Origin of the sequence: Gorillibacterium timonense (assembly GCF_001457415.1) — a bacterium.
In the GTDB taxonomy this organism is placed as follows: domain Bacteria; phylum Bacillota; class Bacilli; order Paenibacillales; family NBRC-103111; genus Gorillibacterium; species Gorillibacterium timonense.
The window spans coordinates 1,554,996-1,670,338 of record NZ_LN881724.1 but is presented as its reverse complement, the minus strand read 5'-3'; the positions used below and the strand labels follow the sequence as shown (position 1 = coordinate 1,670,338).

Annotated in this window: 110 protein-coding genes and 1 tRNA gene (1 of these 111 only partly in view); 16 read left to right on the top strand and 95 right to left on the bottom strand. The window is 53.8% G+C overall.

Going from position 1 to position 115,343, the window contains the following annotated elements; translation table 11 throughout:
- Positions 1 to 185: 185 nt before the first annotated feature.
- From trmD to BN2684_RS20205, 6 genes are all read right to left on the bottom strand, one after another.
- A complete protein-coding gene (trmD, locus tag BN2684_RS20230; RefSeq protein ID WP_058303905.1) occupies positions 186 to 989 on the bottom strand; it encodes a tRNA (guanosine(37)-N1)-methyltransferase TrmD in 804 nt (267 codons plus the stop codon).
- 1 nt (position 990) lies between these two features.
- On the bottom strand, positions 991 to 1,506 hold the full coding sequence (rimM, locus tag BN2684_RS20225; protein ID WP_058303904.1) for a ribosome maturation factor RimM: 516 nt from the start codon (positions 1,504 to 1,506) through the stop codon (positions 991 to 993).
- A 125-nt stretch (positions 1,507 to 1,631) separates the two neighbouring features.
- A complete protein-coding gene (locus BN2684_RS20220) occupies positions 1,632 to 1,862 on the bottom strand; it encodes a KH domain-containing protein (protein WP_058303903.1) in 231 nt (76 codons plus the stop codon).
- 24 nt (positions 1,863 to 1,886) lie between these two features.
- Complete coding sequence (gene rpsP / locus BN2684_RS20215; protein ID WP_058303902.1) at positions 1,887 to 2,159, bottom strand: 30S ribosomal protein S16; 273 nt, start codon at positions 2,157 to 2,159, stop codon at positions 1,887 to 1,889.
- Positions 2,160 to 2,248: 89 nt separating this feature from the next.
- Positions 2,249 to 3,631, bottom strand: a complete 1,383-nt coding sequence (ffh, locus tag BN2684_RS20210) for a signal recognition particle protein (protein ID WP_058303901.1) — start codon at positions 3,629 to 3,631, stop codon at positions 2,249 to 2,251.
- 70 nt (positions 3,632 to 3,701) lie between these two features.
- The gene (locus BN2684_RS20205) at positions 3,702 to 4,067 is read right to left on the bottom strand and encodes a putative DNA-binding protein (RefSeq protein ID WP_058303900.1); all 366 of its coding nucleotides are present in this window, start codon (positions 4,065 to 4,067) and stop codon (positions 3,702 to 3,704) included.
- 253 nt (positions 4,068 to 4,320) lie between these two features.
- Here BN2684_RS20205 and nudC point away from each other — a divergent pair, with 253 nt between their 5' ends.
- The 3 genes from nudC to ilvA all read left to right on the top strand — a co-directional run bounded on the left by nudC (position 4,321) and on the right by ilvA (position 7,578).
- The gene (gene nudC, locus BN2684_RS20200) at positions 4,321 to 5,217 is read left to right on the top strand and encodes an NAD(+) diphosphatase (protein ID WP_316245534.1); all 897 of its coding nucleotides are present in this window, start codon (positions 4,321 to 4,323) and stop codon (positions 5,215 to 5,217) included.
- Between the two features lie 13 nt (positions 5,218 to 5,230).
- On the top strand, positions 5,231 to 5,845 hold the full coding sequence (locus BN2684_RS20195) for a chorismate mutase family protein (protein ID WP_058303898.1): 615 nt from the start codon (positions 5,231 to 5,233) through the stop codon (positions 5,843 to 5,845).
- 467 nt (positions 5,846 to 6,312) lie between these two features.
- A complete protein-coding gene (ilvA, locus tag BN2684_RS20190; protein WP_058303897.1) occupies positions 6,313 to 7,578 on the top strand; it encodes a threonine ammonia-lyase IlvA in 1,266 nt (421 codons plus the stop codon).
- Positions 7,579 to 7,660: 82 nt separating this feature from the next.
- On the opposite strand, the gene BN2684_RS20185 is transcribed toward ilvA, so the two are convergent.
- On the bottom strand, positions 7,661 to 8,446 hold the full coding sequence (locus tag BN2684_RS20185) for an amidohydrolase family protein (protein WP_058304654.1): 786 nt from the start codon (positions 8,444 to 8,446) through the stop codon (positions 7,661 to 7,663).
- A 133-nt stretch (positions 8,447 to 8,579) separates the two neighbouring features.
- Between BN2684_RS20185 and BN2684_RS20180 the strand changes: the two genes are divergently transcribed.
- Both BN2684_RS20180 and BN2684_RS20175 read left to right on the top strand, forming a co-directional pair.
- Positions 8,580 to 8,921, top strand: coding sequence for a winged helix-turn-helix transcriptional regulator (locus tag BN2684_RS20180; protein WP_058303896.1), 342 nt, complete (start codon positions 8,580 to 8,582; stop codon positions 8,919 to 8,921).
- Positions 8,922 to 9,088: 167 nt separating this feature from the next.
- On the top strand, positions 9,089 to 10,267 hold the full coding sequence (locus BN2684_RS20175; protein WP_058303895.1) for an S-layer homology domain-containing protein: 1,179 nt from the start codon (positions 9,089 to 9,091) through the stop codon (positions 10,265 to 10,267).
- 157 nt (positions 10,268 to 10,424) lie between these two features.
- On the opposite strand, the gene ftsY is transcribed toward BN2684_RS20175, so the two are convergent.
- The 20 genes from ftsY to BN2684_RS20075 all read right to left on the bottom strand — a co-directional run bounded on the left by ftsY (position 10,425) and on the right by BN2684_RS20075 (position 35,602).
- Positions 10,425 to 11,435, bottom strand: coding sequence for a signal recognition particle-docking protein FtsY (gene ftsY / locus BN2684_RS20170; protein ID WP_058303894.1), 1,011 nt, complete (start codon positions 11,433 to 11,435; stop codon positions 10,425 to 10,427).
- Positions 11,436 to 11,505: 70 nt separating this feature from the next.
- Complete coding sequence (smc, locus tag BN2684_RS20165) at positions 11,506 to 15,081, bottom strand: chromosome segregation protein SMC (protein ID WP_058303893.1); 3,576 nt, start codon at positions 15,079 to 15,081, stop codon at positions 11,506 to 11,508.
- Between the two features lie 321 nt (positions 15,082 to 15,402).
- A complete protein-coding gene (locus tag BN2684_RS20160) occupies positions 15,403 to 16,983 on the bottom strand; it encodes a response regulator (protein ID WP_058303892.1) in 1,581 nt (526 codons plus the stop codon).
- Positions 16,984 to 17,206: 223 nt separating this feature from the next.
- Positions 17,207 to 18,493, bottom strand: coding sequence for an extracellular solute-binding protein (locus tag BN2684_RS20155; protein ID WP_058303891.1), 1,287 nt, complete (start codon positions 18,491 to 18,493; stop codon positions 17,207 to 17,209).
- Positions 18,494 to 18,505: 12 nt separating this feature from the next.
- Complete coding sequence (locus BN2684_RS20150) at positions 18,506 to 20,287, bottom strand: sensor histidine kinase (RefSeq protein ID WP_058303890.1); 1,782 nt, start codon at positions 20,285 to 20,287, stop codon at positions 18,506 to 18,508.
- Positions 20,288 to 20,640: 353 nt separating this feature from the next.
- Positions 20,641 to 22,350 carry a glycoside hydrolase family 66 protein gene (locus BN2684_RS20145; RefSeq protein WP_058303889.1) on the bottom strand — a complete coding sequence of 570 codons (1,710 nt, stop codon included), beginning with the start codon at positions 22,348 to 22,350 and terminating at the stop codon, positions 20,641 to 20,643.
- A complete protein-coding gene (locus tag BN2684_RS20140; protein ID WP_058303888.1) occupies positions 22,347 to 24,143 on the bottom strand; it encodes a glycoside hydrolase family 66 protein in 1,797 nt (598 codons plus the stop codon). The genes BN2684_RS20145 and BN2684_RS20140 overlap by 4 nt, the downstream gene beginning before the upstream one ends.
- 41 nt (positions 24,144 to 24,184) lie before the next feature.
- A complete protein-coding gene (locus BN2684_RS20135) occupies positions 24,185 to 25,018 on the bottom strand; it encodes a carbohydrate ABC transporter permease (RefSeq protein WP_058303887.1) in 834 nt (277 codons plus the stop codon).
- A gap of 15 nt (positions 25,019 to 25,033) precedes the next feature.
- Positions 25,034 to 25,990 carry a carbohydrate ABC transporter permease gene (locus BN2684_RS20130; RefSeq protein ID WP_058303886.1) on the bottom strand — a complete coding sequence of 319 codons (957 nt, stop codon included), beginning with the start codon at positions 25,988 to 25,990 and terminating at the stop codon, positions 25,034 to 25,036.
- A 122-nt stretch (positions 25,991 to 26,112) separates the two neighbouring features.
- On the bottom strand, positions 26,113 to 27,453 hold the full coding sequence (locus BN2684_RS20125; protein ID WP_058303885.1) for an extracellular solute-binding protein: 1,341 nt from the start codon (positions 27,451 to 27,453) through the stop codon (positions 26,113 to 26,115).
- 415 nt (positions 27,454 to 27,868) lie between these two features.
- On the bottom strand, positions 27,869 to 28,567 hold the full coding sequence (gene rnc, locus BN2684_RS20120; protein WP_058303884.1) for a ribonuclease III: 699 nt from the start codon (positions 28,565 to 28,567) through the stop codon (positions 27,869 to 27,871).
- 3 nt (positions 28,568 to 28,570) lie between these two features.
- On the bottom strand, positions 28,571 to 29,809 hold the full coding sequence (fabF, locus tag BN2684_RS20115) for a beta-ketoacyl-ACP synthase II (protein ID WP_058303883.1): 1,239 nt from the start codon (positions 29,807 to 29,809) through the stop codon (positions 28,571 to 28,573).
- 103 nt (positions 29,810 to 29,912) lie between these two features.
- Positions 29,913 to 30,146, bottom strand: coding sequence for an acyl carrier protein (gene acpP, locus BN2684_RS20110; protein ID WP_058303882.1), 234 nt, complete (start codon positions 30,144 to 30,146; stop codon positions 29,913 to 29,915).
- Between the two features lie 219 nt (positions 30,147 to 30,365).
- Positions 30,366 to 31,106 (bottom strand): 3-oxoacyl-[acyl-carrier-protein] reductase, encoded by a 741-nt coding sequence (gene fabG, locus BN2684_RS20105; protein ID WP_058303881.1) that lies wholly within the window; start codon positions 31,104 to 31,106, stop codon positions 30,366 to 30,368.
- Between the two features lie 11 nt (positions 31,107 to 31,117).
- Positions 31,118 to 32,050 (bottom strand): ACP S-malonyltransferase, encoded by a 933-nt coding sequence (fabD, locus tag BN2684_RS20100; protein WP_058303880.1) that lies wholly within the window; start codon positions 32,048 to 32,050, stop codon positions 31,118 to 31,120.
- Positions 32,051 to 32,078: 28 nt separating this feature from the next.
- Positions 32,079 to 33,065: a beta-ketoacyl-ACP synthase III gene (locus tag BN2684_RS20095; protein ID WP_058303879.1), complete on the bottom strand. Its 987-nt coding sequence runs from the start codon at positions 33,063 to 33,065 to the stop codon at positions 32,079 to 32,081.
- A 12-nt stretch (positions 33,066 to 33,077) separates the two neighbouring features.
- The gene (gene plsX / locus BN2684_RS20090; RefSeq protein ID WP_058303878.1) at positions 33,078 to 34,064 is read right to left on the bottom strand and encodes a phosphate acyltransferase PlsX; all 987 of its coding nucleotides are present in this window, start codon (positions 34,062 to 34,064) and stop codon (positions 33,078 to 33,080) included.
- Between the two features lie 5 nt (positions 34,065 to 34,069).
- A complete protein-coding gene (gene fapR / locus BN2684_RS20085; RefSeq protein ID WP_058303877.1) occupies positions 34,070 to 34,642 on the bottom strand; it encodes a transcription factor FapR in 573 nt (190 codons plus the stop codon).
- 228 nt (positions 34,643 to 34,870) lie between these two features.
- Positions 34,871 to 35,044 (bottom strand): 50S ribosomal protein L32, encoded by a 174-nt coding sequence (gene rpmF / locus BN2684_RS20080; RefSeq protein WP_058303876.1) that lies wholly within the window; start codon positions 35,042 to 35,044, stop codon positions 34,871 to 34,873.
- A 33-nt stretch (positions 35,045 to 35,077) separates the two neighbouring features.
- A complete protein-coding gene (locus tag BN2684_RS20075) occupies positions 35,078 to 35,602 on the bottom strand; it encodes a YceD family protein (RefSeq protein WP_058303875.1) in 525 nt (174 codons plus the stop codon).
- Positions 35,603 to 35,772: 170 nt separating this feature from the next.
- Here BN2684_RS20075 and BN2684_RS20070 point away from each other — a divergent pair, with 170 nt between their 5' ends.
- Entirely contained in the window at positions 35,773 to 37,029 is a 1,257-nt protein-coding gene (locus BN2684_RS20070) for a nucleotidyltransferase (RefSeq protein WP_058303874.1), read from the top strand.
- Positions 37,030 to 37,312: 283 nt separating this feature from the next.
- Here BN2684_RS20070 and BN2684_RS20065 read toward each other — a convergent pair whose 3' ends face one another.
- Positions 37,313 to 38,434, bottom strand: a complete 1,122-nt coding sequence (locus BN2684_RS20065) for a SepM family pheromone-processing serine protease (RefSeq protein ID WP_234340286.1) — start codon at positions 38,432 to 38,434, stop codon at positions 37,313 to 37,315.
- A 133-nt stretch (positions 38,435 to 38,567) separates the two neighbouring features.
- Between BN2684_RS20065 and BN2684_RS20060 the strand changes: the two genes are divergently transcribed.
- On the top strand, positions 38,568 to 39,788 hold the full coding sequence (locus tag BN2684_RS20060; RefSeq protein ID WP_058303873.1) for a hypothetical protein: 1,221 nt from the start codon (positions 38,568 to 38,570) through the stop codon (positions 39,786 to 39,788).
- Positions 39,789 to 39,848: 60 nt separating this feature from the next.
- Here the strand turns inward: BN2684_RS20060 and coaD are convergent, their stop codons facing one another.
- The 4 genes from coaD to BN2684_RS20040 all read right to left on the bottom strand — a co-directional run bounded on the left by coaD (position 39,849) and on the right by BN2684_RS20040 (position 44,245).
- Positions 39,849 to 40,352, bottom strand: a complete 504-nt coding sequence (gene coaD / locus BN2684_RS20055; protein ID WP_058303872.1) for a pantetheine-phosphate adenylyltransferase — start codon at positions 40,350 to 40,352, stop codon at positions 39,849 to 39,851.
- Entirely contained in the window at positions 40,333 to 40,950 is a 618-nt protein-coding gene (gene rsmD, locus BN2684_RS20050) for a 16S rRNA (guanine(966)-N(2))-methyltransferase RsmD (protein ID WP_058303871.1), read from the bottom strand. The genes coaD and rsmD overlap by 20 nt, the downstream gene beginning before the upstream one ends.
- Before the next feature lie 343 nt (positions 40,951 to 41,293).
- On the bottom strand, positions 41,294 to 42,157 hold the full coding sequence (locus BN2684_RS20045) for a type II CAAX endopeptidase family protein (protein WP_058303870.1): 864 nt from the start codon (positions 42,155 to 42,157) through the stop codon (positions 41,294 to 41,296).
- Positions 42,158 to 42,352: 195 nt separating this feature from the next.
- The gene (locus tag BN2684_RS20040; RefSeq protein ID WP_058303869.1) at positions 42,353 to 44,245 is read right to left on the bottom strand and encodes a glycosyltransferase; all 1,893 of its coding nucleotides are present in this window, start codon (positions 44,243 to 44,245) and stop codon (positions 42,353 to 42,355) included.
- A gap of 168 nt (positions 44,246 to 44,413) precedes the next feature.
- Between BN2684_RS20040 and BN2684_RS24365 the strand changes: the two genes are divergently transcribed.
- Positions 44,414 to 45,868 (top strand): alpha-helical endospore appendage domain-containing protein, encoded by a 1,455-nt coding sequence (locus BN2684_RS24365; protein WP_058303868.1) that lies wholly within the window; start codon positions 44,414 to 44,416, stop codon positions 45,866 to 45,868.
- Positions 45,869 to 45,883: 15 nt separating this feature from the next.
- Here BN2684_RS24365 and BN2684_RS20030 read toward each other — a convergent pair whose 3' ends face one another.
- Both BN2684_RS20030 and BN2684_RS20025 read right to left on the bottom strand, forming a co-directional pair.
- Positions 45,884 to 46,636, bottom strand: a complete 753-nt coding sequence (locus BN2684_RS20030) for an alpha-helical endospore appendage domain-containing protein (RefSeq protein WP_058303867.1) — start codon at positions 46,634 to 46,636, stop codon at positions 45,884 to 45,886.
- 28 nt (positions 46,637 to 46,664) lie between these two features.
- On the bottom strand, positions 46,665 to 46,973 hold the full coding sequence (locus BN2684_RS20025; RefSeq protein ID WP_058303866.1) for an alpha-helical endospore appendage domain-containing protein: 309 nt from the start codon (positions 46,971 to 46,973) through the stop codon (positions 46,665 to 46,667).
- A 135-nt stretch (positions 46,974 to 47,108) separates the two neighbouring features.
- Here BN2684_RS20025 and BN2684_RS20020 point away from each other — a divergent pair, with 135 nt between their 5' ends.
- Complete coding sequence (locus tag BN2684_RS20020; protein WP_148450035.1) at positions 47,109 to 48,149, top strand: glycosyltransferase; 1,041 nt, start codon at positions 47,109 to 47,111, stop codon at positions 48,147 to 48,149.
- 211 nt (positions 48,150 to 48,360) lie between these two features.
- On the opposite strand, the gene pyk is transcribed toward BN2684_RS20020, so the two are convergent.
- The gene (gene pyk / locus BN2684_RS20015) at positions 48,361 to 49,791 is read right to left on the bottom strand and encodes a pyruvate kinase (protein WP_058303864.1); all 1,431 of its coding nucleotides are present in this window, start codon (positions 49,789 to 49,791) and stop codon (positions 48,361 to 48,363) included.
- Positions 49,792 to 49,932: 141 nt separating this feature from the next.
- On the opposite strand from pyk, the gene BN2684_RS20010 reads away from it, so the two are divergent.
- Together BN2684_RS20010 and BN2684_RS20005 are read left to right on the top strand one after the other, a co-directional pair.
- Positions 49,933 to 50,829, top strand: coding sequence for a LysR family transcriptional regulator (locus BN2684_RS20010; protein WP_058303863.1), 897 nt, complete (start codon positions 49,933 to 49,935; stop codon positions 50,827 to 50,829).
- Positions 50,830 to 51,242: 413 nt separating this feature from the next.
- Entirely contained in the window at positions 51,243 to 52,403 is a 1,161-nt protein-coding gene (locus BN2684_RS20005) for an MGDG synthase family glycosyltransferase (protein ID WP_058303862.1), read from the top strand.
- Between the two features lie 91 nt (positions 52,404 to 52,494).
- On the opposite strand, the gene BN2684_RS20000 is transcribed toward BN2684_RS20005, so the two are convergent.
- Genes BN2684_RS20000 through BN2684_RS19965 form a run of 8 tightly spaced genes read right to left on the bottom strand, consistent with a single transcriptional unit; the run spans position 52,495 to position 58,854 of the window.
- Entirely contained in the window at positions 52,495 to 53,349 is an 855-nt protein-coding gene (locus BN2684_RS20000; protein WP_058303861.1) for a biotin--[acetyl-CoA-carboxylase] ligase, read from the bottom strand.
- 15 nt (positions 53,350 to 53,364) lie between these two features.
- Positions 53,365 to 54,690 (bottom strand): CCA tRNA nucleotidyltransferase, encoded by a 1,326-nt coding sequence (locus BN2684_RS19995; protein WP_159065825.1) that lies wholly within the window; start codon positions 54,688 to 54,690, stop codon positions 53,365 to 53,367.
- 14 nt (positions 54,691 to 54,704) lie between these two features.
- A complete protein-coding gene (gene bshA, locus BN2684_RS19990) occupies positions 54,705 to 55,883 on the bottom strand; it encodes an N-acetyl-alpha-D-glucosaminyl L-malate synthase BshA (protein WP_058303859.1) in 1,179 nt (392 codons plus the stop codon).
- 21 nt (positions 55,884 to 55,904) lie between these two features.
- On the bottom strand, positions 55,905 to 56,606 hold the full coding sequence (gene bshB1 / locus BN2684_RS19985; protein WP_058303858.1) for a bacillithiol biosynthesis deacetylase BshB1: 702 nt from the start codon (positions 56,604 to 56,606) through the stop codon (positions 55,905 to 55,907).
- Positions 56,603 to 57,037 carry a methylglyoxal synthase gene (gene mgsA / locus BN2684_RS19980; protein ID WP_058303857.1) on the bottom strand — a complete coding sequence of 145 codons (435 nt, stop codon included), beginning with the start codon at positions 57,035 to 57,037 and terminating at the stop codon, positions 56,603 to 56,605. Before mgsA ends, bshB1 begins: the two co-directional genes overlap by 4 nt.
- Positions 57,038 to 57,077: 40 nt before the next feature.
- Positions 57,078 to 57,896: a 4-hydroxy-tetrahydrodipicolinate reductase gene (dapB, locus tag BN2684_RS19975; RefSeq protein WP_058303856.1), complete on the bottom strand. Its 819-nt coding sequence runs from the start codon at positions 57,894 to 57,896 to the stop codon at positions 57,078 to 57,080.
- A 34-nt stretch (positions 57,897 to 57,930) separates the two neighbouring features.
- Complete coding sequence (locus tag BN2684_RS19970) at positions 57,931 to 58,455, bottom strand: tetratricopeptide repeat protein (RefSeq protein WP_058303855.1); 525 nt, start codon at positions 58,453 to 58,455, stop codon at positions 57,931 to 57,933.
- Positions 58,456 to 58,515: 60 nt separating this feature from the next.
- On the bottom strand, positions 58,516 to 58,854 hold the full coding sequence (locus tag BN2684_RS19965) for a nucleotide pyrophosphohydrolase (RefSeq protein WP_058303854.1): 339 nt from the start codon (positions 58,852 to 58,854) through the stop codon (positions 58,516 to 58,518).
- A gap of 166 nt (positions 58,855 to 59,020) precedes the next feature.
- Between BN2684_RS19965 and BN2684_RS19960 the strand changes: the two genes are divergently transcribed.
- Positions 59,021 to 59,896 carry a YitT family protein gene (locus BN2684_RS19960; RefSeq protein ID WP_058303853.1) on the top strand — a complete coding sequence of 292 codons (876 nt, stop codon included), beginning with the start codon at positions 59,021 to 59,023 and terminating at the stop codon, positions 59,894 to 59,896.
- 63 nt (positions 59,897 to 59,959) lie between these two features.
- Here the strand turns inward: BN2684_RS19960 and BN2684_RS19955 are convergent, their stop codons facing one another.
- From BN2684_RS19955 to BN2684_RS24615, 11 genes are all read right to left on the bottom strand, one after another.
- A complete protein-coding gene (locus tag BN2684_RS19955; RefSeq protein WP_058303852.1) occupies positions 59,960 to 60,847 on the bottom strand; it encodes a sporulation protein YpjB in 888 nt (295 codons plus the stop codon).
- 42 nt (positions 60,848 to 60,889) lie between these two features.
- On the bottom strand, positions 60,890 to 61,570 hold the full coding sequence (locus tag BN2684_RS19950) for a DUF1405 domain-containing protein (RefSeq protein ID WP_058303851.1): 681 nt from the start codon (positions 61,568 to 61,570) through the stop codon (positions 60,890 to 60,892).
- A gap of 149 nt (positions 61,571 to 61,719) precedes the next feature.
- Positions 61,720 to 62,838 (bottom strand): hypothetical protein, encoded by a 1,119-nt coding sequence (locus BN2684_RS19945; RefSeq protein WP_058303850.1) that lies wholly within the window; start codon positions 62,836 to 62,838, stop codon positions 61,720 to 61,722.
- A gap of 100 nt (positions 62,839 to 62,938) precedes the next feature.
- Positions 62,939 to 63,559 (bottom strand): anti-sigma factor family protein, encoded by a 621-nt coding sequence (locus tag BN2684_RS19940; protein ID WP_058303849.1) that lies wholly within the window; start codon positions 63,557 to 63,559, stop codon positions 62,939 to 62,941.
- 88 nt (positions 63,560 to 63,647) lie between these two features.
- Positions 63,648 to 64,217, bottom strand: a complete 570-nt coding sequence (locus tag BN2684_RS19935; RefSeq protein WP_058303848.1) for an RNA polymerase sigma factor — start codon at positions 64,215 to 64,217, stop codon at positions 63,648 to 63,650.
- Between the two features lie 866 nt (positions 64,218 to 65,083).
- Entirely contained in the window at positions 65,084 to 67,735 is a 2,652-nt protein-coding gene (locus BN2684_RS19930; protein WP_058303847.1) for a MerR family transcriptional regulator, read from the bottom strand.
- 223 nt (positions 67,736 to 67,958) lie between these two features.
- Entirely contained in the window at positions 67,959 to 68,924 is a 966-nt protein-coding gene (locus BN2684_RS19925; protein ID WP_058303846.1) for a helix-turn-helix transcriptional regulator, read from the bottom strand.
- A 137-nt stretch (positions 68,925 to 69,061) separates the two neighbouring features.
- The gene (locus tag BN2684_RS19920) at positions 69,062 to 69,676 is read right to left on the bottom strand and encodes an ABC transporter ATP-binding protein (protein ID WP_082652091.1); all 615 of its coding nucleotides are present in this window, start codon (positions 69,674 to 69,676) and stop codon (positions 69,062 to 69,064) included.
- Positions 69,677 to 69,689: 13 nt separating this feature from the next.
- Positions 69,690 to 71,138, bottom strand: coding sequence for an ABC transporter permease (locus tag BN2684_RS19915; protein ID WP_058303845.1), 1,449 nt, complete (start codon positions 71,136 to 71,138; stop codon positions 69,690 to 69,692).
- A 2-nt stretch (positions 71,139 to 71,140) separates the two neighbouring features.
- Positions 71,141 to 72,358 carry an ABC transporter permease gene (locus BN2684_RS19910; RefSeq protein WP_058303844.1) on the bottom strand — a complete coding sequence of 406 codons (1,218 nt, stop codon included), beginning with the start codon at positions 72,356 to 72,358 and terminating at the stop codon, positions 71,141 to 71,143.
- Positions 72,359 to 72,362: 4 nt separating this feature from the next.
- Positions 72,363 to 72,902, bottom strand: a complete 540-nt coding sequence (locus tag BN2684_RS24615) for a hypothetical protein (protein ID WP_058303843.1) — start codon at positions 72,900 to 72,902, stop codon at positions 72,363 to 72,365.
- Between the two features lie 159 nt (positions 72,903 to 73,061).
- Between BN2684_RS24615 and BN2684_RS19900 the strand changes: the two genes are divergently transcribed.
- Positions 73,062 to 73,751: a response regulator transcription factor gene (locus BN2684_RS19900; RefSeq protein ID WP_058303842.1), complete on the top strand. Its 690-nt coding sequence runs from the start codon at positions 73,062 to 73,064 to the stop codon at positions 73,749 to 73,751.
- Positions 73,741 to 75,042, top strand: coding sequence for a sensor histidine kinase (locus tag BN2684_RS19895; protein WP_058303841.1), 1,302 nt, complete (start codon positions 73,741 to 73,743; stop codon positions 75,040 to 75,042). Before BN2684_RS19900 ends, BN2684_RS19895 begins: the two co-directional genes overlap by 11 nt.
- 281 nt (positions 75,043 to 75,323) lie before the next feature.
- Here BN2684_RS19895 and BN2684_RS19890 read toward each other — a convergent pair whose 3' ends face one another.
- From BN2684_RS19890 to trpE, 8 genes are all read right to left on the bottom strand, one after another.
- Positions 75,324 to 76,418, bottom strand: coding sequence for a prephenate dehydrogenase (locus BN2684_RS19890; protein ID WP_187385784.1), 1,095 nt, complete (start codon positions 76,416 to 76,418; stop codon positions 75,324 to 75,326).
- Between the two features lie 100 nt (positions 76,419 to 76,518).
- The gene (gene hisC, locus BN2684_RS19885) at positions 76,519 to 77,619 is read right to left on the bottom strand and encodes a histidinol-phosphate transaminase (protein WP_058303840.1); all 1,101 of its coding nucleotides are present in this window, start codon (positions 77,617 to 77,619) and stop codon (positions 76,519 to 76,521) included.
- A 52-nt stretch (positions 77,620 to 77,671) separates the two neighbouring features.
- Positions 77,672 to 78,478, bottom strand: a complete 807-nt coding sequence (trpA, locus tag BN2684_RS19880; protein ID WP_058304650.1) for a tryptophan synthase subunit alpha — start codon at positions 78,476 to 78,478, stop codon at positions 77,672 to 77,674.
- A 17-nt stretch (positions 78,479 to 78,495) separates the two neighbouring features.
- Positions 78,496 to 79,728 (bottom strand): tryptophan synthase subunit beta, encoded by a 1,233-nt coding sequence (gene trpB / locus BN2684_RS19875; protein WP_234340285.1) that lies wholly within the window; start codon positions 79,726 to 79,728, stop codon positions 78,496 to 78,498.
- Positions 79,721 to 80,539, bottom strand: a complete 819-nt coding sequence (locus BN2684_RS19870) for a phosphoribosylanthranilate isomerase (RefSeq protein WP_058303839.1) — start codon at positions 80,537 to 80,539, stop codon at positions 79,721 to 79,723. Before BN2684_RS19870 ends, trpB begins: the two co-directional genes overlap by 8 nt.
- 4 nt (positions 80,540 to 80,543) lie before the next feature.
- A complete protein-coding gene (gene trpC, locus BN2684_RS19865) occupies positions 80,544 to 81,353 on the bottom strand; it encodes an indole-3-glycerol phosphate synthase TrpC (protein WP_058303838.1) in 810 nt (269 codons plus the stop codon).
- Positions 81,343 to 82,395: an anthranilate phosphoribosyltransferase gene (trpD, locus tag BN2684_RS19860; protein WP_392389023.1), complete on the bottom strand. Its 1,053-nt coding sequence runs from the start codon at positions 82,393 to 82,395 to the stop codon at positions 81,343 to 81,345. The genes trpC and trpD overlap by 11 nt, the downstream gene beginning before the upstream one ends.
- Positions 82,396 to 82,466: 71 nt before the next feature.
- Positions 82,467 to 84,017, bottom strand: a complete 1,551-nt coding sequence (gene trpE, locus BN2684_RS19855) for an anthranilate synthase component I (RefSeq protein ID WP_058303837.1) — start codon at positions 84,015 to 84,017, stop codon at positions 82,467 to 82,469.
- Positions 84,018 to 84,691: 674 nt separating this feature from the next.
- Between trpE and BN2684_RS19850 the strand changes: the two genes are divergently transcribed.
- Positions 84,692 to 85,009, top strand: coding sequence for a hypothetical protein (locus tag BN2684_RS19850; protein ID WP_058303836.1), 318 nt, complete (start codon positions 84,692 to 84,694; stop codon positions 85,007 to 85,009).
- Between the two features lie 122 nt (positions 85,010 to 85,131).
- Here the strand turns inward: BN2684_RS19850 and BN2684_RS19845 are convergent, their stop codons facing one another.
- From BN2684_RS19845 to BN2684_RS19685, 33 genes are all read right to left on the bottom strand, one after another.
- Complete coding sequence (locus tag BN2684_RS19845; protein WP_058303835.1) at positions 85,132 to 87,138, bottom strand: methyl-accepting chemotaxis protein; 2,007 nt, start codon at positions 87,136 to 87,138, stop codon at positions 85,132 to 85,134.
- A gap of 406 nt (positions 87,139 to 87,544) precedes the next feature.
- Positions 87,545 to 87,922 carry a chorismate mutase gene (aroH, locus tag BN2684_RS19840; RefSeq protein WP_058303834.1) on the bottom strand — a complete coding sequence of 126 codons (378 nt, stop codon included), beginning with the start codon at positions 87,920 to 87,922 and terminating at the stop codon, positions 87,545 to 87,547.
- A 2-nt stretch (positions 87,923 to 87,924) separates the two neighbouring features.
- Positions 87,925 to 89,019: a 3-dehydroquinate synthase gene (gene aroB, locus BN2684_RS19835; protein WP_058303833.1), complete on the bottom strand. Its 1,095-nt coding sequence runs from the start codon at positions 89,017 to 89,019 to the stop codon at positions 87,925 to 87,927.
- Position 89,020: 1 nt separating this feature from the next.
- The gene (gene aroC / locus BN2684_RS19830; RefSeq protein ID WP_058304647.1) at positions 89,021 to 90,184 is read right to left on the bottom strand and encodes a chorismate synthase; all 1,164 of its coding nucleotides are present in this window, start codon (positions 90,182 to 90,184) and stop codon (positions 89,021 to 89,023) included.
- Between the two features lie 402 nt (positions 90,185 to 90,586).
- Positions 90,587 to 90,796 carry a hypothetical protein gene (locus tag BN2684_RS19825; RefSeq protein ID WP_058303832.1) on the bottom strand — a complete coding sequence of 70 codons (210 nt, stop codon included), beginning with the start codon at positions 90,794 to 90,796 and terminating at the stop codon, positions 90,587 to 90,589.
- Between the two features lie 82 nt (positions 90,797 to 90,878).
- Positions 90,879 to 91,664 (bottom strand): CheR family methyltransferase, encoded by a 786-nt coding sequence (locus BN2684_RS19820; RefSeq protein ID WP_058303831.1) that lies wholly within the window; start codon positions 91,662 to 91,664, stop codon positions 90,879 to 90,881.
- A 29-nt stretch (positions 91,665 to 91,693) separates the two neighbouring features.
- Entirely contained in the window at positions 91,694 to 92,137 is a 444-nt protein-coding gene (gene ndk, locus BN2684_RS19815; RefSeq protein ID WP_058303830.1) for a nucleoside-diphosphate kinase, read from the bottom strand.
- A 62-nt stretch (positions 92,138 to 92,199) separates the two neighbouring features.
- A complete protein-coding gene (locus BN2684_RS19810) occupies positions 92,200 to 93,174 on the bottom strand; it encodes a polyprenyl synthetase family protein (protein WP_058303829.1) in 975 nt (324 codons plus the stop codon).
- Between the two features lie 4 nt (positions 93,175 to 93,178).
- Entirely contained in the window at positions 93,179 to 94,027 is an 849-nt protein-coding gene (locus BN2684_RS19805) for a menaquinone biosynthetic enzyme MqnA/MqnD family protein (protein WP_058303828.1), read from the bottom strand.
- A 2-nt stretch (positions 94,028 to 94,029) separates the two neighbouring features.
- Positions 94,030 to 94,623, bottom strand: coding sequence for a UbiX family flavin prenyltransferase (locus BN2684_RS19800; RefSeq protein ID WP_058303827.1), 594 nt, complete (start codon positions 94,621 to 94,623; stop codon positions 94,030 to 94,032).
- Complete coding sequence (locus BN2684_RS19795) at positions 94,620 to 95,492, bottom strand: UbiA-like polyprenyltransferase (protein ID WP_058303826.1); 873 nt, start codon at positions 95,490 to 95,492, stop codon at positions 94,620 to 94,622. Before BN2684_RS19795 ends, BN2684_RS19800 begins: the two co-directional genes overlap by 4 nt.
- Before the next feature lie 24 nt (positions 95,493 to 95,516).
- Positions 95,517 to 96,236 carry a demethylmenaquinone methyltransferase gene (locus BN2684_RS19790; protein WP_082652196.1) on the bottom strand — a complete coding sequence of 240 codons (720 nt, stop codon included), beginning with the start codon at positions 96,234 to 96,236 and terminating at the stop codon, positions 95,517 to 95,519.
- A gap of 10 nt (positions 96,237 to 96,246) precedes the next feature.
- Entirely contained in the window at positions 96,247 to 97,110 is an 864-nt protein-coding gene (locus BN2684_RS19785) for a heptaprenyl diphosphate synthase component 1 (protein WP_058303824.1), read from the bottom strand.
- A gap of 115 nt (positions 97,111 to 97,225) precedes the next feature.
- Positions 97,226 to 97,753, bottom strand: coding sequence for a hypothetical protein (locus BN2684_RS19780; RefSeq protein WP_058303823.1), 528 nt, complete (start codon positions 97,751 to 97,753; stop codon positions 97,226 to 97,228).
- Between the two features lie 71 nt (positions 97,754 to 97,824).
- Positions 97,825 to 98,085 (bottom strand): trp RNA-binding attenuation protein MtrB, encoded by a 261-nt coding sequence (gene mtrB, locus BN2684_RS19775; RefSeq protein ID WP_187385803.1) that lies wholly within the window; start codon positions 98,083 to 98,085, stop codon positions 97,825 to 97,827.
- Positions 98,086 to 98,169: 84 nt separating this feature from the next.
- Positions 98,170 to 98,246: transfer RNA gene (locus BN2684_RS19770), tRNA-Pro, on the bottom strand.
- A 215-nt stretch (positions 98,247 to 98,461) separates the two neighbouring features.
- Positions 98,462 to 98,734, bottom strand: coding sequence for an HU family DNA-binding protein (locus BN2684_RS19765; RefSeq protein WP_058303822.1), 273 nt, complete (start codon positions 98,732 to 98,734; stop codon positions 98,462 to 98,464).
- A gap of 426 nt (positions 98,735 to 99,160) precedes the next feature.
- Positions 99,161 to 100,639 carry a stage IV sporulation protein A gene (spoIVA, locus tag BN2684_RS19760; protein ID WP_058303821.1) on the bottom strand — a complete coding sequence of 493 codons (1,479 nt, stop codon included), beginning with the start codon at positions 100,637 to 100,639 and terminating at the stop codon, positions 99,161 to 99,163.
- 421 nt (positions 100,640 to 101,060) lie between these two features.
- Positions 101,061 to 101,408 carry a 2Fe-2S iron-sulfur cluster-binding protein gene (locus BN2684_RS19755; protein ID WP_058303820.1) on the bottom strand — a complete coding sequence of 116 codons (348 nt, stop codon included), beginning with the start codon at positions 101,406 to 101,408 and terminating at the stop codon, positions 101,061 to 101,063.
- Between the two features lie 134 nt (positions 101,409 to 101,542).
- Complete coding sequence (locus BN2684_RS19750; protein WP_058303819.1) at positions 101,543 to 101,824, bottom strand: stage VI sporulation protein F; 282 nt, start codon at positions 101,822 to 101,824, stop codon at positions 101,543 to 101,545.
- Between the two features lie 82 nt (positions 101,825 to 101,906).
- Positions 101,907 to 102,962, bottom strand: coding sequence for an NAD(P)H-dependent glycerol-3-phosphate dehydrogenase (locus BN2684_RS19745; protein WP_058303818.1), 1,056 nt, complete (start codon positions 102,960 to 102,962; stop codon positions 101,907 to 101,909).
- Positions 102,963 to 102,997: 35 nt separating this feature from the next.
- On the bottom strand, positions 102,998 to 103,585 hold the full coding sequence (gene plsY, locus BN2684_RS19740) for a glycerol-3-phosphate 1-O-acyltransferase PlsY (protein WP_058303817.1): 588 nt from the start codon (positions 103,583 to 103,585) through the stop codon (positions 102,998 to 103,000).
- Between the two features lie 12 nt (positions 103,586 to 103,597).
- Entirely contained in the window at positions 103,598 to 104,920 is a 1,323-nt protein-coding gene (der, locus tag BN2684_RS19735) for a ribosome biogenesis GTPase Der (protein ID WP_058303816.1), read from the bottom strand.
- Positions 104,921 to 105,062: 142 nt separating this feature from the next.
- Positions 105,063 to 105,689: a hypothetical protein gene (locus tag BN2684_RS19730; protein WP_058303815.1), complete on the bottom strand. Its 627-nt coding sequence runs from the start codon at positions 105,687 to 105,689 to the stop codon at positions 105,063 to 105,065.
- A 66-nt stretch (positions 105,690 to 105,755) separates the two neighbouring features.
- Positions 105,756 to 106,805, bottom strand: a complete 1,050-nt coding sequence (gene fni, locus BN2684_RS19725; RefSeq protein ID WP_058303814.1) for a type 2 isopentenyl-diphosphate Delta-isomerase — start codon at positions 106,803 to 106,805, stop codon at positions 105,756 to 105,758.
- 32 nt (positions 106,806 to 106,837) lie between these two features.
- A complete protein-coding gene (gene rpsA, locus BN2684_RS19720; protein ID WP_082652089.1) occupies positions 106,838 to 108,163 on the bottom strand; it encodes a 30S ribosomal protein S1 in 1,326 nt (441 codons plus the stop codon).
- A gap of 106 nt (positions 108,164 to 108,269) precedes the next feature.
- A complete protein-coding gene (locus BN2684_RS19715; protein WP_058303813.1) occupies positions 108,270 to 108,860 on the bottom strand; it encodes a lysophospholipid acyltransferase family protein in 591 nt (196 codons plus the stop codon).
- A 14-nt stretch (positions 108,861 to 108,874) separates the two neighbouring features.
- Positions 108,875 to 109,537: a (d)CMP kinase gene (gene cmk / locus BN2684_RS19710; protein ID WP_058304644.1), complete on the bottom strand. Its 663-nt coding sequence runs from the start codon at positions 109,535 to 109,537 to the stop codon at positions 108,875 to 108,877.
- A 216-nt stretch (positions 109,538 to 109,753) separates the two neighbouring features.
- Entirely contained in the window at positions 109,754 to 110,401 is a 648-nt protein-coding gene (locus BN2684_RS19705; protein WP_234340283.1) for a flagellar brake protein, read from the bottom strand.
- A gap of 117 nt (positions 110,402 to 110,518) precedes the next feature.
- Entirely contained in the window at positions 110,519 to 111,865 is a 1,347-nt protein-coding gene (gene ypeB, locus BN2684_RS19700) for a germination protein YpeB (protein WP_058303811.1), read from the bottom strand.
- Between the two features lie 329 nt (positions 111,866 to 112,194).
- Positions 112,195 to 112,887 carry a glutamic-type intramembrane protease PrsW gene (gene prsW, locus BN2684_RS19695; protein ID WP_058303810.1) on the bottom strand — a complete coding sequence of 231 codons (693 nt, stop codon included), beginning with the start codon at positions 112,885 to 112,887 and terminating at the stop codon, positions 112,195 to 112,197.
- 302 nt (positions 112,888 to 113,189) lie between these two features.
- Positions 113,190 to 113,789: a genetic competence negative regulator gene (locus BN2684_RS19690; protein ID WP_058303809.1), complete on the bottom strand. Its 600-nt coding sequence runs from the start codon at positions 113,787 to 113,789 to the stop codon at positions 113,190 to 113,192.
- A gap of 263 nt (positions 113,790 to 114,052) precedes the next feature.
- Positions 114,053 to 114,337: a hypothetical protein gene (locus BN2684_RS19685; protein ID WP_058303808.1), complete on the bottom strand. Its 285-nt coding sequence runs from the start codon at positions 114,335 to 114,337 to the stop codon at positions 114,053 to 114,055.
- A gap of 245 nt (positions 114,338 to 114,582) precedes the next feature.
- Between BN2684_RS19685 and BN2684_RS19680 the strand changes: the two genes are divergently transcribed.
- Positions 114,583 to 115,343 carry the 5' portion of a polysaccharide deacetylase family protein gene (locus tag BN2684_RS19680; protein ID WP_058304643.1) on the top strand. 109 nt of this gene lie beyond the right edge of the window, so the window shows 761 of its 870 coding nt (coding positions 1–761); the start codon lies at positions 114,583 to 114,585; the stop codon falls past the right edge of the window.

The window sequence follows — 115,343 nt, the reverse complement described above, 5'->3', positions numbered from 1 at the left end:
TATCCGCCCGAAAAAGACAATATTTCCTTCGAAGAAAGCCATAGAAAGTCAAAAGGGGCCGGAACCGATAAGCGGTGAGAAATCCTCGTCAAGTCATGTACAGGATAAAGGTGGAGCCGTCGCAAACAAGCGGCTGGAGGGAATCGAATGACCGCATCCGGCCGCTTGTTGACGTTTGGGTCCCCTTACACGTGCTCGCGGTCCGTATCGGAAGTGTCAACTGGCGTTGAAGTGAGCTTCCGCTCCTGCTCCCACTTCCGCACCAGCTGCTGCTCCTTGGCCGTAAGACCGGCGGAGGGAAGCAAATCGGGACGCCGCTCCCAAGTGCGACGGAGCGATTGCTCTCGCCGCCAGGCATCGATATTCCGGTGATGCCCGGAGATCAGGACCTCCGGTACGTTCCACTCCCGGTAGCTGGCTGGACGCGTATAATGGGGATATTCCAATAGCCCCGTACTGAAGGAATCCGTGACCGCCGAGGTCTCGTTGCCAAGCGCTCCCGGTTGAAGCCGCACCACGCTGTCGATCACGACCATCGCCGGCAGCTCTCCCCCGGTGAGCACATAATCTCCAATGGACAACTCGTCGGTCACCAGATGCTCGCGAATGCGCTCGTCATAGCCCTCATAATGGCCGCAAATAAAGATCAGGTGATCCTCGGCGGCGAATTCTTCCGCTTTGCTCTGGGTGTAGGGCTCTCCCTGCGGACACATCAAAATGATGCGGGGGGGCTTCTCCCCTTCGCGATCATCCGCATTCTGAGCGAGCAAGTCCTCCACTGCCGCAAAGATCGGCTCCGGCTTCAAGACCATCCCGCCACCGCCGCCAAAGGGATAATCGTCTACGGTATTATGTTTATTGGTCGAATAGCGGCGGAAGTTGACCGTGTTCACCTGTACGAGCCCCTTCTCCCGAGCTTTGCCGAGTATGCTCGCTCCGAAGACGCCCTCGAACATCTCCGGGAACAGCGTCAGTACGTCGATTCTCATCTTACAGGAGTCCCTCCATGAGACGAACGGTCACCCGCTTGTCCACCACATTCACGCTCAGGACCACTTCATCAATGTAAGGAAGCAGAAGCTCTTTGCCATTCGGCATCTTTACAATCCACACATCATTGGCTCCCGGCGTGAGGATTTCCTTGATCGTGCCGAGATCCTCTTCTTCTTCCGTGAACACGCGGCAGCCAATGATCTCATGATAGTAGTATTCCCCGTCCTCGAGATCGACGAGATTTTCTCCGCGGACTTTCACATCCCAGTTCTTGACCTTCTCCGCTGCGTTGATGTCGGCAAATTCCTTAAATTTGACCATCCAGACATTTTTTTGCGGACGTCCCGACTCCACGGTCACGGGAAGTTGTTCTCCAGAAGGCCCGAGCAGAATGAGCTCGCTCCCATTTTGAAATCGGATATCGGGGAAATCGGTCTGCGAGACCAGCTTCAGCTCTCCGCGAATGCCGTGGGTATTGACGATTTTGCCAACATTGTACAGTTTCTCTTCCATGTAACCTCCCTGAATGATTGGACGGAGCTTGACCCGTCCGGATTGTCGTGCCAGAAAGTGACAAAGAGCCTGCCCGGTTTGCCGGAAACAGACTCCCCTGCTGCTGCGGTCCGGGTCTCTATCCGTTAGGATATGATCTCCACAGACACGCGTTTGTTCTCCTTCACAGCCGCAGAAGTGACGACCGTGCGGAGAGCTTTGGCGATGCGCCCTTGCTTGCCGATGACCTTGCCGATATCGGAAGGATTCACCGTCAGCTCGTAGACGATGCCATATTTGTCTTCCACTTCGTTCACACGCACATCTTCCGGATGGTCAACCAACGCTTTCGCGATCACGGTCACTAGATCCTTCATGGGCATTCCTCCAACCGGGTACGGTTACTTCTGGAGTTTGGATTCGTGGAATTTCGTCATGATGCCAGCCTTGCTGAACAGGCTGCGGACGGTATCGGAAGCTTGAGCTCCGGTTTGGAGCCACTTCAGCGCTTTCTCTTCGTCAAGGGTAACCGTAGCCGGTTTCGTCAGCGGGTTGTACGTGCCGATTTCTTCGATGAAGCGACCGTCGCGGGGCGAACGGGATTCAGCGACAACAACGCGGTAGAAAGGAGCTTTGTGAGCACCCATACGTTTCAAGCGAATGCGAACTGCCATGATTAAAATTCACCTCCTTACTAGAATAACCTGACGCAGCATAAGCTGCGGAATTGTAACCAACGCGATCTCGTTCAGCTAGATGGTGATCAGCCGAAGGGGAATCGGAAGTTTTTGCCCATCTTGCCGAGCGGGCCTTTGCCCTTGTTCTTGAAGCCTTTGCCGCCCGGACCCATCATGCCGGAAAACTGTTTCATCATCTTGCGCATATCGTCAAATTGCTTGATCAGCTTGTTGACTTCCTGAATCGTCGTTCCGCTGCCGCTCGCGATCCGCTTGCGGCGGCTGGCGTTCAGAAGCTCCGGATGCGACTTCTCCTGCTTGGTCATCGAATGGACGATGGCGGTGACCCGCCCGATCTGCTTGTCGTCCACCTTCATGTCCTGCATGCCCTTCATCTTGCTCATGCCGGGAATCATGTTCATGAGCTCATCGAGCGGCCCCATCTTCTTGACCTGCTCCATCTGGTCGATCAGATCGTCGAAGGTGAACTCGGCGGTGCGCATCTTGCGCTCCATCTCCTTCGCCTTCTCGGCGTCAATGCCGGCCTGGGCTTTCTCGATCAGGGTGAGCACGTCGCCCATGCCAAGAATCCGCGAAGCCATCCGATCCGGATAGAACGGCTCCAGCGCATCCGATTTCTCGCCGGTTGCGACGAACTTGATCGGGCAGCCGGTGACGGCTTTGACGGACAGCGCCGCACCGCCGCGGGTATCTCCGTCGAGCTTTGTCAGGATGACGCCGCTCAGCTCCATCTGCTTGTTGAAGCTCTCCGCCACATTGACGGCATCCTGCCCCGTCATGGCGTCGACGACAAGCAGGATTTCATCGGGAGAAATCGTCTCCCGGATATCCTTCAATTCTTCCATCAAGGCTTCATCGATGTGAAGACGGCCTGCCGTATCCACGATCAAGTAATCGTTGCCGTTGTCCTTCGCATGCTGCAAGGCGTTCTTCGCGATCTCCACCGGGCTTGTCTTGTCGCCCATCGTGAACACCGGAACTTTGAGCTGCTCTCCCAGCACCTGCAGCTGCTTGATGGCGGCGGGACGGTAGATGTCACAAGCGGCGAGCAGCGGGCGATGATTCTGCTTTTGCAAAAGCCGTGCCAGCTTGCCGGTTGTCGTCGTCTTCCCCGCGCCCTGCAAACCGACCATCAGGATGACCGTGGGAGGGCGGTTCGAGCGGGCTAGCTTGCTTTGGGTACCGCCCATGAGAGCGGTCAGTTCCTTGTTGACGATATCAATGACGACCATGCCGGGCGTAAAGCTCTTCATGACTTCCTGCCCGATGGCCTGTTCCTTGATTTTGCCGATCAATTCTTTGACAACCTTGAAATTTACGTCCGCTTCCAGGAGGGCCAGACGCACTTCGCGGAGGGCTTCATTCACATCGTCTTCGGTGAGCTTGCCTTTCCCGCGGAGCTTGCCGAACACATTTTGCAGTCGGTTGGACAAACTTTCAAACGCCATCGCCACACCTCCTCTTTCGGGTTCGTCTTCATGCTCGAATCTTCATGCTCTATAATAGAAGTACTACGGTCTAGTCTTCGATTTGTTCCAATTGCTCGATGCAAGCGAGAGCCTGCTGCTTAGCCATATCGCCTTCATGGGGGTCCCAAACGGCAAGAGACTCCTTCAGGCTGTCGAGCAGCTCCGTTCGCCGCTCGTGATTGGCTGCGAGGCCTAGCTTCTCCTCATAGGATTCCAGCGTTGCCTCCGCACGGCGGATGTGCTCATAGACCGCCTGCCGGCTAATCGCAAATTCCGAGGCGATCTCGCCCAAGGAGAGATCATCGAGAAAATAACAGGTAAGGAAGGTTTGCTGCTTCTCGGTGAGCAGGGGTCCGTAAAAGTCAAACAGCAGATTCACTCGGGTCGTCTTCTCCAGCACATTGTCCGAGGACATGCAGACTACCTCCCCGTAAAGAAAAAAACCTTTACACATCTTTAACCTTGAACAGTTTACCCGAATACGGGATGAATGTCAACGACGAAACGTTGTCACCCAGAAATATTTTCGATCAGCTTTGAAGATCACTCATCCATTTGGTATTCTTGATGAATCATTCGCTTGATGAACGGGTTTTGTCAGATTCCCATAATCAGAACTGAAGAATCGCGTATCCATGAAGAGAGCCCATTCATAACCACGCCCATCAATCCCAGTAATTCAAGAGAGGGTCCTTCCCATTCGACAGAAAAGAGAAAGCATTTATAATCATTATGTACCTGCGGTAGAGCCTGATCACGACAGCGCTGCAGAAGCATTATGGTTCCTCTATTATGAGGACAAGCTGCTGGTTCAGGAAAAGGGAGAAAAGGTCGAGCTTCCTCTTGCGACTTGTGCCAAAGCGGTCACCGACTGGGGGATTTCGCAGGAGACCACCCATTATTTAGGCACTTGGCAGGGGGTCCCTTGCTACACGGCGCCATTCACGGGAGAGTTTAGCACACTCCCTGCTTCTTATCAGTTTCAAGCCTTGAGGGGCTTGTATGAACGAATGAGCGAAGGGCTATTTCATTTGGCCGGCAGAGCGGTTCAGATCGTCGCATGGGCACGCACTCATCGCTTCTGTGGAACATGCGGCACTCCAACCGTTCGTTCCAAGAAGGAGCATACCATGCTCTGCCCTTCCTGCGGAATCTCGTACTACCCCCGGCTGGCTCCCGCCGTCATCACCGCCATCCTGAAGGGGAACCAGGTTCTGCTTGCGCGAGCCCGACATTTTCCCGAAACGATGTTCGGTCTTGTCTCCGGTTACGTAGAACCGGGTGAAACCTTGGAGGATGGCGTCAAGCGCGAAATCCGCGAGGAAGTCGGAGTGGAGGTTCGCAATCTTCGCTATTTCGGAAGCCAGCAGTGGCCATTCCCCCATTCCCTGATGATCGGCTTTCTTGCCGATTATGAGAGCGGGGACATCACGGTTGACGGAGAAGAGATCGTCGAGGCGGATTGGTTCGACGCCGACCATCTGCCGCATATTCCGCCTCGGGTCAGCATCGCTCGCAAGATGCTCGACTGGTTCAAGGATGAGTATTCGCATCAATTCAGTTAGAGGAGGTTCGCTCATGAGTTGGTCCACGTTAATCGGTTTTCCATACGAATATTCAGATGAAATCCGGCAGATCGACGAGAAGCTGCTGGAGCTTATCCAAGCGAGGAAAATAGCGGCAGGCAGTGAGCTCATCTTCCCTCCGGAAGACCAGATTCAAGCTTGGGCGAACCGGTTTGAGATGCAGCCGGAGCGAATCCGCTGGCTCTTTCAAACCTTCCAAAGCTCCTCGCGCAGAATGATATTTCCTTCCACGGAGGGCAACCTGACCGGCATTGTTCCCGTACTCAAGAAGACTGCGCAAGAGGATTGCGAATACTTTTTCACTCATGTCATGAACCATGAGAATGTGAGCTACGCCCACATTGAGGTAAGCTATTTACCGGAAACCGACGATCAATCCATAACCGTCTTCCCTCGACTTAGCATGGAAATCCGGGGATCGGAAGACTATGAGACCCGTTCCTATGGGCATCAAGGCGCTGGTGCTTCCGCATCCTTGCGGTTTCTCATCTCCCCTCCTCTGCCGGACAAGCTGGACGGGATTTCGTTCCACCTTGTACCTGATTATTCGTATGAAATGCCGAAGTCGAGAGAGATCGTTTTGGATAAACCCGTATTCTTTTCATAACGGTTTGACAAGGAAGCTGACATCACGGTATAACTGGTAATAATACAAGTGATGTAGTGAATTCCGCGAAGAGAGCAACACCGCCGGAACCCCCCGCCTCCAGAGAGTTGGCGCCTGCTGCGAGCCAATGGCTGGACCCGCCGGATATCCTCTCGGAGAAGCAGAGCTGAACGCACTCGGGTAGAGGCCTTTTAAGCCGAATCATCCCGATTGTTCAAGTAAGCTCTGACGGTTGGTCCTCCGTTACCGGACCCGCGCTCACAACAGCGCTCCAAGCGCCGCACAGGAGCGGGTCTCCGATTCGTCTATCGTAGCCCGGCATCATCTCCACGCGGAACAAGGGTGGTACCGCGAGAAGCCCGTCTCGTCCCTTTAGAGTGTGTTTGCAAACCCGACCGTTTCATGGGCTTGCGAACACGCTTTAGGTGGACGGGACTTTTTTATTTTGCGAGAAGGATGGGATATTCATGGTGGGAGCACAGCCCGACGAACGTGTCGGTATGCAGGAAATCGTCTACGCGCATCATATGTTGAAGGATGTCATCAAGAGGACGCCGCTCATACGGGACTCGTTTCTGTCTGGCAAATACGGCTGCAACGTCTATTTGAAACGGGAAGACCTGCAGGTCGTACGGTCCTTCAAGATTCGCGGGGCTTATCATCGCATCCGTTCACTCACGGCAGAGGAACGGGAAAAGGGAATCGTCTGCGCAAGCGCGGGCAACCATGCTCAAGGGGTGGCTTATTCCTGCCAGGCTCTCGGCATTCAAGGCAAAATCTTCATGCCCAGCACGACTCCCCGGCAAAAGGTGACCCAGGTGAACTTTTTCGGCGGATCGAATGTGGAAGTCATCCTGACCGGCGACACGTTCGACGATGCGTTTGCGGAAGCGATGAGAACCTGCGAGGCAACCGGCATGACCTTCGTTCATCCGTTTGATGACCCGCGGATTGTAGCGGGCAACGGAACCATCGCCATGGAGATCATGGAAGACATGCAGGCTCCCATCGACTACATGTTTGTTACGGTCGGCGGCGGCGGGCTCATCTCGGGGATCGGTGCTTATGTGAAAGCGATCAGCCCGCACACGAAGCTCATTGCGGTTGAACCCGAAGGGGCGGCTTCCCTCAAAGAATCATTTGCGCATGGGGAAGTCGTCACCCTGGATACCATCGAGAAGTTTGTGGACGGCGCGGCGGTAAAACGGGTCGGCAGCCTCAATTTCAAAATCGCCCGGGAAGTCGTCGATGACATCACCCTCGTCCCGGAAGGCAAAGTGTGCACGACCATTCTCGAGCTGTACAACCAGAATGCCATCGTGGCCGAACCGGCCGGAGCCCTGCCCATTGCAGCACTCGACTTCTACCGGGATGAAATCAAGGGAAAGAATGTCGTCTGCATTGTGAGCGGCGGCAATAATGACATCGACCGCATGCAGGAGATTAAGGAGCGCTCGATGATCTACGAAGGGCTGAAGCATTACTTTACCGTCCAATTTCCTCAACGGGCAGGAGCTCTCCGCGAATTCCTGGTGGATGTGCTCGGTCCGAATGACGATATCGTGCTGTTCGAATATACGAAGAAGAACAACAAAGACAACGGACCGGCCCTCGTCGGCATCGAGCTCAAATACCGTGACGATTATGAGCCGCTCCTCGAACGGATGAACCGCAAAGGGTATCCCTTCCGGGAGCTCAACGAAGATCCGATTCTATTTCAGCAGCTCATTTGATCGGCTATCTGAACAACGAAAGAGCCTCCCGCGAAGCTGACTGCTTTGGTCCAACCTCCGGTAAGGCTCTTTCTTTCCTCCATTATCGGTTCAGGATGCCGAGCATGTTCTCGCCCATCACCGCTCTCGCGATCGCCTCGTCCCCGCACAGCTTCCGGAAGGCTTCCAGCGCGAGCTCGAGATCTCCATACGGCCGATCCACTCCGAACAAGCATTTTTCGGGAAGCTCATGGATGGCGATCTTGAGAACGAGGGTCGAGTAATAAGCGGATGTATCGAGGTAAAGGTTTGGAATCGTCTTGACGAGATCCAGCGTCTCCATCCAAAAAAAACCTCCCAGATGCCCGATTATGACAGGAACAGAGGGGTGCCGAGCGGCAAGCTCTGCGATATCCTGGATATCCTTCAAATGAAGCGGATGGAAGGCGTGAATCCAGATCGGAAGCGAACCGAAACCGGTAGATGATCGAAAAATCGGTGTTAACTTCGCCACACTTCCGCTTGCGAGCGTAAACTCCCCCATTCCCGCTAGCCCGTTTCCGACAATGTTCTTTTCGATGTAGCGGTCGGTTTCCTCCTGCGTCATCCCGATAGGCACGTTGCCGAATCCGATGTACCGGTCGGGATAGCTTCGAACCGCCTGCAGCAGCTCCTGAAGAGCACGTGTCCTCGCTTCCGTCTGTGACTTTTGACCGGACAATATTTTGCCGAGCTCTGCCATTTCATTTCGGATCTCTTCAACCGTAGTCGCGGTCTCGGGATGAATGGAAGTGGAGAACAGAACCGTTCGGTCTACGCCGCACCGGTCCATCTCCTCGATGTGCTGCTCTAGAGGCAGCGTGACATGGGAATGACCGTCAATAATCATAAGAATCCCCTTTCCGAACAGCCGCTTCATGGATGGATACCGGCTGTTTCGGCTCCTATTGTACGCCTCGTCCCTTCTGAATGACCAGTATGCACTATTTTGTATGATACTATCGGAAAGGAAAGTGTCGATCATGGCTGATACCCTCTGCTACGTCGGAAACAAAGAGCCGTTCGAATACACCTTAGCGGTGATCAGCGGCAAGTGGAAGCTGAAAATCATCTACCTGCTCGCCTGCATGGGTACCGTCCGCTATGGCGTCATCAAGAGAAACATTGACGGGATCACCCATAAAATGCTGAGCTCGCAGCTGAAGGAGCTTGAAAACGAGTCAATCATCGAGCGCCGCGAGTATCCCCAAGTGCCGCCAAAGGTGGAATATTCCCTTACCCCAAAAGGAAAAAGCTTGTTGCCGCTCGTTCAGGAAATGTGCGCGTGGGGAGAGAAACAGAGCCGGGTCGAGTTGATGGAATAAGAGGCGATACCGCCTTATCCGCAGGTAAAATCCGATTGGATTAGAGCCGAATTTTGATCGATTTCGGTTTCCGCTAAACATTATTCCTTCGGCTCTGCAACCTTTTTCACTTTTTTCCGTCTAGGGGATGCAGGAAACATCCACCAACAACAGAAGAGGTGAACGGCATGCCCTATTCCAAAAAAACAATGACTGCGGCCTTGGCGGTCATACTGGCCGGCTCCGTAGCGAGTCAAGCATTTGCAGCAGACGGATTTAAAGATCTGCAAGGTGTCAAGAATGCGGCGCAGATTGAAAGCTTACGTGACCGGGGAGTGATTCAAGGCGTGAAGGACGGAATCTTTGCCCCTGCCGAGGAAATTACCGCGGCAGAAGGGATCACCCTCATCGTCAATGCCCTTAGGGACAAGCTTGGGCTGGAAACCGTGAAGCTGGCTGGACCGAGCTCCTATTTTACGAAGGTATCCGATAAGGCCTGGTACGCGTTCGCATTCTCTGTTGCCCACTACAAGGGGATCGACCTTCCGAAAGACATTGATCCGAACAAAGCGCTCACCAAGGAAGAGTTCGTCTTCTACCTGCAGCAAGCGATTGAAGCGACCGGAGGATACCCGCTGATCAAGATTTACATCCACATCGCCGATGAGGACGCCCTCACCACCCTGTATCAAGGTGCTATTCAACGCTCCCTGATCATGAAGATCAGCGAGTTGGACACCGCTGGCAAGTTTAACCCGAAGACGATTCTGACCCGTGCCGAAGCCGCTACCTACGCTTACCAAGCATTGACCTTCGTTGAGACCCACAAGTCTTTGGAATACTTGGAGCAGGAGCAAGCGAAGGACCCCTATCAAGCGGAAGCTGAATTGACCGGCGGCTCAGCGATTTACCGCATTGTCCGTGATCTTGAGCTGAGCTTCGCGGCGATTGACTTTAGCTCCGTTCCGCTGCCGAACGAAATCTTCCCGAAGGTTTCGAATGATGCGTTTTATGCCGATGCTCTCGTCATTGCACACGGCCACGGGGTCGAGCTCCCCGAAAGCTTCGATCCATCCAAGCCGCTCACCCGCGAGGAGTTCACCTTCTACCTGCAGCAGGCTTTGGAGAAATCCCGCCATTACCCGCTGATCAAGATCGTGCCTGCCTCCATCGCCGATGAAAGCGACATGACCGCCGGCTATCAAGGCGCTATTCAGCGTTCCCTGAAGATGGGCATCACCGAGTTGAACAAAGACGGCAAGTTCCTTCCGAAGGCTCTGATCACGCAACAGGAAGCCGCTGACCTGCTGCAAAAAGCGGTAGACTACGCCACGGCCCACCCGGATACGGGCATTCCATCGGAATAAAGCCTTTGCTGTAGAGATTATGACGAATAGGCAAAAACAGCCCGGCAGGAAAGGACGCGATCCTTTCTTGCCGGGCTTTATTCATTCCACGTAAACTCCATACGGCCACAGCTTGCGCGATTGGGCAGAGCGGGTGCGGTGAGCAATGGGAAAACGGTTAACCTTCTGTGCCCTCTCCATCCGTCGCTTCCGCCACTTCCGCCACCATGCCGGCGAAGAGCGCATGAACGAACTGCTCGGAGTCAAACTCCTGCATGTCGTCCATCTTCTCACCGAGGCCGACAAATTTTACCGGAATGTCGAGCTCCTGCCGGATGGCGATGACGATGCCGCCCTTGGCGGTTCCGTCCAGTTTGGTCAGAATAAGACCGGTGACCCCGGTCTTCTCGCCGAACAGCTTGGCTTGGCTGAGGGCGTTCTGCCCGGTCGTCGCATCCAGTACCAGCAGCACCTCATGCGGTGCGTCAGGTACCTCCCGCTTGATCACGCGGTAGATTTTGTTCAGCTCTTCCATCAAATTGACCTTGTTCTGAAGGCGTCCGGCGGTATCGCACAGCAGGACATCCACACCGCGCGTCTTCGCCGCTTGGATGGCGTCGAACATGACGGCAGCCGGGTCTGACCCCGCTTGCTGTTTGATCACGTCCACGCCGACCCGCTGGCCCCAAACCTCCAGCTGCTCGATGGCTCCCGCACGGAACGTATCCCCCGCCGCGAGCATGACTTTCTTGCCTTCCTGCTTGAAGCGGTGCGCCAGCTTGCCGATGCTCGTCGTCTTGCCGACGCCGTTGACGCCGACGAACAAGATCACGGTCATGCCCTCCGCCGCCATGTGCAGAGAAGTCTCCGCCTCGCTGCGCAGCAGCCCCACGAGCTTCTCCGAGAGGATCGGCTTAAGCTCCGCCGCCTCCTCGATCTTCCGCTTCTTCACTTCCACGCGAAGCTCGTCGATGAGCTTCATCACCGTGTTCACGCCGACATCCGCTCCGATGAGAATTTCCTCCAGCTCCTCGTAGAACTCCTCATCGATCTTCTTGTGGCGGAACATGAGGTCTTCTACCCGCTCCACGAACAAGTCGCGGGTTTTGCTGAGACCTTCCTTGAATTTATTCGTGACGGCCTCCGTTTTACCGGAGATGCTATCCTTCAGTTTCTTGAAGAAGCTCATGCTTCATCCTCCTAGAATTGGATCCTTACAGGTCATACTAGCGTCATGAGATAACGCTACCTTTCAACAACTAAGCCGATACGACGGCTTCTTCTTCATCGAGGCGAACCGATACGAGCTTGGAGACTCCGCCTTCCTCCATGGTGACCCCGTACAGAACATCCGCTTCCTCCATCGTCCCTTTGCGGTGCGTGACGACGATGAATTGGGTCGTGTCCGAGAATTCGCGCAGGTATTCGGCGAACCGTGTGACATTGGCTTCGTCGAGCGCTGCTTCCACTTCATCCAATACGCAGAAGGGTACCGGCTTGATTCGCAGGATGGCGAACAGCAGCGCGATGGCGGTCAGCGCTCGCTCGCCGCCGGAGAGAAGCTGAAGGTTTTGCAGTTTCTTGCCAGGAGGCTGAGCGACGATTTCGATACCCGTATCAAGCGCATGCTCGGGATCGGAGAGGATCAAATCCGCGCGGCCGCCGCCGAACAACTTCGCGAATACGACGACAAACTGCGTTCGAATCGCTTCAAACGTCGTGTGGAACCGTTTGGACATCTCCTCGTCCATCTCGCGGATAACTTGATACAGGGTAGCCTTCGCTTCCATCAGGTCGGCCTTTTGACTGCTGAGAAACTCATAGCGCTCGCTGACGCGGGCGAATTCATCAATTGCGCCTAGGTTCACCTCGCCGAGAGCCGAAATGGCACGGCGTAGATCCCGAACCTTAAGCTGGGTGGTCGCAATGTCCTCCGGAAGCGGATAGCGTTCCTTCGCCAGCTCATAGCTTAGCTCGTAGTCCTCCGACAGCTTCTTCAGCAGGTTGTCGAGCTCGACATCGAGCCGGTTCGCTTGTACCTCTGAGCGGTGGAGGTCCTCTTCCACCTGCTTCAAGCTGTTCCGCTGCTCGCGGGTTTCGTTCTCCTTCTCTTCCAGCTCTGCCGTCCAACGTGCCCGTTCGGACCGCTTGAATTCCGTCTCCTGCGTATATTCCTGCTTCTTGATCCGCATGCTGTTGAGCTGCTCCGTCTGAAGCAGCGATTCCTGCTCGGCGAGAGCAATCTCCTGATCAAGCTGGGTGAGCGAACGGCGGTTATGCTCTCGTTCGGTCTCCTCTGCGCTGTATCCGGCCTGCATCCGTCGGAGCTGGTCGGACAAGGACTGCTTCTCCTGCGCAAGCGAAGCCGCCCGAATCTTGAGGTCGGTCAGCTGAGTCTGCATCTCTTCCTTCGCCGATTCGTTCGCTTTTCGCGACACCTCCGCGGCTTGAATCAGCTTGCGCAGCTCCTGCTCCCGCTCCAGAAGGTCTTCGACGGTGAGGATAGCCGTGCCTCGCCGCTGCGAGAACGAAGCGATCTCGTGTTCCACCTCTTCCTTCTCCTGAAGCTGAACGGTCAAGCTGTCCTCCGCGTTGCGAGCTTCGTTCTCCAGCGGATTCAGCTCGGCAGTCGCTTGCTCCAGCTCGATCCGCCGCTGCTCGCCTTCCCGCCGAAGCTCCTCAAGCCGGGACCCGGCGGTCGCCAGGTCTTCCTTCAGCTTACGGCTCTTGGCTTGCAGATCCGTCAGTTGCCTGCGCGTGGAGCGGATTTCATCCTCCAGCTCGTCGATCTGACGCTGGCGGCCGAGGAGGCTTGCCGCCTTCTTGTGCTGGCTGCCGCCTGTCATGGAGCCGCCCGGGTTGACGACGTCTCCCTCTAAGGTAACGACCCGGTACCGGTATTGGCAGCGAGCGGCAATCTTGTTCGCATCTTCAAGAGTACGTGCGATAATTACGGTGCCGAGCAGGGAATATACGACCTGCTTGTACACCTCTTCATATTCCACGAGGTCGGCTGCGACCCCAATAAAGCCCGGATGATCCTTCACCCCGCGCAGCTCGGCATCCCCGACCCAGCGACCGCGGATGACATCGAGCGGCAGGAAGGTGGCACGGCCGAACTGCCGCTGCTTCAAGAAGGCGATGGCCGCGCGGCCATCCGCCTCGCTGTCGACGACGATGTTCTGTAACGCGGCTCCAAGCGCTGTTTCCACCGCCAGCTCGACATCCTCCGGCACCTTGACCAGCTCGGCCACAGCGCCGTGAATGCCCTTCAGGCCGCCTGGACGGTCTTTGGCTCGGAGCACTTCCTTGACGCCGTGCTGGAAGCCGTCGTAATCGTTCAAGAGCTCCCGCATCGTATCGCGGCGGGAGACGAGCGCATCGAGCCGCTGCTCCCACTTGCGCTCGGCTGCGGCGGCTTCCGCCTCCAGCGACTGCCGGTTGCGCATATTCGTCGTGAGCGTCTCATATTCCTCGCGCATCCGCTCGACGTCGGCAGCCGCCTTATCGCGGCGTTCGGTCAACTGCACCCGGCGCTCGGCCAGCTTCTCGCGCTGTCCCTGCCACTTGGCCGTATCCTCGCCAAGCCGCTCGCCGCGCCGCTTCAAGCTTTCGATCTGCTGCTCCGCATAACGGATCTCGTTGCGGGCCTGCGCCAGGTCGTTCAGCACGGTGAGCAGCTCGCCCTTGAGCTGTTCCTCCTTGTCGCCGCTCAAGCCGCCGGCCACGCCGAGCAGACCGGCCTCCTCAGTCTGGACCGACGCCTGCAGCTCCTTTAAGACGTTCGCCAGCTCGGCAATCTTCTCCTCCTGAGCGGTCATTTCGCCCTTTTGCTCCGCGAGGCTCTTGTCCCGCGTTGCAATCGTCAACGTCAGCTGCTCGCGGTTGGCGGCCAAGTTCTTGCGCCGTTCCTTCAGAACCTCGCCCTGCCCCTCGCATTTCTCCGTCTCTTCGCTCACGGACAGCAAGAGAGCATGCAGCCTCTCCAGCTCTTCATCAAGCCGCCGCGTTTCCCAGCGGTGCTTCTCGAGCTGGGCGTCATGCTTGCCGACTTCGGCCGACAGCTCCAACTGCCGACTCTTGAGAGCGGCAAGCCGTTCTCCCGTCTCCGTCCATTGCCGATGGAGCTGCTCGATCTGATAGATGTACATGGAGATCTCGTTTGTTTTGAGCTCCTGCTTCAATTCCTTGAAGCGAACCGCTTTCTCCGCCTGCTCGCGCAGCGGTTCGATCTGATCCTCCAGCTCGGAGACCAGGTCGTGAATCCGCAACAGATTTTGCTCAGTCTCGCCGAGGCGCTTTTCCGCTTCTTTTTTTCGAGACTTGTATTTGACGATGCCCGAGGCTTCCTCGAAGATCCCCCGCCGGTCCTCCGATTTCGTGCTCAGGATCTCTTCAATCCGGCCTTGGCCGATGATGGAATACGCTTCCTTACCGATACCGGTGTCCATGAACAGCTCGGTGATATCCTTCAACCGGCACGGCTGTTTGTTGATCAAATATTCGCTGTCCCCGCTGCGGTGTACCCGCCGGGTGACCGTCACTTCACTAAAGCCGAGAGGCAGCGCCTCGTCGGAATTGTCCAGCGTCAAAGAAACTTCGCCGAAGTTGACTGGTTTGCGCGCGTCACTTCCCGCGAAGATGATGTCTTCCATTTTACCGCCGCGCAGAGACTTCGCGCTCTGCTCGCCGAGCACCCATCGGATGCTGTCGGAAATATTGCTTTTGCCGCTGCCGTTCGGTCCGACGACCGCCGTAATGCCGGTGACGAACTCCAGCTCCGTCCGGTCGGCAAAGGATTTGAAGCCCGCAAGCTCCAGTCGTTTCAAGAACATGCTCTCACCTCAGGGTGTGGAAATACAACGTATATTGTACCATAATCGGGCAATGCCACGTATAAAAACATTCCAAGCTCTCGCAAAGGAGCCATTCCAAGTAAATCCTTGGTAATTCGAGAAAAAATGCAACCTAAACAAGTTAGGATAGGGTGTGATCACGGACGAGTTGTCGGAGGTCGGACGGGTAACAAGAATCCATTTGGATCAAAAAAACCTGCAAGGTGATCTCCTCGAAGGAAGAGTACCTGCAGGTCTTATCGTTCGGATCATTTGCGATCCATCATTCCTCATTCTTAGGCTTGCTGATCAGCGCGAGACTCAAAGGGAACCGCACGAGCCGCCTTCCTCGCTCCGGTCAAGTCTGATTCGATAATCCACCGGCGAGGAACCGGTCAGCTTCTTGAACAGCTTGCTGAAATATTTTACGTCATTGAAGCCGGCTTGCTCGGCGATCTCATAAATTTTTAGATCCCGATGGCGAAGCAGCTCCTTCGCCCGTTCGATGCGCAGGTGAATCAGCTGGTCGATAAAGGTGTGACTGGTTTGTTTCTTGTACAGGAAGCTGAAGTAATTCTTGCTGACATGAACGTGATCCGCCACCATCTGCAGGGTGATCCCCTCGGTAAAATGCTTCGCGAGAAACTCCTCTGCCTTATCGACGATCAGCTGGTTCGAACTCGGCTTGCCTTCGCCGCTTCGGCCCGATTCGCATTCCCGGATGCTGACGACCAAGGAATCGACCAGCTCGTTCAGCGTCTCGGCGCTCATCAGATCCTGGTAATATTCAAGCGCAAGCTTCGGCTCCAGCTCCTTCAAATAAAGGGCGGAGAAAAAATCGCAAGCCTCCCGCTTCACCCGCTCCGGTTCCTTCTGCTCCCTGCCCCATTCCTGCGCTTTCCTCGCAAGCTGCTGCAGGGGCTCCGCCGCAGAGCCTTCAGCTTCCGTCATTTGGTGATGGGTTGCCAAAGAATTCGCTCGACAAAAAACATCTGGGGCCTGCCAGCCGTCGGAACTCCATCTCTCACCGATCCGATAGATCCCGCCACTTCCCCGATAGAACCGGTACGTGTGCGCTTTCTCTAGCTCAGCGATCTTTTGGGTCAAGCGATCCGATGGCACTTCATTCACATACCCCATCGTCAGCCGCAGACCGGTCTCCGCTTCCAGCATGTTCTTCAACTCGTTTGGAAGGGAAAAATGGATCGGGATCAACAAAAGCAGCTCATTTTCCTTAGTGGCGATGGCCACTCCCGATTCAAACCGCTTATAGAACAGCCTCTTCAGTTCATCCACCATCATACTAAGGAACAGGTACCCATTTGCCTGCTTGAGCTCCTCCGCGCGGTCAACGATGAGGCTGGCCATCGTACAGCCCTGATCGAAGGCTTCGGGTAGGAAGGACTCAACCCTCTCGCAGCTTCCGTTCCGAATCAATTCGCCAAGCCCCCGCTCCGCGTTTTTCCGATCCGCCATCAACAACTGGTTGCGCCAGGTGCCTTTCACTCCCGCACCGATGCGTTCCTTCTCGATCGCTTCCACACATCTATCCAGGACGGAAAGAAGCTCCTCCGGTTCCATGGTCAGCTTCAGGATATAGTCCATCGCGCCGAGGACGATACCTTGCCGCACATATTGAAAGTCATTGTAGCTGCTGATGAGAATCACCTTGATGCCGGGATACCGCTCCATGGCTCTGCGGGTGAGCTCTAACCCGTCCATTAGCGGCATTTTTATATCCGTGATTAGGATATCCGCCTGCTCCTTGCTAAGCGCCTCGAGCGCCGCCTCTCCGTTCGAGTAGTCTCCGATCATTTCCAGCCCTTTGGAGGTCCAATCGACAGAAGCCCGAATGCCCATGCGGATGATCGGTTCGTCATCAACGATCATGACCTTGTACATAGCGCTTCCCCCTTATGTCTGTCTCTAGCTGCCTGTCCGATGAAGCCTAACGGATGACCTTATTCGTTCGGTCGATTATGCCTGGGAAGAGGTGATCACTCATCATTCGTTGGTATCGCTCAAAAAGTAAAGCGCCTTCATTTTCATTGTATCATGTCAATGCCCCCCGCTAGGGGAAGGATATTCCGTTTCTGAGCCATAGCCTCGTAATATAATCCACCTTTTATTGCTGAAGCATCGAATCGAGCTGAGCCGCCAATTGATCGAGCCCCTCTTGCACCGGAACCTCTTCCTGGAAAATCCTCTTCATTCCGAGCCAAAACACACGGTCGACTTCAGACCAGTTGGGAATAGGCGGGCGGATGAAGCTGTTCTGGAGCGCCTCCAAATAAGGCGTCGTATAGGAATTCTTCTCGTAGGAAAGCTTCTTCATTGCTTCCAAATTCGTCGGAATCTGTCCGGTTTTCGCCATGGTAAGCTGGGCATCGGATTCCGTCAGCCATTTCATGAAGACCCAGGCGTCCTCCGCTGCTTGGGTGTTTCGCAGGAGCACGAGGTTTTCCCCGCCGACGATGGAAGCGGTCAGGCCTGAAGACAGGCTCGGCATCGGGGCTCTTTGGGTAACCCGCATGGCGAGGCTCAGCTCGGGGGCATCCAGAACACTGTAAAACCAAGGGCCTTCATCCGTCATAAGGATGTTTCCACCCTTCACCCCCGCCCACAAATCACCGCCCCCTTTTACAATCAGAGGATCGATTACGCCCTTGCGGTAATAGTCCACCAGCTCGCCAACCGCCTTGACGGTAGCCGGACCGTTCAGATAGCCGGATGCCTGCGAATAGGTATCGTCCAGGAAAGAGCCGCCCAAAGCATATAGATACGGCATGAGTCGCCAGGCGTCGAGCCCTCCGATCCCGATGCGGCTGTGGGTCCGTTCCGCCGCCGTCAGCGCGTCCCGAAGGGAGGCCGGAGGGCCGGACAACCCAGCTTTCTCCAGAAGCACGCGATTGTAGATTGCGATCTTCGTATTCACATTCAGCGGGAGAGAATAGCTGTGACCTTCCTGCTCTCCCAGCTCCATGACATCGGAGCGGAGCGCTTCGCGCGTCTCCATAAATCCGGGATTCGCCTCCAGCGGAGTCAGCAGCTTCTTGTGAATAAACTCCGGAATCCAGGCGATGTCCATGCGCACGACATCCGGTCCGCGATGAGACGCCGCCCTTGTGATGAGCGTGTTTTTCAGTTCCGTGTTGTTCGCCTGCCGAACCGCTTTAATATGAATGGCCGGATGCTCCCGTTCGAAGGCAGGGATGATCTCCTGCTCCAAGAGCCGAGTTTCCTCGTCGCTATAGGTGTGCCAGTATTCGATCGTCGTCTCCGTGGATTCCTTTATGGAAGCCACCTTATCTGGATCTGAGATAAAGCCGCTCTCCCCGCAGCCTCCGAGGAGGAGCAAGGACAAAAGCGGAAGAATCGCGGCTTGTATACGTTTGGGCCAACCGAAGCTCATCCGTTTCCCTCCTCATTCATGTTCCGGCTTTAGAAAGATCCGTACGGTGGTCCCCTCTTCGGGGGCGCTTGCGATCGACCATTCCGAACGTCGGGGATAATACAGCCTCAACGTATCGTCGACATGCTTCAAGCCGATGCCGAGGACGCCTGGCGGCGCTTTATCCGGATTTTGTAAAACCTTCAGCCTGTCCGGATCAATCACAAGGCCATCGTTCTTGACGAGAAATAGAATCCCCTCACCCGCTCGCTGAATGGAGATGAACACATCCCCGCCGGAATTCTTCGGCACCAAGCCGTGGAACACGGCGTTCTCGACTAACGGCTGGAGCAGCATGCGCGGAATATGAACATGACCGACCCCCGAATCGAGGACCGCATCCAACCGAAAAGGCAGCTGGTAGCGGAGCTCCATGATGACCAAATATTTGCGGATGATGTCCAGTTCCTCGTCGATGGTGATCATCCCGCCGCTTTTGCCCATATTGGCTTCAAGCAGCCGGGTCAGCGCCGACAGCCCCTGATCGGCGCGCTCGTACATGCCAGCGCGGATCAGCCACCGGAGCGTGCTGAGCGTATTGAAGAGAAAATGCGGCTGTATCCGGTGCATGACCGCTCGCAGCTCCGCTTCCTGCTTGCGGCTCTGCTCTTCCTCCACCTGCTGGATGAGCGAGTTAATCTCCTGCAGCATCTTGTTGAACTGGCGGCTCAGCTGGCCGATTTCGTCCGTTGAGCGAATTTCAGTCCGCACTTGCAAATCGCCTTGCTGTACCCGCCTCATATCGCGGATCAATCGATTGACCGGATTGGTAACGTAGCCGGCGATGCCGATGCCGATGAGGATGCCGACGAGGGAGAAAAGGCCGGCAGAGGATAAGATTTGCGATTGCAGCCGATCGAGCGGTCCGGTGATCTCCTTCACGGGAACGACCCCCGTCAGAAGCCAGCCGTTATTCAACGGCTGCTTGACTCCGTAATAATCGACCCCGTCTTGGCTGTACTGGAACTCCGCTTTATCGCTTCCCGTCAGCATGCTTAGCAACTCCGGATTATTCACGGGTTGGCCGATGCGAGCCAGATCGGAGGCAATCCGAACGATTCCCCCCTCATCCACCACGAAAAAGGTCCCGGTCTCCCCGAGTTTCGGCTGCTTGATCGTATCAAGGATGGCTCTTCCATCCAAATTGATCTGGATCAGGCCGATGTTGCTCATGCTCGTAAACTTCTTCAAAGCCCTCGCTACCGGCAGGACGAGCTCGGTATTCGTACCGGCTCCGCTCAACCGGTCATATTGCATCTCCAGCCAGATCGGCTCTCCATCCTCATGGAAAGCTTCCTTGGTCCACTCTTCCTCAGAGAGACGGGCTTGCTGCAGCTTGCTGATCGAGAAGGTGCCGCTGCCCCAGCCGGTCATGGCATCTGCGCGCAGCACGTAAATCTGCTTGATGAACGAGCTTGAATAGGCGAGGTTGTTTAAGGTCGATACCATGTAATCGTTCATCCCGGTCCCCGATTCGGTCGACCCGATTCTCGTATCGGAGACCGCAGTCTGCACGTTCAGATCGCTGTAGAGAAAGTCGGATGCGTCGAAGCCTGCATTCAGGATGCCGGAGAGCGCATCGGCGGTTTGCTTGGCGAGCTGGACCGAGGTGCCGCGAACGTTCTCCTTCACGATGGATTCCGATGCCCGATAAAAAGACACGCTTGTAAAGATCAGCGGGATGAGAATCGCGAGGAGAAACGCCGCGATCATCTTGCCGGCAAAACGATGTCCGATCCTCCGTTTGAAGCCCATGACATTCCTCCTCTCGTCTCATACGTCCTTTAGTGTACCGGATTCCCTATCATCCGCCAATGGCGATCCGGGAATTGGCGAAAGTCGGTCCGAAAGAAGCAAAAGTGACAAATCATGATTCATGTAGCCGGTTATTCCGGCGAAGGGGTGGCATTCCACCGCTTGTTGAAATCGAGTTGCCATGGAATAGCTCTTGCGGGAGCAACTCGATTTCAAAGGCGGCCGTAGACTTTCCATGCCATCCCCTTTCCTCCATAACCTCCAATGAATCACGACTCAGGTGGCCGGATATTCCGGCAATAAAACCGCCCCGGAACGAATAGCTCGTCCGGGGCGGTCTGCCGATGAAGCCATTAGGCCCATTTCACATATAGCATCGTCCAAATGTCAAGGCATGGAACCGTAAACTGAGCTGCTTCCCCTTGATCGTGAGGAACCTTTTCAAAGGGGAGCTCCTGCGGCGCTCCACCCTCTGTGTCGGGGCTTGCCCAATACAAGCCGGCGATCTCCCGTTCCATCAGAACAGTCCCCGTAAACTCGCGCTGAGCGGTTGGACGGTTTGCTTTTCCATGCTCCCAATGATCATCTTCAAGGCCGACCAGATTGATCAGATGAATCACCAGGTAACCGGGCAGCCGCTTGACAAGCGTCCATACCTTGCCGACATCCCCGTTCGGAGCGAACTCTGCATCGCCTTCGAAGCGAATCTCCGTGTTGACGCCTCCTGTGTACGTATACGACAGATCCTCCAGACCGGCATCGTAGAGCAGCTTTCCGTATCGCACGATGAAATCGTAATACCTTCGTGTCTCTCGAACGAATTCAGGGCGCATCTCAGCGTAATCCGGATAATAGGCCATGGTGAGCAGCTTCTCGTCTTCCCCGAGCAGCAGGTGATAGCCGCCGCTGGCAAAGATTGTCGCCATGGTCAGCACCGCCCCGTTCTCCGACTCAACCGCGTCGTTGTTCGCCTTCGGATAGAAGGCCGGCAAGTAAGCGGACAGGATGACCTGCTTGCCGCGGCCGTAGGCTTTCGCTTCATCGATCAGGCCCTTCAGCTCCCGAAGGTGGATGACCGGAGGCCACACTTCGATATAGACAGCCTCTTGGTCAGAGCCGGCCGTCGCCCGCACCGGATAGTTGCTGACATTATTGAAGATAAGCCCGGCATCCGGATTGACCTCTCGAACCGCCTGCTTCGTTCGGTCGATCAAGGCCGGGTAACAAGCGGCCAGATCAACGATTTCCTCCTCGCCATTCCCCTTGCGAACCGCCTTCTTCGGGAAGCCATATTGGTCCATGTGAATGCCGTCGAAACCAGAGGCGACCACCTTGCGGAACTCCTCTACGATATGGGCGGTCCACGGCGAATCGGGACTGATGTCCATGATGTAGAAGATGTCGATCAGGTGGAACGGCTCCCCGTTTCGTTTGTACAACCCGAGCTCAGGATGCTCCAGGAGGTAATCCTTCAGCGCCGCATATACCGCGCCGTAGGCCATCGCCGCGATTCCGCGCTCATGCAGGGCGTCCACCTTTTCCCGGACGACCTTGTAGGAGAGCGTTCGCCCCATCGGATCGATGAACTCGTCGGCGGGAGGGATGAGGCTGTCGTGCCTGTACATCCAGTCGTAGAACTGTACGACATTCAGATGAAACCGGTTCAGGCTGTCCGCATCGCGAAGATCTCCTTCTTCACCGGATCGGAAATCGCTCAGGAAACCATATCGCGGAGCACGCCGCCAATGATCGGCCACGTCATAGGCCGTGGCGGCCCGGGCGACAAGGCTTCCCTCGCGATATACTTCCACCGTTACGCCATAGCATTCCCACTCCGATCCCCGGGTAATGAGCGGGATTCGCAAGGTCGTCGGCACGTCCGCTTCGCAGCTGATTTCGGAGCGGATGAGCTCCAGCGTTTCATCCAGCTGCTGAATTTCGGTCCGAACGGTCAACGGCGCCGCAGCGGAAGCCGTCAGCTCTACGATCAGATGTCCCGGACCGTTCGGCTTGTATTGGGCTTTGTCCGGATAAATGTCAAGGTTCACCGTGTATTGTGTCATTTCGAGTCTCCTTTGTATTCCAGAACGACCATGTCCCAATATTTCAGCTCGGGCAAGGTAATCGACAGCTGTCCGTTCTCCTGTTTGAAATCGAGGGCGACCGGAGCACCGTGATGGATATCGGGAGATGCCGTCCAGACGGCCTTCACTTTTTCACTGGAGGGAATCGTGAGCTGCACGTTCTCCCGCACTTTGGGCTCCGCCTGGGTCGCATCCGTGTCGTTCCAGTTCATCGTGGTGGCATCCGTGAAATTCACGAGCTGTACAATCGCCCGATTCGCCTGCTGTTTGGCAAGCGACCAGACGCTTCCCTTCTTCGGTGTATCGCTGATCGGCAGCTCGGATCCGGCCGTGACGGCGAGCTTGATCTCCTCAGACGGATCACGCAGCAGGTTCTCATATGCAGTCAGGAAATCGTAATACGCAATCAATTGGTTCTCCAAGGCTTCCGGGATCGTCAGATTGCGGTTCGGAAAATACTCCTTCGCCAGCATGTTCTCACCCTGCTCCAAATGGGAACCCCCCGAGGCAAAGATCGTCGCATTGGTCAGCAGGACGCCTGGGGCGTTGAACTCCCCTTTGGAATCCGCATGCTTGTAGTTCATGTAGGCGGCGAGGACCGTCGCCAGCTTGCTGCTGCCGTACTTGTTGTTCTCGTCGATGGCTTGCTTCAGGCTCTTGTATTCCGGATAGCTCTCCCAGAGCTCTGTGTAGAGGAACTGGACGGGGGCTTTGGCGATCAGCGCCTGTCCGTATTGCCCGACCGCATTTATGACGATTTCCTTGCCCAGCTTCTCCTTCGCGTTTGCCAAGAAGTCCTTATACGTCAGTGCCAGATTAAAGCTCTTCCCTTTGCCGTCCCATAGAGCTCCGCGATCTCCCAGTTGATCCACATGCCAGCCGTCAAAAGGGAGCGTGTCGAAGGTTTTCTTCTCCGCGGCGAAGAGGTAGTTCTGCCAGTCCAGGTTCCCCGGATTATAGAGATAGATGTCGCTCGCCCAGGAATCCGGCAGCGGGTGACGATCCTGATTTTGCAGGAGCGGGTCCTTGAACATCCCCCATTCCTTCTTGACCCCGTCCTTCTCGGCATCTTGATAGGCTCCGAACAGCAGATTGTAATTCATCGCCTTCATGCTTTTGCCGTGGAGAAGATCAATGTACCCTTTGACGGTATCGAAGGAGACTTCCCGATTGGCGATATCCGGCCAGGTGGACGCGGGCTTGTCGCCTTCCCACTTGATAGGGGTTTGATGCTTATACTGCCAATCGTAGAACTGAACCCCGTTGATATGGAACCGATTCAGCCGATCGACGGTCCGCTGCATCTCCCCTTCGTCCAGCTTGTGAAAATCCGCCAGATACCCGTAGCGCGGATATTTCGACCAATCGCCCGAAACATCCACGGCAATGGTCGCGCGATCAGTCCATTTCCCGTCCTGCTTCAGCAGCAGCTCCGTCAAGTACCCTTTGTAGTTGTCGGATGGCGGAGTCCATTCCCATGCCGCTTTCTCTCCCGAGACGGACACGGTCTGCTCCTTCACGACCTCATTCAAGTGCTTATATCGGATCAACAGCTTGCCTCTTGACCCGACGTTGCCATTCAGTACCGCCTCGTACTTAACCGGTTCCCCCGGCTTATACGCGGCCTTGTCCGTCGCCACACTCTTGATGAGCTCTCCGTCCGGTACCGTTTCAATCCGCACCGCCTCTTCTTTACAGCCGGCTGCGACCAGCAAGAGGCAGGCTGCGCCGGTGCAGGCGGCAGTGCGCATTCCCCATTTCCGCATGTTCATGAAGTGAATGGTCCTCCGTTTTCCATTTAGATTGGCCTTTCTTATCCCTTGACCGCTCCTTCGTTGAATCCGCTCTGCACAAACCGCTTCTGGAAGATCAGGTACACGACAATGACCGGCAGAAGGGCGATGATGGAAGCGGCGAATACCTGCGAATAGTTGGTCGCATATTTGTCGTTGAAGGCCTGCAGGGCGATGGGCAGCGTGCGCAGAGCTTCCTTTTTCAAAATGACGAGAGCAGTGAAATACTCTTCCCAGGTTCCCTGGAAGGCGAAGATGGCCATCGTTCCAATGGCGGGGAGCGACTGAGGCAGATAGATGTTGAAGAAAATCCGCCAGCTGCCGCCGCCGTCGATCAGTACAGATTCCTCCAGCTCCTTCGGAATGCCCTCGAAAAAGCCGCGCAGGAAAAAGGTGCTTCCGACGACGCCTCCACCGATGTACAGAAGCCACAGGCCGCCGAACGTGTTGACCAGCCCGAGGTTCTTGATGATCAGGAATTGAGGGATGATGTTGATCGCTCCCGGGATCATGGTCGTCAGAAGGAAGAGCCGGAACAGCAGCTCCTTGCCGGGAAATTTGAAGCGGGCGAACCCGTAGGCGGTCAAGCAGCCGAGGAACAGGCTGCCGAACATGGCGACGCTCGTCACGACGATGCTGTTCATGAAGTAGCGGGCGAAGTTGTTTTTGCCGAGCACGATCTCGAAGTTGTGCAGATTGGGAACGACCGAGAAAATCTCCTTCGGCCTCGGGAGGGTAAAAGCTCCTTTAATAAAGCTGGTCATGACCATATAGAAGAACGGGAACAGGAAGGACAATGCCCCGAGAACGATAAAGGCGTAGATGATGACCTTGTTGAACCATTTCGTATGCACGGATATCCCCTCCTTTTATAAGAACCGTTGATTGCCGAATTTTTTCATCTGGGTGTAGGTGAGCAGGAAGATGGCCATCCCCATCATGACGCTGAGCGCGGCGGCATAACCGAACTTGAAGTTCGTGAACGCTTGGATGAACATCAAGCTGGGCAAGGTCTGGGTTTGGTCCATCGGGCCGCCTTTCGTGATGAAGTAGACCTGCGGGAAAAAGTTGAACGCCCCGTTGATCAGGTTGATCAGGATAAACGCGGTCACGGGAGCGAGCATCGGCACGGTGATTTTCCAAAATTGTTGAATTCCGTTCGCCCCATCCAGCTCGGCTGCCTCGTAGTAGTCCTTGGAGATTCCTTGGAGAGCAGCTAAGTAGATGATGACCCCCCACCCGACCGTCTTCCAGATGTGGAAGAGCCAGATCACGATCATGGCCGACCAATAATTGGCGAGGAAGGAAATGGGCTTGTCGATCAGATGAAGCTTGAGCAGAATGAAGTTCACCAATCCGTTGTCACCGCTGGCAAACAAGAAGCGGAACAAGAACGCCACGACGATCCACGAGGTGATGATCGGCAAATAATAAATCGTCCGCCAGACGAGCTTGTTCTTGACGAATTTCATGTTGATCAGAACGGCGAAGAAGATCGCCAGAAACCAGTTGATCGGCACCGTCACGATGACGTTGAGGATCGTATTCTTCACCGCCATGTAAAATTTGCGGTTCGGATCTTCGAATGCGAATTTGTAATTGTCCAGCCCAATGAAGGGATTCTTCGCGTTCGGCATGATGCTGTAGTCCTGAAAGCTGATGATGATGTTCTTGATCATCGGGTATATGACGAAAACAGCGGTCCCCGCCACCCCGAGAATAATGAACGGCAATACGGCCAGCCATTCCTTGCCGCCTTTCTTGAGCCGTTTCTTCCAGTTAGGCGTTATCTGTCTCAGCGCCGTATCCGGTGCTCTGCCTGCCATGGTTAACACTCCTTCCTGACTTCTAAAGCGACTTGCTCGTTACTCCCGCCGGATAAAGGAGGCACTTCACCAGGACGGGCCGGTGAAGTGCCGGTTTTCACAGGGCTTCTTCCTTCGGATTCTTACTTCGCTAGGAGAGCATCGATCTGCTTCGCCGCGTCGTCGAGAGCTGCCTTCGGCTCCATCTCTCCCCGCATGGCCTTCTCGAAGGCCAGCGCGATGATGCTGTCCATTTCGCCGAATTGCGGAACCGGCGTCCGTGGGACCGCCGTCTTCATCTGCTCGACGTATTCCTTGATGAACGGATTCTCCATGACCTTCGGATCATTGGCCGCATCCATGTTAGCCGGGATCAGACCGAGGGTGGCCATGATCTTCTGCGGCTCCGGCTGGAGCATCCATTTGGCGAACGTCCAAGCTTCCTTCGGATGTTTGGAGGAAGAGAAGATGACCAGGTCCTCGCCGCCGATGACGGAACGGGAGCCTCCGTCGCCGGCCGGAATCAGACCGCGAACGGTTTGCTCGAGCGGCTTGAAGCCGCCTTCCTGCTCGGCCATGAGCAGGCTGTAGAACCATGGGCCGTCGTCGATCATCAGGTAATCGTTATTCTTCAAGCCGTCCCAGGCGGAAGGCTCGCCTCCCAGGATCGGCGGCGAAATCAACCCTTCCTTGTTCCAGCGAATGAAGGTTTCAAGCGCTTTCACGCTTTCGGGACTGTTGAGGTAGCCGTCTGCCTTCGTGTAGTCGTCGTTCGTGAATTTCCCGCCGAGGCTGTAGAAGTAAGGGATGTTTGCCCAAGGATAGTTGCCGCCGATCGTGATGCCGCCGGTTGCCTTGCCCTTCTCCTTAGCCAGCTTGGCGTACTCTTCGAGTTCGGCCATCGTCTTCGGAACTTCGGTCTTACCGATCAGATCCAGAATGGATTTGTTGTAGATGGCGACCTTCGTATTGGTGTTGACCGGAAGCCCGTAATACCCTTCCCCACTGTCGTTCTTGAGGTAGGTCGTGGCGAGCGGAGCTTCGAACAGCTTCGGCTTCAGCTCGGCGAAGCCGTCCATCTTGCTGACATCAAGAAGCGCGCCCATATTGGCGAACTCCGGAACCCAGACGATGTCCATCCGCATCAGATCGGGCGCCGCATCGCCGGCTACCCCGGTGATGACCTGCTGCTTGAGGTTTTCGTAAGGCATACGGGTGAGCTTCAGCTCGATTCCGGGGTTCTGTTTTTCAAACAGCGGCTTGATCTGCTCGATCAGCACCTTCTCTTCGGCATCGCTGTACGTATGCCAGTACTCGATCGTCACTCTCTTGCCGTCCGCCGCCGGTGCGGATGATGCTGCCGGGCTCGCCGAATCGGTGCTTCCGGAATCCGACGCTCCCTCCTTGCCGCTTCCACATGCCGACATGCCTACGGCGAGTACGGCTGCCATGACCCCCAGGGAAACTTTCTTGAATGGTTTCATGATGAAGTTCCTCCTTCTCTTTTGCTTGCGTCCTCATTATGCAGGAGAAGAGAAAGTGGAGTAACCGTTTACATTACGAAAATGGGTGTCTTTTCTTTCGCTGACAGCGCATTCATTTGCCTGATAGTGGGATTTTTCGCCATAGTCACACGCGAATTGTTGAATCGGACACTTTCTTGGGAATGGAATGCCCTTGCATAAATCCAGTGATTTGTGATTTCGAAAGTGGAGGGAGATTATATTACGATGTTGATTTGGATTGTGGAGAAAGAATGCACGGAGGCTTAAATTGACCTTATGAATCGGCTAAGCGAATCTTGAACGGAAGCAGCCCTCTGCAATCCTATTTGAGCCTAAGAAAAAAGCCGCCTTCCCCCTCGCGGAGAAAAGCGGCTTCCAAACGTAATGCGTTATCTTACTCCATGGACACCTTCATCTTGCCAAGCGCCTCGCGGGCAGCTTGCTGCTCCGCTTCCTTCTTGGAGCGGCCGGAGCCCGCTCCGAGCAGGCTTCCGTCCATAAGAACCTCGGACAGAAATTCCTTCTCGTGCGCGGGACCGCGTTCGCCGGCGATGCGGTACTCCAGAATTCCGAGCCCATGCTGCTGAACATACTCCTGCAGCCGGGTCTTGTAATCGATGATTTGCGGCTTGCCGTCTCCCGTGATTTTTGGAAAGAGACAGCTGCTGAGGAAGCTCTTCACGGCGGCTAGTCCCTGATCCAGATAGAGAGCTCCCACGAACGATTCGAACACGTCGGCGAGCAGAGCCGGACGCGAACGGCCGCCGGTCAGCTCTTCTCCTTTGCCGAGAAGCACATACAGCCCGAAAGACAGATTTTCCGCGAAGACGACCAGAGAGGGCTCGCATACGATCGATGCTCGCAGCTTCGTCAGCTCCCCTTCCGAACGGTTCGGATAAGCCTCAAACAGGTATTCGGATACGGTTAATTCGAGAACAGCATCCCCGAGAAATTCCAATCGCTCGTTGTCTCTCGCACCCGCCGAGCGGTTCTCGTTCACGTAGGAGGAATGGGTAAAAGCTTGCCGGAGGATCGCCTGGTTCTCGAAAAAAATGCCAAGCTGCTCCTGAAGCTGCTTCAAATCACGGTTCATGGTTTAGGCCTCGTATTTTTTCATGATAATGGTGGCATTATGTCCACCGAAGCCAAACGAATTGGACAGGGCATATTGGATATCCGCTGTACGGAACTCGTTCGGGATGTAATCCAGATCGCATTCGGGATCGGGATTTTCCAGGTTGATCGTCGGAGGCAGCTTCCCGTCCTGTACGGCCAGCGCACAGATGATAGCTTCCACACCGCCGGCTGCGCCGAGCATATGCCCGGTCATCGATTTGGTGGAGCTTACAGGCGGCACGGCTTCGCCGAATGCGGCCTTGATGCCCTGGCTCTCCGCGATATCGCCGACGCCGGTCGAGGTTCCGTGGGCGTTAATGTAGCCAACTTCCTCCGGAGCGATGCCGGCGTCCTTCAGCGCCCGTTTCATGCAGCGGGCTGCGCCTTCGCCGCCGGGAGAAGGATCGGTCATATGGTGGGCATCGCTCGACATCCCGTAACCGGCTACCTCCGCATAGATGCGAGCTCCTCTTGCGAGAGCGTGCTCCAGCTCTTCGAGGATGAGAATCCCCGCGCCTTCGCCCATGACAAAGCCGTCTCGGTCTTTGTCAAACGGGCGACTGGCCCGTTCGGGTTCATCGTTGCGCGTGGACATGGCCCTCAGCGCGCAGAAGCCGCCGACCCCCATCGGAGTGACCGTCGCTTCCGAGCCGCCGCAGATCATGACATCCGCATCTCCACGCTGGATGAGCCTTAAGGAATCGCCGATGGCGTTGGTGCCGGTCGCACAAGCTGTCACCGCCGTGCTGTTCGGCCCCTTCGCTCCCGTGAGGATCGATACCTGGCCGGAGCCCATGTTCGCGATCATCATCGGGATGAAGAACGGGCTGATGCGCTTCGGTCCTTTTTCCATCAGGATCGTGTGCTGCTCTTCCCAAGTGGAGAGGCCCCCGATTCCTGAACCGATGTAGACGCCCGTCATCTCGGCATCCGCATTCTCGCCGATGCGAAGATCGGCATCCTTCAGAGCCAAGAGGCTCGCGGCCCCGGCAAACTGCACGAACCGGTCCATGCGCTTCAAATCGCGGCGTTCAAAATAATCTTCCGGGTTGAAATCTTTTATGGAAGCGGCAATTTTCGTCGGGTACTCGCTTACGTCGAAGCTTTCGATCAACGAAACACCGGATTTACCTGCTAAGAGATTGGACCAAAAGGTCTCAATGTCATGCCCGAGAGCGGTGACGACCCCCATTCCGGTAACCACAACACGTCTAGACATAGGTTCACCTCAATTCGGCGTATTGGCGTTACTAGTCCGCCCAATGCGGCTCAACATGGAGAAGAAGTCCCGTCAAGCTGCAACGGGACTTTGGAGAGACCGATTACGTATGAGATTGTATGTAATTCACAACTTCTCCCACCGTCGTAATCTTCTCTGCATCCTCATCGGAAATTTCCATGTCGAACTCGTCTTCTAATTCCATGACCAATTCCACTACATCAAGGGAATCAGCACCCAAGTCATCTTTAAAAGACGCTTCCAGGGTTACTTCTGCTTCTTCCACCCCGAGGCGGTCGATCACGATGCGCTTCACGCGTTCAAGAACGTCGGACATCCGGTTCACCTCCTCCATGGTATTATACGAAAATTGCGGACAAATTACCATAGGGTCCCGAAGGGGACCGCCAGCGCTGAATAAGCGCGTATTTCTTGACAAAATGAAAGCTGAAAAGCCTTACGAGGCTGCGACGCATGAACGGATCGATGTTCTCGCTATCCGCCCGCTTTGGGTAGATTTCCCGTGCTCGTTCAGCAGGATCGTTCAGCGCAGCTTCTACATGTACATGCCGCCGTCAATGTGCAGCGTCTGCCCCGTGACGTAGGAAGCGTCCTCAGAGGCAAGGTACCGGACGGCCTTGGCGATATCCTCCGGTTGTCCAAGACGGGACAGCGGAATTTGCGAGAGCAGCTGCTCCTTCGTCTCCGTTCCGAGCTTGTCGGTCATTTCGGTGACGATGAAGCCGGGCGCGACGGCATTGACCGTAATTCCCCGGCTGGCCAGTTCCCGCGCCGCCGACTTGGTCAAGCCGATGATGCCGGCTTTGGCCGCCACGTAGTTGGCCTGCCCGGCATTGCCAAGCGAAGCGACAACGGACGAAATGTTGATGATGCGGCCGCTCTTTTGCTTCATCATCGGCCGGGTCACCGCCTTCATGCAGTTGAACACGCCCTTCAGGTTCGTGGCGATGACGGCATCAAATTCCTCTTCCTTCATCCGCATGAGCAGATTGTCGCGGGTGATGCCCGCATTGTTGACAAGGATGTCCACATGCCCGAATTCTTCGAGGGTCCGTTTCACCATCTCGTCAACTTGCGACGCGTCGGATACATCGGCGCGGATGACGAGCGCCTTCCGCCCGAAGCTCTCGACGAGAGAAGCCGTCTTCTGAGCGGCATCTTCACTCCCGGCATAGTTGACAACCACATCGGCGCCCGCTTCCGCAAGAGCCGCCGCAATCGCGCGGCCGATTCCGCGGGAAGCTCCGGTAACTAGCGCTGTTTTGCCTGTCAGCATAGGTCTCCTCCTCAGTTGGATTCCGAATAGTGATTTACAGCTTCCATACTGTTCACCGTGACGACCCGGACATTCCGGTCGATCTTGCGAATGAGCCCGGTGAGCACAGAACCGGATCCAATCTCGACGAAGGTGTCGACTCCAGCCTCAATCAGGCGGGTTATGCTGTCTTCCCACAGGACAGGCGAGTACACCTGCTCCACGAGAAGAGAACGAATCTTCTCCGGATCTGTAACCGGCTCAGCCGTCACATTGGCGATGACAGGAACCACAGGCGCCTGGAGGTTCAGCTTCGCCAATTCGTCTGCCAGCTTGTCGGCCGCTGGACGCATGAGCGAGGAGTGGAAGGGACCGCTTACCTCAAGCGGCAAAACCCGCTTGGCCCCGATCTCCTTGCCCCGCTCTTGAACCGCCTGAACGCCTTCCTTCGTGCCGGAGATGACGATCTGCCCCGGGCAGTTCACATTTGCGAGCTCGACCGCGGTTCCGGCTTGCGTTACCTCGCGGCACAGGTCGGCAAGGGCTTCGCGCTCCGCTCCGAGGACGGCAGCCATGGCTCCCTGTCCGGAAGGTACGGCCGCTTCCATCAGCTCGCCGCGCCGGCGAACGGTGCGTACCGCATCCGTAAAGGGCAGCACGCCCGCCGCGACCAGCGCGCTGTATTCCCCCAGGCTGTGCCCGGCAACGAAATCAGCGCGGACCCCTTTGGCTTGCAGTGCGGCCAGATAAGCGCTGCTGACGGTGAGCAGAGCGGGCTGCGTGTTGTAGGTCTGTTTCAATTGATCATCCGGGCCGTTGAAGACGAGATCCGTCAGTTTAAAGCCCAAGGCTTCGTCCGCTTGCTCAAACACCTTGCGGGCTTCGGGAGAGGTCTCCCAAGCGTCAAGTCCCATCCCAACGGCTTGGGCTCCTTGACCCGGAAATACGAATGCGATTTTACCCAATGCTATGTCCTCCCGTCAACTGATCCTCTTACCAAACGAGAACGCTGGCTCCCCAAGTGAGACCTGCTCCGAAGCCTACCATGACGATCCGATCGCCTTCAGCGAGCCGCCCCGTTTCAGCAGCCTCCGCTAGAGCCATGGGGATAGAGGCAGCGCCGACATTTCCGTAACGGTCAAGGTTGATCATGCATTTCTCTTCCGGTACGTGCAGCCGATTCAAGGCAGATTGAATGATGCGAATGTTCGCCTGATGGGGAACCAACAGGTCAATGTCTTCTTTGGTCAGGTCGGCCTTGCGAAGCGCTTCCTCCGCTGCGCTGCCCATGACGCGCACGGCGAATTTGAACACTTCCGCTCCGGCCATGTACAGATAGTGCAGCTTCTGCTCGATGCTTGCCGGTGACGAAGGGTTACGGGAGCCGCCCCCCTCCAGCTTGAGAAGCTCGCCGCCTGCTCCGTCCGCTCCAAGCTCGAAGGACTTGAAGCCGCGACCCTCCGGCACAGCGCCGATCACGACTGCACCCGCTCCGTCTCCGAAGAGAACGCAGGTGTTCCGGTCGGTATAATCCGTAATCTTCGACAAGACTTCGGTGCCGACGATGAGTGCGTATTTGTACGTCCCGAGCGCGATGAAGTTGGAGGCGTTCGCCAAGCCGTAGATAAAGCCGGTGCATGCCGCTGACAGGTCATACGCCGCCGACTTCTTCGCGCCCAGCTTCTCTTGCAGGATGCATGCCGTCGACGGAAACGACATGTCAGGGGTTACCGTGGCGACGATAATGAGATCGAGATCGGCCGCCGTGATGCCCGCGTTCCGAAGAGCCTCCTGTGCCGCCGGAAACGAAAGATCGGAAGCCGCTTGATCCGGGCGGGCGATACGCCGCTCGCGCATTCCGGTGCGGGTGCGGATCCATTCGTCATTGGTGTCCACCATCTTCTCCAGATCCTGATTCGTCAAAACACGCTCCGGAACATATCTCCCCGTGCCAAGCACCCCAACCGGTATCAGATTCATGCTCATCTCTCCTTAGCTTTTGCCGATTTCTGCGGATATCGAAGGAACCAGCTTGCCTTCGATGGCGATCCGCGCTTGCCGAACCGCGTTCATGATCGCGACCGCATCCGAGGAGCCGTGGCTTTTCAGAACGAGACCGTTCAAGCCAAGCATCGGGGCCCCCCCGGTTTCGGAATAATCGAGCCGCTTCTTAAAGTTTTTCAGTCCCGGCGCGAGCGCAGCCGCCGCGACCTTGGTTAACAAGCTGCGCTTGAATTCTTCCTTCAGTACCTTAAAGATCGCTCCAGCCGTCCCTTCGACGGACTTCAGCAGGATATTTCCGGCGAACCCGTCGCACACGAGCACGTCGCATTCTCCATAGAGCACGTTCCGCGCTTCGATGTTGCCAACAAAATGAATCGGCGCTTCCTTCAGCAACGGGAAGGCCGCTTTCGTGAGCTCGTTGCCCTTGGTGTCCTCTGTCCCCACATTCAAGAGTCCCACACGCGGTTTCGCAATCCCGTCCACTTTCGAACGGTAAATGCTTCCCATCACCGCGTACTGCAGGAGCTGCTCCGGTGTAGCGTCCATGTTGGCTCCAAGATCAAGAGCAAGCGTACCGGCACCGTCAAGCGAAGGGATCATCGGAGCCAGCGCCGGGCGTTCGATACCCGGAATACGCCCGACCACGAGGAGGCCCGCCGTCATCAGCGCGCCGGTATTGCCTGCGGAGATCATCGCATCCGCTTCCTGGTCGCGAACGAGTCGGGCCGCGACCACCATGGAAGAGTCCTTCTTCCGGCGAACCGCTTTCACGGGCTCGTCATCGGATAGTATGGCCTCGGACGCATGAAGAACCGTCACGTTAGAGGGGCGGTTTGCCGTGATCGGGTCCAGCTTCGTTTTGTCCCCCACCAGAACGAGCTCGGTATCCGGCCATTCCTTGGCAGCGAGGAGAACTCCTTCCGTGATCGCCCACGGGGCATTGTCTCCGCCCATGGCATCGATGGCGATTCTCAAGTCAATCAGCTCCGTTTCTCTTGAGTCTTCGTATGATGGATCAAAAATTGCCCTTCAAACACAAGCTCGGAGCCAACGGTCGTGAGAACCTCCACCTTGGCGTTACCCCGGGAATTCCGCTTCACCAGCGCTTTGGCGACACATTTCTCTCCGAGCCGGACCGGCCGGAGATAACGGATATCCGCAGACGCCGTTAGAGCGATCACATCGTCGATCACCGCGACAGCAAGCGAGTTGGCTTGTGCGAAAATATGATGGCCGCGGGCGATTCCCGTCCGCGAGAATACATGCTCTTCTCTGACTTCAAGCAGGGAGATGCCGCTCTTGTCGAGCTGCAGATCGATCACTTCCCCGATCACTTCATCGAGGGGAAGGGAGCGGACTTCATCAAGCGAACGCTCCGCCATCGTCTTCAACCGTTCCCGAAGCTCGGGAATTCCAAGCTCCATCCGGTCCAGCCGAACCGTTTGGATGCTGACATGAAAGTGGTGTGCAACATCCTCGTCGGTAACGAAGGGATTCTCCTGGATATGGATTGCCAGCTGTTTGAGCCTTTCGCGTTTCGGCAACCGTTCCATGGGGGACCTCCTCTTCCTTCTGCCATTCTTATTACCAGGTACTAAAAGTAGTATATAAAAATCAAGCCGAAAAAGAAAGCAAAAGCTGAGCTTTCGGATGCGGCATGTGCCGCTGCACAAAAAAAGGGCGGTTTCCCCGCCCTCTCTTCGGACGGGATGCTTGTACCTCACTTCACCCCGCCAAAAAAAATAGCACCCCACCGAAGATGAAGTACTACTTCCGCAATATTATTGCTTGATGATCTCTCTGCCTTTGTAGGAACCGCACACTTTGCATACGCGGTGAGCCAGCTTCAGTTCGCCGCATTGCTCGCATTTCACCATACCCGGCACAGCCAGCTTAAAGTGAGTGCGGCGTTTGTCACGGCGCGTTTTGGACGTTCTCCTTTGAGGTACTGCCATTGTTTCCCACCTCCTTGCCTTAATTCAAGACCATCACGGGTCTTTTCTTGTTTCCTTGAACAGATCGGCCAGACCCGCCAATCGGGGGTCGATTTTCTCCGTGGAGCAGCCGCAATCTCGCTCATTGAGGTTCGTGCCGCATTCGGGGCACAGCCCGCGGCAGTCTTCCTTACAGAGCGGAATGTACGGTAGAGCCATCCAGACGGCTTCCTCCACATAGGGAGCAAGCTCGACCAGGTCTTCTTGGACCTGGTGAAGGTCATCCTGTTCTTCGCCAGCTTCTGCAGAGATGGACCCTAGCGTGAACTTCTCACGGAAGGGAATAGAGAGAGTCTCCTGAACCGAGCCGAGGCAGCGCGAGCATACCATCGTCACGGGCAGCTTGAGCATTCCATCCACAACAGCGATGTTTCCATCCGCATAAGCGGCGAGATCCGCTTCCAGCACCCCGAATGCTTCGAGGTCCTGACGACCGCTGAGAAGCCCGGACATGTCCATGCTCTCATGAAGCTGGACATTCTTTCCCTTCAGGGTCAATTCTTTCACGTTTATCTGCATGATCCATCACTCCAAACAAACAAAAATAATTATAGCCATTGCGCCTACCGGTTGTCAACATTTTCTCACTGACAGCCTCAAAATTCCTTGCGACAAGCCCTGCCTTCCGGCCGGGCGTCCTCTCCGGTATAATGGCTGTGAGAAGCCGGATTCATACGGAGGATACCGAAATGAGAACCGCAGGAATCATCGTGGAATACAACCCGCTCCACAACGGGCATGTTCACCATTACCGGGAAGCCAAACTAGCGGCGAGCGCGGATGCGCTCATCGCGGTCATGAGCGGTCCGTTTCTTCAGCGGGGAGAGCCCGCCCTGTGCAGCAAATGGGCAAGAGCCGAAATGGCCCTTCATATGGGAGCGGACCTCGTCATCGAGCTGCCCACCGCGTTCGCGGTCCAGCCCGCGGAATGGTTTGCCTACGGCGCCGTATCGGCGCTTGAGGCAACGGGAGTCGCGGATGCGCTGGTCTTCGGCAGCGAGAGCGGCAGCATCGCGTGGTTTCGCGAGCTCGCCGCTCTCCTTCGCGATGAGCCGCCGGCGCTTAAGGCGCGGCTCAAAGAGCGGCTAGCGGCGGGAGCGAGCTATCCGGCGGCCTACGCATCGGCTGCCGCCTCGCTCGCAGATGGCCCCGACGCGGGAACCCTCGCGCAGCCGAACAATATCCTCGGCCTGCAATACTGTCTCGCGCTCGAGCGGCTGAAGAGCGGGATCGTCCCGCTGACGATCCCCCGCCTCGGCGCTGGCTACCATGACAGGGAAGCGGCGAGCTCTTCCGCAGCCGATGGGATCGCCAGCGCCACCGCCGTGCGAAAGCTGCTGCTGCGGGAGCGGGGAGCGGCGGGGCTTGCCGCTGCCGCTCCCTATCTCCCTGATTATACGGTACGTATCCTGCGGCGGGAATGGGAGGCCGGGCGGGGGCCGATGGAGTGGGAGAGCTTCGCGAGCCCGCTCTTTCACCTCCTGCTTACCCGCCCGGCTTCCGCCTACGCGGAGTTAGCCGAGATCACAGAGGGAATCGAGCACCGCTTTCTCCAAGCGGTTCCAGGCCTCGATTTCCGCCGGGACGACCGGGTAACGCAGCTCCTCGCGGCAGCCAAAACCCGTCGCTACACACACGCCAGGCTGCAGCGGGCCTTGCTCTCCATCCTACTTGACCGCCGCAAGGAGGACGTGACCCGGGAGGTGCTTGAGCGCGGTGTGCCCTATCTCCGCGTGCTCGGGTTTTCGGCTTGCGGCCGCGAGCTGCTGAAGCGGATGAAAGAGTCGGCAACCGTTCCTGTCGTAACCAAAGTCACGAAGGAAGCTTCCCCGCTCTTGGAGCTGGACATCCGCGCCGCTTCGGCATATGCCGCCGCCTACGCCAAGCCGGACTCCCGCGAGCTGCTTCGGGACTATTATCAGGCGCCGCTGCAAACCGAAGCCTGATACCCTCATCTTATTCCTTCGCCCGAACGAAGAGCCTATCCCTTCTTAGCATACTTAGCATAAACGAAGAATGTCCCGAATGCATCCGCAAGATAGTAGCCGTCTAACAAGCGCAAAGACGGATCCTAAGCCGCCTTACCAAGGGGAAGGATCCGTCTTTGTCGTTACACGCCTATCACAAGGGTCACATGCTCTTCATGGCGCAGTCTTCTCGGCGAATTATCCAATCGAAATATGCCATTGGAAAGCCTCTACTCCATTCCACAAGGAACGCGGCATTCGCTTATTCGGCTGCTTGCTGCGGAAGCTCCTTCAGATAGGCGATGGCATCATCCAAGGTGGAGACCGGAATGATCTTCATCTTCGTTCCGATCTTCTCCGCTTCCTTCTTGGCATCGGAATAATTCGTATAGCCGTTCTCATCCTTCGGCGCAAAGAAGATCTCCGCGCCTTCCCGATCCGCCGCCACGACCTTATGCTGAATACCGCCGATCGGACCGACCTTGCCGCTTTCTTCGATCGTTCCCGTCCCGGCAATGCGATGCCCTTTGGCGATATCCTCCGGAAGCAGCCGATTGATGATCTCCAAAGTAAACATCAGCCCGGCGGAAGGTCCGCCGATGTCCCCGGCCTTGATGCTGATCCGGTCTGCGTCTATCTTCGAGAGCACCGTCAGCATCACCGCCTGGGTGATGCCCATTCCGACCCGGCGGTTTTCTTCTCCTCCGGTCGCCGTCGCTTCAGCGGGCAGATAAGCGAGCTTGACCTCGGCCTCCATCGTCTTGCCCCCTCGGTTCAAGGTCAGGCTCACCTTATCGCCTACCTGTTTGCCGCTCAGGTAGTTCACCAACTGATCCGGCGCCTCCAGCGCCTTCCCGTCCACCTTAAGCAGCTGGTCTCCTACGGAGAGCACCTCAGACGCTGGCATACCCGGAATGAGATGCAGCACCATGATGCTGTCGGTATGATAGCTATACTCGATCCCAAGATGCTTGTAGGCCGCGAGAATGGCGTTCGACTGGGAGGATGACATGCTGTATACCTGGGTTTGGTTATATTCCTCCTCCGTTTGCCCTTGAAGCACCTTTTGCTTCGGACGGATCTCCTGATGGGTCGCTTTGGCCCATAGATAGGAGACGACATTGGCGTCCATCACCCCTACCGTCGTCAGCATAAATACCCCCCGATCCGGCGGATGGCCGGGTGCCGTCGTAATCATCGGGCTGATGTCTTCAGCCGAACCCGGTTGATAAATGAAATAAGGCAGCGGATAAAAGACGAGAAAATAAGCGAGAAGAATTCCCACGAGCGTAGCGGCGGTATATTTGCTCCACATTCGCTTTTTGCGGGGAAATCTGTCTCTTCCTCCATCTTTTCCAACTGACTCCAATCGTCCTTCCTCCATGGTGATCCCCCCTGTGTTAACCCGATTCTACGCCCGGGAATGTCTGCCGATCAAGTGAAGGCTTGGTCTATCCGGACAACCCGCTACGTACATTTATAACAAAATCGTTTCCCCGCGCAGTCGAGGTGATCCTATGCAGCAGCCAAACAGCGCCGCCCGCAGCCGGACGGCGACCGCTCTACTCGGAGTGTCCGCCCTTATTCTCATCGTTCTGATTCTCGCTTATCCCGATGAAGCCTTTCAAGCATCCTTCGGCGGCCTCCGGCTTTGGTGGACCGTTCTTGTCCCCGGATTGCTGCCCTATCTGGTCGTAATGGAGCTATTTACCGGTTTTGGTCTTACCCGCGCCTTCGGCGCGCTGGTCGAACCGGCGCTCTATCGCTTGTTCCGAATTCCCCGAGGCGGGGGCGCTCCCGTTATCGCGGGGCTGCTCGGCGGCTTCCCTCAAGGCATTCAGACGGCTCGAAGGGTACTCGATGTGACCCCCTTAGATCGCTATGCTGCGTTTCGTATGCTGGCGGCATCGCACCTGTGCAATCCTGCTCTGCTGGTCACCGTCGTGGGTGCCGGATTCCTCCAGAATGTAAGAGCAGGCGTTCTGCTCGCTCTGATCCATTACTTGTCTGCCGGGGTTGCCGGTTGGCTCGGGCGCTTTTTCCTGCCGGAGTCCTCTGTCCCTTCCCGGAATACCGGGAAAGACGAACCGTCCAAAACCTTCTATGTAGAGCTGCGCGAAGCGAGACAGGAAGACGGGCGGAGCTTCGGTCAATTATTAGGCGATGCCGTGACCTCGACGATCCAAGCCTTGTTCACCTTATGCGGCTTTATCATTTTATTCTCTGTTCTGATTCGGATGATAGCTTTGCAGCTTCCGGATGACGGAATCGGCCGCTGGTTCCTGCTGCTTCCAGCTCTGCTTGAGCCACATCTCGGCGCCTATGCCGCTGCTGTCCGTCTCGAGCCTTCCCTCCTTCAGCTCGCCGTCATCGCTGCGGCTCTCGCTTGGGGAGGAATCTCCCAGCATGTCCAGGTGAAAGCACTCTCCGGTGCAGCTTCTCCGAGATATGGTGCCTATGCCGCTGCCCGGCTGCTCCAATCGCTTCTCGCCTTCGGTCTTACCTTCGCTCTTGCCGTTCCGCTCGCCAGTTGGCTCGGCGGATCGACCGAAACGATGGCGGTTTTGCCGGCATTCAGTCAAACAGAAAGCTTCTCCCCCCGTTTGCCGAGTTTCGCCGGTTGGCCGCATGCGCTGGATTCCTTGAGGCTCTCTCTGGCTGCAGCAGGATTACTGCTCGGAATAACCGCTCTCTGCTTCCGACCTATCCATCGGATGAAGAGAAAGAAGCGGTATTGAGAGGCACTGTTCCGGAATTATCGCGAATGGCTTTAGATGGTTAGATGGACTTGTTCCGTATCACATCTCGCTGTACTTGGCTCGCAAAGCTTGCTCGACAGACTCCGGCACGAGATCGTTTACCGGGCCTCCGAAGCGGGCGATTTGCTTGACTACACTGGAGCTGAGGTACGAATATTGGTTGCTCGACATCATGAAGAAGGTTTCGATCTCTTCATTCAGCTTGCGGTTCACCGAAGCCATCTGCAGCTCATATTCAAAATCGGATACGGCCCGAAGCCCTTTTACAATGACATGCGCATTCTTCTCCGTCATGTAGTTGATGAGAAGATCATCAAAGTGGTCAACCTCTACATTCGGAATGTCCTTCGTGACTTCCTTCAGAAGATCCACTCGCTCCTGAACGGTAAACAGCGGCTGTTTGCTCGTATTGTTCAAAACCGCCACAATCACCTTATCAAATACTTCCGCCGCTCGCGTCACAATATCCAGATGGCCATAGGTCACCGGGTCAAAGCTGCCCGGACAGACTGCAACCGATGGTTCATGCTTGATCTGTTTCATCCGTCTCCTCCGTCCGTCCTTCATTTACAGGCTGCTCCTGCACTCCCGATTCATAGCGGTAGACCGAAACGGCCGTGTCCCCGTAGACCGCCTTGCGAACCTCATGGAAAGGCCCGTAGGCTTCCTCATACCGGTGTCCGGAATCGTACTCCGCCACAACGGTTGCTCCCTCTTCCAGCAGACCGAGGGCATGCATGGAGAGCATCAGCTCACCGATTGTCTTCATGCGGTAGGGAGGATCAAGGAACACAAGCCGAAAATACCTCTCCCTCTTGGCTAGAGCTTTCAATGCCCGTTCCGCGTCATTGCGGTACACCTCAGCCTGAGCTTCCAGCCGCGTAGTCTGCAGATTGTGCCGGACCACCTCAAGACTCGTGCGGTCCGCGTCGATGAAGACACCGTGCTCCATCCCGCGGCTTAAGGCCTCAATCCCGAGGCCGCCGGTCCCTGCGAACAGGTCGAGAACGGCTCCTCCCTCAAAATAAGGGCCGATGATGCTGAAGACCGCTTCCTTCACTTTGTCCGTCGTCGGTCTTGTCCCCATACCGGGCACAGCTTTCAGGCTTCTTCCTTTTGCCGTTCCGGATATCACTCTCACGACTCATTTACCCCCAATACCATCATTCCACGCTATCGTATCACATTCCCGGTACGACTCCAAAACTCTTTTGAAAGGAAGAGTATAAATTTCCCTCCCGTTGTACAAACTGTAAATATCGGCATCCGAGATGCCGAAGACAACCGCGGAGAAGACTTAATTCCCCATAAGGCTTCGTCCGGTTTCTCCTCTCCCATGAAGGTGCTCGCTTACCCGGCGAGCACCCGATACAAGCAACAGCCCGCGATTTCTTTCGAAATCAGCGGGCTTTTTTGACGTACAGGTGGCGGGTTGGTGGCGAATTGGTGCGATTGTTATGACGATCCTTTCCCGCCCTGCTCGCTTACAACTTCCTCACTCTCATCGGCATCCGCGAGATGACCCATGCCGCTGCCAGCAAAGCGAGTGCCACAAAAACCCCCGATTCACCCGTCCAGAGCAGCGCATTCTTCCCTTTGGAGGAGGAATCGAACACCTCCTGGATGATGGCATTCCAGGATGCATGCAGGAAGAAAGCAGGCCATATGCTGCCGGTTGTCAACCGCAACCGCCCAATCATGTAGCCGAAGGAGGTGACCGAAATCATAAAGAGGAGAACGGAGAGAACGGGATAGGGACCGGAATAATACTGACCCCCAAGCATCAAGGGAAGATGCCATATGCCCCAGATGACCCCGCTGGTCAGCATCGGGTAAGGAACGCGGGCGTCGATCAGCCGAGTGAGCATGAACCCCCGCCAGCCAAGCTCCTCTCCGACACTGCCGATGAGGCCAACGAATGTGCCGACAACCATCTGGATGAGCAAGAGGCTCACGAAGGTAACGAAAGGCGAAGCCTTTATGTACGTGTCCGGAGTGACGTATTGTACCAGTCCCGTACTCCAAGCAACCCCATAAGCAACCAGGCCGATGACTGCAGGAAACAGCAGGACGAAAGGCAGTGTCTTCCATGTACGTCGTCCTCCGAACCGCAAGGAGATATCCTTGATCCCTTCATGCAGCAGCAATCGCGTGAAGATGGAAGAAAGTCCTGGCGCCCACATCAGGAACAAGACAAAGATCGGGTATTTCATCGTCAGCACATAACCAAGCACGGAGAGAGGCAGGAGCATGGAGAAGAAAACGAGAAGTCCTCGCCTAGCAAGACGAATGCGCTCCTTCTCCCCTGCTGATCCTGCGGCAGGCTTGCGGCCTACATTTGATTTCATGATGGAGACCCCTTTTCAAAGCACGGATAAAGATAACCATCACTAAGTATAACAGTCGCTCCACCCTGGTTTGAACATACTCGTGTCCAGTTTTTTCCTAGCCCTAAGCCCAGGAAAAAACTGGAGTACCGCAACTAGAGGTATTGAGAGGAACGCGTATGAGTGCAAGATTTCAACCTCCTTCGGAGCCATTCCTCACCCTCGCTCTTCCTTCCCCAGCCTCTCCCGAAAATAGTCCCGATTCATCAGCATGCTCGGATGCCCCGGACATAAAGCGAGTGCGGTTTCATTGCACTCATTCGCTTTCCGATACTCTCCCAGCTTGTCATAGCATACACACAATTGCAGATAAGGAAGCCACGACCAAGAGGCATGATCGACCAAAGCACCGTTCGATGAAGGCTTGCTGAGTTGTGTCGCTTTTTCATACCAATAGACGGCTTGATGAAATCTTTGCTCGGACAGGAACAGCTTGCCAAGCGCACAGCAGCTCTCCGCCCGAGGCAGATCGAGCTCCATCGTACGGAACAAGGATCGGAGCTGCAGATCGCGTTTGCTTACATGCTCGTAGGAGTCGGCCAGCTTCAGACATGCGCCGATCTGATCCTCGATCCATCCGTTCTTACCGGCTAAAAACAACTCATACTGCTCCACTGCTTCTTCATAAAACGCATGATCCCTTAGCTCATTAGCGAAATAATACAAATCTCTCGGTGAAAATACATCTCCCTTCTCTTTGCGTTTGCGATAGATCTGCAGATTCCGGTCGGTATAAGCTTTGTTCTTCCCGTGAGTGACTTGGATTTCACTCTGCTCAATCCGGCCGAACACCTCCAAGTATTCATGAACAGGGCCAATCCATCGAAACTGGCAAGCTCGCCTCACCAGCCGGTTCCGCTTCAAGCTGATCGTAGGCTTGCCGTTGTTGTCGGTTGCCAGCACATAATGCATCATCACACTGTCCACACCCGAATCCAGCTTCCCCTTCAAAGCCAGGAAAGCAAGGCGATCCTCCTCCAAGAGGACATCATCCGCGTCCAACCACAGAATATAGTCTTTCGTCGCTTGATCGAACGCAAAATTTCTCGCTGCCGAGAAATCATCATGCCATTTATAATCAAAGATCCGGCACTTAAACGTCTCCGCCAGCTCTTTGGTCCGATCGGTCGAGCCGGTGTCGATGATGTTGATCTCATCCGCGATGCCCTGAACCGATTCCAGGCATTTGCCCAGCGCTTCCTCTTCATTCTTTACGATCATGCATAAGCTGATCGTGATGCCAGACGGAAGAAAACCCTCGATGGAACGCAAAAAATCGTTCCCGCCCAAGAGATCGGATTCCCGGTAAATGTGATAGGCCGGGTAGCGCGTATCCACAAACAACGAAATGCCAAGCGCTGCAGCGCGGATGCAAAAATGCCGATCTTCGCCCATGAACGAAAGGTTGGGCAATCTATGGAACCGTACTCCCTTGCTCAGCGCGGACTGCCTGATCAGGGTACATGCGCCAAGCCCCCCCACTTCATAAATACCAGGCGTCCGCATTTGCTGCAGGAAGGCAGCAGCCTGCTCCTCTTCGGACCGATCATTCTTCAGGCCGGAGTTCTTAAAGAACAAATATTCATCCATTAGCCAAACTTGAGGAAGCGGGTCTCCTTCAGCCTGCCATTTGGTCCAAAAAATCGAAGAGATGATCTCTTTCTCCACAGCCAGCAGACGAAGAAGCGTATCCGGATATAGCAAGAGATCAGAATCAACAAGGAACAAGGCGTCATAATGATGCTCAAGGGCATGTTCGATAATGGCATCCTTCATGCCTGCCACTTTGTCGATGAGGGCTGTATCCCAATAATGGGAATGCTCATCTCGCTCATAGGATTGAGCCGGTCGTTCCTGGATCGTAACGTCTTGCGTTTTCGCTTGAAATCCCTTTAGCAGCTCTCTAGATGCCTCGAGGTCATTGTTATCTAGAAAAAGATATCCGACCTGACAGGGGGCGGTTTTCAACAAGGACAATGATTTCAGAAACAATTCGAGAACTTGCGGCTTTTGCTGCACTGGACTTGCAATCAGGACGCGAATGGGCATCTGCCTTACCATCTCCTCACATTTGATTGCCACGCCCGAAGGAGGGGCTTCAGTCCTTTCATCCTCCTAATCATTATCCGTACAAGGGCTATATCCCAGTACAAGCGAAGCACGGCAATCATATATTGGACTGATCTTTGTATGTATTCTATTTGGGAGGTGGAATTCTTGTCACAGCCGAATCTTCCAAACATCACGCCCACCGTGAGTTTAACCCGCGACGATGCCGTGAATCTGCTCCTTTCCTCCATCGCTATGGAAGAATTGGGTATGAGCCATATTCTGAACGCAGAAGGAGAGAAGCTGCAATACGTGCTGGGCACAATACCCGGGATATCAGGGCCAAATCCAACGATCGGGGAACTGCTGGAAGTCAATCAAAGCGTTCGCTCCATGTTGGACAGTACGGCGCGCAATCAAATTTTTCTGCAATCCAAAATGGAGACCGCTTTGCAGAGTCCAACCTTGGTCGGACCTACAGGACCAACGGGACCTACAGGTCCTTCAGGAGGACCCGTAGGGCCGACGGGTCCCGCCGGAGTGGTCGGTCCTACAGGGCCGACGGGACCGACCGGGTTATCAGGATTCGTTGGAGCCACAGGACCAACCGGCGCGATAGGCCCGGCAGGCGCAATCGGCCCCGCCGGACCGATTGGCGCAGTAGGACCAACTGGAGTGACCGGTCCGACGGGGGCGGCAGGTGCAGGCCTGGGCGGTCTCGTGGTCTTTGACCCGTTGCTTGCTCCGGGTTACCCACAGGATCAGGTTGTCTTTTATAACGGCGGCACTTATATCGTAACTTCCGCTCCTCCCGTGGGGACACCTGGTTTTTCGCCAAACTATACGCTATTGGCGGCAGCGGGTGCTGCGGGCGCCGCTGGCCCAACAGGTCCGACGGGGGCTACCGGTGTTACCGGCAGCATTGGGGTAACCGGTCCGACGGGGGCTACCGGCATCGGCCTTGGAGGCGCGGTATCGTTCAACGTTGCGCTTGCTCCCGGCTATCCTGTCGGTCAAGTCGTCACCTACAATGGAGCTACTTACATGGTGAATACCGCTCCACCTACCGGTACGCCCGATTCTTCGGCTGCTTATACGCTTTTGGCGGCGCGCGGAGCGACGGGCAGCACGGGAGCAACCGGTCCGACGGGTCCGACAGGAGCCACCGGGGCTACAGGAGGTACCGGCCCTACAGGGCCGACCGGAGTGACAGGAGCAACGGGAACAAGCGTTACCGGAAACTATGCTTTCGCACAGAACACATCCGGAACGATTGCCGTGCTTCTCGGTTCGGGACTTGTCACCTTACCGAACAACCAGAACATTCCCACTGGCATCACCATCAACGGAGCAAACGACACGCTTACCATCGGCAATACCGGTAACTACTTCATTCGTTATTCGATCAGTATGACCGCATCGCTCTTAACGTCTTCCCGAATCTTGCTAAGCAACGTCAGTATTCCGTCAACAGAAACGGCCTCCGTGACCACCACATCACTTCAGGCTCAGGCCATCATCCCGATCACAGCCGGTCAAACGCTTCAATTGCAAGTATCCTCAGCGGTATCCGTGGGCTTGCAGGCTCCGGGAGCAAGCTTGGTCATCATCCGGTTAACCTAACATCCTGAAGGGCTACTAGATCATGGAACGGCTTCTATCCGTAATCGCCTGGATTGCTGCTTTTTGATTCAACCAAGGCGGCGGAAGCCGTTCCTTCCTTTCGTTCAGATCCTCTTGCGCGGCGAAACGCTTTAAAGCTTCAAGACCGCGCAGGATTCTTCTCGCCTCTCGGCATGAACTCGGATAGCGGAACGGGTATCGCAGCAGAGCAATGCTAAGCGGCTCCTTCCATTCGATCTGCTGGTTCCCCTGGATTACCACAGAAGCGATCAGGCTGACGATCACGTGAAGGAGCTCAAGAAATTGTCCTTCCAGAACAATGGACAGTTTATCCTCATGAGGCGTTCTCAAGCTCATTTCCTGAATCAACAGGTTGGCTAGCGAGTGAATCAGCTGCGAAACGGCTTTGCCTGAATCGAGCAAGTGCCTTCCGGAAGAAACTCCTCTCTTTATGGGGAGACTCTCCTCGGACAGGCTCTGTCTATCGAGCTCCGAGACTTCATCTTTCTTATGAAGCAGAATCCAATTCATCATCATCAACGAATCGGCAAAGCGGAGGATGGATCGATGAAAGTGAACGACATCCTTCGTTTCAGGCAAATTTCCTCCACTTAGCTTTCCTTCCCGGAAGGCGTCGATTTGCTCCGCTTTCGCATAGAGAAGCTTACTTAATGCTTCTTCGCTGTATTCTATGCTTTCTTTCCAATGGACAACTGCGCTTTCGAATGGCACAGCGGGCACCCTATTTGCGAACGATCCGATCCGCATGTCCTCCCCCGATCTGCCCAATGACCGGCTACTCTTCATCACAGCATTCATGATGCTTCTTATCCATAGCCAGCACATCAGTCAGCTTAAATTGAAGCAGGATCTGGTTCGCTACGATTCCCCGGAGCATCTGATTCACGCTATCATTCACACGCAAAGCATCATCCAAGGTCAGGCACTCTTCTTTCAGCATGTGCTGGATTTTTTCCGCCTCGGCGTTGATGATGTGGGAAAATCCAATTTCCTCCAGAGCGATTGACGTTAAGAGCAAATGGATAACATCCCGCCGACAGAGAATGATCTCCGGTTTGATATCCGGTATGTTGGGCATTGACATGATTAACCACCACCTTCTTTATTCGAAAGGAGGAGTCCGTTCGCTACATCATAGTATGTAGAAGAGCCCAAATGGTTCAGACCGTTGCCGGTTCGCAAGCAGGCTCTTGTCCTGCTTCCCACGGAGGTGATTCAGATGGCGGCACCGACGATATCCCTTTGCATGATCGTCAAGAATGAAGCGGCTTCCCTCAGAGCCTGCCTTGAGAGCGCGCGTCCTCATGTCCATGAGATGGTCATTGTCGATACGGGGTCCTCTGACGGCACCTTAGAGGTGGTATCCGAATTTACGGACTTGTGCTATGAGTATATCTGGGATGGGAATTTTTCAAATGCGCGGAATTATGGACTTCAGAAGGCAAGAGGCGATTGGATTTTATGGCTGGATGCCGATGAGGTGTTGGAATGCACGGAGGAAATGAAGACCGCCCATTGGCTGCGGGATGACAAGGATCTGCTGCTGGCGGCAACCACTGTTCACTATACGGGAAGAGCGCCAGAGGAGAACAGCAGCTATCGAATGGCTCAGACTCGCTTGTTCCGAAATCGAGCCGGTTTGAAGTTTACCTACAGCATCCATGAGATGGTAAATGCGGATGAAATCCTGGTAAAAGGCGGCTGGAATTCGGACATTCGTTCCGTTCCGGTCACGATTCATCATTACGGTTATTTGAACGAGCCCGAACTCATGCGCAAGAAGCACCACCGCAACCTGGATATGCTCCTTGCCGCGCTATCGTCTGGAGAGGATCATCCTTGGCTGGAATTCCATCTCGCGAACGAATATTATCGGGCAGGCCGTTATCGCGATGCCATAGAAGCCGTAAACTTGTCCATCCTGCGCTTTATTCACAGCAAACGGATTCCGCCTTCCCTTCTATACAAGCTGAAGTATGCCGCACTTCTTGCAGAGGGAAATATCGGGCAAGCAGGGTCCGGGATCGATAAAGCGATCGCCCTGCATCCCGACTATGTTGATCTCCATTTTTACAAAGGCGTAATCTTATACCGCATGGGAAGATTTGATGGAGCTCTGGACGTCTTTGAACGGTGCCTTCAAATGGGGGAAGCGGACACCCGTCATTTGATCGAATGCGGAACAGGCAGCTTTCAGGCACGCCGCTACATCGAATTATGCCGCGCGGAGCTCGGGATGAACTCTGAATCTTCCAGCTAGACCATGACTTCAAACCCAATACATTTATCCAATCCAATCGAAGAAGAACAAGCAGGTAGAGGACTTCGGTCATTCCAGTTCATGGACAATACACATTGAAGCTCGAACGGTAGAGGGCATCGGGCAATAAAAAGCGCCGTTCCCGTGTTCGGAGGAGGATCGCAAGGACCTGTTCCGAATCTGAGACGGCGCTTTCGGCAAACGATGGAAGTTACAGCGAATCTCCTACCCGATGGATGCGGAGCAGGTTCGTGGTGCCAGAGGCTCCAGCAGGCACGCCTGCAGTGATGACAACCAGATCGCCGTCCTGGACGTAGCCGCCGGCTTTGGCCAGCTCCACGGCGGACAGCACCGCTGCATCGCTGTCGGCGACGTCTGAGCTGCGCAACAGCGGAATGACGCCCCAGCTCATCGTCAGAGCATGAAGCACGGACGGCTTGGAGGAAACGGCGATAATCGGAGCCTGCGGCTTATGCTTGGCAATCATTCGGGCGGTAAAGCCGCTTTCGGTCAGGGCCAGAATGGCCTTGGCGTCCAGCTCCAGCGCCGCTTGGGCCACGGCCTGGCCGATGGCTCCGGTCACGTCCGTCGTTTTGCGGGCGGCCTGCAGAGTCAGCCAGCTGTAACTGTCCAGAGCGGATTCGGCCTTCACGGCGATGCGGGCCATCGTTTCCACCGACTCCAGCGGATACTTGCCTGCGGCAGATTCGCCGGACAGCATGACCGCATCGGTACCGTCAAATACGGCGTTGGCTACATCTCCGGCCTCGGCGCGTGTAGGACGGGGATTCTGCTGCATGGACTCCAGCATGTGGGTGGCGGTGATGACCGGTTTGCCTGCCAGGTTGCAACGGCGGATCATGTCCTTCTGCACCAGCGGCACATCCTCCACCGGCAAGTCTACGCCCAAGTCGCCGCGGGCCACCATAATGCCGGAGGATACGGAGATGATGGCGTCCAGATTTTCTACGCCTTCGTCATTTTCGATTTTGGCTACCACCTGTATATGTCCTGCGCCCAGCTCATTGAGAATATGCTTGATCTCCAGAATGTCCTCCGCCTTGCGGACAAAGGATTGGGCGATGATATCGATCTTCTGCTCTACGCCGAAGCGAATGTGGCGGATGTCCTTCTCGGTTACGCCGGGCAGGCTGGTTTTCACGCCGGGAACGTTGACGCCCTTGCGGGGCTTCAGGCGGCCGCCGTTGCGGATTCGGCAAACAATCTCGGTCCCTTCGGCATGCTCCACCTCCAGGCGAACGAGACCGTCGTCGATCAGAATGATGCTGCCGGGCAATACGTCCTGGGGAAGCTGCTTGTAGGTGACGTGAATGCGGTCCTTGGTGCCAAGCACCTCCTCCGTGGTTAGGGTGACGGTTTCACCCTCTACAAGCTCCACGAAGGACTCTTCCATTTTGCCGATGCGGATTTCAGGGCCCTTGGTGTCGATGAGCACGGCTACATACTGATTCTCGGCGGCGGCGGCTTCGCGGATATTGCGGATGCGGGCTGCATGCTCCTCCGGCTCCCCGTGGGCAAAATTGAGCCGGGCTACGTTCATCCCTGCTCGGATCAGCTTGCGGAGCATTTCCGGGCTTTCGCTGGAAGGGCCGATGGTGCATACGATTTTAGTTTTGCGCATGTTCTCCACTCCTTGTCCGTTTTCCCTATTTTTTGCTTGTGAATTTTTTCTCTTGATCCTAGAATATCGGAAAGTGTATCATAAGAAAAATATATATTTTTTCGTTTTTCATAAATTTTGATGAGGAAGTTGGGCTGGATAATGAATCTGCATGCGCTGAGGTTGTTTTATGCGGTTGCTGAAAAAGGCGGGGTGACCCGCGCTGCCGAGGAGCTTCTGATCAGCCAGCCGGCTGTTACGGCTCAAGTCCGCAACCTGGAGAAGGAGCTGGGGTTTCAACTGCTGGCGCCCAAGGGACGGGGCGTTCTCTTGACCGACGGCGGAGTTATCGTGGCGGGATATGCCAAGCGGTTGTTTGCGTTGGAGCGGGAGATCGAGTCGGGCATCCGGGAGTACAAGGCGGGCTTCAGCGGCGTGCTGCGCATTGTGGCCACCTATCTTCCCGCCAACCTGCTGCTTCCCGAGTGGCTGGCCCGTTACAAGCAGGAGCATCCCGAGGTGGAAGTGGTGCTGACCACCGTCAATTCCCGTGAGGCTGTGGAGCAGCTTCTTAACTATGATGCGGAGGTGGCGGTTTACGGCGGAGGTTGGGAAGAGCAGCCGGGCATTGAGTGGGAGCAGCTGCTGGAGGATGAGCTGTGGTTCATTGTGCCCAACCGCCACCCCTATGCAGGCAAAGAAATTACCTTGTCCGAAATGATGAAAGTGCCCTTCATTCTCCGCGAGGAGGGCAGCTCCACCCGGGAGCGGCTGTTCTCTCTGTGCCGCGCCTTGAATGTGAACCCACCGAAGGTAGGCCTTCAGTTCAACGGGGTCAGCGAGGCGGTGCGCGCCGTGATTGCGGGCTACGGGGCGAACTTTATTTCGTCTCTGGCCGTAAAGGATTATGTGGAGCGGGGTGAGGTGTCACGGGTGTTCGTCAGCGGCATGACCCTGATGAATCCGATCGCCGTATGTACGCGCAAACAGGAGCCGCTCTCCCCAGTGGCGGAGGCCTTCGTCGGTATGATCCGAAGCGAAGTCAACAATCAATATTGAAAGGACGTTAAGGTTGTCGGCGATCCATTCTAATTTCCAATATCGGTCCAAAGATCATCGGAGAGAGCCCTATCATTTGGTTAACAGCGATTAAGCTCAAGTTGTTATCTGATCCAGTAGAAAAGGAGCGGCATAACGAAAAGTGGAACCGCATAAAGCATAGAAGACGCTGCCACATTTGCCCTCCTCTTCTCCTCCCGACCACGAGACCCCCTCATGGTAAACGGCTGCTATAAAAAAAGCCCCGAACGGAGTTCGGGGTAAGGATGAAACGTATATCGTGAAAAAGAGAGTATCTAAAGAATACAGGACAAACCTTAAGATAAGCTTAACCTCGGATAAGAATCTTCTGAAATTCGAAAACTAATTCCGGTCAGCCCGTGCAAATACCCAACCGGAGGCAGGTGAAGCTCATGGCCAATCCTAAGGTGCTCATCCTCTATGCAAGCTATGGAGACGGTCATCTGCAAGTCTCCCGCGCACTGAAGGAGGCTTTAAGCGAGCGCGAGATCGAAGCCGTTATGATCGATTTGATGGCCCTGTCCCATCCTTTCCTCGATGCTTTTTGCCGGCGCTTTTACAGGAAGAGCTACTCGGTTTTTCCTCATTTGTACGGATGGCTGTACGGATCGACTAACCGCTTGCATGCGGGAAACCTCGTCCTTCAATGGGTTAACAGTTTCGGGCGAAAGGTTCTTCTCACCCTGATCGATCAAGAAAAACCCGATCTCCTCCTCAATACCTTCCCTATGCCGAGCCTTCCCAATACGCACAATGGTCGATATCCCGTTCCGATCAGCACGGTGCTAACGGATTTCACCGCTCACTCCCGATGGCTTCACAAAAGGAATTCGGCCTATTACGTAGCGACTCATGAACTCGCAAAGGAGCTGAGAGACAGAGGCATTGCTCCCGAGAAGCTGAAGGTGTGCGGGATTCCGACGATGGCGAATTTCCGCAGACCTGTCGGCTGCGATCGCATCTACAACCGCTTCGGTCTCAGCTCCCGCAAGAAGACCTTGCTGATCATGGCTGGCTCTTATGGCGTCCTTAAAGGCCTTGAGCGGCTCGACCCGGTTCTTCTATCCCTTCACGACCTCCAAATCGTGTTCATCTGCGGCAACAACCGGTCTCTCACGGAGAAGCTTAAGCAAGCCTACCATTGGGCACACAACGTTCACGTCTTCGGGTATGTGGAGGATATTCCGATGCTGATGGCCATCTCCTTCGGCTTGGTCACCAAGCCGGGAGGAGTGACGATTTCGGAAGCGCTTACGGCGAATCTCCCCTGCATCTTTTATCGTCCCGTTCCCGGGCAAGAGATGGCAAATGCCGACTATCTCGCTTCCAAAGGAGCCGCCATGATCGCCTATAGCGGCGAAGACCTGTCCTTATTCATCCTCCGGTTATTGCGTGATGGGGAACTGCGGCGGCACATGTGCGATAGCATCTCTAGGCTGCGTCACCCCCGTTCGGCAGAGGCCATCGCTCAGGACATCGCAGAGCATCTCCATTCCGGCCAATGGCCGACTGGCCCGCAAGAAACTTCTGCTTCGGGATTATTCCGTACCTGACACAAGAGGAAGATACTTCGATTCCATTAGCCGCGTGCCTGCTGCAACTCGTATGAGGAAGCAGCTGCGGAATGAATAAAGCCGGGCCTTTTTAGGCCCGGCTTGTTTGCGTTCCCGGTAGTCCATCCGGATTCGTCATGAGATCTCCGCTGTACAGCTTGCGTTCTTCGCCATTATCCAAGCGAACGACAAGAGCGCCGTTATCATCCAAACGGGCGGCCTTTCCCACGACCGGCCCGAGCGGAGTCTCAACCCGCACTTGATTGCCAAGTGTGTCGCTAAGTGCTTCCCATAGGCTTCCGACCGGAGGAAACCCTTCCTTCAGATAAAATCCGGTCATCTCCTCCAGGCTATGAACCACATGAATGGCAAGTCCGGTTCGGTCCACCTTATTTCCCGTCACAAGCCGCAAGGAAGTCGCCTTCTCCTGCAGCTCGTCAGGAAAATCCGCTTGATCCAAATTGACGCTGATACCGATTCCGACGACGAGCGACTGCATTCGGGCTTCCGTTGCCTGCAGTTCAACCAGGATGCCTGCAATCTTTCGTCCCCCGATGAGGATATCATTCGGCCATTTCAAGCGGGCATCCGCTCCTGTGGCCTGTCGGATCGCTCTACATACGGCGACGGCCGTCACCAGAGTGAGATGCGGAGCTTGCTCCAGCGTCAACCCCGTGCGGATCACCAGGCTCATCCACAGTCCCTTGCCGCTCGGGGAATGCCATACCCTCCCCATGCGTCCTCGGCCGCTTCTCTGCTCCTCCGCCATCACCAAAGCTCCGTGGGGAGCGCCGGCAACCGCCCAGGAGCGCGCTTCATTCTGTGTGGAGCCAACCGTCTCGTACACTCGAAGCGATCTGCCGAGAGCCCTTCCGGCAAAAGCGGTCTTTAATCGAGCTTCATCCAGCCGCTCGTCTTCCGGTCTGAGGTCAGGAGCTTCGTTCACGTGGATCCCTCCGTTTCAGGTAAACTCGCCCTGCCGTTCCATAGCCCAGTTTAAGAGCTCTTCTCTACCATTAGGCAGCCGGCTGCAGGCTACCTCTTCAACCAGCTTGCGCATAAGCTTTCCCATCCATGGGCCGGGAGAACGGTTTAGAGCGGCTTGAAGCTCCGATCCGCCCAAGGCGAGCTCGTCCATCCGTTTGACAGGCATTTGGCGAAGGAACTCTTCGCCTTCCCGGATGAGTTTCTCCACTGCGGTCTGAAGAGCTTCCTCCGGCCACCAAGACGATCCAGTCTGCGTTAAAAAGTCGGCGGTCAGAATCCATTCCTTCGCAGCCGATTCACCGAACAGGAGCACCGCTCTCTTGAACGGAACAGGTACAGCTTCTGCAAGGATCGTAAGCCAATCCGGGTCGGCATGATCCCGTCCCTGGCTATCTACCGTTTCTGCGAGCTCACGATGCAGAAATTGGTCAAAACCGAGAAATGCCGCAACCCGTTTGCCTTCTTTGGCAGGAAACGTGAGGACCCGCCACAGCGGCTCGGCATCCAGCTGCCCCAGGTTCATCGCTTTAGCCAGCACCAGCCAACGGATCTCGGGGGTGGTGCGGCTCAAGCGAAGGACGGCTTCAGGAAGCTGATTGGACGTCCAATCCGCGAGTTCAAAAGCAAGCCGCTCCTTCGTATGGCGCAGCAATCGGCTGTCTGCGAGCAGCTTCAGTCCGTCTTCAGGAAACGGGCCTTCCATCATGCGTTCCAGCTCCGACCGCACCCGCTCCATGGCGATATGCTTAAGAAGCCGCGCGTTTGCGAGCAAGGCAAGCCAGGTTTCCTTCTCCACTTGCAGCCTGTAGTTAGCTGCAAACCGGATGCAGCGCATCATGCGGAGCGCATCCTCGCGAAAGCGCTGGTCGGGTTCGCCGACCGCCCGAAGAATGCCTCTCTGCAGATCGCCTGCTCCGTCAAACGGATCGAACAGCTTGCCGTGACGGTCCATCGCCATCGCGTTGATCGTGAAGTCTCGCCGCCGCAAGTCCTCTTCGATTTCGGAGACGAACTCGACGCCGGAGGGGCGACGGAAATCTTCGTATTCGCTCTCCTTCCGAAACGTCGTCAGCTCGAAAAGGAATCCTCCCTGCTTGACTGTAATCGTTCCGTGCTTCAGCCCGGTGGGAATGGCATTGGGAAACAGCTCCAGCGCCTTCTCAGGAGAAGCCGATGAAGCGAGATCAATGTCGTGAATCTCTCTGCCACTGACGTTATCTCGCACAAATCCGCCGACAAAAAAAGCGGTGTAGCCCGCTTCTTCCAAGCGGGCTAATACGCGGCCCGCTTCTTCCATCATTCTCTTCTCCGTCGTCATTCAGTACAGCCCGCGCCTGTTGGCAATCCTTTTGGGTAGGGTGACGTGTCGCTCAGGACTTGGTAATAGATATCTTCATATTCCATCGATATCCGATCGTTGCAGAACGTGTGACGCGCCCGGTGCAGACAAGCCTGAGAGACGCGCTCGTAAAGCTCTGCATCCTGCAAAAGCCGAATGGCGTTGGCCGCCATAGAGGCGGTATCGCCGATCGGCGATAGAAATCCGGATACCCCGTTCTCGACCAGCTCCGGGATTCCGCCCGCCATGCTGCCCACGGTAGGCACGCCGCAAGCCATCGCCTCAAGAGCGACCAGCCCGAAGCTTTCCTTCTCCGAAGGCAGCAGCATAAGATCCGATAGCGAGATGATGTCCGCAACGGCATCCTGCTTGCCGCAAAAGATTACACGGTCCTTCAGTCCCAGCTTTTCGACCCGGTTCATGACCCCTGCAATATCCGGTCCGTCTCCGACCATCAGCAGGCGGGATGGAACTTGGGCGTTCACCTTTGCAAAGATATCCACCACATCCATCACCCGCTTAACCGGCCGGAAGTTGGACATATGCAGCAAGATTTTCTCGTTCGGGTCTGCGAATTCCTCCCGCAGCTTTTTCATATCCCGCGGATAAAAGACTCGCTTGTCAACAAAATTATAGACCAACTCCAGCGGCCTTGTGATATCCAGCAGCTTGCGGGTCTCCTGGATTAAGTCGTCCGAAACAGCCGTAACCGCATCGCTCTGGTTGATCGCATATTGAATCAATCCGCGTATGGACGGATCTTCTCCCAAAACGGTGATATCCGTTCCATGCAGCGTGGTGACGACCTTTAAGCTGTCGCCGACCATCTGCTTGGCGAGCAGAGCGCAAACGGCATGAGGAATGGCGTAGTGAACATGCAGAAGGTCCAGCTTCTCCATCTGGGCAACCTGCGCCAGCTTATTGGCCAGCGCCAGGTCATAAGGCGGGTATTTAAAGACATAGTAGTCGCTGACTTCCACCTCATGGAAGTAGATATTCCGGTGAAAGCGTCCGAGGCGAAATGGAATGCTGTGGGTAATAAAATGAATTTCATGTCCCCGTTCCGCCAGCATCTTGCCAAGCTCTGTCGCAACGACTCCGGAGCCTCCAAGGGTCGGATAGCAGGTGATGCCGATTTTCAGGCGCTTTTCCAAACGCAATTCCTCCTTTCCATGCTAGAGAAGCAGAGAGGTCAAATAAGGGACCTTGGTTGCGAAGCCTTCGGCATAAGCGACTTGTCGCTTCATGCCGAGCACCCGGTCGCGAGCTTCTACCCGCTCGAGATAGCCTTGATTCAACGGGGTCCAAACCACATCCTCCCGGCCAACCGGGCTCTCAAACTGACTCTCATAGGCGAGCAGGGAACGCTGCTTCGTTTCGTAGCAGTCGCTGATGTCGATCATCAGATCGGGCTCGGCCACATCGTTAATGTAATAGTAATAAACCGCTTCTACGGCGACCGAATCGATATCCGGGCGGAGACGCCTCAGCTTGGCGTTGAACACCGCTTCCGTTACGATCTGACCGCACAGCACATGATCGGGATGGCGGTCCAACGAATAAGGCGCGAAGACAATTCGCGGCCTGAGTCTGCGAATCTCCATCGCCACAGCCTCAATATGCTCTTGGCAAACGAATATCCCTCGATCCGGTAAGCCCAGGTTACTGCGCTCCGCGAGACCCAAGATGCGGGAGGCTTCTTCTGCCTCCTTCTTCCTGCGCTCGACCGTTCCGTTCGAGGATAGCTCGGAGCAGGTCAGATCGCAGACTGCGACCTTGAAGCCCGCTTGCACATGCTTGGCGATCGTTCCGCCCATTCCGATCTCGGCATCGTCCGCGTGGGCGCCGAAGACAAGAATGTCCATGCGGTCGGTCATTTGTCAGCTCCAGAATCGGGCTTGTACTTGTGAACTATTTCCCGCCAGCCGAATTCTCCTCGTTCCAGAGCGCGAACGAGCAGTTCCGCCGTAGCAACGTTCGTAGCGAGCGGAATTCCTTGCACATCACACAAGCGGAGCAATGCGGTAATGTCCGGCTCGTGGGGCTGAGCGGTCAGCGGATCGCGGAGAAAGATGACCAGATCCATCACGTTTTCCGCCACGAGAGCCCCGATCTGTTGGTCTCCTCCCAGCGGCCCCGACATGAATCTCGTGATGGTAAGACTCGTCTTGTCCATGATGCGCTGCCCGGTTGTCCCGGTGGCATAAAGACGATGCTGCTTGGCGAACACATGCTCATAAGCCGTCACAAAGTTTACCATTTCATCCTTCATTCGGTCATGTGCAATAAATGCGATATCCAAACTCATGATCTTCCACTTCCTTTTACCTTAAACCCTCTAGGGGAATTTATGTAGTCAAGTAATGCTCGATCCCGTAAACCAGTCCGGTTTCATCCATTACCCGTTTGACGGCAACGGCAACCCCCGGCATGTAGCCGGCCCGGTCATAGGAATCATGGCGAATCTTCAAGGTCTGTCCATCTCCGCCGAAGAGAACCTCCTGCTGGGCAAATATCCCCGGAAGACGCACGCTGTGGATTCGAAAGCCGTCATACAGTCCCCCTCGCGAGCCTTCAATCACTTCCTTCTCGGAGGGATGTCCTTGACGGAATTCCTCGCGATTTTGCGCGATCAGCTCCGCCGTCTTGATCGACGTTCCCGATGGAGCGTCTAGCTTCTGCCCGCCGTGGTATTCGACAATCTCCACATACGGCATATATTTGGCGGCTTCGGCGGCAAACTTCATCATCAGGATCGCTCCGATCGAGAAGTTGGGGCCAACGATTGTCCCGATTCCCTTATCGCGCGATAGCTTGTCCAACTCAGCCAGATCGTCCTGGGACAGTCCTGTCGTTCCGATAACCGGACGAACACCGTGCCGGATGGCGGCGCGGGCATTTCCCATCACGACTTCGGGAATGGTGAAATCGACAAGAACATCGGGACGTGATTCCACGAGGGCCAGCTCCAAATCCGTGGTGACGGAGACTCCGCATTCCTCGGTTCCCGCCAGTATACCGGCATCAATGCCCTGCCGGGATCGATCAATGGCAGCCGCAAGGGCAAATCCGGGATCGGTGAGCGCCAATTTGACAACTTCCCGCCCCATTTTTCCGCCAGCTCCGGCAACCGCAATCCGAATCTTATCATCGGTGTTCAAAGTCATCGTGGTCATCTCCAATCGATTCGTCTTCTTGTTGTTAATGGAACAGCGGTCTGCCCGCAGTCAAACGGGCGGATAGCACCACTGCCTCCTTCAAATTCGGGTCAAGATGCAGCGCCTCCTGGACGGCTTGCAGAGCTTCCGGCTTATTACCGGATTCCTCCAGAACGGCGGCCATCACCATGTAAGCTTGAGCGGATAAAGGATCTAAGCGAACCGCTTCTCGGAGCAATTGCAGAGCTTCGAAGCGGTTCTCGTCCCGCTTCCCGGCTTCTAGATCCTCCAGCCGTTTCTTGGCTTGTTCCCTATAGCAGAGTGCGAGAACATGATTCAAATGCTGCCGATAACTGTCTTCCTCGGGGGAGAGCTCAGATGCACGGCGTACGGCAGTGAGCGCCCGTTCCAGGTATCCGCTCCGGGCACAGGTAACCGACAGCTTGTAATAATAGGAGGCGCAGTTCGGTTGCTCTGCGATTGCCAGTTCAAAACAGGCTGCAGCACGCTCGAAATCGCCCATCCATATCGCTTCATAGGCTTCCTTGATCCAAGCGTCCCCGCTCACCGGTCCATCCTCCTTCGGTTCTATACACGAGAACCTGATAGATGGTACAGCATATGAGGATTACAGAGAATCGGTGTTCACACGTGTCCACCGGTCGGCATCACGAGTGTTGAATTTGTGCATGATCTTATCGTGGGCTTCCGTCAGATCGATGCCAAGCGAATTGGCAAAACAAATCGTGATGAACAGAATGTCTCCCAGCTCCAGCTCGATCGAATTATCCGGTTCGCCTGGCTTCTTCGGCTTCTCTCCGTAGGTATGATTCACCTCACGCGCCAGCTCGCCGACTTCCTCTGCCATACGAGCGACAAGAGCGAGCGGGCTGAAGTAGCCCTCCTTGAACTGGGATATGTAGTCGTCTACCTCGCTTTGCAGTTTGGCGAGCGTCTTCTCCTGCATCAGATGCTTCCTCCTATAAGGACCATTCCAGAGCCTTGGATTCTTCATCCATGTTAACTCAAAGCCCTTCCGAATTCAATCATCAGGACCCACTGGTTCACCTCAGGCAAAAAAAGGTATAATAAGCCCGACGCGCATTTTACCTTTTTTCGACAGGAGCGAAAGCATGAAACGAATCACCTGGACCTTGTTGCTTCAACGGATCGGCGGCATTATGCTCGGAACCGCCATCTACGCATTCGGCATCAACTATTTCGTCATTCCAAACGAGCTGATGGAAGGGGGCATCACGGGGATCTCACTTATTCTCCATTATGTGGCGCAGATCTCTCCCTCTATCACTACGCTCGTGCTGAATATTCCTTTATTTCTACTCGGCCTCCGCGTGTTTGGCGGCAAATCGATGGCTTACACGCTGTTCGGAATTTTATCCTTATCGTTCTTCCTGCGGGTTTTCGAAGTGATGACCCGGGAAGGCTGGATCATCCCGTTCGCTTCGCGTGAGGATTATTTCCTCGTTACGCTTTATGCCGGTCTCTCCATCGGAAGCGGCCTCGGTATCGTCTTCCGCATGGGAGGTACGACAGGCGGAGTCGACATCATCGCCCGGCTCTTCAACAAGTGGCGGGGATGGAGCATGGGGCAGATCATGCTGATCCTCGACGTACTCATCATCGGCAGCGCCTTGTTCTTCCTTCCGAAGGAGAAGATCCTCTACACCCTCGTTGCCGCGTTCGTCGGCTCGAAGACCATCGACTTTATCACCGAAGGCGCCTATACGGCTCGCGCTCTCACGATTATCTCCGATCATGGTGAGGAGCTGGCCGAGCGCATCACGGTCGAAATGGAGCGGGGAGTCACGATTTTCCCAGCCCGCGGCGCTTATTCCAAGCAAGATAAGAACGTTATCTACTGCGTGGTCGCCCGTCATGAGGTGAGCCGATTAAAGGCGCTCGTGCACGCGAAGGACCCGGCGGCCTTCATCATCATCGGGAATGTCCACGACGTTTTCGGCGAAGGCTTTCGGGAAGAAAAGGGATAATAGCAAGCAAAGCCGCCCCCGTCGGGAGCGGCTTTCTCTTTCTCTCGTGGTTATCGCATCGGTTCAGCTTCGCTTACGAAGCTGGTCGCGATTCACCCGTACGAGCCTCTTGTCCGAATGATACATCCTCCACCCGACAAAGCTCAGTACGGCGGTCAGGAGCGTCCCGATGCCGAAGGTCCAGAGAAGCGGTCGTTCCGCTCGGGATAGCGGCAAATAAGCCGTTCGGTCTTCCTTACGATCAAATAGCTCGTCTATACTCCCGTCCAGCTGCTTTAGAGCAGCCAGCCCCCCCTCGCCTGACAGTTGACCTGCCGTCAGCTGCCGGTCGAAGTAGGCGATGACGGAGTCCAGCTTCTCCATTCGTTCCGGAGGAGTTTTCACCGTAACCGCGGGACGGATTTGCTGATAATGCTGCTTCAAGTCTTGGTAAGCCCCTTTTAAACCGGCCGAATCGCCTTCCGCCACTGCCGCTTCCATTCGGGACACGCCGTCTTTCATCAGCTTATAGGAGCGATGCCATAAGGGATTATCGGAATGAAGCATGGCATCCGTAATCAGGCGAATTTGTGCGAGCGCTTCAAGTGCGCGCGTCTCGGAAAACCGAGCTTGATTATACGATCGTTGAGCGGAAAGGATCGCATCCGACAAAGACCGTACCCCTTCAAGTCCCGTTATTCCATGAAAGCGGGTTGCGATCATTTTTTCACCGAGTGTATTCAAGCGGATGCGGGCTTCGGCAATCTTGCCCTCCTTCGTCAGCTTCTCCGCCTCTTCTGCCAAGCGATCTAATGCAGCGACCTCGGTCTGCTCCTCCGTCGTTACCGCAGTAGCCCCTCTCGGCGCCTTGGCATCCTTCGCGCAGGCGGATACTGAGAGCAACAACCCCACCGCTAAAATCATAACGCAAGCCCTGCACAGCATTCTGGGCAATCCGAATCTCGAGCTCATCCTTCACCCCTCCCCTATCATGCTATGGAGGGATGTCCCGCTTTATGACAGCAAGTCCGGCTTCTTCTTGCCAAGCCTCCAGAAGAGGTAGATTGTGAGAGAGCTCAGCAGAGTCGTCCAAGCGGCTACAGCGGGAACACTGTCCAGCAGCACGTCCGACAAGTTCGGATACACGCCGAAGGTATAATCGACAAGATCGCTGGCGTAAAGCCAGATTGCGCCGATAGCGAGCGAACGCTCGTCCAGACGGAAATATCTCGCAAACAGAACGGCCTCAAACGCCATTCCAAGATGGGAAACCGACAGCATGACATCCACCCAGGAGTTCGGACTCCCCGCCAGATCGGAAACGACGATAATGGCTACCGCCCAGATGCCGTATTTGAACGAAGCCGCACAAGCCAGCGCTTCGATCGCACTCCGCACGGTCAACCGCTTCATGCCGTTCGATGTCGGTGCTAAGCGATTTCCGACCGTTCCGTCTCCGCGCCGATAAGAATCGATCAACAAACCGATGAGGGCAAGGGTAAAGAAGAAACTCCCGGTAGGACTATCCGGGACAAGGATCAGCATCCATAACGGCTTCGTCTCCGAAACATCGACCAGCTGTGCTCCATACCAATAATACCCGTAAATCGTGCCCAGCAGATTGATCACAAATAAGGTCCACAGCATGGTCCTCGAGATGAGGACAATCCGGACCCAACTCCAAAGCCTGCGCATAAATTGAATGTTCCCCCTTCGGTCTGCTAGCGCGTGTTTTCAAACCGGATTTTGGACGGTTGGATAACATGCCTGAGAAAGCGAAAGCCGCAATCTCCCTATTCTTTCGCCTTCGACGACCTCCATTCCTTCTTTTCCTCATCGCTTCGTCATTCTGGAAGGATGATCCGGTCTTCCTCCGACACGGTTATGCCCTGTACCATTTTCGCTCCCATCCGCGTTACTTGAAGGAAGGAACCGCGATCAGGGAACTCCCCGAAGCGCACGAGGCCCAAATGGATCATCATCGGTATGACACGATCAGTCAGGATCGCTTCCGGAGTATCATAGTAGAACGGCTTGATCAGTGGAGCGAGCACTCGGCTGAGCGAGGATACGGATGTCCACGGTTTGGACAAGAGGGCGATCCACTGGACCAAGGAGGAAAGGTTTGGAATCGGCCCCTTGTAAAGCCGAAGCCAAAATCGGTACACCTGGGTAAGCTCCTCTCTGCGGTTTTCCAGCACGCGGAATCTTCCCGGATCCGTAAGCCTCAGTACATTTCCTTGCTCCTCGATGAGCCCGTTATAATAGCCGTAGTCGTACATCAAGGAAAACCGGGCTGGATATTCTCTGAACTTACGGCCATATCCAAATCTCCAAGCCGTTTTCGGCAAGGCCTCTTCCTCAATGGAAAATCGGTCCGTTAGTTGTTGAAGACTCCGTTTATAAAGAAAGCCTTCCGCATTGAGCAGAAGCTCGTTTTGAGAAAGGTAGTGAAGAAACTGATAAAAGTCGGCTGTGAATTGCTCGCCTTCCTCCCGGTAGGCCGGAGGCGTCTGTTGGCTCTGCTCCAGCTCGGCTTGAAAGCGGCGGCTAAGCGCTTCACGGAAGCGTCTTTTCAAATCCTCGGGAAGTAAAAACAAGTATTTGTTATTGCGATGATGGCCGGCGAAGAGCCAGCCGCGATGCTTAAAACGGGCAATCGTCTCGCGCGCGTTCGCCTGCTTCTTGACTTCGGGATCATGGATGCCGAGCATTACGCGCCCGGTCAGTTCCTCTAGACTAAAGGAATCCCGTTCATCGAACAGCAAGGAATTGAGAAACCTCAGCTCGTTCCAATCCATACGGCCGAATTCTTCCCCGAGCCGATCGGTTCGGCTGATCGCCGTCAAGATCGACTGGATCAATTCATTTTTCGAATGGGGATTGCAGGGCAGTTCATAGGTTTTCGCAATCCGACCGAGATCATGAATATCCGCATACGTAAGCATATCCGCTAGGTTCATTCTCAAGACCTCCCTGTTCACCGATTATCTCGTAACAGTATCGCCTATCGAATGGAATATTAGACATAAAAGAGACGGCTTTCGCCGTCTCCTCCGCATGCTATGCTTTTGTTCGGGCAAACCAATTCATGGTCAACAGAGTCGACATGAGGCCCATCAGGGAGACCGCCAACCAATAATTCGGGGCTTCGCGAATCGGTCCCAGCTTTGCCGGTTCGATAAAAAACGAATTCGAACTGGCTACGGCCGACTTGGACAAGGTATCCACATCCGTCCTATCATCCGGAGAGTAGCTGGCCGTTTGATGAAAGCCGAAGAGAGCGCTATGCTCTGCGGGGGCGGCTTGCTCCGCTCGCGGCGGATGGCTGAGCGAATAATAGAAGCTTACGCTAAACAAAGCGAGGCACAACGCGATGACCGCAAACAAATTGCGCCGTGTCTTGTAGGGCATGGAATAGGTTCTCTCGCTCGCGGGAATGCGCCAGGATTCGTCTTGATAGATCCTTGCCATCACCTGAGAGCTCACGGATTCAGGCAACGGCTCCATTTCATCGAGCAATGCCCCACTTTGGATCAGGCTGCTGCTTTCTTCCCACAGGTGAAATTCTTCCGCACAGGCGGGACATTCCCGTATGTGCTCTTCTACCTCTGCACGCCGGGAATCACCTTCCGGCAAATCAAAATATACGCCAAGCATCTCTTCTGCTTGCGAGCAATTCATCCGCGGCTCACCCTTTGCTGCCGATCCACTGCCCGCAAGAAGAGCGTACACCGCTAGATGGAAATGCGATGATCAGCCAGACAATGAATCAGTCAAAAATCGTATCGAAATAATAGGGCTCGAGCTGGATCTTGACACTTGCGCGGGCGCGGAAGAGCAAGGATTTGACGGCGCTGACGGTTTGACCGAGAATGCTTGCGATCTCCTGATAGTCCAGTTGATCGTATTCCCGGAGGATCAGGGCGGAACGCTGCTTCTCCGGAAGATTGTTGATCGCTTCCCGTACGAGGGAAACCTTTTCGTTCCGCAGAACCGTATGTTCCGGCATGAGCTCCGCCTGTGCCAGCGGGGTAAGTCCGCTTTGCTCCAAAGACACCTTGATGTGCTTTTGCTTACGAAGCTCGCTCAGCACGGTATTGCGCGCAATCGTGTAAAGCCAAGTCGAGAAAGAAGCCTCGACCTCGCGAAAAGTCTGAAGGCTCCGGTATGCCTTGTAAAACGTTTCCTGTGACAGATCATCGACAGCGGCTTCCATCTTGGCGCTCTTGAGCATATGGAAGATAAACGCGTAAATCTTGCGTTCATATCGCTGCATCAATTCCGCATACAGCTCTGCGTTGCCGTCCTTGATTTCTCTGATCAACTGGGAATCGGTCATGGCCTGTTAGCCTCCTGCCTTGCTCTATAAAAATTCCCGCAGGCAGGTTATTCTTACCATTAGACTCTGCCCGGGATATAAAGTTTCGGTAAAAGAAAGAAAAATTCCAACGTCTCGACTCTATGTAAAGGGAGATAGAAATCTGTCGATCAAAACATAGCTTTCTACTAGGATAACGTATTCCCTGCAATCTAGCAATTGCCATTTCCAGATCTTTGTCGGAAAAAATCGCTATAATGCTATGTAAAGCATCCTTCTAACTGGAAATCGAGAGGGAACTCCCGTTACCAAGCGTCAGCTGTAAAGTGTTTCCTTCATCCAGACGAAGATTCGGCGCTAAAGGTTGCAGGTTAGGCAAAAAATATTTTTTGATTGCTCCAGGAAATAAAAAAAAAGCCGCCAACAATGGCGGCGTGCACAGAGTGCAAATTCGGATAGGAGTGGAGAGAAACCATACTGTACTTTTATTATATGTATCCGTTTTCATTCTGTCAATCTTTTTTTGAAAGCGATTTCTAATCTGTGATTCTTCTTCTCACTATGCCATTGCCCCATCCATTTTACCGCTATTTGAAATCATGATTAGCGATACTTATTTATCGTATCATCACACCATATATGAGCTTAAATATATCGCTCGGGTCCATATACTCCATCGTTGTTCCAATCTTGGGGTAACCCATATTCGGAGGATTTCTTCATAAGTAAACCTGTCTTCCATATAGGTCGATTGGCGTTTGGCACTTTAGATGAATTCCTTTCACCTCCATTTGGTGAGTTCCTTTTTCGATTAGAGCGTGTCTTCAAATGCGTTCGAAGACACGCTCTAGATGAATTTTTGCATTAATGAGCATCCTTTTATCTTTTTACTTAGCTAAATTCTCGTTCAATATCGCCTGCACCTGATCCATGCAGACGGCAAACTCCCGGATCTTCGCAACAATTCGATCGCGCTTCACCCGATCTTGAAGAGTATCCAAGGTGATATTGAAGCCTCCGCCTAATGCCTCCAAGTCTTCCCCGTGTTGATCATTCCACAGATGACCGGTTTGCCGGTATTGCTCACGCACCTCTTCCAAGAAAGACAAATCCGGATTCAGCTCCTGCGCCTTCGTCAAGAATCCTTGACTCCCGCCGCTATTCGTCGCGAGGTTGCAGACGTACACCTTATACATTGCCCAATCGTCAAAGACCTCCGGCTTTATGGAGTCAAATTTGCCGTTCTCGATATCATCCGCCCAGGCCCGATAAGCCTTCGCTCCAAAGAGATAGTTTTGGTTTTCAAAGGTCAGAAGCTCCGGCAAGGTTTCGATCCGCTTCCGATACAGTTCCGCAAGCGAGACATCCTTTTTCTTCTCGCCAATAAAGAGCCAGCCATTGCAATGGTCACCATCCGCCAAATAATCAGCTGGCAGCAAATCATCCACGGATATACGATCCGGCTCGGCCACATCCCCGAACAGGTAGAGCAGGGTCTTGCCATAGTCTTCATACCCCACAAGCACTCCCCAGCTGTATCGGTCATTGGGATTGTTGCCGTGGTCATTGAAGATGACGGGAATTCCTTTGTCGATATAAGCCATCAGCGTCTGCACATACATCTCCCTGTTGTTTAAAATCTGCTTGAGCGGGACAAAGCTGCTGGCATAGCCACATTGTGCAAAGATCTCCTCAACCACCTCGTAATTGCCTTTTTCGCTTAAACGATAGTCTAACGGCCCATCCCCTCGGAAATGATTACGAGAGTACACCTGCGTGAAATTCTCCCCGATAAGGCCAGCAAAAAACCAGTAATCGTAATCGGATTCGCCAAGACATTCCATCAGAAAGCGGGCACAGCCGTTAAACCAGTAGTTTTCTCCGTAATGCAAGGTGATTAGCTGGTGAAGATGAGGAAGCCTGTTGTTGCTTGGTTTGGTTGCTGTCATGACCAATTCTCCTTTTTTTAATTTGATTTTCGGACTTGTCTTTAATTGGGAAATGGTGATGGAACGGAACCGCTTTTTTCCCTGCCCATTTGAGCCCAGGAAGAGGGTTTGCGGTTTTTGCCAATGGAGATCCAGCGCCATGTAGGGCATGTTGTCTGAGCAAAACCGTACATCGCCGTTCAGAATCACCGCAAAGTGCTTTTCCCCAATGATCCAGGTTAGCTTGTTGTACTGATCGTGCTGGAAGTTGCCGATCTGGGGATAAAGATAAGTGTTCCCGATCATCGGCTGATTGAATTTGATCGCGTGCTTGGAGAAATGGGGATCTGCATTGTTCTGGGCATTCATGGTGTAGGTATGGCTGCCATGAGAAAACCACAGGCTTCCTTCATCCGCTCCATATTGATAGGCTTCGCTCTGGCTTTCCGCCAGGAATTCAATCTCCACTCGAAAAGGGATTTTCACCGCGATGTTGGTGGACAGCATGCGAGGAGTGATCCAGGCGATAAACTCCGCTTCCCCATTCTCAAGCACCCTATAGTGCGGATCATAGATAGGGGTTATCTTATGAAAGTCAACGGAATACTCGTGTAAAGCAGGGTTGGCTGCCACGATCTCCTCTGCTGAAGGTCCGGTGATTTGCCGAAATGGCTCAAAGTGCTCGGCCTGCAGCATTCGTCTTTTTATGGGCAAATACAGCTGCACCCGTTCCCTTTGGCTGTCTTGGGAAATCACCGCTTCTACCAAGGTTTCCTGACGGAGTCGGCCATCATGGCGATAGTCCACCTCGTAATAGAGATTGTCATCGAAGCTATGGATCATCCGCTGATGGAGGTCGCCCATGTCCTCATCTACGTAAGCCGCGCCTACCGCAAACAAGCCTCCCTCCATGTGAATGTCAGAAAAGTCGGTATCGTTTTGAAAAGTGTCGGTAACCTTTTGCATAAGAATGATGTCTTCATCGGTCTGGAATTCAAAGAAGTCGCGGCTTCCCGGAATTCCAAAAGGAATTTGTCGGCTTGCCAGGGTGTTCCAGAACCCATCTGCATCCGATTGGCCACTGTCCTTCCTCTTCGAGGAAAGCATACGCATAGGCGGCAGTTCCAGTAAGGTAAGCTCAAGGGGCTTGGCCAGCTTGTCTGATACTTCCTTTAAGCGAGACATGGCCCCTTTCTTCTCTTTGCTCTGTGCCAGAATCTGATCTTCCAGACGTTCATAGAGCAGCGGCAAGGCAGAGATATGAGAGATTCCATTGTCCATCATAGCTTGCAAAAATTCATTCACAAGGGATTTCAACTCGGACAAAGCCTCGATCTCGTTATCAATGGCGTCGATACGCTGGACAAAAATTTGAACAAGCACCGTCATATCCTGGTTTTCGTAGATCTTGATGATGTCCTTGATCGGAATTTGCATTTTGCGCAGAACCATGATCTGCTGTAAGCGCTTAAGGTTCGCTTCGTCGTAGAAACGATATTTCTCCAGAGGCAAGCGAACACTCGCCAAAATGCCCATCTGTTCATAATAGCGAAGAGTCCGTGAGGTAATGTCGAATTGCTCCGTTACTTCGGTAATTTTAACGAGGCTCATGACCGACTCCTTTACTGGAATGATCCTTCCTTTTACTCAAGATTATATCACTTGACCCAACGTCAAAGTGAAGAGGGAAAGACAAGGTTTTCCATCGCGAACCTTCCGAAGGCATGAAAAGAGCCCACACTCACCCTAGATAAGGAGAGTGATAGGCTCTGGAGAGAGTCTTTACATCAAACTTCCGCGCTTCCTGATGGTTAAAGGACAAACTGGCTTGAGGTCACTTCCATACGGGCCGAATATACTTAAAAAACCGCTCCGGATCATGGTACATATAAATCATTCTACCGGGGGTAGTATCAAAGCCGTAACCGGTGTCTGTAAAATCAAAGGTTGCCATTGCCTTTTCCATCTTTTCCTCGACACTGCGATTTTCCTGTTCATAATCGAATGGCCCATGTTCAAAAACAAGATACTCGGCTTCAGGAACATCAATCAAAAGCATTTGTGAGGGTACTTCGCCTTTATAGTCAAATGGAAGTCGTACACCATAACACTCTGTACGCGGAATCCCCCAATCGCAGAGTCTGCCTTCTGGGTCGTGGATGTACGCCATAATCTGGCCGCTACCGCTGTTCACTTCACTCCCGCCAACGTCATCCAATTTGCCCTTGATGCTATCGAGAATGCCGCATATGGTTTCGCAGTCCTGCCCTGGGATAAGGCTTTGCTTTTGCCAAAAATCCCAATACCCACTACTCTCGTAGTTTTTGATGTGTAAAAATTTGTGCGCGGGAATGGTTACAAAATACGTTTTCACATCTTCAGTAGATTTCATCATACCCATCTCTCCAAACCCAAAAAAGTAGCGGTCGAAAGGGTTAATTTTGGTACGGAGGGCGACAGGCCTAGGGCTTTTGCGGTACTCGCTTGGAGCAATACCGTAGGTTACCTTGAAAGCGCGCGTAAAGGCTTCATGTGATGAAAAACCATAGTCAAAAGCAATATCCAACATGCTTTTTTCGCTGTCCCGAACCTCTTTTAGGGCAAAGGCCAATTTTCGATGCCGCAGATAATCCCGAAAGGGCATACCCGATATTTCCTTAAATTTTCTCGTCGTATGAAATTCGGAATATCCTAACTTGCGAGAAAGAAAACGCAGCGTAACTGCTTCACAGTTACGATTTTTAATGCACTCGTCAATTTCATCAACGATGATTTGGATTTGCTTGTGCCACTCGTACATTCGCCTGTTCACCTCATTTCAACCACCCTATCGTTATTATAGAGGGATGGAAATCGCACGACTTGATTCTACTTGCTCAAAAGAGAGGATCTGGTTCAGAGCGTCTCAACCAACTCCATACGGTCCCCTCCACGAGCTTAGCCTCCTATACGAATAATAGAGTCTGCCTCGCCTGCTAGCTCTTTGCTATGGGTCACAACAATCACACATTTATTTTCTTCATGTGCAATGCGCTTCAAGAGGTCGATTACGTCCCAAGCAGTCGCTTCATCCAGATTTCCTGTAGGTTCATCCGCTAACACGATTTTTGCGTCGCTGGCTAATGCGCGAGCAATAGCCACACGCTGCTGCTGTCCACCGGAAAGCTGTAAAACATTACGTTTCCACAATTCTTTACCAATGCCGATACGGTTAAGCAGAGCTTCAGGATTTCTTGAACCACCCAGTTTTACATTTTCGATAGGGGTCAGATAATCAATTAAATTATAGCTTTGGAATACCAAAGAAATGTGATGTCTACGGTATTCCGCCAGCTCTTTCGGGATAACGGGCTTCCCGTTGTAGCATATTTCACCTTTTACAGGCGAATCAAGCCCCGCCAGCAACGAAAGGAATGTGGTTTTACCCGATCCGCTAGCCCCAAGCAGGGCATACATTTTCCCACACTCAAAACAATAGCTTACGTTATCTAAAATCAATTTGCCTTTTTGTGATTTGTAGGAATACGACACCCTTCTCGCTTCTAAAATCATAGCACTCTCCTCCTTAACTCCGTTCGCCTAAAATATCCCGTGGATTTTTTTTCAATATGCTGATTCCTGCAATTCCGATAGACGCTCCCAAAAGAACAATCAGGCTTGAAGTGCAAGATAGGAACATGGCATTCGTGATGCCTACGTTTACACCAATGACATTCTGATCTGATGATTGAGAACTACCCGAAATCTTGTCTGCATTCACATCCTGTTGGAGGGCCGCTTGCTCCACTTGCTCAGCTACTAAATAATGTGCCGCCGCTTTTGACACTAGTGGGGCTACAGTAAAAGTGATTACAACGGAAAGGAGCGTGATGATTAAAGCCTCCATAAAAATCTGCCCCAAAATACTGATCTTTCTGTAGCCAAGTGAAAGGAAAATACCGATTTCATGATTTCTGTTTTTTACCCAAAAGACAAAAATCAGAAATAAAATGATAAAGCCGGCAACGAGCGTTATAACAATAAGCAAGGTACTGATTTTCTCTAACTCATTAAAATTAGCAGACAGAGTAGACATGTTGCCATTTCGGTCAATAAGGTCATAGCGTTCCCAATCCATATCCAGGCTCTCAACCGTTGCTTTCACATTTTCGTATTCATCTACATTCCCAACTTTAAAATAGGCGTGTTCAAAGCTAGGATCGTTTTCGTTTCCCTCTGCCTTTTCAGGAAAATGCAAGTCAGTGAAAATCATATTTTCAGAGCGAAAGGTATCGCCTGCCATAAGCGGAGAGATGGTTTGTTTCGTTTGATAAATGCCAATAAGGGTTGCTTCATGGATACTTGAGGTTTCCGGGTTGTGATAGTCGTTGAATTGTAAGGCATCCCCCACCTTAAGGGAGTTTTTCTCTGCTAACTGTTCAGATATGACGCATACATTCTTATCATCTTCACGAATCATACGTCCGTCCTTGATGGACACGTTTCCGGATAGCACATAAAAATCCAGTTCCATTTTACGGTTGCCGATAAGGGAAACACCCCCTAAATCGTTATATTGATCAAGATCCGGATTTTCAATTCGGTCAAAATTGACAGGACGCACAGGGGTAATAGAAGTCGAAATATTGAAATCCTCTATTCCCGCTACACCCGCTATTTTATGAATATCCACCACCTGCAAGGACTCAAAGGAATTATCTGTCCAAACCTGCCATTGTGTCCCGTATGCACCTTCAAGCTTTTTTTGATGTACACCGCCATAAGAACCCTCCATATTCTCGCCAATCCTACTAGAAAAATCAGTTAACCTTTTCGTCCGGTTTGTTTCATTTGCATCCAATCGCAAGCCTGCTCCTATAGCTTGCCGTGTAATATCTTGTGTTTGCACACTGGCATGTTTCGTCGCCATTCCAGAAAGGATAAACTGACTAACCGTCACAATAACCAAAAGCAGCAGCAAGCTCCTCATTGGCTTGCGAACAACACAACGCCATGCTCTTTGCAGACTATTCATGTTTATCCCTCCATTTTTGAAAGTGTATCTCCGGGATTTGCCCGTAATGTAGGATAAATGGAAAGACCCACGGCAACTAGTATAATGATGCTGCCCAATAAAAGCAGGGTAAGCAGATGCTGCCCCTCTAAGTGGATATTCGTCATACTTGAAAAATCCCCAGTCGAAAATAAGCCTTGCAAAAGCCTTCGAGCAAGAAATTCACTACATCCTGCTGCGCCCAGTACCGATAGGGCAAATAGAGCAAGGCTTTCGGTCAGGGATTGCAGCAATACATTTATTTTGGATACACCTAGGCTGATCAAAACCGCAATTTCTTTTGATCTCGTTCGTGTCCACATCCAAAGAAGCAGGGAAATAACAATCATTGCGGTTATTACAATCAACGCAAGCATGAGTGTCGTCATCCGAATGATCTGCTTTAGAGGGGCTTGCATTTGCCGGTAGAGAGTGTCTGATGTTGTCATGCTGGTAGAGTTGTCCATTACCAATTTGACCTGCTGATAAAGATCAACCAGCTTTTCCGGATAGTCCGTATAAACGATCAGAGAGGAATAACCGCCTTCGCCATATAGCGTTTGAAACAGCTTGTGATGAACAAAAATCTGATTTTCTATGCGATTTGCAGAAGGGATGCTATTCTCTTGTTTACGTTCCATTCCGGAAAAAAACAGGCCGATCACCTTCCCGGACACCGTGCCTCCGGTTTCCGTCTCAAAAGTAAGTTGGTCGCCAATAGCGAGTTGATTAGCTTCTGCTAGAATAGAGTTAATTAAAATACCATCCTGTTTTTCGGTAATAGGTACTCCAGCCAGCAATCTGTACTTCTCCTGTGCAAAAGGCCCGTCAATTTCTGTATTGTCATATGCATGAAGCGTTACAGCCAAATTAAGCTTTTCCGTACCCTCCTTCAACATAATGGGCGAAAAGTTGGCAGGATAAGCGATATGGCTTGCTACACGGTTAATTTTAGTAACAGAAGTTAAATTCAATAGTTGGGAGACCATTTCGATTGTCATGCGATTTTTTCCCTGTTGATTTTCCAAAACAAGCTTTGTCCCCATTTTTTCATGAATCGAGTGGTTTGTTGCCTGAGCCGTTTGCAAAACAATCGTTGCACATAAAATCATAATGCTGATGATCAAAAAGCATGATAAAAGAAGAGCACTTTTGCTTTTTTTGCGCTGGATATAACGGAAAGCACGTTCATAAAAGGTCATGTCCTCACCTCTTATTTCTGTAAATGAAAATGTCGCTTGCATGGAGAACCTTGTTGCTGTCATACTCGCCGCGTATGACCAGATGGGTTTGTTTTTTAATATCGCTCTCGCTTGCGGCATCATAGGTTACTGCTTTGGTCTGAACATTCACATACGCAATTAGAAAAGTACAGTCCTCGTCATAAGCAACTGTAACTTGATTCTGCTTATCTTCATAACCCGGTGCAGCTTCATAAGCGATGTCGCCTTCATAAACAGTAGGAGCGATCGTAGAGCCATGATCCGAAAACTCGATAACCGTGCCTATTCGTGTACTATTCGCAAGCAGTTCATCCCCATTCTCAGGTTCTCTATCTGTTTTATTGCCGGAGTTGTTTTTATTCAGAGTACTTCCTACGTTTTGTCCATTTCCATTTGTTTCCTCATTGCTTGTTTTCACCGGGTCATTCTGCGATATGTCCTTAGTTGGCGTCTGATACCTGCAGCCTGTACAAGCCGATACGGTAAGCATTACCGATAAGAATAAAATCATTTTACGCTTCATGATAAAAGCACCTCCCTGTTTTTTCATTCTTATGATAGGGCTTCTTCTTTTTAAAAGTCCTGTAAATGTAAAAAGGAATGGTGCCTATTCTTAAAGGTTTTTTTAGAGAATGATGTGGTAGGGTAGAATAGAGGGAGTACTTTAGAAGAGGGGCCAGCCATGCGAATCCTTTTCATTGAAGACGATAAAAGCCTGTCAGCCACCGTTGCAGAGCAACTGCAAAAAGAGGGGTATATAACCGATTGTTGTTATGATGGTGAAATGGCGCTGCACTATGCCTTACATTCGTGCTGCAGCTATGACATCATTTTATTGGACAGAATGTTGACCATTATCGATGGACTCACGATTCTGAAGGCGATGCGGCAAAAACATATTTATACACCTGTGCTGATCATGACGGGATTGGGTGAGCTTGATGACAAAATTGACGGTCTTGACGGTGGTGCAGATGATTATTTAGTTAAGCCGTTCCAGGTCAAAGAACTGCTGGCAAGAATTAGAGCCTTGACTCGTCGCCCCGCAGAAATGGTGGATAAAAAGCTATTAATGGCCTATGGGTTAGTGTTGGATACCGAACATAGACGTTTAACCTATGCAGATCAATCCGTCATGCTTACGCAAAAAGAAGCGGATATGATGACGGTTTTTATGGAGCAGCCGGACAAAACCCATAACCGTAGCCATTTATTATGGAAAGTTTGGGGAGGAGGCTCAGATGTGGAGGAGGGTAATATTGATAACTATATTCACTTTTTGAGAAAGCGACTGCGTCAAATAGGCTGTAAAGCCAGCATAAAAACAATTTATGGCACGGGGTATCAGTTAGGAGAACACCATGATCAATAAACTTCGCAAAAAGCTAATGACCCTGTTTTTGACCCTAACTATGCTTATATTTACCGTCGCCATGTTTATTATGATGAGTAACACAGTGGCAAGCATACAGGGTTCTGAGGTTGAGTATGTAAACAACATGACGGATCGTATTATCGAGCAGGTGCAACATGGAGAAAAAATTGCTAATCTAGATTTGTCCTTCTATGCTACTAAGTTTCATACCTGGATCTATCTATCAGACGGTCTCGCCGAACAGTCGGGTCCCGATTTTTTTTCTGCTTCATTAGATAGCTTGCTAAATCAGATAAGGTCGGGGAAATCTGTTGTTTCCATGCAAGCCACAACGGAAAAGTATGCGAATCAAGAAAGCTACCGTACCCTTCATTTAATAGCTGGATCAAAAAATGAAACGTATTATGGAGTGCACAGTCCTTTTCTTTCCTATTCGGGTACTAAATACGATTTTATTATCATTTATCCTCAATCCCCATTTTGGGCTATAATCCGGAGCTATTGCGGCTGGTATCCCCTGTTGTGGTTGGGAGTATTTGCATTCATGTATCTGATAAGCCATATTTTGATTAAAAAAGCAGTACAACCAGCGGAAAATGCCATGATAAGCCAAAAAGAGTTTATTGCATCTGCGTCCCATGAGCTAAAAGCACCTTTGGCCGTCATACAGGTCAATACAGAAACCCTTGATATGAATCACTTTGATGCAGCTTCTGAGCAGAAAAAAAGGGTGATTCTTGAAGAGTGCGCGCGAATGAACAATCTCCTTAAATCTATGCTTGCGTTAGCTTCAAGTGATGCGGGTAACTGGAAAATGAATGTACGAGACGCCGATATAGACACACTTTTAATTGAAACGTGGGAAATGTTTATAGAAAGCGCACGAAAGCAAAATGTCCGTCTGGATCTAACTATTGATGAAGATTATCCAAAACTTAGCTGCGATAAGGAGCGGCTTACTCAAGTTTTCAGTATTCTGTTGGATAATGCCCTAACCTATTCAAAGCCTGGTTTATCTATTCAAATAGGTGCAAAAGTACAGACCAAACAGATGATGTTCTATGTCATTGACCATGGCTGCGGTATTGCCGATACCGAAAAAGAAAAGGTATTTGAGCGCTTTTATTGTGGCGATTCATCAAGAACAAATAAAGACCATTATGGTATGGGATTGAGTATTGCACTGGAAATTATAAAACTTCACCAAGGTAGTATTCATTTGAAAGATACGCCAGGAGGCGGTTGTACCTTTGAAATAAATATACCATTTGAGATATCATCCCATTAATAAGCTATTCCCTCTTCTGTCTGGTAACGGAAGCTAGTCAGATCGTCGTAGCATCATCAAGCACAATAGATTTAAACGCCTCCATGGCTCTATCCCTCATTGAAAAATCAAAAATCTTGCTTTTATTATTTACCCTACATATCGTGATAACCCTACCCGAACATCCGCCCCGCCCTTTCGGAGGCATGAAAAAGAACCCTCACTCCCCCTAGATAAGGAGAGCGATAGGCTCTGGAGCGTGTCTTCAAATCCGAATTCCGGCCGATTACGAGCGAAACCCTTTATTTATGCACCGCATAGGATTGTCCTAGCAAGGCTTCCGCCCGGTCCTGCGCCTCTTGATGGTCGAAGGACAACCGCAGCACCCCCGGCGCATCCGCCCGGCTCTCGATCACTTGAATGTTCCGCAGGTTAATGCGTTCCTCCCCAAGTCGGGAAGCGATGTGCCCGATAATCCCGGGATGATCGGGTACGTCCACATACAGATCGAACCACCCTTTGAGTGCGCCTTTGCGGCGATCGGGGATGGAGTTGCGGAATGCTCGGGAGCGGCTGAACTCATCGATGATGCCGTCTCCGTCCTCCTGCTCCAACAGTTTAACGAACTTCTTCGACTCCGCGATCCATTCCTGCAGAAGCTCGAGCACGACCTGCCGGTTGCTGAGCAGGATGTCACGCCACACGACAGGCTCGCTCGCCGCGATGCGGGTGATGTCGCGGAATCCGCCCGCCGCCAGGCTGTGGTAGAGGCCGTTCTCCTCGTTATGCTTGGCGATCAGATTGACCAACGCCACGGCCACGATATGTGGCAGATGGCTGACTCCGCCTACGATCGCATCATGCTCTTCCGCATCAACGCGGACGATCTGCGCTCTCGTCCATTCGAGCAGCTTCTCCAGCTCGCTGACCACTTCCTCCGGAACGCCCGGAAGCGGAGTCAGGATGTAAAAGGCATTCTCGTAGAGATCGACAGAAGCCGCCTCCACGCCGGAGCGTTCGGACCCCGCCATCGGATGACCTCCGATGAACCAAGCTTCCCCAAGATCGACCTTCGCCGCCGCCCGGCACACCTCCGCCTTCGTGCTGCCGACATCGGTGATGATGCAACCGGGCTTCAGGCGGAGCTGGCCGAGCTTATGCAGATATTCCTCCAACAAGCCGACAGGTACACAGAGAAAAATAAAGTCGGCTTCGCTCGCAGCATCCTCGAATGATGAAGTTGCCTCATCGACAACTCCCCGTTTGACGTATTTGGCGGCGGAAACCGGATTTGGCGAATGTCCCACGACATGGAGACCGGGTTTTCCCTTAAAACAAAGGGCGAGGGACCCACCCATGAGTCCCACCCCGTAGATTGCGATTTTCTTCACCTTCATCAACCTTTAACATGTATGTTCTATAACGGTTCGATCCACGGTTCCCTAAAGGTGAAACGACTCAGCCGAATCAACCGGACACCGGGTCTGCTAACACGTTCTAAGCTTCTACTGCACTCTGTGCCAAAACCTCGGAGAGAGCCGCAATGAAGCCTTCGTTCTGCTCCCGGCTGCCTACTGTCACCCGAATGGATGTAGGAAATCCGAGCGCATGCCCTGCACGAATAATGTACCCTTTTCTCAACAAAGCGTCGAATACATCCTTGGAAGGTCTGCCAACCTCCACCATGATAAAGTTGCCGTGGGCCGGGAAATGGCGAAGCCCCATCCGGTCAAATTCACCCGTTAAATACTGGATGCCTTCCGCATTGGCTTCCCGGCAGCGAGCGACGAACTCAACGTCCTGTATGGCGGCTAAAGCGGCGGCTTGGGCGGTACGCGTCGTGTTGAACGGCGGCCGAACTTGCGCTACCAGCTTAATGATGTCGGGGTGACCGATGCCGTAGCCGATCCGCAGAGCGGCCAGCCCATAGATTTTGGAAAAGGTGCGCAGTAGGATCAAATTCTTGTGCTGCTTCAGGAGCTCAAGGCCGTTCGGGAAATCGGGAGCTGTGACATATTCAATATAAGCCTCATCCAGTACCACGAGGATTTCGGCGGATATCTTGTTCAAGAAGTCGGCAACAGTCTGATGAGGGAGCATCGTGCCGGTCGGATTGTTGGGATTGCAGATCCAGACGATTTTCGTCTTATCGGTCACCTTGGCCAGCATCGCATCCAGATCATGCGTGCCGTCCTTCATCTCCGCTTCGACAATGACGGCCCCTTCCACCTCGGCATTGTGCCGATATTGCGAGAAGGTATGGGTGGCCATCACCGTTTCGTCTCCAGGCAGGAAGAAAGCTTTGGCGATCATCTCGATGACTTCATCCGAGCCGCATCCGAAGATGATCTGATCGGGCCGAACTCCATTCCTCTTGGCAACTTCTTCCGTTAGTGAGATAGCCGCTCCGTCGGGATAAAGGCTGAGCTGATCCAGCTCGCGGATGATTGCTTCCTTCGCTTTTGGCGAACAGCCAAACGGGTTCTCGTTGGAGGCGAGCTTGATGACCTTATCCAGTCCCAGCTCTCGCTTTACATCTTCAATCGGTTTGCCCGGCTGGTAGACCGGCAGGTGAACAATAGAGGGTTTCGGCTGCAAAACGGACACTCCTTTGCGATGGCGATTCCATGACCCCCAAACGGGCATGAAATTATTCTTTCAATTGTCTCACAAATTCACGGATTTGCAAGAGCCCCTCCGCTTTGCTGTCTGAGTTCATGAGCAGCGGCAGTGATTCTTCGATACGGCGAACGATGGCGCTGCCGACCACTACCCCGTCGCAGATTTGCGAGAACCGCTTTACTTGCTCAGCGCTCGATATCCCGAAGCCGACGGCTACCGGCAGCGGTGTCGCCTGCTTGACTGCTGCGAGGAAGTCTTCAATGCCCGACGCGAACTCGCTGCGTGTTCCGGTTACGCCAAGCGAGGAAACGGCATAAATGAACCCAGATGCTTCCTGTGCGATCTTCGCGATCCGCTCCCGAGAAGTCGGGGCGACCAGAGGAATGAGATGGATTCCGGTCTTGGCGGCAAGCTCCCGGACAGGGCCACTCTCTTCTACTGGAAGATCGGGAATAATCAAACCGCTGATGTCATGAGCGGTTAGTTCGGCGAAGAATCGGTCCAAGCCGAATTGAAGCACGGGATTGAAGTAGGTGAAGAGTATGAAAGGAAGCTGGCTTCCCTTGTCGCGGCAGATCCGGGCAATCCGGATACAGTCTGAGATGGTGACGCGACTTTCCAACGCGCGAAGTGAGGAACGTTGAATGACCGGGCCGTCGGCGAGCGGGTCGGAATACGGGACGCCCAGCTCGACGAGATCTGCCCCTGCTTTTTCCAGCTCCAGGATGATCTCTGCCGATGTAGCCAAATCGGGATCTCCTACGGAGAGGAAGGGAATGAGCGTCGAACGTCCCTCTTCTTTAGCCGTACGAAATGCTTGATCGATTCGATTGATCGTTTGACGGGTCTGGTTCATGCCTGCTCCCCCTTTTGGTAGCTCATGATTGATTCGACGTCTTTGTCTCCCCGGCCAGATAAGCTGACGATGATAATCTGATCTTTCTCCATCGTCGGCGCTACTTTCACCGTCTGGGCAATGGCATGCGCGCTTTCGAGCGCCGGAATAATACCTTCCGTGCGAGACAGCAGATTCAGGGCATCCAGTGCTTCCGCATCCGTGATCGGGACGTATTCGGCGCGGCCTGAATCCTTCAGGTAAGCATGCTCCGGACCGACGCCCGGATAATCCAGGCCCGCCGATATGGAATGGGCCGGCAGCACCTGGCCGTGCTCATCCTGCAGCAGGTAGCTGAGCGAGCCTTGGAACACGCCGTGGCTGCCTTTCGTCATGGTCGCCGCATGCTCCTCGGTATCGACGCCCTTCCCCGCCGCTTCGACGCCCATGAGCCGAACGCCCGCATCCTGCACGAACGGGTAAAAGATCCCCATCGCATTGCTTCCGCCGCCTACGCAGGCGATGACTAGATCCGGAAGCCGCTCTTCCTTTTCGAGGATCTGCCTGCGGGCTTCATCTCCGATAATCCGCTGAAAGTCACGAACCATCATCGGATAAGGATGAGGACCCGTTACGGAGCCGAGGATGTAATACGTATCCTCAACATGGCTCACCCAATAACGCAGCGTCTCATTGCACGCATCCTTCAGCGTCCGCGTCCCGGACATGACGGGCACGACCTCCGTGCCGAGCATATTCATCCGGAAGACATTGAGCTGCTGGCGCTTGGTGTCCTCTTCTCCCATGAAGACTTTGCATTCAAACCCCATCAAAGCGGCAACCGTAGCGGTGGCTACTCCGTGTTGACCGGCTCCGGTTTCGGCGATCAGCTTCGTCTTCCCCATCCGTTTGGCGAGAACCGCCTGTCCGATGGCATTGTTGATCTTGTGAGCGCCGGTATGGTTCAAGTCCTCACGCTTGAGATAGATTTTGGCTCCGCCCAGTTGCTTCGTTAACCGTTCAGCATAATAGAGCGAGGTGGGACGGCCCGAGTATTCCTTGAGGAGATAAGCGATTTCCTCCTGAAAGGTCGGATCTGCGGAATGGAGCTTGTACGCTTCCTCCAGTTCGATCAAAGCGTTCATTAACGTTTCGGGAACGTACTTCCCGCCGAATTTGCCGAAACGGCCGTTTGCATCGGGATAGCTGCGAGTTCCACTCGATTGCAGTTGTTCAGATAGCTTACTCAAAGACCTTCACCCTTCCTACAAAAGTTATGATTTTGTCGATATCCTTGCTGCCGTCCGTCTCTACTCCGCCTGACACGTCCACGCCGTCCGGCTGTCCGATCGCGAGCAGCTCACATACGTTATCTGCATTCAGTCCGCCAGCCGCGATCAGCTTAATGCCGAGGCGATGGGCGGCTTCCCGATAAGGGGGTATTTTCGTCCACGGAAAAGTCCTCCCACTGCCGCCGATGGTAACCGGATCAAATGTGTCCAGCAGAATCGCATCCACAACGCCTGAATACGGCATGAGCTTATGAAAAAGGTCGTCGTCCATCGTCTGGCTCAAAGATGGAGTCGAAACGGAGCTTTGATTCCGTTCAGAGTTCTGCTCCGGTTGCGAATTGGCTTTTGTACTCTGTCCAAGTGGTTGAGTCGGATGCCGTTCCGCCATTTCATTCTCCTTACCCGCATCTTGATGGCCGGAAAGCGAGATGACCCGATAAATCTCCGTCCCGAAGCGCTCCTTGATCCACCTGCAAAACTCGGGCGGCTCCTCGCTGTGTAGCTGAACGATATCCACGGGAGCTTGTTCAAGAACCGCAATCAGTTCTTCTCTATCCGGCTCGACGAACACGCCCACCGTTTTAGGCAGCCCGTTATCCCGTCTCTGTTCCTTCACGATACGGATAAGCTCGCCCGCCTGCTCGGGAGTCACCCGCCTACGGCTCTTCGCAAAGACAAAGCCGATCTGATCGACCGGAAGCTGGAGCAGCGCTCGAAGCGTCGCTTCCTCCCGGATTCCACATATTTTTACAGTCGGTGCTCCGCCCATTCGATCAAATCCTCTCCACTTCCTTCACCGGGCCAAGCAAATCCTGCACCGCTTGGCTGATGTCGACCTGTCGCATGAAATGCTCGCCGACTAGCACCGCTTGCGCTCCATCCTTATGGAGCCGGTGAATATCATCAGGCCCTGATATTCCGCTCTCGCTGACGATTACCCGGCCTGTCGGAATCAGAGCAGCCAGCTCGCCAGTTGTGCGGAGATCCGTCTCGAAGGTATGCAGGTTGCGGTTGTTGATACCGATCAGCTTCGGCGCGGACTCGAGCTCCAATACTCGTTCTAGCTCTTCGCGGTTGTGAATCTCCACGAGGGCATCCAATCCAAGCTCACGGCTTAAACGTAGGAAGCTCTCCAGTTCTTCCGACGTCAGCATCGCCGCGATCAGAAGGATAGCATCCGCGCCGATCAAACGCGCTTCGAAGATTTGAACCGGAGCGATGATGAAATCCTTGCGCAGGATCGGTACTTGTACAGTCCCGCGAACCGCTCTCAAGTAGTCATTGCCGCCTTGAAAGTAATTTCGATCCGTCAAAACCGAGATACAGTCCGCGCCTGCCGCCTCGTAAGCGCCCGCGATAGCTGCGGGATCGAAATCGGCGCGGATGAGCCCCTTTGACGGGGAGGCCTTCTTCACTTCTGCGATAAGTCCCATCGGCCGTTTCCGATTCTCCGACAGAGCCTTTTCGAATCCTCGGCAAGGCGGCAAATCCCGGATACTCCGCTCCGCTTCTCCGAGGTCAAACCGCTCGCTCAGCTCGCTAACTTCGGTTTCCTTCGTCTTGCGAATGCGCTCAAGAAACATGGCTCGCCTCCCGGGTGCAGGCGACAAGCTCCGCCAGCTTGGCGGCGGCGCGGCCCGAATCGATGACCGCTTCGGCCAAAACAACCCCTTGCCGCAAGCTGTCTGTTCGCCCGGCTACATAGAAGCAAGCGCCCGCGTTCGCCAGCACGACATCTCGTGCAGCTCCCCGCTCCCCCTTCAGGACGCGGCGAATGATCTCCGCATTGACCGCAGCATCGCCTCCCGCAAGCTCGCTCAGCTCATAAGTGCCGAGACCGAGCTCTTCCGGAGCAATCTCCTTCGTTGCGATGCTTCCATCGCGGAGCTCCGTGATCTTCGTCGGAGCGGATACGCTGATCTCGTCGAGGCCGTCCAGACTGCCCACCACCAGGCCGCGCGATACTCCGAGTGATCGCATGACTTCCGCGATCAGTTCCGTCTTGCTGCGGTCGAAGAGGCCGAGCAGCTGGCGGTCGGCTCCTGCCGGATTGGTCAGCGGACCGAGCAGGTTGAAGACTGTGCGGATACCGAGCTCCTTGCGAGGACCGGCCGCATGCTTCATCGAGCCGTGATAGGTTTGCGCGAAGAGAAAACAGATGCCTATGCGAGACAGGCATTCCGCCGCTTGCGCCTGATCCAAGTAAATGTTGACGCCAAGCGCTTCCAGCACATCCGCGCTCCCGCTCGCGCTGGACATGGCGCGATTGCCGTGCTTCGCTACCCGAATTCCACCTGCCGCAGCTACAAGCGCCGAAGCGGTCGAGATATTGAACGTCTTGGCTCCGTCTCCGCCCGTTCCGCACGTATCGAGCAGATCGTTCTGCTCCGTGTTCACCCGGTTCGCTTTAAGCCGCATCAGCTCCGCGAAGCCGGTTATCTCCTCAGCGGTTTCCCCCTTCATCCGCAGCGCAGTGATCAAGCTGCCGATTTGGGCTGCCGTGGCTTGCCCTTCCATGATCTCCGCCATCGCTTGCCTTGCCTCCGTGCGGCTCAAATCTCGTCCGTCCGCAACCTTGGCGATCGCCTGCCTCACCGTGAACGTCTGGTTATCGATCATCTCCATATCGTTCCCTCCTCTACGGGTCTCTGCTCGTCTATTGCGGTCGCTGTCGTCCGCTGCACCACGCATTCCCATCATGCGTAATAGTAATCACCGTTGATGATCGGCTCCAAGTCTCGCTCGCGCTTTTCGAGGAACATTTCCTCCGCTAGTCGAATCGCCCGCAGCATCGCTTTCGCCTTGTTGATCGTTTCCTCGTATTCCTTTTCCGGTACCGAATCCCAGACGATACCCGCTCCCGCCTGCACATAAGCTTTACCGTTCTTAAAGATGATCGTCCGGATCGTGATGCACGTATCCAGATTGCCGGAGAAGCCGAGATACCCGATCGCTCCCGCATACGCCCCTCGCGCTTCCTTCTCCATCTCGGCGATGATCTCCATCGCTCTCAGCTTCGGAGCACCGGATACGGTACCCGCCGGCAGGCAGGAGATGAAGGCGTCGAAGAAGTCTTTGTCCTCGCGGAGCTGTCCGCTCACGTTGGATACGATGTGCATCACATGCGAGTAACGTTCGATCTCCATGAACGTGTCGCAATGCACAGAGCCAAACCGAGCCACCCTCCCGATGTCGTTGCGGCCGAGGTCGACCAGCATCAGATGCTCCGCCCGCTCCTTCTCATCGGCCAGAAGCTCCCGCTCAAGCGCCGCATCCTCTTCATCGCTGCCTCCCCGTGGACGCGTTCCCGCAATCGGCCTCGTTTCGACCTTGCCATCCTCCACCCGGACGAACAGCTCCGGCGACGTTCCGACGATGATCTCTTCGTCGAACTTGAGGTAATACATGTACGGGGATGGATTGGTCGTCCGCAGAACCCGGTAAACCTGAAGCGGATCGATCTCGGTTTTCTTTTCGAAGCGCTGGGATAGCACCACTTGAAAGATATCCCCCGCCCGAATGTACTCCTTCGCCCGTTCTACATTCGCCATATATTCCTCTTTGGTCAGATTGGAGCGAATTCCATCAAGCTCAACCTCCTCCGGCATCGGCCGAAGCGGGCGGCTCAGCGCGGGAGGAGCCTGCTGCAGCTTTTCGACCGTAGCGTCGATCATCCGGCATACTCGCTCATATTCCGCCGCAATTTCCTTGTCCGTCGCTCCCGGTGTCACATGCACATTTCCGATCACAACCAGCTCCTGGCGGAAGTGATCGAACACGACCAGCCTGTCGCAGAAGAGAAAGCGCAAATCCTGCATGTGCATATCGTCATCCCGATGCTCGGGAAGCTTCTCATAATCCTGCAGGAGATCATAGCCGAAGAACCCGACTGCTCCGCCGGTCAACCGGGGAAGACCCGGAAGCGAAGGGCTCCGATAGGCCCGATGATAGCCCTTCAGCACTTCCAGCGGGCGCTCGTCGTGAACCCGCGTTTCTCCGCCTGTCGTCACCCGAGTCTTCCCCTTCTTCCCTTCCAGCGTGAGGAAGGGAGAGGAGCCGATGAAGGAGTAGCGCGCCCACTTGACCCCGCCCTCCACACTTTCCAGCAGGAAAGCCTTCGGCTCATCGGAAAAATGACGGAACACGCGTATGGGCGTTTCCGTGTCAGCCAGAATTCTGCGGGCAACGGGAATGAGGTTGTAATGCTCGGCCAGACGCACAACTTCGGCAAGCTCGGGCTGGTACATGTCGGCGTTCATCTCCTTAAAGAATAATAAAAAAACCTCTACGCAAGTAGAGGTTTCGGGTCGTATTCAAGGAACATGAACAAGCCATTAGCAAACCATGCGATTGCATGAAGACAAACGTTCTGCACGAAGGCAGCCGCTCCTTGTCTCATGGGGACGCACAGCAATATGCTCAGCTCTACTCTGCTCGACTTGACTCAACTCTACTCAGCTCTACTTACGATTCTTGCGCTCTACCGATCCGGGCGCTCCCGCCCAAATCCGGTTTCTTATTCCCCACTATACACGATGGCAGAAGCGAGCGTCAAGCGGAGGTTTGCCCTCATCGTATTCTTATATTTTCCACATGCTGATCACGGCTCGCAAATCGATTCACCACGATTCCTCACGACAGAAGTCGCTTATTCACAACAACGATAGGCACGTCATTATTTCTTTCCATTCGCAACATTTCTTTCCTTGGGAAGGTTATTAAATAGACAGCTCTACTATAGATGCTCAAAGATGAGTGATTCATAAGTTATTCCTTCATTCAAATGTATCCCTATTCATTTCTAGATTCCCAGTCGAGAAGCTTGCGGATTTTTCGCGACTCCATGGGCTTCTCCTTACCTGGTAAACCGACGATCGTCTTTCACAAAGATACGCATGGAGGGTTTCACGGAGACGGAACCATGCTGACGATCTATCAGCTCACGGAGGAAGAAATGACGCAGCTCCTCCAAAAGCAAAAGATAGACCAGACATGGACCGAGCTGCCGATGAGACCCCAGCGGGTCAAGGCCCTGCACGAGCTGTTTGCTGATCCCTACGACGAGGACATTCCCAACCGGCGGAACTTCGGTGCTCAGGATGGCTATTCTCTCCTGAAAACCCGCAAGGGAGAAATCATGACCGGGGATGACTTTTTTCAAGCGGCTTATTACAACATCATCTTCTGTCTGGTTGATACCAAGACCAATCAGGTTTCGCTCTATACCTCGGATTTCTAAAGACGTGATGGTCTGTATGGCTTCCGTCCCTTATCAGCGTACTTGTCCAAACAAAAACCGTTCTCTTCAGCGGAGGGAACGGTTTTTGGGATTCAATGGATGGCATGAAGTGCCTATCGATCTCACAGCTTAAACTGGGAAACAGACTCGGACAGACGCAGCGATATTTGTTTGGCTTTCTCGGCCATTTCAACAATGCCACCCGACAAATCCGATACGCTTGAGGTTTTATCTGCGATTGCGGAAGCGGAGTCCGCTCCATGATTGACCGCTTGTGATATTTCACTAATGGCGCTCACCATGCTCTGAATCGATGCCAGGAGTTCCTCGGAAGTAGCCCCGAAGTCCATTACCGCATCATTCATACTCTGAGATTGTTCACTAACCTGTTCGCTGGAATTAACAATATTCCCATAATCCACGATGACCCGCTTGTCAATAAATCCGATAATCTGGTTGGAGGATTCCGCAAGTCGTTGGACCGCATCCAAAACAGAACTTGAAATGACTTGAATTCGTTCAGCCGTGACTTTCGAATGCTCGGCTAACTTGCGAATTTCACCCGACACCACAGAAAACCCTCTGCCAGCTTCACCGGCGCGAGCGGCTTCAATCGAGGCATTGAGCGCCAGCAAGTTCGTCTGAGCGGCAATGTCCAATATCGTTTGCGACAGCTCCGTCACTTGGTAAACCGCATTCGATTCGCTAATCGCCTGCTCTAGGACCGCTTTTTCCCTTATGTAAATATCGGATGTTTCCTGATAAGAGGAGGTAGAGTCATTCCGCATGCGTGATGCAAGCTCATAAGCCTCCTGAACAACAACCGTACTGTCCTGCGCCTTGGTCGCAATCGATTCCGCAGATTTCTCGATCTCCTCCAACGTTGCATTCATTTGTTCCGTAGACGCCGCACTTTCTTCCATGCCCGAGGAAATCTCTTGTGTTGTTGCACTAATCTTCCCCATATCCTGATTCAAATGCTCCACATTCACATTAATGCCCACAAGTACATCATTAACAGCTGCAGACTCTTCGGCGACCTGTGCCAAAATATGTCTTATCGAACCTTGCATTTGGGCCATAGAACGAATCAGATCGCCCGTTTCATATTTCGTCTTCAACAAGGAATCCGAAATCTCCGACGTAAAATCACCCGTTGCCAGAATTGAAAGCTGCTTGGATGCTTTCGTAAGCGGTCTGCAAATTCGAGTGGCGACCATATAAGTAACAATGGCTCCCAGAACAATAAAGATACTCGACAGCAACACCAGTAGATTCCTTTGCTTATGGGCATCGGCTACAATCTCACCCTTTGGTACGGTGATAAAAAGATCCCAGTTATATTCCGGTATGGCCGTTGAAACCAACATATATTCAATATTATCTTTCGTATACGTTCCTTTAACCGATTCTTCCTTTGTCATCTTTGAAGTCAAGTTACCCAGTTCAAGAAAGTCCGGCTCATCCTTCGCCTTCTCGATGGCATTCATCTGATCCAACACATACTGCTTATTGGGATGAGCAACAAAGGTTCCCGTTTTATTTACCAACCCAGCAAAGCCCGATTTCCCGTATTTAATATCACTGACCATATCGCTTAGCGCGTTTCCATCTCTTGAGGCGGTCAAGACTCCTACCACTTTGCCATCTTGCCTGATCGGTACAAAATATACCAAAATCACGGTCTTGTTCACGGCGCTGACTGCCGGACCTCCGATCAATTCTTTTCCGTTAAGCACTTGATTGTAGTTGTCGTCTTTGGCTAAGTTGGCCTTCGTACCATCCGTAAAAACAAGATTTCCATTCAAATCGCCAAGACCCATACGCAAATGTCCGCTACGTTTTGTTTCGTTCTTAAGCACATCCATTGCAAGATCAGGATTAGTCGAAAAATTCTGAACAATATGGATGTTCGCTATTGAATTCATAGAGTTAAAAACACTCGTTATTCGTGACTTGATCACCTTTGCCCCTTCATTGGCCATGTCGTTCATTGATTCCGTCGCTCGTCCAGTCAATGCTTTTGAGGATAATTGGAAGGACAATAATGTAATACATAGGATACTAAACAAAAGAATCAGGGAAAAGGTTACCATCATTTGTGTCTTAAGACTTTTAAGTTTGAACATATACCGTACTCCCTACTCCAAATTTTATGTTCTCTATCTTGATCATTCACATTCCATATGCTAGCTTATCCCCTCCCGTACTTACATTCTCATTAATAAAAATGGATTATGTAGTCACTTCTGCTGGCAGAAACAAGATGATAGGATGATCATCAAATTAGCCTTGGTAGCTTTAAGAAATTGAATGCTGCCCCCAGAGCAAAATATCATCTATCCCCCCTTCCATTTTCAACCACCCCATTTTCTTCTATACAGAATAGGACGTTTCTTTTAAGGGGTCAAGGTAGTCGTCTTCCAAACAAACCATTGTTCCAAATTGTATCAAACGCCAAAAAACCGTTCCCTCAACAGAGGAAACGGTTTTTACTCGATAACCTATACGAGATCAATAATCGCATCGATCCCCTTACTTCCCACTTCCTGCCACGATATCCGGCCGCAGCTTCTTCGCCTCGTTCATGTAAATATGCCGAATCTCCGCTTGGCTGCGCATCGTATTCACATGAACCATCAGCCGAATGCAGCGCGGCAGGCTCGGCTTGACCGGAATCTCCAGCGCGCACATGAGCGGGACGAGCTCCCAGCCGCTCAGCTGGCGGATGGCCATCGCCGGAAAAGCCGCCGTCAGATCGTCCGTCGTCGTCACGAAGACACTGCAGATGTCTTCCGGCACGACGTCGTTGGCATCCACTATGCTTTTGAGCAGCTCGGCGGTCGCCTTCAGGACTTCTTCCTTGTTATCCTGCTCGACCGTCGTCGCTCCTCGAATTCCCCTAACCCACATGGCTATTCCTCCTGCTTGAGCCCGTCAACGATTCGGCGAACCTGTTCTTTGGTTACTTGCTTGTTGATCTCGACTCTTCCGATATCGAGCGGGAGGATAAACGTCAGCTTGCCCTCCCGGAATTTCTTGTCATGCATCAAAGCCTCCATGATGGCGTCGGTGTCCAGCTCGCGTGGAATTGTAACCGGGCAGCCGATGCGCTTCAGAAGATCTCGGGTCGTATCGGTGATCGACTGGGAGCGCCCGAACTCCTCGGAGAGCTGTGCCGCCCCAACCATTCCGATTGAAATTGCTTCGCCATGCAGAAGGGTTCCATACCCCGCCACCGCCTCCAAAGCATGACCGATGGTGTGGCCCAGATTCAGAATCTCGCGAAGCCCGTTCTCGCGTTCATCCTGCGATACCACCTCGGCTTTAATCCTGCAAGCCTCAAACAGGGCCTTCTCCAAAGTCGGCGGGTCAAGAGCCAGGAGCGCATCGAGATGATCCGAGAACCATTCGACGTATTCCTTATCCAGGATCAACCCTTCCTTGATAACCTCGGCAAATCCAGCCCGAACATCCCGAGGAGGCAAGGTTTGCAGCAGAGCCGTATCATAGAGCACCAGCTCCGGCTGATGAAAAGCGCCGATTACGTTCTTGGCCAAGCGGTGATTGACCGCCACTTTCCCGCCGACGCTGCTGTCATGAGCCAGAATGGTCGTCGGAACCTGGACAAACCGAATACCGCGCATATAGCTGGCTGCGGCAAAACCGGCCAGATCGCCGACAACGCCGCCGCCGAGCGCCACGATGACCGAATTCCGGTCGAGGCCCGCTTCGAGTGCGACGCGAATGATTTCCTCCAGCATGGCGAGCGACTTGCTCGTTTCGCCGGCGGACACGATGAAATCGCAGGTCCGATAGCCTCCGGCCTCAAGCGCGGCTTTCAGCTTCTGCAGGTGAAAGGAAGCGACGTTATCGTCCGTCACGATGAGAAGCGGAGAGGAGGGCAAGATTCCCCTGTCCGACAAGTGCCGGGTTATCTGCTCCGAAATTCCTTGCCCGATTAAGATGGGATAAGAGCGTTCACCAAGGTCGACCGTCAATTTTCTCATATCAATACCGCTCCACTTGGGCTTTGTAGTTGGTAAGGTTCGCCGCGATTTCCTCCAGGGAGTCACCGCCGAATTTCTCCATAAAGGCATTGGCCACTTCCCAGGCGACTACATTCTCCATGATGACGGCCGCAGCCGGAACTGCACACGTATCGGAACGCTCGACTTGAGCGGAGAAGGCTTCCTTCGTATCGATATCGACGCTTAACAGCGGCTTATACAACGTCGATATCGGCTTCATGACCGCGCGCACGACGATGGGCTCGCCGGTTGTCATGCCGCCTTCCAGCCCTCCTGCCCGGTTGCTTTCACGATGAAAGCCCTTCTCCTCGCTATAGAGAATCGCGTCATGCACCTGGGACCCGCGTTTTTCTGCCGCTTCGAACCCGATGCCAAATTCCACGCCCTTGAAGGCTTGGATCGACAACACCGCTTGTGCGATCTTCCCGTCCAGCTTGCGATCCCACTGCACATGGCTGCCTAGGCCGACCGGAACTCCTTCCACTACGACCTCGACGACTCCTCCGAGCGTATCTCCGTCTTCCTTGGCTGCGTCGATGGCAGCGACCATACGCGCTTCAGCCGCTTTGTCCGTTACGCGAACAGGCGAATCCTCTGTAATGGCAGCAAGCTCTGCAGCCGTCAGAGAAGAGCGCTCAGCCGTCACATCGCCGATCCGGAGAACCTGACAGGCGATGGTGATGCCAAAGGAAGCGAGCAGCTGCTTCGCCACTCCGCCAACGGCGACTCGCATGGTCGTCTCCCGTGCGCTGGAACGCTCCAGAATGTTGCGCAGATCCTTCTGGTTGTATTTCAATCCGCCGTTCAAATCCGCATGGCCGGGACGGGGACGCAAAATTCTCCGTTTGCCTTCATTTTCTTCCGCGGCAGGCTCAGCGCCCATAATCTTCGTCCAATGCGTCCAGTCCTTATTCTCGACGACAAGAGCGACCGGAGCCCCCGTTGTTGTACCGTGACGAACCCCGCCTACAAGCTGAACGGTATCCTTCTCAATCTGCATCCGCAGTCCGCGGCCGTGGCCCTTCTGCCGACGACCCAGCTCTTCATTGATCGTTTCCGCAGCAAGCGGCAGATTGCTTGGCAGTCCTTCAATAATGGCCGTCAACTGCGGCCCGTGAGTTTCCCCCGCTGTCAAATAACGCAAATCGGCTCCCCCTCCGCATCCGGCAAAGATCTTTTTGCCGAAGGTATTCTCTATTCGTTCTTGATTTATCATTAGCGCTTTAGCGCTTTTATGCGCTAATTATAATATAGCTCTCTAGCTTTGACAAGAATATCCGAAGGATGTCAAGCCCTGCAGGCGTCGATTTCGTTTCGACCTCGAACGATTTCACTTTCTAAGCCTATGGATTCCGCAGCGTTTCCCACACCTACAATCGTACCGCTAGCCACACACCAGGGGTAACCATCTGGGTTTATCAAACTCGGGCCGTTCAGCTCGATGCAGGCGGATGCAGCAAAACCGCCGCAATCCACACGGCGGTTTCCACTGCTGTTGTATACCCGTCTTCCTGTTCCACAATCGCTAGAAACCGGCTGCTTCCCCCTAGAACCGGATGGACCCATTCCGCACACTACCGGCTCGGCCTCTGTTTCTACTGAGAATCGCACTCCGATCAGCCGGGGTAACCGACCGGTCCGGCTCGCCGCTGACCAAACCGAGCAGAGACTCCGACTCGATCCCAAGAATCTGAGCGCATTGCTCCCGAGTCAAGATTCCTTGGCGATACGCGCCGATGATCAACCGTTTATCCATGGCTTGCCTCCCGCTTGGTTTTCTCTAGCGTTAACCGGAAGCGTGCGCTCTATTCCATATTAAGCGGATTTGCCCGTTGGCCCTATTCGATTTTACGGTAAAAGAACGTATCCGCAAGCTCAAACTTGTAGCGGGAAGGGGTGAATATTTGCTCGGTGCTGCCCACGAACAGCAAGCCTCCCGGGCGAAGCGCCTCCGAGAATTTCTGATACAGCTTGTCCTTGGCCTCTTCCGTAAAATAGATCATCACATTGCGGCAAACAATGAGGTCGAAGGACGTATCGAATTTATCTGCAAGCAGATCCTGTTTCTTGTAGGCGATATGGTTCTTCAACTCCGGGGAAATATGATACAGAATCCCTTCCTTCTGAAAATAGCGCTTCAGAAAGTCCGGAGGAACATCGCGGATGGAGCGGTCCAGATAGATGCCCTGTTTGGCTTTGGCCAAAACGCCTTCATCCAGATCGGTCGCCAGGATGCTATTTCCCGCCAGAAGGCCCAACTCATTCATGATCATAGCCAGCGTATAAGGTTCTTCCCCCGTCGAGCAAGCGGCGCTCCACACCTTCAAGCGTTTGCCGCTCCCGGCGAGCTCGCGAAAAAAGCGATCCTTCAGCACCGACCAGCGGTTCGGGTTGCGCCAGAATTCGGATACGTTGATCGTCATCCGGTCCAAAAATTCGTCCAGCAGATTCTTATCCTTGGTAAGCGCTGAAAAGTAAGCATCAAAACTTGAAAACCCCAGCTTCATTCGAAGCGTGGTCAAACGCCGCTTCATTTGTGCTTCCTTGTACAGGGTAAGATCTATTCCTGTCAGCTCTTTGATGCTCTTAACAAAACGCGTAAAATCGAGATCCCCGTTCTCCATTCTGCTCCCCCCACCGACGGTCTACCCGGCTAAACCCAAATTGAAATGACTTTCTCATAGTTCAGAAGCTCTTCATCCCGGAAAAAGATACCGATCTCCCGCACTGCGCTTTCTTCCGAGTCGGACCCGTGAATCAAATTAAAATTTTTATGTACGGCATAATCGCCGCGAATGGTTCCCGGCGCAGCCTCCAGAGCATCCGTCTTCCCCATCATGGAACGACACAGAGGAATGACGCGTTCGCCTTCCCACACCATGGCAAAAACAGGTCCGGACGTGATAAAGCCGACGAGGGTTTCAAAAAAGGGCTTTCCTACATGCTCGGCATAATGCCTTTCCGCCGTCTCACGGCTCATATGCATCAGTTTAGCTCCGACCATCCGAAATCCCTTCACTTCGAATCGACTTACGATTTCTCCTATGAGGCCGCGCTGCACCCCATCCGGTTTGACCATTAAAAATGTGCGTTCCATCTCATTCACCTTCTTCTCTGGAATAGGTGGATCGGGTCTGAATGAAACGTGTTCCTTATGAATCAGTACGAGCGTTCCCCCACGAAATGAGCGACACCGATCAGATCGCGGCGGGCTTGAATGTCGGGCAATCGGTCCAAATGGCGAATCGCCTTGTCAATATAGCGGTCTGCCAGTTGTTCGGCTTCATGGAGACCGGCGCTGCCACGGACGAGATCCAAAAACCGGGAGACATCCGTCTGTCCGTCCGCTTGACGAATCCGTTCGATTTCGTCAAGCAGCGGCTTTCGCAGCTGCGGCTCGCGGAGCGCATACAACACCGGAAGCGTCAGGTTTCCCTGCTTGATGTCGCTGCCGGGAGGCTTGCCGATCTGTTCCTCCGTGCCGCTCAGATCAAGCAGGTCGTCGCGGATTTGGAAAGCCATGCCCACGTTGAACCCAAAGGAATACAACCGCTCCGCCGTTTCCTTGGAGGCCCCGGCAGCGAGCGCGCCAAGCTGGCAGCTCACCGCGATGAGCAGGGCCGTCTTGCGCTTAATGCGGAGCAGATAATCCCGAACGGTCTGCTCCGTGTGGAAAAAGAAGCGTACCTGCTCCATTTCCCCGATGCTCATCTGTACGATCGCCCGGGACATGATCCGGTGGATCTCCGGATTTTCGAGCTCGGTGATGACCCCGAGTGCTTTGCCGAAGATGTAATCGCCCGTGTACATGGCGATCCGGTTATCCCATTTAGAGCGGACGGTGAGCTGCCCGCGCCGAGTATCGGCATCGTCAATGACATCGTCATGAACGAGAGAGGCCATGTGGATCAGCTCCAGGGGGACGGCGACTTTCTTCATCTGCTCCAGCGTGTAAGTCCCAAATTCTCCGGAGAGCAAGACGAATACGGGCCGAATCCGCTTTCCCCCTGCCTTCAATAGATGCACGGATGCCTCTCTCAGCAGGATATGATCGGAATAAACGCTCTTTTCCAGTTCTTTTTCAATCGCATTCAAATCTTTTTTTACGCGTGAGTAAATGTCGATAAGCTTCATGGATTCACCTGTAGGACGGAATGTCTTGCCATAAGCGGATGGCGGCGGGGCGGTTAAGCAGCCCGAGTTCATACGCGAAGTCATAATACAGCTGCAGGCCCTTTCTTTGTTCCTCTCCAAAATCGAAGGAGAGCCCGCCAAAGTAGGAGCGCCAATACGCTTCGCTGCCCCCGACGGTTTGGACGGCATGCCGGATCATCTCTTCCGGTTGTGCAAGGCCTTGACGCTTGCTCTCAAGAAAAGCGCGGTACACATCCGAGAGCAGCTCTGGGTGACGCTCTGCGGCATCTTCGCGCACGGCCCAAACCGCGAAGGACATCCACCTGCCGGTCCACTCCCTCCACAGCTCACCGAGATCGGTAACCTCAAAATCCGAGTTGCTCCAGTCCGCTCGTATAGCGTCGTCCCCGATTAAGAGAGCGGCATCCTCGTCTGGACGCATGCTCGACAGCCGCGCTTCGTCAAACCGGTAGACGGGATTTCCTGCGAAGCGTTTGGCCATCAGGATTTTGAGAAGATTGACCGATGCAGCGGACGTATTCGCCAGCATGATCCGGCCTCCCGCTGCGATCTCCGTAAGAGGCTTCTTATGGAAGAGCAGAATGGAGTTCACCCGGCCGAAGGCGCTTACGGATAAATCCGGAAACAACAAGTATTCCTCAGCATGCTCCCCATACGCGAATGAAGAGATCGGCCCCATGTCGATGCGGCCCTCCGCCATCGCGCGGTTCAAGGTGGAAGGCACCTCGGTGTGCAATTCGATGCGGCCCGCAAAGCGATCTGCGGGAAAATGGTGAAAGATCGGCCAGACATTGGTGTAGAGAATCCTACCGATCCGCAAGGTCTGTGTCATCGCTAAGCCTCTCCCCATCTTCGGTATAAGTCATGTTCGATCTTCATCGAATCCAGAACCCGACCGACCATGAAATCGGTCAGTTCTTCGAGAGAAGACGGCTGCTGATAAAAAGCCGGCATCGCCGGTATGATCGCCACCCCAAGCCGGGCGAGACGAAGCATATTTTCCAAATGAATGACGGATAAGGGCGTTTCTCTCGGAACGAGGAGCAGCTTGCGGTTTTCCTTCAGCATAACATCGGCCGCCCGTTCCAGCAAATTCCCGGAGGCACCGTGAGCGATACCCGAGAGCGTACCCATGGAGCAGGGAAGCACGACCATACCTTCCGTACGGAAAGAACCGCTCGCAATGCTCGCCCCGATATCCTGAATGGGATGATAAACCAGATTGGCATATCCCTCCGAGAACTGTCCGTTCAAGGTTTCCTTTCGCTTTGCCGCGTTCCAGCCCAACTCGTCATGCAGCACCCGCCAGCCGGCGTCCGTCACGACCAAGTGAACCGTGTAATCCGCTTGAAGCAGATAACGCACAAGCTTGACCCCATAGATGGCCCCACTGGCCCCCGTCATTCCGACAACCCATCGCTTGCTCATAGGTATCGGACCGCCGTATCCACCAGAGTGAAGGCGAACACCACGCAGCTGAGAGCGCCATTCATGGTAAAGAAGGCCGTGTTCGCCCGAGAGAGATCGTTTTCGTTAACAATCGCGTGCTCGTAAAAAAGAATTCCATAGGAGATGAGAATCCCCGCAAAATACCACCAGCTTAAGTCAGCCAAGAAAAAGAGGCTCGTGAGACCGATCGCTGTGAGAAAATGACAAACCTTTGCGATCCAAAGCGATTTCCTGACCCCGAAGCGAGCCGGGATCGATTTCAGTCCTTCCTTGAGGTCGAAGTCGACGTCCTGGCAGGCGTAGATAATATCGAAGCCCGTCGTCCACAATGCGATGGAGAGATAAAAGATAAGCGAAGTCCAGCTTCCCTGCCCCGTTACCGCTAACCAGCCTCCCGCCGGTGCCAACGCAATGGTGAGCCCAAGAAACAAATGACACAGCCAGGTGATTCGTTTCGTATAAGAATAAGCGACCAGCATGAACACCGCTACTGGCAGAAGCTTGACGGCTAACGGACTGAGATGGCTCGTAGCCAAGAACAGAAGGGCAAAGGAACCGACGACGAAAATCATCACTTCCTTGAAGGAGAGCAGCCCGGCCGGGATCGCTCTTCCTGCGGTTCGGGGATTCTTCTTGTCGATGGTCCGGTCGATGATCCGATTGAGCCCCATCGCGGCGCTGCGCGCCCCGACCATCGCCAAGGTGATCCAGCCGATCTCCGGCCAGGAGGGCAGTCTTCCCAGCATGACAACCGAACCGAGAACGGCGCCCATATAAGCAAAGGGCAAGGCGAACAGGGTATGTTCAAATTTGATCATTTCCAGAAAAATCTTAAACTTTCTCAGCATGAAGGTCCCTCGGATCTACGGATTCTATTTCGATTGATTCTTGGCACCGATGTGCAGAGCGGCTATTCCGCCTGTCAGCGGATAGGCTTCCACTTGCACCAGTCCGGTTCCGCGGAACATAGCCGCCAGCTCGCGGTGATCGGGAAATTGAATCAACGATTCGGGAAGCCACCTGTATTCCTCATAACGCTTGGCAATCAGCTTGCCGAGCAGCGGCAGCACTTTACGGAAGTAGAAATAATAGAGGGCTTTGAACGGCTGCCAGGTCGGTTTGGACAATTCCAGGCAGACGACGCGGCCTCCCGGCTTCACCACTCGCTGCATCTCCAGCAGCACCTGCTCGATATCCGGGACATTTCGCAGGCCGAAGCCGATCGTCACGAGATCAAACAGGTTGTCTGCGAAAGGAAGCTGCATCGCATTGCCTTGAATCAGCTCAATCCGATCGGACAAGCCTGCTTCCCGCACCTTTTCCTGCCCGATATCGAGCATGTTTTGACTGAAATCAAGGCCAACGATGCGCCCGGTTCCGCTCGCTTCCGCAAGGGAAATGGTCCAATCGCAGGTTCCGCAGCACAAGTCGAGAGCGGAAGCTCCCGGGTGGATCGCCAGCTTGTCCATCGTGAATTTGCGCCAATAGCGGTGGCGCTGAAAGCTCAGGATATCATTCATCCGATCATACTTAGGAGCGATGCTCTCAAATACGGAATGTACAAACTCTTCTTTGGGCTTAACGGGCTTCAAAGCGTTCACCTCAACGTTCCTCCAGAATTCGGGGCTTGCCGATGTACCGGTTCAGTACATCAGTCAAGGGCTGCAGCTCCTGAAGCAAGCGTTCGGAGCTCAGCTCGCGCAGCTTCGCCGATAGCTGTTCCAGCTGCTCCTCCAGCATCCGCTGAAGCTGTGCACCCGCTTTGTATTTCAAGAGCAGCGAGCGCAGCTTGGATGAATCTGCCCCCCCATTTTTCAACAGTTTCCGGTCCTCTCGGCTGCCGTGGTCGAGGATATGCCAATACGCCCAGCTTTCCGGGATGTCCTTGTCGTCCTTTAGCCGGTTCATTTCGGCATTCAGCACTTCAAATCGGGCTACCCCGTGTACAAGATCAGTCATGGCGCGCTTCGCCCACTCGGGTAGCAATCCGGCTAGAGACAGGAACATGTGGGATTTGATCTGAACCAGGTCGTGTATGTAGTCTTCCGCTGTAATCTTCATCTGCTTGATTCCGGTATAGAAATTGAGCTTCAGCCGATTGATTTCGCAGACGGATGCAGCCAGCAGGCGTACGGCTGTGACTTCTCCTGCCTCGGCAAGCAGGTTGTAGTAGCGCGAGCTGAAATAATCGCCGGCGAGCACCTTGAGCTGCCTGGAACGGGCTTCGGGCTTCGTCTTGGCGGTATTATGCTCCGGCACTTGGTCATGCGTATCCAGCCCCATCTGAACGATGGCGGTTACCAGGGAGTACAGCTCGCTGTTCTTGGAAGCGAGGTCCGTTTCATTTAGAAAGGCGTACAGGAGCCGAACACGAAACTCCGGAAAATCCGGCAGATCCGTATAGGTCTGAATGACATCGTATTCGGTGTAGCGTTTAACCTGCTTTTCGATGTGGGTAATGGTCATCCTGCTCCTCCGGGCGTCGCCACAAATTCGTTCTCAGTTCCGACACATAATTATAACATAATGCGAAAGGAATCGCACTTTCGAAGCGAGATGAGCCCCTTTCGGCAGGCCCTCCTCAGTCCGACAGCATGCTGCGCCAGCGTTCCGTTTCCGTCAGCCTGCAGCGCGTTTCAAGAAACCGTTTGAGCTGCTCCGTACTCCCAACCTGCTTCTTGCTAAAACGAATTTCGTCCTCCCTGCGGGCATCGGCCGCGAGCAGGAGAGGCGCTTGAGCGGACGATCCGAGCTTCTTGCCATAGACTCGAATGCGCACCTCTTCTACATTGGTCGTATCCTCCAAGCCGTGGCGGATCAAGCGATACAGGTCCGAATAGACCGCCGCTACATCGACTGCAGAAGGAGCATTGAAATCGACAGTCAGCATCGGCGCTTCCCAAGCAACATGGCGCAAGTTGAGATAGAACGGCAAGGCTTCGAGATGATCGACGAGATTGGAGGAGGACAAATAGCGTGAAGTTGCCTCTGTTCCAGCGGATGCAGGACGGCTTTCGCTCTCCGAATCGATACGGGGCAGCATGGATAATCCGATTCCGATCGCCGCAGATAGAAGGGTTATGATGGCAAACCGGGTAATCCCATTCATGAGGATTCACTCCCGAAAAAACGTTTTACCTCATTGTACAAACAAAAAAAGCGGGCTATTCCGCTTTTTTGTCAATCGTTCGATTCGACTGTCCCGTGACGTGTAAGAATGGTCGCCTTTCCGCGAACCTTAATGGCAGAAGTATGCTCGGTGAACTGGGCGATCATCACTTCGCCCTTGTCCAGCTTCTCCGTGTGATGAAAGCGAGTATCCTGCCCGCGCGTCAGGCCGATGACATGAACGCCATTTTCTTTGGCCTTGATCACGACATATTCAAATTCCTTCGGTTCCACTTCCGGTTCGCCCTCTTCCTCATCGTTCTCAGCCTTCATCATGAGGGAAAACAGGCTGGAAGTCAAACCCGCTGGCGTTCATAAAAATAGGAAAAGGACATCGTCATGACGATGTCCTTCTCATGGTCGGAGTAACACGATTTGAACGTGCGACCTCACCCACCCCAAGGGTGCGCGCTACCAGACTGCGCTATACCCCGACACTCTGAATTCGCTGCCTTTTTGGGCCGCAAGAAAGAGTTTATAACATCGACGCACGTATGTCAACAGCTATTTCTTCTCCCCCCTTTGATAAAAAAACGTGCGCTCCGAAGAGCCGCACGGTTTTTTGGGTGGTGATGAATGAAGGTTCGATAACGATAGTCAACGTATGTATGACCGAAGTTGATCCGAACCTGCTTCGATCCGAAAGAGATTAACGAAGGCCCTCTCTCAGCGTCTTGCCAGCTTTGAAGGATGCGACCTTGCTCGCTTCGATATCGATTTCTTCCCCGGTTTGCGGGTTGCGACCTTTGCGGGCGGAACGTTCACGAACTTCAAAGTTACCGAAGCCGACGAGTTGAACCTTGTCACCAGCTTGAAGAGCTTCCGTGATGGCTTCGAATACGGCTTCTACCGCCTTGGTAGCGTCTTTTTTGGACAGCTCGGACGATTCCGCGACTTTCGTGATCAAATCCGTTTTATTCATGTCATTCACCTCCTTAAGGATGAAGAAGTACCTATCAATCTGTCTTCACGTTTTCGTAACTAAATATACGTAAATCCGCGAAAATTCCTTAATAAGCCTCGCTTTTAGGAACAAATTTATAGTAATACACCACCGAGGCAATTTCAAGTGTCCACCTTCCCAAAATGGCCTTAACCGCCCAGCTTTTTCCTTTTGATCAATCTTTTGTACTCCCGAAGAGGCAAGTGCGTGGAAAAAGGATCATAGACTCTCCCGGAGTCCATCCGTCAAGCCGAAATAACTTTAGTTAAATCAACGAGCTCTAACTGATTTTGTAAAACCATACCCATGAGCAACGAACTTGCATGTGATGAAAAATGCTCTCCATCCTGCGTCTAAACAAACAAGCTCTGCAGCCTGAGCCGCAGAGCCAGTAACAAAGCTATTTTATAGGATGATGGCGATGAGACCGCCGGAGCCTTCATTGATGATTCGTCCGAGCGTTTCCTGCAGCTTGTAGCGGGCGTTGTCCGGCATCATCGCGAGCTTGCCCTGGATGCCTTCCCGGACGATGGAGTGAAGCGAACGCCCGAAGATATCGGAATCCCAAATTTTAAGCGGATTTTCCTCAAAATCCTGCATGAGGTAGCGCACCAGTTCCTCGCTTTGCTTTTCGGTTCCGATGATCGGGGAGAATTCCGACTCCACATCAACGCGGATCATATGAATCGAAGGGGCGGTCGCCTTCAGTTTCACCCCGAACCGTGGGCCTTGGCGGATCAGCTCAGGCTCATCGAGCGCCATCTCCGCCAGCGTCGGCGGAGCGATGCCGTAGCCCGTCGTCTTGACCATCTCCAGCGCTTCGGCGAATTGGTCGTACTCGCGCTTGGCATGGGTGAACTCCTGCATGAGCTGCAGCAGATGGTCCTTGCCGCGGATTTCAACACCGACCACTTCCATCAGGATCTGATCGTAGAGCTCATCCGGGGCATACAAATCGATTTCCGCTACCCCCTGCCCCATGTTCATATCCGCGAGGGCTGCCCGGTCAATGAAGTCGTACGCCGAGAAGTGGCTGACTACGCGATCCACATCGCGGAGGCGGCGGATATCCTGGACGGTGTCGCGCACGGAGTTTTCAAAGCTGTTGCGCAGCCAGTGATTCTCCTTCAGCACCATCACCCAGCTCGGCAGGTTGACGTTTACTTCATGAACCGGGAATTCATACAGGACCTCGCGCAGAACCGACATAACTTCATCCTCGCCCATCGTGGCGGCGCTCAGCGCCATAACGGGGATGTCGTATTTGGCGGACAGCTCGCCTCGCAGCTCCTGGGCGGCTTCGCCGTTCGGCTTAGCGGAGTTGATGATCAGAATGAACGGTTTGCCAACCTCCTTCAATTCGGCTACAACCCGTTCTTCGGCGAGAACGTAAGAGGAGCGGGGAATTTCGGAGATCGTTCCGTCTGTCGTCACCACGACTCCCAAGGTGGAATGCTCTTGAATCACCTTGCGGGTTCCAATCTCGGCCGCCTCCTCGAAAGGAATCGGCTCCTCAAACCAAGGGGTATTGATCATCCGCGGACCGTTCTCGTCCTCGTACCCCTTAGCGCCTTCTACTGCGTATCCAACGCAATCCACCAGCCGGACATTCACGTTCAGCCCTTCGGCAACCGTGATCTGTACCGCGTTGTTCGGTACGAATTTCGGTTCGGTTGTCATGATAGTTCGTCCAGCCGCACTTTGGGGCAGTTCATCGATGGCACGGAGCCGGTCCGCTTCATTCCGGATGTTCGGCAGCACTCCCGCTTCCATGAAGCGTTTGATGAAGGTGGATTTGCCGGTGCGTACGGCCCCCACGACCCCCAGGTAGATATCCCCGCCGGTTCGTTCTGCGATGTCCTTAAAGATATCAACTTTCTCCAATTGAGATCTCCTCCTACAGGTTGATGTAACGAAGCAAGCGGAAGCCTGCGAACCATAAGGTAAGAACCGGTCCGAAGCGGGAATGACTTCGGCCATGGAACGGTTCCATGGGACGGCTCGTCACGCGACCACACTCGTACAATCCTTTATACTGGTAAAAATATATGTGCCTGTTCATAGAATATGCCAGCAAATCTGAAACTCGGCTTATAGAATCCGGCGGAAGACGGAGAGGAGTTCGGCAAAAGAAAGCCAATTCCCTCAAGCGGCTTAAATTGAACAACAAAAAAACCTGTTACCTTCCTCCTAAGGAGAATGGAAGGCGAACAGGTTTTCATTATACATGCTAGGCAACTCTTTCAATCTGGCAATCGATTCCGCCAGAGACTCGCCAAAGTATCAACAGAGACTCACCAAAGAATTACCAGAGGGTGTCTTCTTCCTTCTGCTTGGCCAGTTGAGCGCGGATCGCCGCTTTCAGCGGATCCTCCGGAACTTGGACCGTGACATCTCCTTGAACACGAGCCTGACAAGCGAGTCGAATACCGCGGCTCGTCTGGGAGCCTAGCTTTTGCTGCTCCGCCCTGCCGAGCGGGGACAGGCCGCTTTGATCCTCCGCCGTTACCTTGCACATGAGACAGCCGGCGACACCCGCACAGCGCGTTCGAATGGTAACATTGCCCTTGCGTGCCGCTTCCAACAAGGAGGTCCCGGGACGGACCTCCACTACCACATCCATCGGTTCGAAATGCACACGATGCATCGTCATATGCGGTTTTCCTTTCTATAGAACGGTTTTCCGTGAGAGAAAGCTTCCTCCAAAGGAACGGGGATGCCTGTCCCACTCGTCATTGAAAAAGAACCGGCTCCCAGGGGAGTCCGGTCGAACCGCACAGAGCTGCGTTATTTTTTCTTTGCAAGGATCTTCATCAAGGAATCAAGGCCCAAATTCATTTTTCCGCCCGTTCCTTTGACAGCCTGAATGATTTCCTTCGTCGTTTCCTCCGACACGGGAACATTCACCATGGCCGATACTTGCTTAATCAGCTTGCGCAGCTGCTGCTCGTCTTGAGTCGTGCTCGGCGTTACGCCATCCGCTATCGATTTGATATCCTTTTCCGTGACGCTTTTGCCCGTTTTATTCTTCACCAGGTTCAGCACGTCTTTGGAAACGTTCTTGCCCATGCCCCTACCTCCTCCGTAGTCGACCGACTATGGTATGGTATGAGCTGTTTCCTCCGCTCGTGTGGGCTAGGAATGCGAGGTTTTAGGTATCCTCGCCTTGAATCCAGTTGGATGCGGCAGCTTGGGCAACTTCTTCGATCTCATGCTTGCGGACACGTCCCATCAGATCCTCCACCGCTTCCTTCGGGTTTTTGGCTTCAAATAAAACGGCGTAAAGCGCATCCGTTATCGGCATGGGAACGTTCATGGAGCGAGCCAATGTATATGCCGAACGAGTCGTCTTCACGCCTTCGACGACCATGCCCATATGCTCCAGCACCTCTGCGAGCGGCTTGCCCTGTCCGAGCAGATATCCGGCGTTCCAGTTCCGGCTGTGCCGGCTCGTGCAGGTTACGATCAGGTCGCCGATCCCGGCTAGACCGGCAAAGGTCAGCGGGTTCGCCTCCAACTCCACGCCAAGACGGCCGATTTCAGCCAGTCCCCTCGTCATGAGCGCCGCTTTGGCATTGTCGCCGAAGCCAAGCCCGTCCGACATGCCGACTCCGAGGGCAATGATGTTTTTCAGAGCTCCGCCGATTTCGACTCCGGTTACATCCGGGTTGGTGTAGACGCGAAAATAGCCGCTCATGAACAAATCCTGCGCCTCTTCAGCCGCGCTCGTGTCTTCTGCAGCCACAACGACCGTCGTCGGGCAGTGCAGTATCACTTCCTCGGCGTGACTTGGACCGGACAGGACGACGATGCGGGCCGGGTCATAGGAAGGAATTTCTTCCGATATGACCCGGGTCATCCGCTTAAGCGATTCCGGCTCAAAGCCTTTTGTGGCGTGAATGAGCAAGGTCTGCGGTTCGAGATGGCGGCCAACATGGGCAGCCACATCACGCATGGCGGAGGAAGGAGCCGCGAGAACCGCAGCCTCGGCGTTCTTGAGTGCTTCCTGCATGGAGGAAGTCGCTTGGATCCGGTCGGACAAAATGACCTTTGGAAGGAATTTACCGTTCGTATGGTCGTTGTTGATCTCATCGACCTGCTTCTGGTTTCTGGACCAGATGACAACCTCATGTCCGTTGTCCGCCAGAACCGAAGCCAGGGCGGTTCCCCAGCTTCCTGCAACCAATACTGCAACTTTCCTCGACAATCTGCATCCTCCTTTTCCCGAGCAATCCGTTATGGCTACCGTTTAGCGCCTAATTTGTTTTCCTTCCTCTGCCACAGCCGTACGATGTTCGAGCGATGACGATAAAAGGCGAAGACCATGATCAACAGGCTGCACCAGATCAGCTCAGGCTCGGCATTGGACAACAGGAGAAAGATCGGCGTTAGAAAAGTGAAGATGAGCGCTCCTAGCGATACATAACGAGTGATCGCAATCGATAGAATCGCAAAAATTCCTGCGAACAGCGCAGGCCAAAAGCATAGGGTCGCCAGAACGCCGATGGTCGACGCGATGCCCTTGCCGCCTTTAAATCGAAAAAACACCGGCCAGTTGTGGCCGATGATGACGGCGAGACCGCAGAGGATTTCAATCCAGATCTGATCACCGCCGAGGAGGCGGCCGATCCAAACGGCCGCAATCCCCTTCATCACGTCCAATGCGAGAACGAGAAAACCGGGTCCCTTGCCGAGAACCCGCAAAGTATTCGTCGCACCTGCATTGCCGCTCCCGTGCTGGCGAATGTCAATCCCCTTCAACTTGCCGATCAGTACGCTGAAGCTGATGGAGCCGAGAAGATAACTGATCAAAATGGCAACAACCTGCATGGTGACCGTCTCCTATTCGTCCGCCGCTTTTCTGCGCGTGATGAGCCTAAGCGGCGTCCCTTCGAAATTAAAGGCTTCCCGCAGCCGATTTTCCAAAAACCGGGTATACGAGAAGTGCATGAGCTCGGGATCGTTGACAAAAAGCACGATGGTCGGCGGCTTCACCGTCACCTGAGTAGCATAATTGATCCGCAGCCTTCTTCCTTTGTCCGTCGGGGGAGGCGTTACGGATACCGCATCGTTCACGACATCGTTCAGCACCGAGGTGGGGATCCGCATCGCGTGATGTTCCGCTACTTCTGTTATGACCGGCGTCAGCTTGTGCAGACGCTGCTTCGTCTTGGCGGAGAGGAACACGACAGGCGCATACGACATGAAGAGGAAATGATCGCGAATCGTCTGCGTGAACCGCTGCATCGTCTTGTCGTCCTTCTCGACGATGTCCCATTTGTTCACCACAAATAGGCAAGCCTTGCCGGCTTCATGTGCGAAGCCCGCGATGTGCTTGTCCTGCTCGATGATACCTTCCTCGCCGTTCAGCACCACGAGTACGACGTCCGCGCGCTCGATCGCTTTCATCGCCCGCATGACGCTGTACTTCTCGACATTCTCATAAACCTTGCCGCGTTTGCGCATCCCTGCCGTATCGATGAGGACAAATTTCTGTCCATCTCGTTCAAACGGAGAATCGATCGCATCCCGGGTCGTTCCGGCCACGGGACTTACGATCACTCGGTCTTCGCCGAGAATCGCATTGACCAGAGAGGATTTACCTACGTTCGGGCGTCCGATGAGCGCAACGCGAATCACTTCGTCTCCGTAAGGATCTTCCTCTTCCTCTGGAAAATGCTTGACGGTTTCCTCCAACAGATCGCCGATGCCGATTCCGTGGGCTCCGGATATCGGGATCGGATCACCGAATCCGAGGCTGTAGAACTCGTAAATGCTTTCTTGCAGCTTGATATTGTCGGTTTTATTGACCGCAACGATGACGGGCTTGCCGGAGCGGTACAACAGCTGTCCGACTTCTTCATCAGCAGGGGTCAGCCCTGCCTTCGCGTCTACCATAAAGATGATGACGTCCGCTTCCTCGATCGCCAGCTCGGCTTGAACGCGGATGGACTTAAGCATTTCATCCTCTCCGTCGATCTCGATGCCGCCGGTATCAATGACGCTGAATGGCCGATCCAGCCATTCCCCCGTCCCGTACAGCCGATCCCGGGTGATGCCCGGGCGGTCTTCGACGATGGCCAGCCGATCCCCGACCAATCGGTTGAAGATCGTCGACTTGCCCACATTCGGGCGGCCGACAATGGCAATAACGGGTTTTGCCATGGGGTTCACTCCTGTCCATTAAATTACACACCATGATGATTATCCTACTAAACCCGCTCGAAGAGCAGGGGCAATCAATTGGCAAGCTTCATCATACCAAAATTGACCTAGCTTGGCTACTTTAGACTACCTCATGCTCCCACTAGCGAGCACCGCGTTCACGTGGAATTCGCCATTTTCCGCGTATTACGCGCCATAAGCCGATGTGAAGAATCGTGACTACCGATAGGATGCGGGCTGTCCAGAGCGTCATCCACCATTCGTCCCAGAATGCGCGGCCCGCCCATTCTCGCTCGGCATAAACCGGCAGCTCGACGATATTAATCAAGTCAAGCAGCAGCAAGGAGATCGTCATGACGGGGAGCTGATAATCCGGATTTCGCAGACACAAGCCGAGGATGCCGGCCAGCACCAAAGAGAAGTCGATCTCCGGTGTGGTCAGCACCATGGAAGGAGTAACCTCCGCCCACTCCCCCGTCAAATGTCCGGCGGCCGCCAGAAAGACTCCGGTGGATACAACTACAGCCCGTTCCAGCCCCGTTTTCAATCTCAGGAGATCATAGGTGACGAAGAGGAGCAGGATAAAGGCCGTTCCCCGGATCGTCAAGCCGGTAAAAGGAAAGTGCGAGAAGGAGAAGAGGGCGGCCAGACCGCAGAAAAGATAGACCTGGCGATGCCGCACCCCACCCGCTAAGACGCTCTCCCAGCCCGTCGTAAACAGGATTAGCGTAGCGATCAAATATACATACCCCAAAGCACCCGCATGCATGGAACCCTTCCGCCCCCTCTTCGGGTATCGGTGTATGAGAGTAGTATGATCGTTTTCCTGCTGTTTTTATCGGGCTCGTTCCGCAAATGTCCGAGTGTTGACATCGCGCTCCCGGCACCAATGGGCGGTTTCGCCGGAAATGACCGCAGGAACCTGCCATAGCTCCGGTATGCTCCTTGCTCCGAGAGCTGTCATCAGCAGGCGGATTCCTTCCTCGACGCGCCGAAGAAACGCGATCAGCCCCTCGGTTCCCTCCTGCTGGACGATGAACAGCAGATTTCCAGCCATTCCCGCCGCGCTTGCGCCGAGCAAAAGAGCTGTGACGATGTCGAGGCTCGTCCGCAAACCTCCGCTCGCCATCACATGCCCAGCAGGAAAACACGGCACCGTCTCGAGCAGGGAAACACTCGTCTTCAGCCCCCAGCCGTTCAACCAGTCGAGCGGAACCGGTCGGCGGGCATTCTCGATCGCGGCGAAATCCGTACCTCCGCGCCCCCCGACATCCACCATGCGGACGCCGAGATTAATAAGCCTCCGGGCCGTTTCCCGCGACATGCCGAAGCCAACCTCCTTGACCACGACCGGAACGCCTACATCCTTTACAATGGCCTCGATTCTCCGACAGGCGCCGCTGAAATCTCGGTCTCCTTCCGGCATGACGAGCTCCTGCATCGCATTTAAATGAAGCTGCAGAGCATTCGCTTCCAGCATGTCCACGGCTCGCTTCGCCTGCTCTACCGTCGCTTCGGTACCGAGGTTGGCAAACAGGATTCCATTCTGGTGAATCCTGCGCACCACCCGGTAGCTTTCTTCAACGGCAGGGTCCTTCAAGGCCGCCATCTGAGACCCCACGGCCATCGCCATCCCGCTCGCCGCTGCCGCTTCTGCCAGAGAGCGGTTGATGGCAACCGTCTCCTCGGCTCCGCCTGTCATCGCATTAACGACAATCGGCGAACTCAAGGTGAGTTCGCCGAATTGGGTAGCGAGAGATACGGAAGCAAGCGCCATCTCGGGCAGACCGGCGGGAATGGGAAGAATGTCTTGAAGACCATTCGACCCCTCCGGCTCCTGCTCCAATGTTAAGCGGATGTGCTCCATCTTGCGCGAAGTGCGCATATCTCTACCTCCGCCTGATTAGTTCAAGTCCATCATTTGAATTTGCTCAGCTTGTCGCCAAAGCGTTCGCCCAGCGTCAGGTTAAGAGCTTGGCTGTACTCCTCGGAGATCGTTTCCTTCGGTGCACGGCGTTCGCCGCGTTCCGGACGAGGCGCCGGTGCAGGAGCTTCTTCCGTTTCTTTGATGGAGAGGCTGACGCGCTTTTCATCCGGATTGATATCCAGAATCTTCACGTTCACTTGCTCGCCTTCCTTCAGCACTTCATGCGGAGTGCCAATATGGCGATGAGCGATTTGCGAAATGTGCACGAGACCTTCTACACCCGGAAGAACTTCAACGAATGCGCCGAAGCTGGCAAGACGTTTCACGGTACCGGTCACGATCGAACCGATTTCCAATTCTTCCTTGACGCGCTGCCACGGGCCCGGTTGAGCGGCCTTCAAGCTCAGGCTGATGCGTTCGTTAGCCGGATCGACCTTGAGCACTTTCACGCGCACTTGATCGCCTTCCTTAACGAGTTCAGACGGATGCTCGACATGGCTCCAAGACATTTCGGAGATGTGTACCAGTCCGTCAACTCCGCCCACATCGACGAATACGCCGAACGGGGTGAGCCGTTGAACGGTTCCTTCAATTTCTTGTCCGGGGGTGAGTCCACCCATCACATCTTGTTTCTTGGCTTCGTACTCTTCGTCAAGAACATCCTTCTGAGACAGGATAACCTTGTTCTTCTCGCGGTCAAGCTCTTTGACGCGCAGGCGAAGCTCGCGGCCCTTATAATCGCTGAAATCCTCAACGAAATGGCGTTCGACCATGGAGGCCGGAATGAAGCCGCGCAGACCTACGTCAACGACGAGTCCACCCTTGACCACGTCAACCACCTTGGCTTCGATGATTTCCTTCGAATCTTGCTTCGCTTGAAGATCGCTCCAGGCATTCTCGCTGTCGATGGCGCGTTTGGAGAGAACGAGCTTCTCCTTCTCGTCATTCAGCGAAACGACTTTGAGTTCGACTTCTTGGCCGACTTCAACCGCGTCCTGCGCGCTTCCCAGTTGAACCGAGGACAGCTCGCGGATCGGGATGACGCCGTCATACTTGTAGCCGATATCGACAAATGCTTGGTCATCGTCCACCTTGACGATTTTGCCGCGGACGACCGTTCCTTTTTTGAGCTGCGCGACGCTATAAGCGTCCCCATCCAATTCCGGGGCCGACGTTTCCGCCGTCACATTCGCTTCTTCCACCGTTTCGGGCTCCACTTGAGCTACGGTTTCTTCACCGGTGGCAGCAGGCACGATTTCCGGGTTTACTCCCGTTTCAGGTGTCGAGTTTCCTTGCACTTTGTTTTCTTCCGTCATAACCGATAACCTCCTAACGTTTAACAACCCAACAGCTACGAAATGGGTAAAATAAACATAATGTATGAGTAGTATAGATCCAAGATACCATTTCCATTCACTTCAATCAATTTTTACCCAGCTTTTCATGCGTTGTAACCATGTTTCGGATGACGGCCATGATTTTTTCAGTGGCTGCCTCCAGCTGGTCGGAACCCCCGTCCGCAAATTCCTTCAAATCAACGGGCGGTCCGTAAATGACTGTCATTTTTTGAAATGGCGCATAGCTGCCAACAATCGCTACGGGGACGACTGCCGCTTGAGAACGAAGCGCCAGCATCGCCGCCCCCTTCTTGCCGGCTCCCCCCGCATTCGAGCGGGTTCCTTCCGGAAAGATGGTGATGATCTTACCCGATTTGAGCAGATCGATGGAGTGCTTGATCGATTCCTTGCTCACTCCGCCGCGCTTCACGGGAAACGCTCCGAGTCTCTTGATGATCGGTCCGAGCAGCGGGACGCGGAACAGCTCCGCCTTTGCCATAAAGTTGACCTGGCGCTTCATCAAGATGGCCACCACCAGCGGATCATGATTGCTGATATGGTTTGCGCAGAGAATCACGGGCCCTGTCTTCGGAATATTCTCCAGGCCTTTTGCTTTCAGCCGGTATAGGGTTCTGTAGTAAGCTCCCGTCACCGCTCGGGCAAATTCATAAAACATCGACTGTTCCCCCGCTACACATAAGATCGACACAGAGACAAGACGGCGTCCACAACCTCCGCAAGCTCCATCTCCGTCGTATCGAGAAGAACCGCGTCATCGGCTTTGCGCAGTGGAGAGACCTCGCGGCTCGAATCGATCCGGTCCCGGTTCGATATCTCCGCTTCCATCTCCTCAATCGTCTGATCCGGTCTGGCCGCTTCCGCGTACCGGCGTTCTGCGCGGCGCCTTGCGCTCGCGGTCAAAAATACCTTTACTTCGGCATCGGGAAGGACTTTCGTTCCAATGTCCCGTCCGTCCATGACGACGCCTTTTCCTTCGGCCAGAGCCTTCTGCTTGTCGACAAGCAGCTCCCGAACCTGCGGATTTGACGCAATCAGCGAAACGCATTTGTTGATCTCCGCCGAGCGTATGTAATCCGTTATGTCTTCTCCGTCGACGTAGACCAACTGACCGCGATCCGAACGTGCCAGCTTGATGTCCATTTCCCGTGTTGCCCGGGCTACTTCCTCGGCATCGTCCGGGCGAAGTCCGAGCTGCAGAACCTTCCAGGTCACGGCCCGGTACATGGCTCCGGTATCGACGTAGACGAAACCTAAAGAGCTTGCCACCAGACGCGCTACCGTGCTCTTGCCTGCTCCTGCCGGCCCGTCGAGAGCAATGTTGAACCGATTCAAGATGAAAAGCCCCCAATCGGCCGCTATGACCTCATCCGTCCAGCCGGTCAAGCGCGCCGAAAACATAATGCGTGCGCCTGCAAGCTTGCGCAGGTGCTCGAGAGATGGCGTTCCCTCGACGAAAAAAGCAGGCGCTTGCCTGCCAACAACAAAAAGTATACCAAAACCAAACCCTTGCTGTAAAGCCGAGCTGCTTATCGGAAATACCTTGCGAAGTTAGTACTTGCGTGATTCAATCTGACGTTCAAAACAAAAGCGAATGATCTTCTGACGATCCTTGTCCGAGATCAATTTGTAGCGCAGCATGCAGATTTTACGCGTCTCCATCATGTTCTCGCGAATCACCTCGCCGGTGAACCGGACATGATCGATCTTGCCGCGCTGCGGAACGAGAAGCCAGCAGGAGACCTCTTGATCCGGCTCGAACACCGTGTCCTTATCGGAGTAGAAGGATACGCCTCCGCCACCGACATCATCGGTTCGGCCTACATAGAAGCGGCCGGTCGGAAGCTTGACGGAGATTTCAAGATCGGCGGCCACCCGAAGGAAGCTTCTGCGCTGCACCTTCGTGATCTCTTCTTGAGTAGGCTTGCGCAGAAGAACCAAGCGGATGCCATCCTCTGAAAAACCGGTCACTTCCGTCGTGAAATAATGCTTATAGCCGTCCGCCGTCACGAAATAGGCTGACAGCTCGTCTCCTTGGACTAGACGCTTTAACTTACCCGTCTTCTCGTTAAGAGGGATCTCGATCGCGATCTGTTCTTCCCCGATATCGGCAATTCGGGCTTTGTATTCTTGACTCGCTTCCGCTTCGTCAATGGAATTGACCTGCATGTAAAGAAGCTGATTAATGCTTGGAAGCAAACCTCTGCACCCCCCGAATGTTGAAAACTGCCAAATGTTGCTCATCTGGCAACACACGAGAAGATTATACCATGAGGTTGCTTCCGCTGAATATCGGGAAAGTTCAAGGAGGGGGAATCAGATGGCCGAACCGTCATGCAAGCTCTCTACCTTTTCCTCATAACCGGTTTCTCCATTAATGTAAACTCGATAGAGCTTGCCGTTGATTTTACCGAGGAATTCGTAGCAGCGAACCTGATCGCCAAGCTCGCCTTCGATGAGCGACTGCCGGGTCGAAAGAACGTTGAAATTCGGATTCAACTCTTTGCTCGCTTCCTTCAACGTCATTTTCGGCTTGTCGAACGTGCGATCCTTCTTCTCGAAATGATAATTGGCCGCACGCATGTCCGTCACCTGACCGTTATCCAGAGCCACGTTCAGCATGACGGATTCGGGATACACGAGCACGCCATTCTGCTCATGAGCAAAGGTAAGCGCCGCGGTGCGCTGATACTCGTCATAATTGATCAATTTCATGTCGGCAAAGCCGTGCTCATTCAGAAAATCCTTTGCCGCTTCTTGAGCCCCTTTGGCATCAAGGACTTTGTTGCCGATGGAGCGCGGCCTCATGAACTGCAGCAGATGTCCGCCCTTTTTGGAATAATCGAGGGTCAGCTCCTCATTATTACCGCCAACGGGGTAAGCAACGGTATAGGAGTTGAATTCCGTTCCCGGTCCGTTCTCCGTGACTTTCAGCGCGGAGCCGTCCGACAGCCCGAGGAACTGCTGCGCTTTCTTACGAATCTCCATCGCACTCAGTTCCTTGCCAGGCAGCTTGTTTAAATCTTGACGGGTGCTCGTCTGCATGGCGGACGGTCCGAAATCAAGCTCACCGTATCCCTCCGCCTTCTTGTTGAGCGTTTTGAAGCCGTCGATGATGACATTGTCCTGATTTTCCTTCTGGCTGGCCAGAGCGGCCTCCACATCCATCCACCGCAAATTGCTGGAGAGGATCTTGGTTTGCACCTGGCTCAATTCCTTATCGATATCCTTCGTGCACTCATAGAGCGAGGCTAACGTTTTCTTCTCCGCGGCGGTTAACGGCTTCGCCTCAAGATCGCGGATGGAGGTCTGATAGGAGAATTTGGACAACCGATGCAGCAGCTCCTGGGTTTTGTCAAAAGGAAGCATGGTGAGCGGCAATTGGGTGATGTTGGTCTTCGCTTGATTGGTAATTCGCCAAACGTTGATCATCTGCCTGCGGTAATAGGCTTGCTTGGTCGGATTGACGGCGACCATCCCTCCCAGCTCATCTTGTAATTGCCCCAGGTTATGAGACAAGTCATGGAAGGACCGCTGATATTGGTTCTCCGCTTTGATCAGAATCGTGTTCTTCTCCGTGTTCACCTGATACCCCCACACGCCAAGTCCGATGGCGACCAGAACCGCTATGGGCATCACTACCGCGCTGATGGATTTATACATGGTAACTGCTCCTTCCCTGCTGAATTATTCCTCTCGCATAGGTTTCTTCGCGTGAAGCCGCTTTATTCAATTCAACCCAAAATCTGAAGGAGCCTTTTTGAGCAAAAAAAAGAGCCCGCCTTCCGGCAAGCTCCTTCATTCAACCTCTTCTACGTCGAGGTCTCGGTCATTATCGCACAGACAGCGCCTGAACCCCGTATCGATTCGCCCCTTGGAGCGAACGCCTTTCAGAACAAAATTCTCTCCGCATTTGCGGCAACGGATCCGTACCTTTACCCGTGAAGACATGGTATACCCTCCCAGGAGATCTATACCGTACAGTATGGCTTCTACACCGGAAGTTTATACTCGTCATCCAGGGTCACACGCAAGGGAGATGCGGAATTCGCGTTTTTGATCTTCCAGAGAGATCGGCCCCACAAGAACAGCATGAACGGCCCGATCAGCCACACCCAGCGAGAATCGTAATCGATCAGAATGTAATCGAACATCCCGTGGTACAGAACAGGGAGCAGGAACGAAAGAGCGAGCGTTTTCTTCGCGGTTGCAGGCTCGAACTTCGCTTTGCCCAAGTAATAGCCCATGAACACGGCGAACAACGCATGGCCCGATACCGGCAGGAGCGCTCTCATCATGATCTGGGAGAAGGTAGAGTAATTCACCAGCGCGTAGATGATATTCTCAACAGTGGCGTATCCAAGCGAGACCGCAGCCGCATAAACGATTCCGTCATAGGGCTCGTCAAAGGCAACATGCTTATAAATAATCACATAGAGAATGAGCCACTTGACTGCCTCCTCCATGCCAGACGAGTAGACGAACGAAAACAGGAAATGATTTTCTCCGAAGCCCAATACGAAGGAGCGCTGCAGCACCATCAAAGGAAATACGGCCAGCGCGCCGCACAGAAACATTCGAAGAACCAGGTTCACCGGCTCGGGATCATATCGGTCCTTGAGGTACAGGTAGGCCAGAAGAGCACAGCCGGGAGCCGCCGCCGCGGCGATTATGGAAAGTACCATTCACTCAACCTCATCCATTAAAATACTTCCATTATACCGTGTAATCCTCCTCGGTGCTATTCTTTTCCCTTGGTATTTGGTTGGAACCGGTCCGAAATGTCGGAAATGACGGCCTTTTCCAGGCAAAATCGGACGCTTGCTCGGCTTACATGTCCCCTACGGTTACTTTTCGCCCGAATGGCCGTTTCGACGTTCGTGTCTCTCTCCAGCAGAAACCCGCAAGGGCTATCCCACAACCAAAAAAGCCTCCAGTTTCCGCCGGTTCGGCAGGCTGGAGACTCTTCAGTTCGGTTCGGCGGCTTTCAGCTAAAATGAGTGCAAAGCACGTGGACGGCATCCTCTACAATGACCGTCTTTCCATATTCCTCAAGAACGGCTTGCGTGACGGAGGTCGCTTCCCCATATTCGGATAGGATCGCAATAAGGGCTTGGTATTTGGGCTCATTCTCATCCATATCGGGGGTGTCGAACAACAAAACCCAACGATCTTTATAGGAGTATAAGGTTCCGCCCGCTTCCGTTTGGGGCTGGATCACCTTGGCCATTCGGATCAAATCCTCGAGGTCGCGAAAGGCATATACAATCACATCGCTATGCTCGAGCGTCACTTCCATCTCGTAGCCATCTTCGTCATCAAACCGATCTTCATCCCGTTCGACGTTCTTGCTGCGTGTGACGATGACGACCATTCCCTGAGCAGGAAGAGCAAACACCTCGACGGCTAGAGGACCGCTTGCATCAAATCCCAGCTCGGAATACGCCTGCTCCATCATTTCGCTGAAGAGCTCATGAACCTTAGGCACTTCTCGCCACATATCGTCCTTTTTGATTCCACGCTCCGTCAAATCGTCGAATGTAAGGAAAATCCTAATTTTATCCACACCGAGTCGTTCAATTTTCATACAGGATCCTCCTTTTCCTTCAAGCTTTGGGGGATGGCCAAACGAACGTTGTTTCTTACAGATTATGAAATCCTGCTGTTTTTGTGATCATCTGCGCAAGCTTTCTATCTGATTACTCCTATTATATCATGCCACCTTCCGGTTTGGAAAACGGACTGGCCTCCATGAAGCCGAAATCGGGAACCTTGTAAAAAATTTATTCCACCCTGAACGGAAAAATAACACAATTCCCCGTGCGGAATTGTGTTATTTCACGCGAAAGCTTACTGTAGTTCCGCCGTTTTTTCCCCGTTCTGCTTAAGAATTTCGCTCACCTGTGCTTTCACCTTGGGATCTTGGTTCAGGATCTCATTCACTTGTCCGAGTCCAGCCCCTTGACTGTCCGATACGGCGGCATGACCAAATTTTATTTGGCCGACCGCCTTGCCCAAACCGGTGCCTATACCTGCGATGCCGGGAATGAGCTGCGATACCCGGCCTCCTCGCATAAAATACCGAGCCGTGAGCGCGCCGACAACCGTTCCGACAACAAATCCGCTCAAGCGCATGTTCCATCCTCCTCTTGTAGGGTAAGTACTACACAGCTAGCATTTACCGGAAGGAATGACCTATGCGAGTGAAATAAAGGAAACCCATGCGCGACAACATGACGATCCAAGCAGGGCTGGTTTCCCGCTCGAAGCCGCCCATAAAGTGGCTTGGAACTAAGGGACGGTTAAATCCGTCTATGTGGTATAATGACAACGACTTTGTATTTTTCCTACTCATCCTTCAAATTTTAAAGGTGATGATCATGAAAAAACCATGGGCGGTCTTAAGTGCCGCCGCCGCACTCTCGCTTGTCCTTTCCGCATGCGGCGCCAAATCCGCAGCTCCGGGACAACCGTCAGCAACCGTTTCGCCTTCGTCGGCTACAGCGACGGCTGAGGCAACCCTGCCTCCCGCCACTCCTTCGCCTACGATCGTTCCGTCTCCAACGCCTAGCCCTAGCCCTTCACCCGAAGTGACGGCCGATTACCGGGTGAACCAAAATTACGATGTCGTCCCGATCAAGGAAGACGGGGATAAGAAGGTGATCCTGCTCACCTTCGATGACGGTCCGAAGGCGGAGGAAACCCTGCTCCCGATTCTTGATACCCTCGATAAGCATAAAGCGAAGGCGATCTTCTTCGTCAACGGGTATCGAATCAAGGAAAAGCCCGAACTGCTCAAATTGATTCATGAACGCGGCCAAATCATCGGCAATCATTCGTACGATCATATCCATCTTAGCGAAGAAAGCAACAACTCCATTGATTATCAGATCGACACCGTCCAGAAACAGGTCGAAGAGCTGACCGGCAGCGCTCCCGTCTTCATGCGTCCTCCCAACGGGCTGTCCAACGAATACTTGCGGGAGAAGCTGAAGAAAGAAGGCATCCTTCGCATGAACTGGTCGAACGGATCGTTGGACTGGACCATGAAATTCAGTACGCCCAACAAGCCCGAGAAGGTCATCCAGAATGTCATGGACCAGCTTCATTCCGGCTCCAACATCCTGATGCACGAGCTTGC

Bases quoted from the DNA above. Each gene is read 5' to 3' on its own strand.
- BN2684_RS19890 (WP_187385784.1), bottom strand. From the start codon at position 76,418: ATGAAGGTGAAGAAAATCGCAATCTACGGGGTGGGACTCATGGGTGGG.
- rnc (WP_058303884.1), bottom strand. From the start codon at position 28,567: ATGAACCGTGATTTGAAGCAGCTTCAGGAGCAGCTTGGCATTTTTTTC.
- BN2684_RS19800 (WP_058303827.1), bottom strand. From the start codon at position 94,623: ATGAGCAAGCGATGGGTTGTCGGAATGACGGGGGCCAGTGGGGCCATC.
- ftsY (WP_058303894.1), bottom strand. From the start codon at position 11,435: ATGAGCTTCTTCAAGAAACTGAAGGATAGCATCTCCGGTAAAACGGAG.
- BN2684_RS19960 (WP_058303853.1), top strand. From the start codon at position 59,021: ATGAAACGAATCACCTGGACCTTGTTGCTTCAACGGATCGGCGGCATT.
- BN2684_RS20195 (WP_058303898.1), top strand. From the start codon at position 5,231: ATGAGTTGGTCCACGTTAATCGGTTTTCCATACGAATATTCAGATGAA.
- fabG (WP_058303881.1), bottom strand. From the start codon at position 31,106: ATGCTGACAGGCAAAACAGCGCTAGTTACCGGAGCTTCCCGCGGAATC.
- BN2684_RS20125 (WP_058303885.1), bottom strand. From the start codon at position 27,453: ATGAAACCATTCAAGAAAGTTTCCCTGGGGGTCATGGCAGCCGTACTC.
- BN2684_RS19915 (WP_058303845.1), bottom strand. From the start codon at position 71,138: ATGAATAGTCTGCAAAGAGCATGGCGTTGTGTTGTTCGCAAGCCAATG.
- fabF (WP_058303883.1), bottom strand. From the start codon at position 29,809: ATGTCTAGACGTGTTGTGGTTACCGGAATGGGGGTCGTCACCGCTCTC.
- BN2684_RS20025 (WP_058303866.1), bottom strand. From the start codon at position 46,973: ATGTCAATGCCCAACATACCGGATATCAAACCGGAGATCATTCTCTGT.
- BN2684_RS19900 (WP_058303842.1), top strand. From the start codon at position 73,062: ATGCGAATCCTTTTCATTGAAGACGATAAAAGCCTGTCAGCCACCGTT.
- BN2684_RS19940 (WP_058303849.1), bottom strand. From the start codon at position 63,559: ATGAATTGCTCGCAAGCAGAAGAGATGCTTGGCGTATATTTTGATTTG.
- BN2684_RS19765 (WP_058303822.1), bottom strand. From the start codon at position 98,734: ATGAATAAAACGGATTTGATCACGAAAGTCGCGGAATCGTCCGAGCTG.
- prsW (WP_058303810.1), bottom strand. From the start codon at position 112,887: ATGGTACTTTCCATAATCGCCGCGGCGGCGGCTCCCGGCTGTGCTCTT.
- BN2684_RS19845 (WP_058303835.1), bottom strand. From the start codon at position 87,138: ATGTTCAAACTTAAAAGTCTTAAGACACAAATGATGGTAACCTTTTCC.
- smc (WP_058303893.1), bottom strand. From the start codon at position 15,081: ATGTTCTTGAAACGACTGGAGCTTGCGGGCTTCAAATCCTTTGCCGAC.
- BN2684_RS19780 (WP_058303823.1), bottom strand. From the start codon at position 97,753: ATGAATGGGATTACCCGGTTTGCCATCATAACCCTTCTATCTGCGGCG.
- mgsA (WP_058303857.1), bottom strand. From the start codon at position 57,037: ATGAGTTTGGATATCGCATTTATTGCACATGACCGAATGAAGGATGAA.
- trpC (WP_058303838.1), bottom strand. From the start codon at position 81,353: ATGTTTCTTGAGCGCATTCGCAAGACGAAGGAAACCGAAGTTAGCGAG.
- BN2684_RS20095 (WP_058303879.1), bottom strand. From the start codon at position 33,065: ATGAATCTGATACCGGTTGGGGTGCTTGGCACGGGGAGATATGTTCCG.
- bshB1 (WP_058303858.1), bottom strand. From the start codon at position 56,606: ATGACCGACCGCATGGACATTCTTGTCTTCGGCGCCCACGCGGACGAT.
- BN2684_RS19730 (WP_058303815.1), bottom strand. From the start codon at position 105,689: ATGCATGCGGGTGCTTTGGGGTATGTATATTTGATCGCTACGCTAATC.
- BN2684_RS19930 (WP_058303847.1), bottom strand. From the start codon at position 67,735: ATGAGCCTCGTTAAAATTACCGAAGTAACGGAGCAATTCGACATTACC.
- BN2684_RS19870 (WP_058303839.1), bottom strand. From the start codon at position 80,539: ATGGGCGGAGCACCGACTGTAAAAATATGTGGAATCCGGGAGGAAGCG.
- BN2684_RS20020 (WP_148450035.1), top strand. From the start codon at position 47,109: ATGGCGGCACCGACGATATCCCTTTGCATGATCGTCAAGAATGAAGCG.
- BN2684_RS19935 (WP_058303848.1), bottom strand. From the start codon at position 64,217: ATGACCGATTCCCAGTTGATCAGAGAAATCAAGGACGGCAACGCAGAG.
- BN2684_RS19820 (WP_058303831.1), bottom strand. From the start codon at position 91,664: ATGGAGAACGGGGATCTCGATTTTACGCGTTTTGTTAAGAGCATCAAA.
- BN2684_RS19750 (WP_058303819.1), bottom strand. From the start codon at position 101,824: ATGGGCAAGAACGTTTCCAAAGACGTGCTGAACCTGGTGAAGAATAAA.
- BN2684_RS20030 (WP_058303867.1), bottom strand. From the start codon at position 46,636: ATGCGGATCGGATCGTTCGCAAATAGGGTGCCCGCTGTGCCATTCGAA.
- BN2684_RS20065 (WP_234340286.1), bottom strand. From the start codon at position 38,434: ATGGAGGAAGGACGATTGGAGTCAGTTGGAAAAGATGGAGGAAGAGAC.
- rpmF (WP_058303876.1), bottom strand. From the start codon at position 35,044: ATGGCAGTACCTCAAAGGAGAACGTCCAAAACGCGCCGTGACAAACGC.
- BN2684_RS19850 (WP_058303836.1), top strand. From the start codon at position 84,692: ATGCTGACGATCTATCAGCTCACGGAGGAAGAAATGACGCAGCTCCTC.
- trpD (WP_392389023.1), bottom strand. From the start codon at position 82,395: ATGGAGATGATCGATAACCAGACGTTCACGGTGAGGCAGGCGATCGCC.
- BN2684_RS19920 (WP_082652091.1), bottom strand. From the start codon at position 69,676: ATGATTTTAGAAGCGAGAAGGGTGTCGTATTCCTACAAATCACAAAAA.
- mtrB (WP_187385803.1), bottom strand. From the start codon at position 98,085: ATGAAGGCTGAGAACGATGAGGAAGAGGGCGAACCGGAAGTGGAACCG.
- rimM (WP_058303904.1), bottom strand. From the start codon at position 1,506: ATGGAAGAGAAACTGTACAATGTTGGCAAAATCGTCAATACCCACGGC.
- BN2684_RS19685 (WP_058303808.1), bottom strand. From the start codon at position 114,337: ATGCGCTTGAGCGGATTTGTTGTCGGAACGGTTGTCGGCGCGCTCACG.
- BN2684_RS20185 (WP_058304654.1), bottom strand. From the start codon at position 8,446: ATGATTATTGACGGTCATTCCCATGTCACGCTGCCTCTAGAGCAGCAC.
- trmD (WP_058303905.1), bottom strand. From the start codon at position 989: ATGAGAATCGACGTACTGACGCTGTTCCCGGAGATGTTCGAGGGCGTC.
- ndk (WP_058303830.1), bottom strand. From the start codon at position 92,137: ATGGAACGCACATTTTTAATGGTCAAACCGGATGGGGTGCAGCGCGGC.
- BN2684_RS19895 (WP_058303841.1), top strand. From the start codon at position 73,741: ATGATCAATAAACTTCGCAAAAAGCTAATGACCCTGTTTTTGACCCTA.
- plsY (WP_058303817.1), bottom strand. From the start codon at position 103,585: ATGCAGGTTGTTGCCATTTTGATCAGTTATCTTCTCGGCTCCATCAGC.
- BN2684_RS20220 (WP_058303903.1), bottom strand. From the start codon at position 1,862: ATGAAGGATCTAGTGACCGTGATCGCGAAAGCGTTGGTTGACCATCCG.
- BN2684_RS19690 (WP_058303809.1), bottom strand. From the start codon at position 113,789: ATGAAAATTGAACGACTCGGTGTGGATAAAATTAGGATTTTCCTTACA.
- BN2684_RS20045 (WP_058303870.1), bottom strand. From the start codon at position 42,157: ATGAAATCAAATGTAGGCCGCAAGCCTGCCGCAGGATCAGCAGGGGAG.
- coaD (WP_058303872.1), bottom strand. From the start codon at position 40,352: ATGAAACAGATCAAGCATGAACCATCGGTTGCAGTCTGTCCGGGCAGC.
- BN2684_RS20175 (WP_058303895.1), top strand. From the start codon at position 9,089: ATGCCCTATTCCAAAAAAACAATGACTGCGGCCTTGGCGGTCATACTG.
- aroH (WP_058303834.1), bottom strand. From the start codon at position 87,922: ATGTGGGTTAGGGGAATTCGAGGAGCGACGACGGTCGAGCAGGATAAC.
- BN2684_RS20005 (WP_058303862.1), top strand. From the start codon at position 51,243: ATGGCCAATCCTAAGGTGCTCATCCTCTATGCAAGCTATGGAGACGGT.
- BN2684_RS20040 (WP_058303869.1), bottom strand. From the start codon at position 44,245: ATGCCCATTCGCGTCCTGATTGCAAGTCCAGTGCAGCAAAAGCCGCAA.
- BN2684_RS20150 (WP_058303890.1), bottom strand. From the start codon at position 20,287: ATGGGCTTCAAACGGAGGATCGGACATCGTTTTGCCGGCAAGATGATC.
- BN2684_RS20060 (WP_058303873.1), top strand. From the start codon at position 38,568: ATGCAGCAGCCAAACAGCGCCGCCCGCAGCCGGACGGCGACCGCTCTA.
- BN2684_RS19795 (WP_058303826.1), bottom strand. From the start codon at position 95,492: ATGCTGAGAAAGTTTAAGATTTTTCTGGAAATGATCAAATTTGAACAT.
- BN2684_RS20155 (WP_058303891.1), bottom strand. From the start codon at position 18,493: ATGAGCTTCGGTTGGCCCAAACGTATACAAGCCGCGATTCTTCCGCTT.
- BN2684_RS20130 (WP_058303886.1), bottom strand. From the start codon at position 25,990: ATGGCAGGCAGAGCACCGGATACGGCGCTGAGACAGATAACGCCTAAC.
- BN2684_RS19810 (WP_058303829.1), bottom strand. From the start codon at position 93,174: ATGAAGCTTATCGACATTTACTCACGCGTAAAAAAAGATTTGAATGCG.
- BN2684_RS19715 (WP_058303813.1), bottom strand. From the start codon at position 108,860: ATGTTTTATGAATTTGCCCGAGCGGTGACGGGAGCTTACTACAGAACC.
- BN2684_RS20145 (WP_058303889.1), bottom strand. From the start codon at position 22,350: ATGACACAATACACGGTGAACCTTGACATTTATCCGGACAAAGCCCAA.
- BN2684_RS19755 (WP_058303820.1), bottom strand. From the start codon at position 101,408: ATGACGATGCATCGTGTGCATTTCGAACCGATGGATGTGGTAGTGGAG.
- der (WP_058303816.1), bottom strand. From the start codon at position 104,920: ATGGCAAAACCCGTTATTGCCATTGTCGGCCGCCCGAATGTGGGCAAG.
- rpsA (WP_082652089.1), bottom strand. From the start codon at position 108,163: ATGACGGAAGAAAACAAAGTGCAAGGAAACTCGACACCTGAAACGGGA.
- BN2684_RS20070 (WP_058303874.1), top strand. From the start codon at position 35,773: ATGAGAACCGCAGGAATCATCGTGGAATACAACCCGCTCCACAACGGG.
- fapR (WP_058303877.1), bottom strand. From the start codon at position 34,642: ATGGAACGGTTGCCGAAACGCGAAAGGCTCAAACAGCTGGCAATCCAT.
- ffh (WP_058303901.1), bottom strand. From the start codon at position 3,631: ATGGCGTTTGAAAGTTTGTCCAACCGACTGCAAAATGTGTTCGGCAAG.
- BN2684_RS20160 (WP_058303892.1), bottom strand. From the start codon at position 16,983: ATGTACAAGGTCATGATCGTTGATGACGAACCGATCATCCGCATGGGC.
- BN2684_RS20180 (WP_058303896.1), top strand. From the start codon at position 8,580: ATGGCTGATACCCTCTGCTACGTCGGAAACAAAGAGCCGTTCGAATAC.
- ypeB (WP_058303811.1), bottom strand. From the start codon at position 111,865: ATGTATAAATCCATCAGCGCGGTAGTGATGCCCATAGCGGTTCTGGTC.
- BN2684_RS19910 (WP_058303844.1), bottom strand. From the start codon at position 72,358: ATGACCTTTTATGAACGTGCTTTCCGTTATATCCAGCGCAAAAAAAGC.
- BN2684_RS19785 (WP_058303824.1), bottom strand. From the start codon at position 97,110: ATGACCATTACCCACATCGAAAAGCAGGTTAAACGCTACACCGAATAC.
- pyk (WP_058303864.1), bottom strand. From the start codon at position 49,791: ATGCGCAAAACTAAAATCGTATGCACCATCGGCCCTTCCAGCGAAAGC.
- BN2684_RS19825 (WP_058303832.1), bottom strand. From the start codon at position 90,796: ATGGATAAACGGTTGATCATCGGCGCGTATCGCCAAGGAATCTTGACT.
- BN2684_RS19955 (WP_058303852.1), bottom strand. From the start codon at position 60,847: ATGAGCTCGAGATTCGGATTGCCCAGAATGCTGTGCAGGGCTTGCGTT.
- BN2684_RS19995 (WP_159065825.1), bottom strand. From the start codon at position 54,690: ATGATGGAAGAAGCGGGCCGCGTATTAGCCCGCTTGGAAGAAGCGGGC.
- BN2684_RS20205 (WP_058303900.1), bottom strand. From the start codon at position 4,067: ATGTCCTCGGACAATGTGCTGGAGAAGACGACCCGAGTGAATCTGCTG.
- aroB (WP_058303833.1), bottom strand. From the start codon at position 89,019: ATGAGAAAATTGACGGTCGACCTTGGTGAACGCTCTTATCCCATCTTA.
- fni (WP_058303814.1), bottom strand. From the start codon at position 106,805: ATGCGCACTTCGCGCAAGATGGAGCACATCCGCTTAACATTGGAGCAG.
- BN2684_RS19925 (WP_058303846.1), bottom strand. From the start codon at position 68,924: ATGTACGAGTGGCACAAGCAAATCCAAATCATCGTTGATGAAATTGAC.
- BN2684_RS24615 (WP_058303843.1), bottom strand. From the start codon at position 72,902: ATGAAGCGTAAAATGATTTTATTCTTATCGGTAATGCTTACCGTATCG.
- rpsP (WP_058303902.1), bottom strand. From the start codon at position 2,159: ATGGCAGTTCGCATTCGCTTGAAACGTATGGGTGCTCACAAAGCTCCT.
- BN2684_RS20075 (WP_058303875.1), bottom strand. From the start codon at position 35,602: ATGCAGATAAACGTGAAAGAATTGACCCTGAAGGGAAAGAATGTCCAG.
- BN2684_RS19805 (WP_058303828.1), bottom strand. From the start codon at position 94,027: ATGACACAGACCTTGCGGATCGGTAGGATTCTCTACACCAATGTCTGG.
- BN2684_RS19965 (WP_058303854.1), bottom strand. From the start codon at position 58,854: ATGCAGGAGAAGACGCTCGCCAAACTGCAAAGCGAGGTAGACGACTAC.
- dapB (WP_058303856.1), bottom strand. From the start codon at position 57,896: ATGACTTTGAACACCGATGATAAGATTCGGATTGCGGTTGCCGGAGCT.
- acpP (WP_058303882.1), bottom strand. From the start codon at position 30,146: ATGTCCGACGTTCTTGAACGCGTGAAGCGCATCGTGATCGACCGCCTC.
- BN2684_RS19950 (WP_058303851.1), bottom strand. From the start codon at position 61,570: ATGCGCAGGCTTTGGAGTTGGGTCCGGATTGTCCTCATCTCGAGGACC.
- BN2684_RS20140 (WP_058303888.1), bottom strand. From the start codon at position 24,143: ATGAACATGCGGAAATGGGGAATGCGCACTGCCGCCTGCACCGGCGCA.
- BN2684_RS19945 (WP_058303850.1), bottom strand. From the start codon at position 62,838: ATGAACCTAGCGGATATGCTTACGTATGCGGATATTCATGATCTCGGT.
- trpE (WP_058303837.1), bottom strand. From the start codon at position 84,017: ATGTACCAGCCCGAGCTTGCCGAAGTTGTGCGTCTGGCCGAGCATTAC.
- ilvA (WP_058303897.1), top strand. From the start codon at position 6,313: ATGGTGGGAGCACAGCCCGACGAACGTGTCGGTATGCAGGAAATCGTC.
- BN2684_RS20010 (WP_058303863.1), top strand. From the start codon at position 49,933: ATGAATCTGCATGCGCTGAGGTTGTTTTATGCGGTTGCTGAAAAAGGC.